The organism is Streptomyces sp. NPDC020917 (genome assembly GCF_044333795.1).
Classification (GTDB): Bacteria; Actinomycetota; Actinomycetes; order Streptomycetales; family Streptomycetaceae; genus Actinacidiphila.
On the sequence record NZ_JBIRRR010000009.1, the window covers coordinates 228,154 to 343,496 of the forward strand.

Genomic DNA, 115,343 nt, shown 5'->3' on the forward strand with positions numbered 1-115,343 from the left:
GCGTCGCTCGGCGAGGTGCTGACCGCGGCCCTGGGACTGTGGCGGCACGACCGGATCTTCGGCGCGGCCCGCGACACGCTGCTGGGCGGCGTGGTGGCCGGCGCGGTCGCGCGCGTGTTCTGGCTGGCGGAGGGGGCGCACGGCGGCTCCGGGGTGGACCGCGGGCAGCTGCGCGCGCTGGCGGCCGCACGGGACGCCCTGCTGCACGCCCCGGAACTGCTGCCCCTCACACGGCAGTCGGCCGTCGAGGCGGCCGGACGGATCGGCCGCGACCGCCGCGCGCCCGCCGCGCTGCGCGGGGCCGCGTTCGGCCTGCGCTGGGCCCTCGGCAGCCCCGGCGACCCCGCGGCGGCGGTGCAGGCCCTCACGTCGTCCGCCCCGGACACCCTCGGCGACTGGCTCGCCGGGCTGTTCGCCCTGGCCCGGGACGAGGTGGCCCGCGGCACAGCGAACGGCCGGGAGTCCCTGGTCGACGTGGTGGACGGGGTGGTCTCCGCGATGCCCGAGGACGCCTTCCTCATCGGCCTGCCCGCGCTCCGGCAGGCCTTCGCCTTCTTCCCGCCCCGCGAACGGGAGCGCATCGCGGAACGCCTGCTGGAGCGGCGCGGCGCCCGCGGCTCGGCGAGGTCCCTGCTGCGGACGACAGCCGACCCGCTGCTGCTGGCGCGCGCCAGAGCCCTGGAGGAGAACGTGGCCCGACTGCTCGACCGGCACGGACTGGGACCGGTGCGATGAACGCCGCCGCGTCCGACCGCGAACCCGATCCTGCCGTCGCGCCGGATCCGGCAACGGCAACGGCACCGGCCCACGCCTCTGCGGCGGCCCACGACCCCGGCACGGGCAATGGCACGGGCGATGGCGCGGGCGATGGCGCGGGCTCCGGCCCCGCGCCGGATCCGGGCCTGGAACGCTGGCGGTTGATCCTCGGCTCCGCCGCCGAGCGTGGCACCGGCGCGCTCCGGGGCCGGGCCGCCGAACGCGACGCCGCGCTGGACTGGCTCTACAGCCGCGACGAGGACCAGCGCCGGCGCGGCGTCCGCCGCGGTTCCGGCGGCGGCTCCTCATCGCGCGAGGGCGGCACCGGCCCCTCCCAGCTGACCACGGTCGACTGGCTCGACGGCATCCACCGGCTGTTCCCCAAGGAGACCGTGGAACGGCTGGAACGCGACGCCGTCGAGCGGTACGAGATCCACGAGATCGTCACCGACCCCGACGTCCTGGCCCGCGTCGAACCCAGCCAGACGCTGCTGCGCGCCGTCCTGCGCACCAAGCACCTGATGAATCCCGAGGTGCTGGTGCTGGCCCGGCGGATCGTCGAGACGGTCGTCCGGCAGTTGATGGAGCGCCTGCGGCCCGAGGTCCGCAAGGCGTTCACCGGCTCCCGGTCCCGCCGCCCCAGCCGCATCCCGCTGGCCCGCGACTTCGACTTCAGGAGCACCGTGCGCGCCAACCTCGTCCACTACCAGCCGCAGCAGCGCCGCATCCTCATCGAGCGGCCGCACTTCCACTCCCGCACCCGGCGCCACCTCGACCAGTGGCAACTGGTGCTGCTGGTCGACCAGTCGGGCTCGATGGCCGGCTCGGTGATCCACTCCGCCGTCACCGCCGCCTGCCTGTGGAACCTCCCCGGCCTCAGGACGCACCTGGTCGCCTTCGACACCGCGGTGGTGGACCTGACGCGCGACGTCACCGATCCGGTGGACCTGCTGATGAAGGTGCAGCTCGGCGGCGGCACCGACATCGCGCGTGCCGTCGACTACGGCGCCGGCCTCCTGGAGAACCCGCGGCGCGCCATCGTCGCGATCGTCTCCGACTTCTACGAGGGCGGCGACCCCTACCGGCTGGTCCGCACCGTGCGGGGGCTGGTCGAGCAGGGCAGCACCGTGCTGTGCCTGGCGGCGCTGGACGAGGAGGCCGAGCCCGTCTACGACCGCGCGCTGGGCGCGCGGCTCGCGCAGGCCGGCGCCCACGTCGGCGCGATGACGCCCGGGCGGCTCGCGGAGTTCGTCGCCGAGAAACTCGGCGGCACGGGGCAGAGCCGGTGATCCGGGCCGACCTGCGGGCGCTCACGCCCGACACGCTCGCCGCCCTCGCCAACCGCGGGCTCGTCAAGCGCGCCGAGAAGGACCTCGCGTCGGGCTCGGGCCCCGCGGTCACCACGGGCGACGACGGCACCGTCAGGGGCGCCTTCCCCGACGGCACCGCGACCGAACTGCCCCCGGGCACCGCGCTGGACGCGGCCGGCTGCACCTGCGGCGCGCGAGGCGTGTGCCGCCACCGCATCGGGCTGGTGCTGGCCTACCAGCGCGACGCGTGGAGCGGCGCGCACGGACGCGACGACCTTCCCGAGGTCGCGGACGGGCAGGGGGCCGGTCCGGAAGCGGCCGGTCCGCAAGCGCGCCGCGGCACCGCCGCTTTCGAGGGGCACGGTACGGAGAAGGCCGCCGGGAGGGACGGCCCGCGGCCGGTACCGGAGGCGAGCACCCCCGGGTCCGCCGCGGGCGGAACGCAGGCCGGCTCCGGCGAGTCGTACGAGGACTGGTCCCCGGGTGCATTCGACGACGACGCCCTGACCGCGGCCCTGGGCCGCCCTGCGCTGACCGCCGCGCGCCGGGCCCGCGACCGCGGCTACTCGGCCCGGCTGCACCGCCCGCGGCCGGGCGACCCCGTTCCCCGCGTCGAACTCCCCACCTGCACGGTGAGTTTCCCGGTCCCCCACGAGCTGGGCTACGCCCTCACCGACGCCTCCGGCCCGCTGCGCGGCGAAGTGGTGACCCTGGCGGTCTGGGCGTTCCGGGCGGCGGACGCGCGGCGGACGGGACGCCGAGGCGAGGGGCAGCCGACCGGGCAGGCGGCGGAGCCGGAAGCCGAGACGGTGACCGTGGGCGGCCGGGCCGCGGCCGTCGCCGGGGCCGACGAGGCGCTGCGCGACGCCCTCGGGCTGGCCGCGGACCTCCTTCTGGACGGCGTCCAGCAGGCGGGCCCGGTGTTCTCCGGCTCGCTCCGGCGCTGCCGGGAGGCGCTGAGCGCCACTGCCCGCCACTGGCCCGCGGGCGCGGTGGCCGACCTGGAGGACCAGCTCGACGCGTACGCCGCGCGCAGCACCCGCTACGACGCGGAGCGCTTCGCCCTGCTGATCGCCGAACTCCACGCCCGCCACCGGGCCGCCGGCCGCGACCCCGTCCAGGTCCTGGGCACCCAGGAGGCCCCGACGACCCCGCTGCGCCGGGTGCGCCTGGTGGCCCTCGGCTGCCGGATCCGCGGCGGCGCCGAGGACCGCACCGCCGAGACCTACTTCGCCCACCCGGGCAGCGGCATCGCACTGGTGCTGCGCAAGCGGTGGGAGCTGACGGACGGCCAGGAACCCACGGGGCACGACCTGTCCGGACGCCGGCTCCTCGGCTCGCCGCTGCACGCGCTCGCCACGGCGAACGTCGTGAGCGAGCACGCCTCCCGTGCCGCCGACCGCACGATCGCCCTGTCCCGGGGGCGCATCGCGGCGACCAGCGTCACCCCGGTCGGTGCCGCCTGGACCGAACTGCCGGGCTCGTTGCTGCTCCACGATGTCGCGGCCCACCTGGCGGCGGCCGGCGACCCGCCGCCCCGCCTGATCCGGCCCCGCGTGGAGGCGGAGTCCGTGCGGGTGGTCGCGGTGGCCGCCGTCGAGGCCGTCGGCTACGAGCCCGCGGGGCAGCGGTTGGAGGCGGTCGTCCGGGATCCGGCGGGCAGCGAGATCGTCGTGCGCGCCGAGCACGACCCGCTGTGCCCCGGCAGGCTGGACGCGCTGGCCGCCGCGCTCGGCGGCGGCGACGTCCGGTGCGTCAGCGGCATGCTGGGCCGCGACCGGGGGCGCCCGGTGCTGGATCCGCTGGCCGTGCTGACCGCCGACGGTGTCGTCGTGCCCGACCTCGCTCCGGGTTCGGGCGACGGCGCGCTGCCCGCGGCGCGGTCCGGCCCGTCCGACCCGATCACGGGCGCGCTGGAGGCGGCGCGTGCCGCGCTGGCCGACGCCGCTCACCAGGGCCTGCGCCGGCTCACCGCCACCTCCCATGACGGCCTGGCCGGCTGCGCGGCCGATCTGCAGCGCACCGGCCTGGGCACGGCCGCGCAGCGCCTGCGCGACCTGGAGTCGGCGCTCCGTCTCCGGCCCGCGGCCGAGGCCGTTCCGGCCTGGGTCGACGCGCATCTGCACCTGACGCTCGGCCTCGAACTCCACCAGCAGAGCGCCCCGTCCGGCCCCTGACACGTCCGCGCTGACGCGGAGTCCCGCACCGCGCTCGGGCTAGGAGGAGGTGGGAAGCGCGTCCTCGACGCCGGTGTCCGGTTCCCGGCAGCGGAGCCGGAACCCGGTGAAGTCGGCCGTGAACGAGGCCTCGACCAGGTCCTGCGCGTGGATGGCCGCCAGGGCGCCGGTGAACCGGGGTCCCGACCCGGCCTCGTCGGAGAGCCGGCTGAAGTCCAGTGCGGGGCCGATCGGTTGCCTCTCGCCGCCCTGGGCGAACCAGAACTGCGCGCGGCTCCCGTCGACGTCCGCGCCGAGAGTGACGGGCGAGCCGGCCGTCACCTCCACCAGGGCCTGCTGTGCGACCTCGTCCACGTGCCGGGTCAGCAGGCTGAGCACGAGGCGCCCCCGGCCGTTCCACTGCTGGCCGCGCTGCGGTTCGCCGGACGGCTCGGCCCAGGTGAGGTCGAGCGAGAAGTAGCCGGTGGTGCTGTACCAGAGCAGCAGTCCCGCGGCCTCGCCGAAGGTCCGCGGGGCCGCGTCGACGACCACCTCCACTTCGGCGCGGTGTTCGGTGATCCGCTGCGCCAGCAGGCTCTGGTCCCACAGCGATTCCGGTCCCTGGCGCCCGCGCAGCCGGATCCAGCCGGGACGCGCGTCCGCGTCCGCCCAGGACGGATCCACCGGTTCCCGCAGGGTGTTCCAGGGCCAGCCGAGCACGTCGTCCTGCCGCGGGGGGAGGTCGGGCTCCCCGGACGGGCGCGGCGGCCGCGGCACCTCGACGTCCACGAACGGGTGCCGTCCGCCGCGGCGCAGCCGGGGCCGGCCGTCCGCGTTCCACACCACCTCCTGGACGGCCGTCTCGCGGCCGAGGGGAGAGCGGGGTCCGGCCGGCGTCCGCAGCGGGCGCGACGCGAGGTGCCCGAGGAACCACGAGCCGTCCGGGGCCTGGACGAGTTCGCCGTGGCCCGCCCGTTGCAGGGGCAGTGACGGGTCGTCGCGCGAGGTCAGCAGCGGCTGCGTGTCGACCTCGTAGGGGCCGAGCAGGCTGCGGCTCCGCGCGGCGAGCACGGCGTGTTCGACGCCGGTGCCGCCTTCGGCCACCAGCAGGTGGAACCAGCCGTCGTGGTGGAGGAGTTTGGGCCCTTCGATCAGCCGGTCGTGCTGGAGCAGCAGGTGCGTCGCGCCGAGGGGGCGGAGCGTGGCGCGGTCCAGTTCGGTCAGGACGATGCCGGCGAAGCGCTGCCCGCCGGGGCGGTGGTCGTTCTGGAGGTTGACGAGCCACAGCCGGCCGTCGTGGTGGAACAGCGACGGGTCGAAGCCGTGACCGGGGACGCGGCGCGGCGCGCTCCAGGGCCCTGCCGGGTCCGTGGCCGTGCTCGTCCAGGTGTCCAGGTCGAAGTACCGGCCGCCGACGGAGCGGACGATCGCGTAGACGATCCAGAAGCGCTCCCCGTCGAAGCTCAGGGCGGGGGCGTAGATGCCGCCCGAGTCGGGAACGCCGGCCAGCGAGCCGTTCGGGACCGCCCCGCCGACGTGGCCCGCGTACTCCCACGTCGCCAGGTCGCGGGACCGGAAGAGGGGAAGGGTGGGGAACCACTCGAACGAACTGGTGGCCACGTAGTACGTCCCGCCCACCCGGATCAGGCTCGGATCGGACGCGAAGCCACGGATGACGGGGTTGCGTACGACGGTCATGCGCGCGCTTCCACGGCGGCGTCCTCTCACGGGTCCAGCCTGAAGAAAACCTTTCCATGGACAGAACCCGCGTCTGAGGCGCCACGGAGATCCGTGCATGGCCTCAGAAGTTAAAACGCTTTCAGCGGCGGGGTCAACCGCCCGGACGCAAGCCCCGCGCGCATGACCTGCCGTCAGGGAGTCGCCGTACCGGGCGGGACGGGCGCGAGGCCGAGGGGCCTCGCGCCCGCGTCATCAGGTGAGCTGGCTCTTGTAGAAGATGCTCGCGTCGAAGGTGGGGTCCGTCGTGGTCCCGGTCTTCCCGGAGAACCCGAAGGCGAGGCGGGGCTGGCCCCCTTGGACCCAGATCGCCGCGCCCTGCGGCTCGCGGCCGGGGATCGAGGCGCCGGCCGTGGTCTGGAAGACCTCGGTGTACGAGCCGCCGGTGGCGTTCATGTCGAGGGTGACGAGGTAGGAGGGCCCGTTCGGCCGGCCGTACAGCAGGTAGACGTACTGGCCGTAGAGGGTGATGCCCTGGAAGGCGTCGGAGTCGCTGAGGCCGAGATCGGAGTTGTTGGGCAGCGCCCGTTCGGCGAGGCGGTCGCCGTCGGCGAGCCGGCCGGCGGCCGCGTCGGCGAGGGAGAAGACCGCGATCCGCCACTGGCGGCTCTCGGTCGCCGAGGTGGCGTACCGGATCAGCAGCCGGTTGTTGACCGGGTCGATGGCCGGCCGGGGCAGCTTCACATAGCTGGAGATGGTGGGCGTGCGGTCGTACACGGTGATCGACGGGTTGTAGTACTCCAGGGCGAGACCGTCGGTGAAGCGGAACCGGGCCAGCTTGTGCCCCGCATCGTTGTAGTCGTTCCCGCCGATCTTGTTGTCGGCCTCGATCCACAGGTAGGGGTCTCCGCTGCCGGTGGGCTCCACCGCCATCGAGGACCCGTGGCCGAAGTTGTGCAGTGCCATCGTCCCGAGGACGTTGCCCGACAGATCGGTCTTGGAGATCCAGATGTCGCCGAGCGCCGACGCGTCGGACGAGGGGTTGTCTCCGGGCCGGTGCTGCGCGGCGTAGATGTGGCCGTTGACGTTGTCGTAGGCGAAGGACTGCATGGCCCAGGAGGGTTGGTGCAGGGTGGCACGCCACACCGGGTTCCCTCCGTCGCCGCCCAGCACGAAGCGGGACGACGTGGGGAGGGCCGCGAACGCCGGACCGGCCCCCGCCACCACCCCCGCGAGGCCCAGGGCCCCCGTCGCGGCCAGCCCCGCGCCGGCCCGCAGGATCTGCCTCCGGCTCGCCCCCGCGTTCGTTCCCTGCTCGATGGGCACAGTGATCACGACCCTTCCGGTCGACGCGTCGTCAGACGCCAGGACATGACAGGTGCATTCGGCAACGATCAGCACGCGACCGGCAGCGGCCGGGCGCGGCGGAAGGGCGGCAGGCACGGATGTCGCGGTGGCGAACACGCCGCAGGCGAGGAGCACGGCGGTCGCGGCCGGAGCCGCGACCGCCGTCGCCCCTCGTGTGATCCGTCCTCCGGCTCGCTCGGGACCGCACGACGGAAACCCCCGATGCCGTAGCGACCCCGGCAAGGGCATGACGGATCTTCACCATCCCCCCGGGACGCGCGATGCGCCCCCGTTCCCCATCGTTTCAGGAGACCCTCCCGCCTCCAAGGCGCAACCGATGAGACTCCTGCGCCCATCAATACACTCACGGTTATGACCGACGCCGAAGACCCCACCACCCCGGCGCGCAGCTCCGCTCGGTCCGAGCCCACGGTCCACCAGCTGCGGCTGCTGCTCGTCATCGCCGAGGAACTGCACTTCGGGCGGGCGGCGGCACGCCTGTTCATGTCCCAGCCGGCGCTCAGCAGGCAGCTGCGGGCGCTGGAACAGCGGCTCGGCTTCGAGCTGTTCGAGCGCACCAGCCGCACGGTGGACATCACCGAGGGCGGCCTGGCGCTGCTGCCCGAGGCACGGGCGGTGGTGCGGGCGATGGACGGGTTGCGGCAGGCGGCGGACGAACAGGCGCGGGGGCCGTCGGGGAGGCTGGTGGTGGGGGCGATCGCCGCCGAGGCATCCATGCCGCACGCCCGCGCCGTCCTCGACGAACTCGGCCGCCGGCACCCGCAGATCACCGTGGAGTTCCGCAACCTCAACTTCGTGGACCACATGACCCGCCTGATCAACGGCGAGGTGGACGTGGTCTTCCTGCGGCCTCCTGTACCGCCGGGCATCCAGGCACTTCACCTGGCCAGCGAGGCGCGCGTCGTCTGCCTGCCCGCGACCGATCCGCTCGCGAGCCGCACCTCGGTCGCGCTCGCCGACCTCGCCGACCGCCCGGTGGTGGACGTGCCACCCGAAGTACCGCGCATGTGGTGGGACTTCTGGGTCACCGATCCACGCCCCGACGGTTCACCGGTCACGTACGGCCCGGTCGCGACCGGACTGGAATCCCTCCTCCACATCGTGGCGGCCGGCGCCGCGGTGGCGTTCCTGCCGGCGGCGGCCCGCGCCTTCTTCCCCCGCCCCGGAGTCGCGTACGTCGACGTGCACGACGCGGCACCCTGCACTTCGGCTCTGGCCTGGTCGGCCGCCACCCGTACCCGCCCCGCCATCGCCGCCATCCGGCAGGCGGCCACGGCCTCTCTCACCGCCCCGACTCGCCGGGGCTGACCCCCTGACAGGTGTTCTTCGGTTGGCCGGCGTTGGCTACCGGCGGCCGTCCAGGAGGAGGCCGAGCAGCTACGCGCCGAGCTGTTCTTCCAGCGGGCGGTGCACGCATATCTGACCATGCTCCCCGCGCTGAACGTGATCGGGATGCGGGACGGTTCGCAGGACCAGTTCGGCGAGGGCTACCACGTCCTGCCCGTGTGGAAGGACCGGATGGACAGCCGCACCTGGGTGCCGACCCGATGTCGGCGCGATCGGCCCCGACCGGACCCGCGGGGGCCTCTACCTGCTGCTGCCACCGGGCTACGACGGCCACGTGCCGGACGGGTACTTCACCTTCAGCTCCCGCACCTTCAACGTCTTCCTGTTCTTCCGCACGGTCATGGGCCAGGGCGACGGCCGCCCGGACCCCTCGGTCGGCGCGGCGACCGCCGAGCGGACCCGGATCCACCCGTTGTGGGAGGAGGAGAAGAGCGTCCCCGCAATGGAGTTCCCGAACGCCAGCGGGGTGCGGGTGAACATGATGTACCCCACGGACTTCTCCTACTGGACCAAACTCAAGGAGTTCGTCGACTACGAGCCCGTGAGCGCCATCGAGCCCGAACTGCGGGGCGTGCTCGCCTCCATCGGGATCGTCAAGGGCGAGCCGTTCGCACCGAACGGGTGGCAACGACAGCAGCTCGACCGCGCCCTGGAGTTCGCACCGAAGTCGACCCTGGCTCTGGCCCAGCTCGGCCGCGAGGACCACCGAAACCTCTACTACGACGACCGCCGGTGGGAGGTCGCCTGGTGCGGCGGCACCGCGGAGTGGATGCAGGCCAGCTACCTGGACGTCAACGCCCGCTCCCGGTTCTTCCAGTACGCCTACTCCTCCGCCCCCGCGATGGTCGTCCACAGCACCGGCGCCGGCTCGAAGTACCCCTACACCGCCCGCGACGCGGACGGTGAGTTCCTGCAGGGCGCACACACCTACCGGATGCACCTGCCGGCCGACCCACCGGCCGACCTCTTCTGGGCGGTGACCGCCTACAACATCACCGACGGCACGATGCCCGAGACCGAGCAGCTTCTGCCGTCCACGAACAGCTACTACGACATCCCGAAGAACGACGACGGGTCGATCGACATCTGGTTCGCGCCCCGGAAGCCGGACGCCGTCGCCGACTCCGCCTTCATCCAGACCATCCCCGGCCGGGCCTTCGTCATCGCCCTGCGCCTGTACGGCACAGCAGCAGCCTTCTACGACCAGACCTGGAAGCCGGACGATCTCATCAAAACCGGCTGACACCGGGTCACCCCCGGGGACGTCCGACCCGGTTCCCCGCCGGAGCGCTCTCCGGTGACCGCCTCATGTACACCGGCGCCCATGGAGGCGGAGAACGAGGCTCTGCAGGCCTGTTCGGGGACTCCCGACGGGCGCGGCTACCAGAGACCGTCGAGGTCCCCGCCGTCCGCGAGGCGCCGTGCGACCGCGACACGGCTCAGGCCCGCCGGGTAGGGCAGGTGGGCCGCGAGTTCCCGGGCCTGTGCCAGGACCTCCTCCGCGCGGTCGGGCTCGCCGAGCCTGAACAGGGCCGCGCCGGCGACGATGCGAGCCTCCACCTCGGTCAGCCGCTCACCCGTCCGGCCGGCCCTGGCCGCCTCGGCGAGGGCCCGGTCGCCCGCGGACCCGGCCCGTCCCGACAGCAGTTCACCCCAGGCGACCAGGACCGGCGCGTCGTCCTCGGCCCCCTTGAGAGCGTCCAGCGCATCACCAGGACGACCGATGCGCAGGGCGAGTTCGGCACGCCCCGCGCGTACCTCCTGGCCGGCCTGCCGGTCCCGGGCCCCCGCGGCGGCGGACGCGGCCCGGTCGAGGAGGTCCGCAGCCTCCGCGGTGGCACCGGCGCGCAGCCGGATCCGGGCCAGCGTCGCCAGCGCGTACGGCAGGCACCAGGCGTCGTGCGGCTCCGCGGCCCGCACCGCCGCAACCGCGAGGGTCGCGGCGGCGCCGGACTCCTCCAGCAGCATGTGGAGTTCGGCGAGATTGGCGCGCTCGAACGCGGCGGCGGTGGGGTCCCCTGACCGCTCGGCGAGGGTGAGGGCGCGTTCCCCGGAGGCGACGGCCTCGTGCAGCCGCCCGGCGCGACGCGCGTTCTCCCGCAGTGTCGACATGACCGCGACGATCATGGTCGGGTCGCCCGACGCCTCGGCCGGGCCCAGCGCCAGGTCGGCGGCCTCGCGGGCTTCGCGGAACCGGCCGGCCAGGGCCAGGTTGCGGGCCTGCACGACGTGACTGCGGGCCTGGAACGCCATGCCGGCCGGGCCCGGGACCAGGCGGGCAGGCGCCAGCGCGCTCAGCGCCGAGGCGTACGCCTCCTCGTACCGTCCCAGGATCCCCCGGATCAGCGACAGGGCGAGGTGGTGGCGGGCGGCGGGGCCGGGCGAGGTTCCGGCACCGGCGGGGTGGGACCGCAGGACCTCCCGGGCTTCCCCCATGGCCCCGGCCTTGGCCAGGTTGTCCGCGAGGTGCGCGGCCGCGAGCACCGTGTCGTCGTGGTCGCCGCGGCGTACGAACTCCGCGAGGGCACGGCGCAGCACCCCGGTCGCCTCCGCGAACTGGCCCATGCGGCCGAGGACTTCGCTGTGCGCAAGGCGGGCGTGGGCGGCGTCCACGTCGAGCCGGGCGACGAGTTCGCGGTAGTAGCGGTCGGCGGTGTCGTTGGCGTAGAGGGCCGCGGCGCGCTCGGCCGCACGGCGCAGGTACTCGGCCGCACGCGGGTCGTCGGCGCGGGTGAAGTGCGAGGCCAGCTCGTCGACGGCGTCGGGCCGGCGGCGCAGCACGGTCCGGGCGAAGGCGGCGTGCAGCTGGCGGCGGCGCACCGCCGTCAGCCGGTCGTAGCAGGTGAGGCGGACGACGGGATGGCGGAAGGCGACCCCCGCCTCGGGCCGGCCGTCCACGACGATCTGGCGCTCCTCCACCAGCGAGACGGCGATGGCCCGTTCCAGCGCGTCGGCGGCGGCCGCTCCGGCGACCGGAGGGTGCAGCCCGTGCTCCGCCACGTCGAGGAGTTCGGACAGGGCGGTCTCGCCACCCGCCGCGGCCAGCGCCTCGACGACCCGCCGGGTGTCCTGGTCGAGCCGTCCGAGCCGCTCGGCCACGAGCTGGCGCACGCTGTCGGGTGCAACGGCGCCGGAACCCGGCTCCGGGTGGGTGAGCCCGCGTGCCAGCTCGATGGCGAACAACGGGTTGCCGAGGGAGAGTTCCCACACCCGGGCGAGCCGGTCCACTGTCCCCGCCGCGCCGTCCACCGCCTCGGGACCCGTTTCCTGGCCGACGTCCTGGCCGACGTCCGCCGCGGGTTCGCCGCCGGCGTTCCCCGCGAGGGCGTCCGTGGCGACCGCCAGGCACGCGTCCCGGTCCAGCCGACCGACCTCCGTCCGCGCCGCGAGTCCCTGGCGGAGCAGCGCGGCCAGCCCGGTCCGGCGCGGGTCGCCCTCGGGCAGCTCCTCCTCCCGGCAGGTCACCAGGAAACGCAGACTCGTCCCGGCATCCGCCGACCGGCGAGCGAGATGGCTCAGCAGCTGGAACGACCCGGCGTCGGCGGCGTGCAGATCGTCGAGGACCAGCAGCACCGGGTGGGCGGACGCCAGTTCGTCGAGCAGGGCGGCGGTACCGCCGAACAGCCGGTCGCGCTCCTCCTCGGGGCTGCGCTCGACGCCGTCCCCGGCGCGCCCCAACGCCGGTAGGAAAGCGGCCAGTTCGGGATGCTCGGCGCCGACGAGGGCGCGTTCGCCGGTGTCACGTCCGGCGAGCCACCCGTCGAGCGCCTCAGCGAACGCCCCGTAGGGGGTGTGGCCCTCCGCGTCGTGTCCGCCGCCCCAGAGCACGGCGTGCGCGGAGCCGGCGGCTCGTCGTGCGACCTCCCGCGCCAACCGTGTCTTGCCGACTCCCGCCTCGCCGGTGAGCAGCCGCACGGGGGGCCCTCCGGAGGCGAGCAGTGCGGCCAGCATGTCGTCACGGCCGCGCAGCGGCGTTGCGAGCCGGCCCCGGGCGACGGCCGGCAGCGCGGGGGCGGACGCAGGCCCGGCGGCCCTCGTCATCGGCCTGGCGGCGAGCGCTGCACGGTGCAGCCGCTCCGTCTCCGGTCCGGGCCGGACCCCGAGTTCGGCGTCCAGCGCCTCCCGGCACACGTGGTACTGGCGTACCGCGCGCCGCCGCAGCCCCTGCCGGATGTACGCGTCGATGAGCACGCGGTGGGCGAGTTCCTCGGCCGGGCTGTCCGCCAGCACCTGCTCGGCGACCGCGGCCGCCTCCTGCACGGCGCCCCGCCCCAGGTGGGCGGCGGCAAGACCGAGCAGCAGCTCCTCGCGCAGCCGGGCCAGGCCGTCCCTGCGGGTCTGCGCCCAGGTGGCGTACCGGTCCTCCGGCAGCAACTCGCCGCGGAACTCCGCGAGGGCGGCGGCCAGCACAGCCGGCTCGCCGGAGGCCAGCGCGTCGCGTGCCGCCGTCTCGGCGTGGTCGGTGTCGATCCACACGGTGGCGGGGTCGAGCCGCAGCATCACCCCGTCGGAGACCAGGTAGGAGGAGGCGGCGCGCGGAGGGAGTTCGGGTTCGAGGGCGCGGCGGGCCGCGTGCAGGGCGACCCGCAGGCTGCCGGCCGCGGCCTGCGGATCGGCGTCGGGCCAGCAGATGTCCATCGCCTGCTCGCGGTGGAGCTCGTGTCCGGGGACGACGGCGAGCAGCTTCACCAGGGCCCGGGCGCTGGGACGCGGCCACCGTTCGGGGAGCGCCGGCCCACTGTCGCGTACGACACGAAAACCGCTGAAAAGGTACAGCCGCAGCACGGGCGGACGGGGTGTGTCGCCATCCGTGGTGTGCCGCGCGTCCATGAGGGCGCCCACTGTAATCGAGGGCGAACGGGGCGCGCCGTGAGCGTCCGGACGGCCGCGGCACGGACGTCCGGACGCTCGGCGGCCGGCGGTGCACGCCGGCGCCCTGGCGGCCCCCTCCGCCGTCAGGGAATCCGCGTGTTCCGGCCGCCCGATGCCGGGGCCCGGGCCCCGGCATCGGCGTCGGCGTCGGGCGCGTCCCGAGGGACACGCAGGTGTTGCGGCTCAGGAGAGCTTGTACGTCGACACCTCGTGGATGCTCTGGTTCGAGATCAGGTAGCCACCCCCGATCAGTTCGGCCGTCTCGTTCACACCGCGGTCGTCGAAGTTGAGCATGACGATCTCGTCCACGCCGTCCCCGTCGAGGTCACCGGCGACGTAGTTGCGGGAGCCCCCTTCGGTCGCGGTCTTGCCGACGTAGTTCGAGTGCATCCCGTCGCTGACGAACGTGGCGGGATCCCACAGGTAGGCGCCGCCCTCGGATCCGGTGATGCCGACCTTCTGCCCGCCGGGCCCGGTGATCCAGCCCGCGGTGTGGGTCGGCGGGAGGAACAGCGTCCGCGTGTCCGCACCGCCGGGGCCGTAGGAGTAGGCCGACCCGGTTCCGGCCTGCATGAGCACCCCGTCGCCGTCGAAGTAGCCGCCGTGGGTCCACAGGCCACCCGACACCGCGCTGTGCAGCAGCTCCCCGGTGCGGCCGTCGCGGATCTCCACGACGTTGCTCGGGGACATCAGGACGCCGCTGGTGGTGTGGATGGGCGTCCAGGCGACCCAGGTGTAGGCCACGGCGTGCCCGTCGGCGTAGGGGGTGTTCGCCGAGGCGTAGACCGCGTGGTCCAGGAGCGCGCCGCGGATGCCGTCCTGGGCGTCCGCCGGAGCGGTCGGCGTCGCCTCCCAGCCCAGGGTGCCGGTGGCACCGTCCAGCTGGACGGCCCTGACGACGGGATTCGTGACAGCGATGGCACCGGCGCTGCCGTACTGCGTGTACACCTTGCCGTCGTTCACCGAGGGGTCGGCGAAGTACACGCTGCCGGCGCTCGCCGGCGCCGCGTACGTCCACAGCGCCTTGCCGTTGCCCTTGTAGACGCGCAGGGCGTCGGTGGGGACGAGGATCTCCTTCTTGCCGTCGCCGTCGACGTCGGCGAGCACGACCGAGCGGACGTACTGGCCGCCGCCGTCGATCGTGCGCAGGATCGCGCCGGTCCGCGAGTCGAGCACGACGACCGCGCTGTCCGCGGCGACGACGATCTCCGGGGTCTTGTCGCCGGTGACGTCCGCGACCTCGATGCGGTGCACCGCGCCGGGCAGGGTGGCGTGCCACAGCATCTTCGGCGTGCCACCGACCAGCGAGGTGCCCGAGTAGGCCCACACGCCGCTCGACTGGCCGCCCTCGACGAGATCGGGCTTCTTGTCGCCGTCCACGTCGACCAGCTGCGCGTACGCCATGTCGCCCTGCAGCGGCGTCAACCGCTGCTGGGTGCCGCCTGCGAGGTCGTACGTGCGGACGTTCTGGTCCGCGTCGACCGTCCGGATGTGCAGACCGTCACTGTCCTTGTAGACGTCGTCGAAGACGGGCGAGGCGGTGGCTCCCGCGGTCCGCCACGCCACCTTGCCCTTGGCGTTGAACACGGTCAGCGACCCGTACCGGCCGCTGGTGTTCACGGCCGTGCCGATGTCCGTGTCGTCCTGTCCCGCGGCGACCAGCTTGTTGCCGACGACGTCGAGCCGCCAGGTGCTGGGACCGTCATGCCCGTTGTCCGCGGCCCGTTTGGTCGTGTACTGCCAGAGCGCGGTCTGCGGGTCGTCGCCGTCCAGGACCCGGATCGTGCTCGCGTTCACGAACAGGTTGTCCGTGAGCGAGGACTCGCTGACCACGTACTCGTCGGCGGGGTCGCCGGACAGGTCGCCGACCGTGAAGGCGGTGGGCAGCACGTTGACGCGGTCGGCCAGCGTGGTGCGGCGGCCGTCGGCCAGGTCGTAGCCGGCGACCTCGTACCGCACGCCGTCAGTGATGTCGGACTGTTCCACGGCCACCAGTCGGCCCCGGCCGGTGTCCAGCCGCAGCTGGCGGCTGTACAGGGAGCTGTCGGTCTGCCACCGCACCGAGCCGTCGTTCGTGTCGAGGACGACGGTGCGGCCCCGGGAGGCGCTGGTGGCGGTCTTCGCCAGGTTCCAGGAGACGGCGGTCCGGCCGCCGCCGAGGTCCTGGGCGGACGCCCAGTTGGAGCCCGCGGTCGTGCCGGTGTCGTACGTCCAGGTGCTCGACTCGGTGAGCGCGCCGTCCGCGTACGAGAAGCGGGTCCCGGTCAGCCGCGTCGTTCCGGTCGCGGCGGCCGAGCCGTTCTGCGAGGGCGCGTCACCGACGAGCAGTGCGCCGTCGACGATCTTCACCAGCGACGCGAAGGCGTACACCTTGGAGTAGAGGGTCTTGCCGGTGGCGCCGTCCAGGACGGTCACGATCGTGCCCTTGGTCAACGTCGTGCCGGGAAGGACGACCCCGGCCGGCGGGACCATGCCGAGGCTCGCCGAGAAGGCGATGTCGGGGACGCCGTCACCGGTGAGGTCCCCGGTGTCGTACCCCTGGCCGGAGGACGGGGTGAAGGGGCTGACCGCGTTGTAGCCCATCATCAGGAGCGGCGGGTAGAACTCGGTGTCCCACGGGCGAAGGTGCTTGACCTTCCAGTCGGCCATCAGGGAGGCGACGTCGCGGCTCCACTGCGGCGTGCCGTCGGCGGCGCTGCGCGCGACGTGGCCGAGGCCGTGCAGGGTGAAGTAGTCCCCCTTCTTGTTGCCGACGGGGACGGTGGCGGCGAAGCCCCGCACGCCCTCGATCGTGGAGGTCCTGGTCGTGGTGATCGGCTGGACGGTGTCGGTCGAGGTGCCGCCGGAGGCGCCGGAGGTGGACGGGGCCGGCGTTCCGGTGGCGGTGTCACCGCTGGTGCCGGAGCCGGTGGCGGTGCCGCTACCGGCGCCGTCGGCAGCGGCGTCGCCGTGGAGCTCGGTCTGCAGGCGGTCCGCCAGCGCCTTGCCCTGGGCACTGGTCAGCTTCATGGCCGACGCGTCCGTGCCGGCCGCCAGCGCGTGCGGGGACGCGGTGAGGGCGAGGCCGGCGACGGCCAGCATCGAGGCGAGCCGCAGGGCGCCCCGCGGGGAATGGGCTCTCATGCGTGGTCTCCCTGCGCGAAGTGGACGGCCGAACCGGCGGTGATGACCGCCTGGTTGAACTCGTACTGGAGACCGTCGGTGCCGGCCTGGTTCTCGATACCCACGGTCGCGCTCGCGCCACGGTCGTCGACGCTCTTGTACTGGAGCGTCACGGAGCCGGTGGCCTCGTCGAAGACCGCCTCGAAGGTGGCGCGTGCGCCGGACTGCGCGGCGTAGGCGGCGTTGGTCCACACCACCGCGAACTGCCGGTTGCCCTTCGCTCCGGTGGTGGCCGTCTGGACGCTGGACTTCTTGTCCAGGACGAGGTCGTCCCACAGGACGGCGACGACACCGTTGGGGCGGGCGGCGGTCGGCAGCGGGGTGTTGGCGTAGTCCCCGATGCGCGGCTCCAGGAAGTTGATCAGGCCGTTCGTGGTGATCGAGGCGCTGGTGTAGGAGACGCCGTACAGGTTCACCGCGAAGGGGAGGCTGATCGTGGTGGCGTCCTCGTCACCGGAGAGCGCCACGCTCGTGGTGCCCTTGATCCACGAATACGCCGCCGGGGTGCAGGAGTTGCCCGATGCGTCGGTCAGCGCCGGCAGCTTGATCCGCTCGGTCTCGTCGCCGCTGACGGTGAGGGAGCCGCGGTACACGCCGTTGCACAGCACCGGGGCGGCCGGCGTCACGGACAGGGTGTAGCTGCCGTCGGCGACGGCGGGCAGCGTGAAGGCGCCGCTGGTGTCGGTGGTGACGGGCGCGACCGGTGACCCGTCGACGGACACGGTGGCCTTGGCCAGCGGACGGCCCTGCACGTCGAGGACGGTGCCGGTGACCTTGTGCGAGGTCACGGCGTCGAGCGCGAAGTCACGGGTGAGGGCCTCGTCCGTGGTGACGGTGATGCCGGTGACGGTCTGCGGCGCGTAGCCGTAGCCGCTCAGCGTGAAGGAGTACGTGCCGGCCGGCAGGGTCAGCCGGTAGGCGCCGGCCACGGTCTTGACGGTGCGGGTGTTGCCCGCGGCGTCGGCCGCCTGCACGGTGACGCCGGACAGGGCGGCGCCGGTGGCGGAGTCGGTGACCGTACCGGTCACCGTTGCAGCGGTGTGGGGCGCCTTCTCCACGGAGTCGTAGATGTCGAGCTTGCCCTCGCCCCAGACGTCGTTGGAGGCCGCGGTGCCGCCGCAGTGCGTGTCGTCGACATCGCGCGCGCCCTCGTTGAGCAGCTGGCGGGTGGCGTCGATGTTGCCGACCAGGGAGGGGGCGGCCGACCACAGCAGGGCGACAGCGCCGGCGACGTGCGGTGTCGCCATCGACGTCCCCGAGATGGTGTTGTACGTGTTGCCCGGCCACGTCGAGCGGACGTCGACGCCGGGTGCCGAGATGTTCGGCTTCTGCGAGCCGTCGACCAGGGACGGGCCGAAGCCGGAGAACGAGGCGATCTTGCCCGAGGAGTCGTAGGCACCCACGCCGTAGGCCGGGGCCTGCGAGCCCGGGGCGTGCGTGGTGGAGCAGGTGGTGCCGTCACCGTCGTTGCCCGCGGCGAACGCCTCGAAGATACCGGCCGCGTTCCACGCCTCCACGATGTCCTGGTAGAACGTCGTGTCGCCGCCGCCCCAGGAGTTGTTGACGATGTTCGGCGCGAGGTCGGGGCGCGGGTTCTGCCCGTTGTGGTCGGTCGGGGCGAGGATCCACTGGCCGGCCGCCAGCAGCGAGGCGTCCGAGCAGGAGCTCGACTCGCAGCCCTTGGCGGCGATCCAGGTCGCACCGGGAGCGACACCGACGCCGCCCCTGCCGACCATGGTGCCCATGGTGTGGGTGCCGTGGCCGTTGTTGTCGCACGGCGCGGCCGTCGGGCACTGGCCCGTCGCGTCGAACCAGTTGTAGTCGTGGGTGAAGGAACCGTCGCCGTTGTTGCCGCGGTAGTTCGCCACCAGGTCCGGGTGGTCGTACTGGACACCGGAGTCGACGTTGGCGACGACGATGCCCTCGCCCCGGTCGTCGTACTCGTTCCAGACCTTGTCGGCCTCGATGTCGGCGACGCCCCATTCGGGGGTGCCGTCGCCGGCCGCGGCCGCGGCCGTCTGGGTGGCCGCCTTGACCGCGGACTTCGTCGCGTCCTGCGTCTCGACGTTCCTGGTCTGGCTCTCCAGGTCGTCGAGCTTGTACGTCTGCTCCTTGACGATCCTGGCGACGTCCGAACGCTGGGCGAGTGCGTCGACGAGCGTCTGGCCGCCGGTGACGTAGACGGCGTTGGCGATCCAGAAGTCCCGGTGCCCGACCTTCTTCTTGTCGAGGAACGCGTTCAGCGAGCGCTGGCCGTCCTCGGCCGTGGTCCGCAACTGGTCATAGGCCGCTTTTGCCTTGGCGGCGTGCGACGTCCTGCCGCGGGCGGCGGACAGGTCGGCCTGGCCCTTGAGGACGACGAAGAACGACGCTTCACCGCCGCCCTTCACGGCGTCGAGCAGAGTGGAGTCGATCTTGGGTGACGGAGTGCTGTCGGCAGCCGCGGTGGGCAGCGGACCGGTCAGCAGAACGGCCGACGAGAGCGCGGCCGCCGCCCACACGGCGGATCTGCGCCGGAGATGGCGGGGAAGGTGCATCCGGGTGCTCCTCCTGAGACGGTGAGGGAGAGCACGGACGCTAGGAGAGGGCCGTTACTGGGCCATTACCGGCCCGCGGGAGGGACACGGCCGAACCGGCCCGGCCGTCGTGCAGGCAGGGGCGGCAACGGCAGAAGGCCGCACGGCGGTCGCCACCTGGGTCGATGCGGACGATGGGACGGGTCTTGAGGCGGCTCCGTAGGGCTCGCCGCCCGGAGTGCCCAGAAGATCAGCCGTTGCGCTCGATGCGGGGCGGGGTCCAGGTGGTGTCGAGGATGGCCTGCTGGGGCCAGTAGGCGCGAATGTAGAGGGAGAAGTCGTCGGGTGGGGCGGGGAGCCAGTTGCTCGCTGGTGCCTCGTCGGGCCTGACATTGCCGGCATACAAGGTGAGCGACCCGTCCGCGCCGTAGACCAGGTCGGGGTTCTTCGTGCCCAGCGAGTACCGGCCCAGGTCGTTCTCGAAGTAGAAATGGTGCTTGTTGTACAGGGTCAGCGAGAAGAACCCGTTCACGGGCGGTAGTTGACCCGCGGGGAACCGCACCTGGTAGGCGTGGCGGCCGTCGAGCTGGGCGCCGTCGATGTCGGTGTCGGTGAACAGGTACTTCGTCTCCTGCGGTGCGTTCTCGAACATGTTGGAGCGGGCGAGCGCGGTGCGGGTGAGGTAGTCGGTACCGAACGCGGAGTTGTTCCTCGGCGAGAACCAGTTGTTCCCGGCTGCGGGGCCGTTGAACTCCCAGCGCAGCAGCGGGGTGATGAGTTCCCTCTCTGCTTCGTGGGCGACGTCGACCAGCGTCTGCTTGACGTCCTGCCAGGTGTCCGCGGCGGCGAGCAGCGCGCGGAACTGCTGGTACAGCGCCTCCTCGCCCGGCAGCGGCGGCACGGTGTCCAAGACCTCGGGCAGCTGGTCGAAGAACTTCGCCGGATCGACCCAGTGGACCTCTCCCCCGGACGCGCCGGCGGGGGCGGGGAAGGTCGGCACGTTCGCCCAGTCGTCGGACTTCATCGTCCCGTCGAACTCGTCCAGCGGGTAGACCGTCACGTAGGGCAGCAGCTCCATGACCTTCGCCCGGTCCTCGGGCGTGTCCTGGATGAAGACGCGAGGGCAGAAGGCCGCCAGGGCCGTCGAGGAGCGGAACGAGCCGGTGATGCCGTCGGGCAGGTCGCCCGTCCAGTTCGGGCCGACCAGGGCGTAGAAGCCGGGCTCGGTACCGTACTGCTTGCCCAGCCGCGCGAACGAGTCGGTGCGGTGGTCCCAGGCTGCGGCCACCCAGAACCGGTCGCCGAAGTCGGGGATCTGGAACACGGCGGGCTGGTCGTCCAGACTGCCGAACCCGAAGCCGTACAGGACGTCCTGGTTGGTGCAGGCCACGAACCGCTGCCCGGCGGGGATGTAGTCGGTCAGCATGCACACCCGTCCCAGCGGGGCGATCGGCAGCACCCCACCCCGCAGCCCCGGCTCGGGGACCGACGTGAGGGCCGTGCGCCGGTTGATCATCGACACCATCGGCCAGCCCCACACGTAGGCGAACCGGCCCACCGCCCGCACGAACGCCTCCGGCATCCGAGTGTGCGCCACAGGCCCCGCGGTCTCCGACGACGCCATGGCCGCCCCTTCCCTCAACCTGCTCCGCCGACGCATCACACGCTAGGCAAGCGCAGGAACAGCGGCTATTCATGTTGGGCCGAGAGGAACGCACCCCACCGTGGAGCCAGCCCGCTGCCTGCGAGAAGGCGGCCATACCCCATCCACCTGCAGCCGGACTCCGAGGAGCGGACTCGGGCCGCCGTCGACAGTCAGCGGGGCTGCGCACTGCTCGCGGACCGCCAGGGGTCACCCGGGCGGTCCGCTCGCATCGCCGCAGGTCAGACGTCGATCTTCGATCGGTCCAGCGTGCCGGCGGAGTTGGTGATGAACTCCTTGCGGGGGGCGACCTCGTTGCCCATCAGGAGGTCGAAGGCCTGCTCGGCGGCCTCCAGGTCGCTGATGTTGATGCGGCGCAGGGTGCGGTGGCGGGGGTCCATCGTCGTCTCGGCCAGCTGGTTGGCGTCCATCTCGCCGAGGCCCTTGTACCGCTGGATGGAGTCCTTGTAGCGCACGTTGCGGCGCTGGAGGTCCAGCAGCGTCTGGTGCAGCTCGCTGTCGGAGTAGGTGTACACGTACTTGTCCTGGCCCTTCTTGGGCTGGATCAGCTCGATGCGGTGCAGCGGGGGCACCGCGGAGAAGACCCGGCCCTCCTCGACCATGGGGCGCATGTAGCGCTGGAAGAGGGTGAGCAGCAGGCAGCGGATGTGGGCGCCGTCGACATCGGCGTCGGCGAGGAAGATCACCTTGCCGTACCGCGCCTGGTCGATGTCGAAGGTCCGGCCGGACCCGGCTCCTATGACCTGGATGATCGCGCCGCACTCGGCGTTCTTCAGCATGTCGGAGACGGACGACTTCTGGACGTTGAGGATCTTGCCGCGGATCGGCAGCAGCGCCTGGAACTCGGAGTTGCGCGCGAGCTTGGCGGTGCCGAGGGCCGAGTCGCCCTCGACGATGAACAGTTCGCTGCGGTCCACGTCGTCGCTGCGGCAGTCGGCCAGCTTCGCGGGCAGCGAGGAGGTCTCCAGCGCGGTCTTGCGGCGCTGCGCCTCCTTGTGCTGGCGGGCGGCGATGCGGGTCCGGGCGGCGGCCACGGTCTTGTCCAGCACGGCGCGCGCCTGCGCCTTGGTGTCGCGCTTGGTGGAGGTCAGGAACTCCTTCAGCTCCTTGGCCACCACCGCGGCCACGATCCGGTTCGCCGCGGAGGTGCCGAGCACCTCCTTGGTCTGGCCCTCGAACTGCGGCTCGGCCAGCCGGACGGTGACGACAGCCGTCAGGCCCTCCATGGCGTCGTCCTTGACGATGTCGTCCTCGGCGACGCGCAACAGCTTGGTGGCGCGCAGTACTTCGTTCACCGTGCGGGTCACCGACCGCTCGAAGCCGGTGACATGGGTGCCGCCCTTGGGGGTGGCGATGATGTTGACGAAGGAGCGCGTCGTGGTGTCGTAGCCGGTGCCCCAGCGCAGCGCGATGTCCACGCCGAGTTCGCGGGTGACCTCGGTGGGCGTCATGTGCCCCAGGTCGTCGAGGACGGGCACGGTCTCCTTGAAGGTGCCGCTGCCGGTCAGCCGCAGCACGTCGCAGATCGGCTTGTCCGGCGCGAGGTACTCGCAGAACTCGCTGATGCCGCCGTCGAAGTGGAAGACCTCCTCGACGGGCTTCTCGGACTCGATGCCGCGCTCGTCGCGCACCACGATGGTCAGGCCGGGCACCAGGAAGGCCGTCTGCCGGGCGCGCTGGTGGAGGGTCTCCAGGGAGAGCTTGGCGTCCTTGAGGAAGATCTGCCGGTCCGCCCAGTAGCGAACGCGGGTGCCGGTGCGGGTGCGGGGGACCTTCTTGACCTTGGTGAGGCCGCCGCTGGGGTCGAACGGCGCCTCGGGCCCGGACTCGTTGAAGATGCCGGGGACGCCGCGCCGGAAGCTGACGGCGTGGGTGTGGCCGCCGCGGTCCACCTCGACGTCGAGGCGGGAGGAGAGGGCGTTGACCACGGACGCGCCGACGCCGTGCAGGCCGCCGGAGGCCGCGTAGGAGCCGCCGCCGAACTTGCCGCCGGCGTGCAGCTTGGTCATGACGACCTCGACGCCGGACAGGCCGGTCTTCGGCTCGACGTCGACCGGGATGCCGCGGCCGTGGTCGCGGACCTCGACCGAGCCGTCGTCGTGGAGGATCACCTCGATCCGGTCGCCGTGGCCGGCCAGGGCCTCGTCGACGGAGTTGTCGATGATCTCCCACACGCAGTGCATCAGACCGCGACTGTCGGTGGAGCCGATGTACATGCCGGGGCGCTTGCGGACGGCTTCGAGGCCTTCGAGGACCAGCAGGTGCCGCGCGGTGTAATTGGAGCCGTCGCGGTCTGCACCCGCCAGCAGCGCGGTGGACGGCACGGATGTTTCGGCGGTCACGCGGGCAGCTCCTCGTTCCAGATGGTGTGACATTCGTCAACCGCGGCAGTCGTCGGGGACGACCGCCGTGTTTCGGTGACGAGGGTACCGATGCCGGGCATGGGGGCTGTGCCGCGACCCGGCATCCGGACTGCCCATCCTAACTCTTATCGAGCAGGCGTTCGATAACTCGCACGAGTGATACACATGTCACGTTCCCAAAGAGGCATGAACCATTTAGGCTCCGGGCACGTCCTCTCCAACAACCCGACAGCCAGCCGGGACGAAAGGGACAACAGCTCAATAAGCGACATCTAACGCAACTGACTCCTATTCGCCGCCAATCGGTAACACCCAGTCACTCCGAAGTCGGTTCCAAGGAAAAGCCGTGAGCGGGAACGTTTTCGGCCTGGTTGGATGTTGACCCTGGTACGACCCCTCGTCGAGCTAGAGAAGAGGCGACGTGACTACTGTTCTGACCCCCGCGAACCCGCTGACGGCGGCCGACCGCTGTGACAGGTGCGGCGCTCAGGCTTACCTGCGTGTCGTCCTCATCAGCGGCGGAGAGCTGCTGTTCTGCGCCCATCACGGCCGCAAGTTCGGGCCTGAACTCAAGAAGATCGCAGCGGAAATACAGGATGAGACCGGCAGGCTCACCGACACCCCGGCAAGTGCGGGAGAAGAAGAGCGCTGACACATCGCACAGCGACGAGTTCGGACCCGCGGGCGGATGGACCCCTTCAGGGGGTGTCCGCCCGCAGGCGTCTCTCCGGACCGGTGCTGCGATGGCCCGGCGCTGTGATGGCACTGCCGTGGGGCCGCAACGGCCCTGCCGTAGGGCGGCCGGCCGTAGAGCTGCGATCGATGGATGCGTGACCTCAGGTCACGACTCGTGACCTCTCGTCACATGTGCTGCGCGACGAGCGCGGCCACCACGGAGATCCGCGTGTACACCCCCGGGTAGTCGGCAAGGGCACAGCCGTTGCCCCACGAGACCAGGCCGACCAGCCGGCCGGCCACCACCAGCGGTCCGCCGCTGTCCCCCTGACAGGCGTCCTTGCCCCCGCCCTGCGCGCCCGCGCACAGCATGGTGGTGTGGTCGAAGGTGCCGTCACCACCCCCCGGATACGCCTTCTCACAGGTCGTGTCCGCGAAGATCGAGACCGGCGCGCTACGCAGCGAGGTCGCGTAGTCACCGCGGCCGGTCGTGTCCCCCCAGCCGTACACCTGGGCCTGGGTGCCCGGCGCGTAGTCGGCGGTGTCCGACGGCTGGGCCATCGGGAGGGCCGCCCCGGCGGGCAGCGAGTGCCCCAGAGTGACCACCGCGACGTCCCCCGCGTTCGTCGCGGGGTCGAAGGCGGGATTGACCCAGACTCCGGCCAGCGGCATCTCCTCGCCGGTCGTGCTGGACAGGTCGGTGCGCCCGACGATGAGGCGGAGGTCCGGCAGCTGCCGCCAGTCGCTGACCCCGAGTGCCTCCGTGCTGAAGCAGTGGGCCGCGGTCACCACGGTGTGCGGTCCGACGGCCACGCCGCCGCAGAACTGCCCGGAGCGGCTTGCGCCGAACCGGGACCTGCTGCCGAGGGCGACCACCCACGGCTGCTGGTCGGTGGAGGTCGGGGAGCCGCCCACCACGACCCCGTTCGCCGAGGCGGGGGTGGCGGGGGCGGCCATGGGTATGGCAAGGGCGGGCAGCAGGGCCACCACGCCGGCGACGACGACTCGGCAGCGCAGCACGGCACGGACAACGGAACGCATAGGGCCTCCTGACTCTGTGGATCTCTCGGGATACCCAGAGTCATCGATACGTTCGGAGGCCGCATCCGCAGGCAGGCGAATGCCCGGCCGGTTCTCCACCCGGCCGGGCATCCGCGGTGACCGCTGTCGTGACGGTGCGTCCGGTCAGTCGAGGTAGTCGCGCAGGACCTGCGAGCGCGACGGGTGACGCAGCTTCGACATCGTCTTCGACTCGATCTGGCGGATCCGCTCGCGGGTCACGCCGTAGACCTTGCCGATCTCGTCCAGGGTCTTGGGCTGGCCGTCGGTGAGGCCGAACCGCATGGAGACGACGCCGGCCTCGCGCTCGGACAGGGTGTCCAGCACCGAGTGCAGCTGCTCCTGCAGAAGCGTGAAGCTCACCGCGTCGGCGGGCACGACCGCCTCGGAGTCCTCGATCAGGTCACCGAACTCGCTGTCGCCGTCCTCGCCCAGCGGGGTGTGCAGCGAGATGGGCTCGCGGCCGTACTTCTGGACCTCGATGACCTTCTCGGGGGTCATGTCGAGTTCCTTGGCCAGCTCCTCCGGGGTGGGCTCGCGGCCCAGGTCCTGGAGCATCTGGCGCTGGACGCGGGCCAGCTTGTTGATGACCTCGACCATGTGGACGGGGATGCGGATGGTGCGCGCCTGGTCGGCCATGGCACGCGTGATCGCCTGCCGGATCCACCAGGTGGCGTACGTGGAGAACTTGAAGCCCTTGGTGTAGTCGAACTTCTCGACCGCACGGATCAGACCCAGGTTCCCCTCCTGGATCAGGTCGAGGAAGAGCATGCCGCGGCCGGTGTAGCGCTTGGCCAGCGAGACCACGAGGCGGAGGTTGGCCTCCAGCAGGTGGTTCTTGGCCCAGCGGCCGTCCTCGGCGATGATCTCCAGCTCGCGCTTGAGCTTGGGAGCGAGCTTGTCGGCCGCCGCGAGCTTGTCCTCGGCGAACAGACCGGCCTCGATGCGTTTGGCCAGCTCGACCTCCTGCTCGGCGTTGAGCAGCGGGACCTTGCCGATCTGCTTGAGGTAGTCCTTGACCGGGTCGGCCGTGGCGCCGGCGACGGCGACCTGCTGGGCAGGCGCGTCGTCCTCGTCGTCGTCGGAGAGCACGAAGCTCTCGGACTCGGTCTTCTCCGTGTCGTCGTCTCCGCCCTTGCCGGGCGCGGCGTCCTCGAGCAGGTCCTCCGCCTCGACTGCCTCGTCCTCGCCGGGAGCGGCGGCGGTCTTCTTCGCCGCCACCTTCTTCGCGGGGGCCTTCTTGGCAGCCGTCTTCTTGGCGGCGGTCTTCTTCGCGGGTGCCTTCTTGGCTGGGGTTTCCGCCTCCACCGATGGCTCCACCGTGGTCTCGGCCTCGGCCACCACCTCGGGGGCGGGAGCCGTCGGCACTACGGTCTTCTTGGCAGGGGTCGCCTTGGTGGCGACCGTCTTGGTGGCAGTACGCTTCGCCGGGCTCTTGGCTGCGACGCTCTTGCGGGTGCGCTTGGGCGCCTCAGCGGCTGTCACCATCAGCGTCACACCCTCCTCGTCGAGGACCTGGTTGAGGCTGCGCAGAACGTTCTTCCACTGGGTTGCCGGAATCTGGTCCGCTTCGAACGCCCGACGCACGTCGTCGCCGGCGATCTGGCCCTGGGCCTTACCCTGCTCGATGAGCGCCATCAGAGACTCGGATTCGGCGATCTCGGACGGGAGCGTACGGGATGTGCTGGCCGACACGAACAACCTCTCGGAACGATGGGAACGACTCGGTGGAACCGTGCGGCGACTCAGCGTCGAACCGGACGCCGGGTATGCCTCGTGCGGCCGCCACCTCTTAAGTCATCGCACTGCTTCGCCAAGCGTTACGCCCAGCTTACGTGGCCCGAGTCACACCCCAAATCGCACCGTGATGCAGCAAAGCCGGGCATCTGCCACGCATGGGGCCGCCGCCGGTCCCGGCGGTGCGGGACCCGCGGCGGCCGTGACGCGATCAGTGCTCGCGCGGCGCGGGGACCACGTGGTCCGCGCCTCCGGAGGCGCCGGGGGCCGGGCGGGCGGACGGGACGGCGAGCAGATCGCGCATCGCCGCCTCGGCCGTGCCGCCGTCCCCCTCGGCGAGGGCGTCGACGATGCGGTGGTGCAGCCCGATCGCGGCGTCCCCGGAGCGCTCGCAGCCGGAGACCGAGCCTCCGGAGACGTGCAGCGCCGAGGAGACGATGCCGGACAGGTGCTCCAGCATCTTGTTGCCGGCGACCTGGAGCAGCAGGGTGTGGAACTCGGAGTCCGCGCGGGTGCAGGTGAGCGCGTCGCCCTGGGCGGCGGCGTGGGCCATGATCTCGGCCATGTCGGCCAGCCGCTGCTGGATGTCCTCGCGGCCGTGGCCCGCGGCCAGCCGTGCGGCCAGCGGCTCGATGGTCCAGCGCAGCTCCTGGAGCTCGCGACGCTGCTCCTCGCGCTGCGGCCCGAAGGCCCGCCACTCGATGATGTCGGGGTCGAGGAGGTTCCAGTCGCTGACCGGGCGGACCCGGGTGCCGACGTTGGGCCGGGCACTGACCAGTCCTTTGGCCTCCAGGACGCGCAGCGACTCGCGCACCACGGTGCGGGAGACCTCGAAGCGCTGGCCGATCTCCTCGGGCACCAGCGGCCGGTCGGCGCCGAGGTCGCCGGAGACGATCATCTGGCCGAGCTGCTGGACGAGTTGGCCGTGCAGTCCCCGGCCGCGGCTGCCGCCCGCGCGGCGGCCGACCCGGCTCATGTCCGGCTCCACGCCTTCCCAGGCCGGGCCCGGTCCGGGGCGTTCGGCGCCGGGGGCGTCGGCGTACGGATATCGGTCCAGCTCGCCCGGACCGGCGATGCCGGAATCAGCGGAGCGAGCCGCGGTCATCATGGAATGCGCAAGGGTACTCACGCATCCTTTGTCGGCCATGCCGGAGCGGGCCTTGAGGGCTTTGCTGAAAAGCACACGAAAGGGTGAGCGCTCATCACCTGATCATTGACGTCCTTTTCCGGAGGAATCATCCCTTCTTGCTGGTAAGCGGGGCAGCTGCGCTGTCGGGCAAGGGAGTTGAGCGGCGGGCACGGCGCCTGCCGAGCAACGCACTGGCCATGTACGCGCCCAGGAGCACGGTCAGCGACAACCCCAGCGCCAGGACGAGCGGTTGGCTGACGAACCGCAGCGCGACCTCGACGGTGCTTCCCTCGCCCTGCGGGACGCCGCTGACCACCGACCACAACGCACCCCCGGCCTCCAGGAGTTCCCGGGCCGTCCCCTCACCGAGCAGCGCCCGCACGGCCGGTACGGCCAGCAGCGGCACGGCGAGCACCGCCGCCACTCCCAGTGCGGTGGTGCGGAAGACCGCGCCCGCGAGGACGCCGGCCCAGGCGCAGCCGACCGCCAGGGCCGCCCAGCCGCCGAGCACGAGGGGCGAGCCGAGCACGTCCGGCACGTGGCCGTGGGCGAAGGAGGTGCGCAGCAGCACCAGGTCCAGTACGGCGGCGAGGGCGGCCAGCACAAGCGCGGCGGCCCCGCTGAACGCGAGCTTGGCCGCCAGCAGCCGAGGGCTGCGCGTCTCCGGCCCGTAGCCGGGGGCCAGCGCCGGGTACAGGTACTCCTGGCCGTAGGTGAGCGCGCCCAGGCCGCCCGCTCCGATGGCGGCCGCGGGCAGCGGGAGTTCCGTGGACCAGCCGGAGAGCTGCCGCAGCGGCGTCTGCGGCGGGCCGCCGTAGCGGGCCGTGAGCAGGGTGCCGGCGGCCGAGCAGGCGAGTGCGACCCCCGCGGCCAGCCAGGGCGTGCGCACCCCGAAGCCCCGCCGCATCTCGTAGCCGAAGGCCTTGGCCGGGCCTTCGCGGTGGCCGGCCCTGCGCGGTGGCCGGGGCGGCCGGGTGGCGAGCCGGCGGAGCAGGCCGGGCCTGGCGGGCGCCTCGTCCGGTTCGGCGACCGGTTCTTCGGCCAGGACCGCCGCGGCCTCGGGTCCCGCGGCTCCGTCGGCGGTCCTGTCGGCGAGCTGGTGCAGCAGGATGCCGTTGCGGTAGGCGGTCTCCCCGACGGCCGCCGAGGACGAGCCGAAGACCGCGATCCTGCTGCCGCTGCTCGCCACCACCTCCGCGCCTTCCCCCGACAGCAGTTCGCCCAGCCGCTGGGCGTAGGGAGAGCGGACGGCCACATAGGGACGCAGCCGGGTGCGGGCGAACTGCTCGGCCGGCTCGTCGGCCGCCAGCCGCCCGCGGTCGAGCGCGATCACGTGGTCGGCGGTGCGGGCCAGGGCGCGGCTGTCCCGGCTGGTCATCAGCACGGCACCGCCCCCGGACGCGTGGCGGCGAGCCAGTTCGTGCACCCAGGCGGCTTCCCGGGGCGGGAGTTCACGGACCGGGTCGTCGAGGACCAGGACGCGCGGGCGCGTCAGGAGCGCGACGGCGAATCCCAGCCGCCGGTCCATGCCCAGCGAGTAGGAGCCGATCCGCTCGTCGGCGACCGGGTCGAGGCCGACGACCTGCAGCACCTCGTCCGCGCGGGACAGCGGCACCCCGAAGGCGGGGCAGAGCATGCGCAGGTGGCCGCGGGCCGAACGCCTCGGGTGCGCCGGGACGTCGCCGATCAGCGCGCCGATCTCCCGCGCCGGGTGCGCCAGTTCCTGCAGGGGCCTGCCGTCGACCAGGGTCGCGCCCCGGCCGGCCTCGACACCCAGCAGCAGCCGCAGCGCCGTGGACTTGCCCGCCCCGGCAGCACCGAGCAGGCCCGTCACCTCGCCCCGTCTGACCTCGAACGACAGGTCGGCGACCGCCGGCCGCGCGCCGCGACGGGACATGCTGGTCAATCCGATGGCCTGGATCACTCCAGCACCATAACGCTCAAAACATCAGAAAACGGACAAGATTCGGCGAGCGTCAGACCTCTGGCCGCAGCATGGGCGGATTGAGCAGCGTCGCCCCTCCGGCCCTGAACAGCTGGGCCGGCCGACCGCCCTGACGGGTGGTCGTCCCTCCGGTGGGAACCAGGAAGCCGACCGTGCCGGTCACCTTCCGGTGGAAGTTGCGCGGATCCAGCGCCACCCCCCACACCGCCTCGTAGACCCGGCGCAGCTCACCCACCGTGAACTCGGGCGGGCAGAACGCGGTGGCCAGCGACGAGTACTCGATCTTCGAGCGGGCCCGCTCCACGCCGTCCGCGAGGATCCTGCCGTGGTCGAAGGCGAGCGGTGCCGCGTCCCCGACATGGTCCTGCCCGTTCTCGGCGAGCAGGGTGTCCACCGGGGCCCAGCGGGCGCTGCGCGCGTCGCCGCCCGCCCGGGGGGCCGGCAGGTCCGGGGCCAGGACCAGGTGGGCGACGCTGACCACCCGCATCCGCGGGTCGCGCTGGGGGTCGCCGTAGGTCGCCAGCTGCTCCAGGTGCGCGCCGCTCTGGGCCCGCAGCCCCGTCTCCTCCGCGAGCTCTCTCGCCGCCGCCTGCGAAAGATCCTCGTCGGCCCGCACGAATCCGCCGGGCAGTGCCCACCGCCCCTGGAAGGGCGGCTCGCCACGGCGCACGGACAACGCGCACAGCGCGTGGTGCCGGACCGTGAGAACGACCAGATCGACGGTGACGGCAAACGGCGGGAAGGCCGACGGGTCGTAGGGCGACATGCCGCGATCTTAGTCGTCTGCCTGACGATAATCAGCTGGATCAGCACCTGTTCGCGATCAGGTCGGACCGAATTCCCCCGCGGCGCCCGCCCCCGGCGTGTACCGCATCCGGGTGAGCACCCCGCCGAGCGGACGCCGAACCTCCCGTCTACCGTTCGTCCACGGGAGCTGCTGCTCCCGGTACCGCCCAGCACCGCCCCGCACCTCGGGAGAGACCACCCATGGCAGTCCACCGCCAGCCCGGCACCGTCATCACCGACCACACTTTCGCCGTCCCCCTGGACCACGCGGAGCCCGGCGGCGAGCAGATCGAGGTCTATGCGCGGGAGGTCGTCGCGGCGGGCAAGGAGCGCGACCGGCTGCCCTGGCTGCTGTATCTGCAGGGCGGCCCCGGCGGCAGGTCGCCGCGCCCGCTGGGCCGGGACAGCTGGCTGACCCGGGCGCTGGACGACTACCGCGTGCTCCTCCTGGACCAGCGCGGCACCGGCCGCTCCACGCCGGCCACCCGCCAGACCCTTCCCGCCCGCGGCGACGCGGCGGCCCAGGCCCGCTATCTGGCGCACTTCCGGGCCGACTCCATCGTGCGCGACTGCGAGGTCGTCCGGCGCAGCCTGCTCGGCGACGAGGGGCGATGGAGCCTGCTGGGCCAGAGCTTCGGCGGCTTCTGCTCCCTCACCTACCTGTCCTTCGCACCCGAAGGACTGCGCGAGGTGCTGATCACCGGCGGTCTGCCCGGGCTGCGCAGCAGCGCCGACGACGTCTACCGCGCGGCCTATCCGCGGATCGAGCGCAAGAACCTGGCCCACTACGCCCGTTACCCACAGGACGTGGCGGCCGTCCAGGAGATCGTGCGGCACCTGTCGGCCAGGGACGTGACCCTGCCCGGCGGCGGTCTGCTCACCCCGGAGGCGTTCCAGGCCGTCGGCCTGATGCTCGGCTCCGGCAGCGGATCGCACACCCTGCACTATCTGATCGAGGACGCCTTCACCATGACGCCGTCCGGGCCCCGGCTCTCCGACGCGTTCCTCTCCCAGGTGCAGGGCCACGTGTCCTTCGTGGGCAACCCCCTCTACGCGGTGATGCACGAGGCCATCTACGGCCAGCTGTCCGTCTCCTCCGCCGGCACCGGGTGGGCGGCCGAGCGGGTGCGCGCCGAGTTCCCGCAGTTCGACGCCGGCGCCGCGGTGGCCGACGGCAGGCCCGTGCTCTTCACCGGCGAGACGATCCACCCGTGGATGTTCGCCACGGATCCGGCGCTTCAGCCGCTGCGCGAGACCGCGGAGCTGCTGGCCCAGCACGAGGAGTGGCCCGACCTCTATGACGCGGCGCGCCTGGCCCGCAACGAGGTCCCGGCGGCGGCGGCCATTTACCACGACGACATGTACGTCGAGACCGCCGACTCCCTCGCCACCGCGCGGGCGGTCCGCGGGCTGCGGACCTGGGTCACCGACGAGTACGAGCACGACGGCCTCCGGGTGAGTGGCGGCCAGGTGCTCGACCGGCTGATCCGTCTGGTCCGCGGCGAGCTTTAGCCGCGGCGATGACCCTGCGGCGGCGCTCCCGCCGCAGGGAGCTGCGCAGCAGCTCCGGGTCCAGTCCGGCGTTCACGGCGTGGTGGAGCAACCGGGCGAAGGTGTAGGTGGGTTCGAGGTCCAGCGCCAGCCCGAGAGCGGCGCGGGCCTCGGCTTCGTCGCCGGACGACCAGGCGACCCATCCGACCAGGGTGAGCGGCGCCGCGGCGTGCTCGGCGTAGGTGCCCGCGCAGCGGCGGGCCAGCGCGCGCCACAGCCGCAGCGCCGCGTCGGCCTGGGCGGGCTCCATCCACTCAGCGGCGCGGTCGCGGGTGTCGCGGTCCTGGAGACCCAGGATGATCTGGGCCGCCTCGTCGTCCGCGAGCAGCCTGTCGTCGCGCCGGTCGGCACGTGCCGCGTCGGCGATCGCGGGTGCCTTGCGGAGCCGTTCCATCGCGGTGCGGGCGAGGGTCAGGGTGCGGTTCCTGATGTCGTCGCACGTGGCGCTGTCGATGAGCATGCGGGGGACGAGGTCCGCGGAGGCGGTGTCGAGGGCGATCTCGTGTTCGCGGTCGCGCGGTTCGACCGGCTTCAGCCGCGACTCCAGGTCGCGCAGCGAACTGGGCGAGGGCAGGCCCAGGTAGGCGACCGTGGCCGCCATGGTGGTGCTGCCGGGCTGGGGCAGCGCGGCGCCGTCGGGCGGCGAGGGCGCGGTCTCGGGCGTGAGGTAGGACCACCATCGCCCGGCCGACACGCACAGGGCCTCCACGACCGGCACCTCCAGCGCACCGCACGCCAGCCGCAGCCGCTGCACGAGCGGGCGCAGCTTCTCCATCACGTCCGTGGCGCTCTCGTCGTCGCCCGGGTCCTGGCAGACGAAGACGACGACGGCGTCCGGTGGCGCACCGCGCCGCGTGCTGTTCTTCACGAGGCAGTCGGCGAGCTGCCCGGCGGCCTCGGGCCATTCGCCGGGGTCGTGCGGCAGGCCGAGGCGGACCCGGCCGCCGAACCTGCCGTGCTCACCGTGCAGCGCGACGAGGACGATGCTGTCGTTGGGATGGAATCCCATCAGATACGGCAGAGCGTCGGCGAGTTCGCCAGGGCCGCGCAGCGTGATCTTGACTTCTTCGGACGCCCGCGGTGACTGTCCGTGTTGGGTTTGGTTGCTGTGTGTCATGACTCGACGATGACGCATGGCACACGCTCCGCACCAGGCTCCCCCCAATGCCTGTGGATAACGTCGACATCGAGTTATCCACAGACTGGCGGGCGAGGCTGACGGAGCGTCGGCGCGATCTGGTTGCATGGCGTGCATGAGCGAACACATCACGTCATCGATCAGAGCCGCCTGCCGGAGCGTCAGTGGAACGCGCCCGCGTTACCTACATGCCTGCCGGCCACTCGGGCTGGCCGACCAGGTGGTGTGCGACGCCGCCGTCGCGGTCGTCGTACGGGTGGACCTCATCCCCGAACGGGCCCGAGTGGCTGGGCGAGCCGGGCGGCACCGGCGAAAACGTCGCGCCGAGTCCGCGCAGGCCATCGAACCGGTGCGGTTCGCGGAAGCCGGGCCCGCCACGGAAGTTCGGTGCGCCGCGGAAGTGCCGCCTGCCTCGGCGGCCCGTCCCGCTGCGGAGCCTCGATCCCACCGCGGCGGAGTCTCAGCCCGCCGCGGCCAGGACCAGCGGGAGCACCTGGCCGCTGCCCGAGAGCCGCAGCAGGCGCGCAGCGACGGCGAGCGTCCACCCGGAGTCCGTGTAGTCGTCGACGAGGAGGACAGGCCCGGGCGACGCGGCCAGGGCGGCCGCCATCTCCTGGGGGACCGTGAACGCGCCGGACAGTGCCCTGAGCCGCTGCGCGGAGTTGCTGCGGCGGGCCGCGTATGCACCGTCCGGTCCGGCATGGGCCAGGGTGCCCAGGAAGGGAAGCCGGCCGATGGCGGCGATGCCCTGGGCGAGGGAGCCGACCAGCTGCGGACGGGAGGTCGACGGCACCGCCACGACGCCCACCGGCCGGGCGCTGCCGTCGGGCGAGCCGGCGGCCCAGCCGCCTGGGGAGCGCGCCCAGTCGGCGAGGACCGTGACCGCGGCCTGCAGGACGTCGTCGGGGACGGGGCCGTCCGGCGCGCTCTCGGCCAGCAGCGGGCGCAGCCGGTTGCCCCAGCCGATGTCCGAGAGGCGGCCGAGGGCGCGCCCGGCGGAGCACTGCTCCGAGGCGGGGATCCGCCCCTTGAGGTCGATGCCCAGGGCGGGCATGCCCGTCGGCCACATCCGCCGCGGGTCGACGTCCACCCCGGGGCGTTCCAGCTCCTTCACCGCGCCCGTCAGCGCGTCGGACGAGACGGACGCGTCGAGCCAGGCGCCCGCGCAGTTGTCGCATCGACCGCAGGGCACGGCGCCCTCGTCGTCCAGCTGGCGGCGCAGGAACTCCATCCGGCAGGCGCCGGTCCTGGCGTACTCGCGCATTGCCTCCTGCTCGTCCTTGCGCTGCCGCGCGACCCAGGCGTACCGGTCCGCGTCGTAGTCCCACGGCCGCCCGGTGCTCTCCCAGCCGCCCTTGACGCGCTTGACGGCGCCGTCCACGTCGAGGACCTTGAGCATCATCTCCAGCCGGGTGCGCCGCAGGTCCACCGCCGCCTCCAGGGCAGGCACGGACAGCGGGCGGCCCGCGTCGCCCAGGGCCGACAGCGTGCGCCTGACCTGCTCCTCGGGCGGAAACGCGGAGTCCGCGAAGTAGCGCCAGATCGCCTCGTCCTCGCGGCCCGGCAGCAGCACCACGTCGGCGTGGGCCACGCCGCGGCCGGCCCGGCCGACCTGCTGGTAATACGCGATCGGCGAGGACGGCGATCCGAGGTGGACGACGAAGCCCAGGTCGGGCTTGTCGAAGCCCATGCCCAGCGCCGAGGTTGCCACCAGCGCCTTGACCCGGTTCTGCTGCAGGTCCGTCTCGGCCTGCAGGCGGTCGGCGTTCTCGGTGCGGCCGGTATAGGAGGCCACCTCGAAGCCGCGCTGCCGCAGGAAGGCGGCCGCCTCCTCGGCGGCGGCCACCGTGAGGGCGTAGATGATGCCCGAGCCCGGCAGCTCCTCCAGGTGCTCGGCAAGCCAGGCCAGGCGGTGTGCGGCGTCCGGCAGTTGGACCACGCCCAGCCGCAGGCTCTCCCGGTCGAGCGGGCCGCGCAGCACCAGGGCCTCCCCCGCACCCGTCCCCAGCTGCTCGGCCACGTCCGCGGTGACCCGGGCGTTGGCGGTCGCGGTGGTGGCCAGCACCGGCACGCCGGGCGGCAGCTCGGCGAGCATCGCGCGAAGCCGCCGGTAGTCGGGGCGGAAGTCGTGCCCCCAGTCCGAGATGCAGTGCGCCTCGTCGACCACGAGCAGACCGGTGGTGGCGGCGACCTTGGGCAGCATCTGGTCGCGGAAGTCCACCGAGTTGAGCCGTTCCGGGCTGATCAGGAGGACGTCCGTCTCTCCCCGCTCGACCTCTTCGCGGATCTCCTCCCACTCCTCGGGGTTGGCCGAGTTGATGGTGCGGGCCCGGATGCCGGCCCGGGCGGCCGACTCGACCTGGTTCCGCATCAGCGCCAGCAGGGGCGAGACGATCACCGTCGGGCCGGCGCCGCGGCGGCGCAGCAGCGCGGTGGCGACGAAGTAGACGGCCGACTTGCCCCAGCCGGTGCGCTGCACCACCAGCGCCCTCCGCCGCTCCTGCACCAGAGCGGCCACCGCCTGCCACTGGTCCTCGCGCAGGCGCGCCGACCCGTCCGGGGCGCCGACGAGTTCGGCGAGTACGGCATCGGCTTCGGAGCGGAGTGCTGATTCGTCCATGGGTCCCATGCAACCCGATAGCACCGACAATCAGCCACTTCACCCGCCAGGAACCCCGAGTTCCCGCTGGTTCCGGCCGTTCGGGGGCGGGCGCCCGCCGAAGCGTGCACCCGGAAGGGATCTAACCGGCGGACGGTTCCATACCGGTCAGCGGGGCCAATTGACCGTTGCCGCACGGCAGTGCGAGGGGAAGAATTGCCTCGGATCCCCGATCGGCTCCTGGAGCCCCTTGCGACCGGCTGCGCCCGCACCCGGTCTACGGGTGTATCCGTGAAGGGAGGACCGTGACCATAGGATTCGTTGCGGCGACGTCCACTGCCACCTCCTCCCACGCCACGAGAAGCCTGGAGACCGCCGAGTGGGCGGACGTCGGCGTCCCGATGCTCGTCAACCCGCGTGACGTGATCAAGGACCTGCACGCCCGGCATCTCCCCGCCCCCTCCACCGCGGTGGTCTCGGTGTACGACCCGGACGGGCGGCTGCGCGCCAGCGCCTCGTTCCCGGGCCGGGTCGGTGTCGTCGACGGCTGGGAGCGGCGGAACGCCCTGCTGTCCCACCTGCGCCGGGTCATCCCGCACGATCTGCGGCTGCGGCACCCGGTGCGCACCGCGGTCCTCATGGTGTGCCGGGACGGCGGGGCCGCCTGGACGCCCGAGGACGGGGCCTGGATGTGGGGGCTGCGCGACGCGTGCACCCTGCACGGCCTGCGCTGCGGCTCCTACGTGACGCTCACCGCCGACGGCTGGAACGTCATCGGCGAGAACCGGACCGGACGGACGCCCAACTCGGCGTCCTGGACCCGGCACGCGGACGGTTCGCCCGCGCTGCCCGAGGAGACGCCGGCGCGCCTGCCCCGGGCGGCCGCCGCGCGGTAGCGGCGGCCACTCAGGCGTTCGCGCCCAGCAGGGTGTTGATCCGCGCGGGGTCTCCGCAGACGATCAGCAGCGCGCCGGCACGTGCAAGAGCGCCGGCCAGCGCCCGAGGCATCGTTTCGTCACTGCCGCCGTTGACGGCCACCACGACCACGGGACGGTCCTTGGCGCGGCTCGCGGTGATGTCGGCGTAGAAGACGTCGTCGGCGGCGTCGTGCTGGGCCCAGTAGGAGTCGTCGCCGAAGGACAGCTCGTGGGCCGCCCACGGGTGCTGCTCGCCGGTTGTGAGCACCAGGATCTCGCCGGGTGCACGGCCGGTGTCCAGCAGCAGGTCGACGGCCTCGTCCGCCGCGTCGACGGCGCCGTCGACCGGTGCGGGGATGAGCTGGATCTGGGTGCCGGAGCCGCCGTTGTCCCGCTGCGCGGGCACGGACGGGCCTGCGCCGGGATGCGGGTGCGTGCCGGCGGACGGCGCGGTGCCGCCGGCGGGCCGGCCGGGGCCGGGACGGCTGGGACCGACGCCCGCGCCGGCCGGGTCCCTGGGCGGACCGGGACGCGGTGCGGCAGGCCGGGGAGAGGCGGATCGCGGTGCCGGCGGACGCGGCGGGCCGGGGACAGGACGGGGGGTCGACGCACTCCGGCCGGTGGCCGGAGCAGTGCGGGGACCCGGGACGCTCTCGTGAATCTGAGGCTCCTCGGGGGTGAGAGGCATGAGTTGATGTCTATCAAACGTGCTGGCAAAGCGCAGCGGGGGGTGGGTCCTGGATCAGAAATCGAAACCGAGTTGTTCCCCTGCGTCCGCCGTTTCGCGCACCTTCTTCAGGTGCTGCCACCGGGGCATCGTGTCCAGGTAGGACCACGAGAGGCGGTGGTGGCCGGTCGGTCCGAACTCCTCAAGCGCCGCGCGATGAACGGGCGACGGATAACCGGCGTTGTCCTGGAATGCGAACGGGGCGTATTCCAGGCCGAGTTCGGCCATCGCGCCGTCCCGCTGCACCTTGGCGATCACCGAGGCGGCGGAGACCGCGACACAGGACTGGTCGCCCTTGATCACGGTGCGCACCTGCCAGGGCGCACCGAGGTAGTTGTGCTTGCCGTCGAGTATCACCGCGTCGGGCCGCTCCGGGAGCCCGGCCAGGGCGCGGCCGGCGGCCAGCCGCAGCGCGGCGGTCATCCCCAGCTCGTCGATCTCGTCGTTCGACGCGTGCCCGAGGGCGTACGAGGTCACCCATCCGGTGAGGACGGCGGCGAGTTCTGTGCGGCGCTTGGGGGTGAGGAGCTTGGAGTCGGTCAGGCCCTCGGGCGGGCGTCGCAGACCGGTGACGGCGGCGCACACCGTGACCGGGCCGGCCCAGGCCCCGCGTCCCACTTCGTCGACACCGGCGACGGTCTTCACGCCCATGGTGGCGCGCATCGAGCGTTCGACGCGGTGGGTGGGTGGTTCGTACGGCATGGCGGCTCCAGCCTACTCTGCGGCAATCCGCCCTCTCCAGAGGGTCGGAGGAGGCAGGGCAGAACCTCCTTCAGGCCAGCACGGCCCATTCGGGCAGGCTTTCGGTCCGATCGGTCCAGGTCGCCGGCGGCGCTCCGCCGGGGCGTGCGGCGAGGATGCCGCCGACGATGGCGCAGGTGGTGTCGATGTCGCCGCCGGCCCTGGCCGTGGTCCAGAAGGCCCGTTCGTAGTCGCCGAGATGGCGCGCGGCGGCCCACAGCGCGAACGGCACCGTGTCGTGGGCGCTGGTGCGCCGCCCGCAGCCCAGCACCGCGGCCACGGTCGCCACGTCGCCGTAGTCGAGCATGTCCCGGGCCCGCCGGATGCCGGCCGCCACCGCGCTGCGCGGCACCAGCTCCAGGACGGCCGCGAGCAGGTCGGCCGGGTCCTCGGGGCCGCCCTCGGGGTCGGCGGCGAGGGCTGCGGCCGCGGCGACCGCCATCGCGCCGACCACCGCCTCGCGGTGCTGGTGGGTGGGGTAGGCGGAGATCTCCGCCTGGTGGGTGGCCTGCTCCGGGTCGCCCGCGTAATAGGCGCCGAGCGGGGCGACCCGCATCGCGGCGCCGTTGCCCCATGACCCCTGGCCGTTGAACAGCGCCGCGGCCAGCTCGCGCCAGTCCGCGCCCTCCTGCCGGATCTGCCGCAGCATGCGGTTGACGGCGGGGCCGTAGCCGCGGTCGAAGTCGTGGTGCTCGGCGAAGGACATCGCCAGGGCGTCCTGGTCGATGCGGCCGTGCCGGGCGAGCACCGCCACCACCGAGCAGGCCATCTCCGTGTCGTCGGTCCACCCCCATGTCCCGGGGGGCAGTGCGCCGCTCTGCAGGGCGGGGTAGTTGGCGGGGACGAAGAACTGGGAGCCGAGGGCGTCGCCGACGGCCAGCCCCTGGAGGCTGGACGCGGCGCGGGCGAGTCGGGCGGCGTCGGTGGTGTGAGCGGTCATGGCGCGAAAACTCTGACATCGCGCATGATCCCGGTCAATCTCCCTGTGCCGAAACTCACCTGGCTGCTGCTACCGGCGAGGCGGCGGACCTCACGGGCGGGACCTCACGGGCGGGACCTCACGAGCGGGACCTCACGAGCCGGGCGTCAGGCAGCACCCTCACGAGCGGGATCTCACGGGCACGGCGAAGCCGGCAGCACCTCACAGGCAGCCGCCCCCCGGTGGCCCCGGGGTGGCCCAGCGCTCGAAGGGGCGGTCGATGGAGTACCGGCCGTCCGGCTGCAGGAGCAGCATCCGGGTCTCGCCGTTCGACGGGTTGGACAGCGTCTCGAACTCCTCGACGGTCCAGTGGAACCACCGCATGCAGAAAAGCCGCATGGTCAGCCCGTGGGTGACCAGCAGCACGTTGGGCGGGAAGTCGGGCTTGTCGAAGGCGCGGTGCAGGGTCTCCAGGAAGGCGCCGACCCGGTCGTAGACGTCGGCCCCGCTCTCCCCCATGGCGAAGCGGTAGAAGAAGTGGCCGTAGGCGTCCCGCGCCTTGCGCTGGCGGTGGATGTCCTCCAGGTCCTGCCAGTTGCCCCAGTCCTGCTCGCGCAGCCGGGGCTCCTCGCGGGCCTCGACGCGCCAGGCGTCGAGCCTGAGCGCGTGGAAGGTCTCCCAGGTACGGCGGTAGGGCGACACGAACGCGTGGACGCGCTCCTCGCCGAAGACCTTCCTCAGCTGCTCGCCGGCGTGGCGCGCCTGCCGCAGTCCCTCGGCGGTCAGCTCCAGGGCGTGGTCCGGCACCCGTGCGTAGATGCTGTCGTCCGCGTTGCCCTGGGACTCGCCATGCCGGATGAGCACGATGCGCTGCGGGCGTCCCATGACCGCCAGCCTATTGCCCCGCCGGCCCGGGAGCGCGACGAAGGCGCCGGTCCGGGGCGTGCCGGCCGGATGGGGGCGGCGCGCGGGACGTCCCCCGGCGGTGCGCCCGGGACGGTCAGACCGTCCAGGTGGGGACGACGTCCACCACGTCGCCGGCCACGGACAGCACGTCGGTGTCCAGCTCCGCCCGCTCGGACAGCCGGGAGACCGAGGACTCGCGGTACTTGCCGTGCTCGGTGGCCGAGTTCCACATGGACAGCACGAGGAAGTCGCCGGTGCCGCCGCCCTGGCCGAAGACGCCGCGCAGCATGCCGGGCGAACCGGCCATGGCGGGGTTCCAGACCCGCTGCTGCATCAGCGTGAAGTGGTCGACCCGGTCGGGCCGCACCCGGCACAGGGCGACGCGCAGCAGGTCGGCGTCGGTGAACTGCGGCTCGAAGCCCACCTTCACGTCGAGCCGGTGCTCGAAGAGCCGCACGCCGAGCATCTCGAAGGTGCCCTGCTGGGCGGAGGCCAGGCCGTCGTGCGGCCCGGCCATGAAGGCGTCGTACGACCGCTGCCCGTCCCAGAACGCGAAGAGGTGCGCCACGCCCGGCTGCGACCTGCTCCAGCCGCCGCCCTGTCCCCGGAATCCCGGGTGTTCCCGCAAAGCCGCCCAGCGGCGCTGGCCGCGCTCGAACCCCGGGCGGTCGAGGACCCCGCAGCGTATCCACTTCACCAACACCGCGCCATCGTAGTGGGGTTGGAGCGGTGCAACGATCCACGGCCGGCGGCACGGCCACGCCCGACGGGGAGGGGGTGCCGGCTGGTGCCGGCACCCCCTCCCGCTGGATCAGCGATCAGCGCTCAGCGGATCAGCTGCAGCCGCTCGTCGAGCCGCAGCCCTCGCACAGGTAGCAGCTGCCGGCGCGCCGCATCTTGGTGCCGCAGGAGAAGCACAGCGGGGCATCGGCGCTCAGGCCGAGCTGGATCTCCAGCAGCTCCGTGGAGTTGTGCGCCTGCTTGGGCGCCGGGACGGACGCCGCGGCGGCCTCCGCCTCGGCGGGCTTGGCCACCGACAGCGGCTTGCGGGACTCCACCTCGCGCGGCGCCGACTGGGCCAGGCCCTCGACGTCCACCTCGTCCTCGGCCGGCTCGTAGGAGCCGGTGTCCAGGTGCCGCTGCCGCTCCTCGGCGGAGTGGATGCCCAGCGCGGACCGGGTCTCGAAGGGCAGGAAGTCCAGCGCCAGGCGGCGGAAGATGTAGTCGACGATCGACTGGGCCATCCGCACGTCCGGGTCGTCGGTCAGACCGGCCGGCTCGAAGCGCATGTTGGTGAACTTCGAGACGTACGTCTCCAGCGGCACCCCGTACTGCATGCCGACCGAGACCGCGATGGAGAAGGCGTCCATCATGCCCGCGAGCGTCGAGCCCTGCTTGGACATCTTGAGGAAGACCTCGCCCAGGCCGTCGTCCGGGTAGGAGTTGGCGGTCATGTAGCCCTCGGCACCGCCGACGGTGAAGGACGTGGTGATCCCCGGGCGGCCCTTGGGCAGGCGCTTGCGGACCGGGCGGTACTCGACGACCCTCTCCACGGTGGAGGCGGCGGGGGCCTCGGCGACGGCCTCGGCCTTCGCCCCCTCCTTCTTCTTGGCGGAGAGCGGCTGGCCGACCTTGCAGTTGTCGCGGTAGATCGCCAGCGCCTTCAGGCCGAGCTTCCAGCCCTCGTAGTAGACCTCCTCGACCTCCTCGACGGTCGCCGACTCCGGCAGGTTGACCGTCTTGGAGATCGCGCCGGACAGGAACGGCTGCGCCGCGGCCATCATCCGCACGTGGCCCATCGCCGAGATCGCCCGCTCGCCCATGGCGCAGTCGAAGACCTCGTAGTGCTCCTGGCGCAGGCCGGGGGCGTCGACCACGTTGCCGTGCTCGGAGATGTGGGCGACGATCGCCTCGATCTGCTCGTCCTGGTAGCCGAGCCGCTTGAGGGCGGTCGGCACCGTGTTGTTGACGATCTGCATCGAGCCGCCGCCGACGAGCTTCTTGAACTTGACCAGGGCGAGGTCGGGCTCGACGCCGGTGGTGTCGCAGTCCATCATCAGGCCGATGGTGCCGGTGGGGGCGAGCACCGACGCCTGGGCGTTGCGGAACCCGTTCTTCTCACCGAGGCGCAGGACGTCCTGCCAGGCCTCGGTGGCCGCGGCCCAGACCGGGGTGTCCAGGTCGTCCATGCGCTTGGCCTCGCCGTTGGCGTCGGCGTGCTGCTTCATGACCCGCTTGTGGGCGTCGGCGTTGCGCGCGTAGCCGTCGTACGCGCCGACCACCGCGGCGAGTTCGGCCGACCGCCGGTAGGAGGTGCCGGTCATCAGCGAGGTGATGGCGCCGGCCAGGGCGCGGCCGCCGTCCGAGTCGTAGGCGTGGCCGGTGGCCATCAGCAGGGCGCCGAGGTTGGCGTAGCCGATGCCCAGCTGGCGGAAGGCCCGGGTGGTCTCGCCGATCTTCTCGGTCGGGAAGTCGGCGAAGCAGATGGAGATGTCCATCGCGGTGATGACCAGCTCGACGACCTTGGCGAAGCGCTCGGCGTCGAACGACTGGCGGCCCGCGTCGTCGTGGCGCAGGAACTTCATCAGGTTCAGCGAGGCGAGGTTGCAGCTGGAGTTGTCCAGGTGCATGTACTCGCTGCACGGGTTGGAGGCGGTGATCCGGCCGGTCTCCGGCGACGTGTGCCAGTGGTTGATGGTGTCGTCGTACTGGATGCCGGGGTCGGCGCAGGCCCATGCGGCCTCGGCCAGCTTGCGGAACAGCGCCCTGGCGTCGACCTCCTCGATGACCTCGCCGGTCATGCGGGCGCGCAGGCCGAAGTTGGTGCCGGACTCGTACGCCTTCATGAACTCGTCGTTGACCCGGACCGAGTTGTTGGCGTTCTGGTACTGGACGGAGGTGATGTCGTCCCCGCCGAGGTCCATGTCGAAGCCCGCGTCGCGCAGGGCGCGGATCTTCTCCTCCTCCTTGACCTTGGTCTCGATGAACGCCTCGACGTCGGGGTGGTCGACGTCCAGCACGACCATCTTGGCGGCGCGGCGGGTGGCGCCGCCCGACTTGATGGTGCCGGCGGACGCGTCGGCGCCGCGCATGAAGGAGACCGGGCCGGAGGCGTTGCCGCCGGAGGACAGCAGCTCCTTGGAGGAGCGGATCCGGGACAGGTTCAGGCCGGCGCCCGAGCCGCCCTTGAAGATCATGCCCTCTTCCTTGTACCAGTCGAGGATCGACTCCATGGAGTCGTCGACGGACAGGATGAAGCAGGCGGAGACCTGCTGGGGCTGGGCGGTGCCCACGTTGAACCAGACCGGCGAGTTGAAGCTGAACACCTGGTGCAGCAGGGCGTAGGTCAGCTCGTGCTCGAAGATCTCCGCGTCCGCCGGGGAGGCGAAGTAGCCGTGCTCCTCGCCCGCCCTGCGGTAGGTGAGCACGACGCGGTCGATGAGCTGCTTCAGGCTCTTCTCGCGCTTCGGGCTGCCGACCGCGCCGCGGAAGTACTTGCTGGTGACGATGTTGACCGCGTTCACCGACCAGAAGTCGGGGAACTCCACGCCGCGCTGTTCGAAGTTGACCGAACCGTCGCGCCAGTTGGTCATGACGACGTCACGGTGCTCCCAGACCACCTCGTCGTACGGATGCACGCCGGGGGTGGTGTGGATGCGCTCGATACGCAGGCCCTTGCTCGCCTTCGACCCCTTGCTACGGGAACCGCGTGCCGGGCCGCTCGTCGTCTCTGTCATTCCGCCTCCCTATACGGGCGAAAACGCCCTGATGTGCGCGGTTCTTCCCCCGCTGCACGGTGTTGTCTGCCGCCTCGGCACCCCTGCGGGGCGCTCCGGCAAAATCCGGGTCCTGCGCGCGCCGGTCAGTCGGCGGCGGCCGCGGGCGCGGGGACCCCGAGGTCCTCGTCGAGCCCGCCAGGAGTCTGGGGTGGACGCTGCTCGCGCAGCTCCTTGATGGCCTTCTCGAAGTCCTCGAGCGAATCGAACGCGCGGTACACGGAGGCAAAGCGCAGATACGCGACCATGTCGAGGTCCTGGAGCGGGCCGAGTATGGCCAGTCCCACGTCGTGGGTCGACAGCTCGGCGCTGCCGGTGGCCCTGACCGCCTCCTCCACGCGCTGCCCGAGCTGGGCGAGCGCGTCCTCGGTGACGGGGCGGCCCTGGCATGCCTTGCGCACGCCGGCGATCACCTTGTCCCGGCTGAAGGGTTCGGTCACACCGCTGCGCTTGATCACCATCAAGGACGCGGTCTCGACGGTCGTGAACCGCCGGCCGCAGTCGGGACACTGGCGCCGGCGGCGGATCGAGGATCCGTCGTCGGTGGTGCGGCTGTCCACGACGCGGCTGTCCGAGTGTCGGCAGAAGGGGCAGTGCATGTCTTCCTCCTCCCTTCCTCACCCGGAGGTGAGCGCACGACAACAACGCTCGCGCAGGCCCTCACAGGCCGCCGAAGCGAACTCAATCATAGCCACGCAACCACAACTTGTGGTTGGCCGGGGTCCATCCAACCACTAGATCTGGTGGCTGCGCGCCATCGTGACACATGCGCGTGTCGTGGGAGCGCGGCCGCGCCGCCGGGAGTTCACGGCCAGCCGCAGGCCACCGCACGCACGACCACGGAGGGGGTGCGGGGCGTGTCGCAGCGTAGACGACCGGGAATCCGTGTGCGGCGCCGGGCGGGAGTGGCACACTGGCGGCGGGGGGTCATCACACGGCGACCACCGGTGATCCACGAATGATCCACAGATGCGGATCAGCGGATCAGGGGCCGTGCGCACTGCGTGCGCAGCCGATTCTCGAATCGAACTTCCATTCGAACAATACACCCGGTACCTTGATCACGTCAGCGGATTTATGCAAATTCACTCGAACGTGTGTTTGGCGCAACCTTTCGAAACCCACTACCGTTGTACTAACTGCCCGTGCCGCGAGCGGGCCGACCGCAGTCCATGCGGTGGAGAACATCTCGAAAGGGGCCGCCGTGACCACCACCGCAGAGAGCGCGACCGCCACATTGAGCAGCCATGACCGCTCCGAGGAACGAATCGGCCCGTTGGACGTGATGAACGAAGAGAACGCCCCCAAGCCCGCACGCGCCCTTCCGGGACGGCCACCCGGCATTCGCGCGGACAGCTCCGGTCTGACCGAGCGGCAGCGGCGCGTGATCGACGTGATCAGGGACTCGGTGCAGCGCCGCGGATACCCGCCGTCCATGCGGGAGATCGGCCAGGCCGTCGGCCTGTCCAGCACCTCCTCGGTGGCGCACCAGCTGATGGCGCTGGAGCGCAAGGGCTTCCTGCGGCGTGACCCGCACCGCCCGCGCGCCTACGAGGTGCGTGCCTCGGACGCCGGCTCCGCGCAGCCCACCGACACCACCGGCAAGCCCTCGGCCTCCTACGTGCCGCTGGTCGGCCGGATCGCGGCCGGCGGCCCGATCCTCGCCGAGGAGTCGGTGGAGGACGTCTTCCCGCTGCCCCGCCAACTCGTGGGCGACGGCGAGCTGTTCGTCCTCAAGGTCGTCGGCGACTCGATGATCGAGGCGGCCATCTGCGACGGCGACTGGGTCACCGTGCGCCGCCAGCCCGTCGCGGAGAACGGCGACATCGTGGCGGCCATGCTGGACGGTGAGGCCACCGTGAAGCGCTTCAAGCGGGACAACGGCCATGTCTGGCTGATGCCGCACAACTCGGCCTACCAGCCCATCCCCGGTGACGAGGCCACCATCCTCGGCAAGGTGGTGGCCGTGCTGCGCCGGGTCTGAGCGGCCACCGGCCCGACCCGGCCACTCCATCCGGGCCCCGGAACCCCTGCGCCGGTTCCGGGGTCCTGCCATGCCCGCAGCCACCCGCCGGTGGTGCGCGGCCGCCCGGCTCCGCGGCCCGCGGGGCCGCGGAGCCCGCGCTCAGACCTTCGCCGCTGCGTCGATCGCCGCCAGGGACTTCCGCACCTGGTTGCGGTCGGTGGTGTACCAGAACTCCGGCATCGAGGCCCGCAGGAAGCTGCCGTAGCGGGCCTTGGACAGCCGCGGGTCCAGCACGGCGACCACGCCGCGGTCGCCGCTCGCCCGGATCAGCCGGCCCGCGCCCTGCGCCATCAGCAGCGCCGCGTGCGTGGCGGCGACGGCCATGAAGCCGTTCCCGCCGTGCTCCTCGACCGACTTCTGCCGGGCGCTCATCAGCGGGTCGTCCGGGCGCGGGAACGGGATCCGGTCCATGACCACCAGCTGGCAGTTCACGCCCGGCACGTCCACGCCCTGCCACAGCGACAGCGTCCCGAACAGGCACGTCTCCGGGTCCTGGGCGAAGGTGCGGATCAGTTCGCCGAGGGTCTCCTCGCCCTGCAGCAGCACGGGGTGCTCCAGCCGGCCGCGCATGGCCTCGGCGGCCGCCTGGGCGCCGCGCATGGACGAGAACAGCCCGAGCGTGCGCCCGCCGGCCGCCTGGATCAGTTCCGCGAGTTCGTCCAGCATGTCCTCGCGCCCGCTGTCGCGGCCCGGCTGGGACAGGTGCTTGGCGACGTAGAGGATGCCCTGCTTCGGGTAGTCGAACGGCGAGCCGACGTCGATGCCCTTCCACGGCGGGACGTCCTCGCCCTCGGTACCCTCCGGGGCGAGGCCGAGGGACGCCGCGACGCCGTTGAAGTCGCCGCCCAGCTTGAGCGTCGCCGACGTCAGGACCACGGAGCGCTCGGTGAACAGCTTCTCGCGCAGCAGCCCCGACACGCTCAGCGGCGCGACGCGCAGCGAGGCGCCGAACCGGTCGTGCCGCTCGCACCACACCACGTCGTACTCCGAGCCCTGGACGAGGCGCTCGCTGACCTCGTGGATGTGCTCGACCGACGCGAGGGCCTGCTTGCGGACCGCGTCCTCGTCCTGCACGGACTTGTCGCGGGTCTCGCCGAGCGCGGTGATCACCTGACGGCAGGCGTCGCGGAGCGCGGCGAGCACGTAGGCGAGGTCCTCGGGGATCTCCTCCAGGCGTCCGGGGAGGGCGAGTTCCATCAGGCGCTCGAAGCCCTCGGCGGCGCTCAGCAAGGCGTCCGCCGCCTTCTCGTTGACGAGCTTGGAGGCGCGCTTGACCGCGCGGTTGACGCCGATCGGCGACAGCTCGCCGGTGGCGACCCCGGTGACCCGCGAGACCAGTTCGTGGGCCTCGTCGACGATCAGCACCTCGTGGCTGGGCAGCACCGGTGCGCCCTCGATGGCGTCGATCGCCAGCAGGGCGTGGTTGGTGACGACGACCTCGGCGAGCTTGGCCCGCTCCCGGGCGGCCTCGGCGAAGCACTCCGCGCCGTACGCGCACTTGGTGGCGCCCAGGCACTCGCGGGACGTGACCGAAACCTGGCTCCAGGCGCGGTCGGAGACGCCGGGCGTCAGCCCGTCCCGGTCGCCGGTCTCCGTCTCGTCGGCCCAGTCACGCAGCCGCAGCAGGTCCTGGCCCAGCTTGCTGGTGGGCGCGGCGGCCTCGAACGGGTCGAAGAGGCCGTCCTCCTCGTCCTGCGGCACCCCTTCGTGGAGCCGGTGCAGGCACAGGTAGTTGGAGCGGCCCTTGAGCATCGCGTACTGCGGCTCGCGGCGCAGCAGCGGCTTGAGCGCGTCGACCGTGCGCGGCAGGTCGCGCTCCACGAGCTGGCGCTGCAGCGCCAGCGTCGCCGTGGCCACGACCACCCGCTCGCCGTGGGCGAGCGCGGGTACCAGGTAGCCGAGGGACTTGCCGGTGCCGGTGCCCGCCTGCACCAGCAGGTGCGACTGGCCGTCCACGGCGGTCGCCACCGCCTCGGCCATGGTCACCTGCCCCTCCCGCTCGACCCCGCCGACGGCGGTGACGGCGGCGTGCAGCAGGTCTTTGAGCGCTGAGGGTCCCTCCGCCGAAGGCGTGGGGCGGGATGAGTCGTCCATAGGGGGGCCAGCCTACGGCGCGCCACTGACAGTGACGTCCCGCGCCGGACAGATCGCGCCGATACCGGTGACGGTGCCGATCGTTCCCGGGACCGGCCGCGCCGGGCGGTGCTAGCTTCTGGTCATATGCAGTGCGAGAGCCGGTTGACGCTTGATGCCTCCGCCGCGGACTACGTCGTCGATGTGGCCAACGTCGTACGGGAGCCGGCACTCGGCGGTGACAGACCGGCGGACCTCGCGCGGTTCGAGGCGCTGCTGGACGCGCTGGCGGAGTTCGCCCGCGACCCCGCGGTCCAGGTCTACGCGATCACCGACCGGTCCCTGCTCACCGACGGGCGGCTGACCGCGCAGGAGCGCGAGCGCCTGGACGGCTGGTACCGCGACGGGCTGCTGGAGGTGCTCCCGCGCGCCGACGACCGGATCCTGGAGCTGGCCGACGCCCTGGAGCTGCGGGTGGTCAGCGGCGACAACTTCCTCGACTTCCACCGCGCCTACCCGTGGATACCCGGTGACCGCGAGCGGTTCCTGCGGCCGTTCCTCGGCGAGGACGGCGTGCTGGGGGTGCGGCCGCGGATCATGCCGGTGCCGCCGGAGTGGCAGGTGTCCCGCAAGGAGGAGGAGGGCCTGCTGCTGGAGGCCGGCGTGCTGCGGCGCTGGGCCCCGACCGGGCACGTGGCGGTGCTCAGCCGGGACTGGCGCTGCCCCGAGCCCGGGTGCCCGCTCTTCGGCGCGGCCGGCCGCCCGAGCACCGCGCTCCCCCGCCGCCGCAAGGACCAGGTGCTGTGCCCCACGCACGGCGCTCCCCTGGCCGACGCCGGGCCGCGGCCGCGCCGCGCCCAGGTCAAGGTCGTGATGGACGGGACGGTCAGGGGCCGCTTCATGGTGACCGCGGGGGAGCCGCTGGCCGTCGGACGCGCGCCGGCCGGCGGCGGGGTCGCCCTCGGCGTGTGGGTCGACGAGCATGCGGTGGAGTCGGTCAGCCGCACCCATGTGGTGCTCGCCTACGACGGCAGGGTGCTGACCGTCCTCGACGAGCGCAGCGCCAACGGGACCAGGATCCGGCACGCCCGCCCCACCGGTGACGAGCTGGTGCCGCTGTACCGCGGGACGACCTGGACGCTGCGCCGCGGCGACTCGGTGGTGCTGCACGACCGGCTGGAGCTGCTGCCCAGCGGACGGCAGTTCGTGTTCGAGGAGGACGCGAAGGACGGTACCGTCGGTCCCCAGCAGCAGAGTTCCGCGGCCGGCCCCACCATGCTGAGCGTGCCCCTCCCGCTGTCCGACGACGGGCTCGAGGGCGACCCGGCATGAGCGGGCGGTACGCGGACGAGGCCGGGCACGGGCCGGCCGGGGGCAACCCGGCCGGAGGCAGCTCGGCTCGGGGCTGCTCGGGCGGGATCGGGAACGGAATCGGGATCGGGCAGGGGACGGCGCGGCGTGGCTGAAGGGATAGGGGTCGGTACGGTCCTCAGCGGCCGGTACCGGCTGGAGGAGCCGCTCGGCGGCGGCGGTTTCGGGCAGGTGTACGCGGCCCTGGACCAGGGTCTCGGCCGCCGGGTCGCGGTGAAGGTGCTGACCCTTCGTGACGAGTGGGCGGACGGGGAACGCAGCGAGCGGCAGGGCAGGTTCCGGCGCGAGGCGGTGGCCGCGGCGGCGCTCAGCCACCCCAACGTGGCCACGGTCCACGACGCGGGCGAGCACGAGGGCCGGCCGTTCATCGTGATGGAGCTGCTGCGCGGCACGGACTTCGGCCATGTGCTGCTGGCGCGCGGCGGGCTGGCGGTCAGCGACGTCCTCACCTACGGCGCGCAGATCTGCTCGGGGCTGCAGCACGCCCACGAGCGCGGCCTGGTGCACCGGGACGTCAAGCCGGAGAACCTGATGCTGCTGCCCGACGGGGTGGTGAAGATCCTCGACTTCGGGCTGGTGGCCCAGCGCGACTCGACGCTGACCCGGTACACCGATCCGCACGCCGTGATGGGCTCCCCGGCCTACTTCTCGCCGGAGCAGGCGCAGGGGCACGAGGTCACCGGGCAGTCCGACCTGTACTCGGTGGGCTGCGTCCTGTACGCGCTACTGGCGGAGGGTCCGCCCTTCTCCTCCAGCACCTATCTGGGCTTCGCCTACCTGCATGTGCACGAGGCGCCGGAGCCGCTGGAGGAGCGCCGCCCCGACGTGCCGCCGGAACTGGCCCGCCTGGTCCACGAGATGCTCGCCAAGCATCCGGACGAGCGCCCGGCGAACGCGGGCGAGGTGGCGGCCCGGCTGCGCGCGATGGCACGTCCGGGACCGGTGGTGCACCGCAGCCCGACCATGCTGGACCAGGGCGCCCGGCACCTGGTGTGGACCCTCCTGGAGGAGGGCGAGGGGCTGCTCCAGAAAGGCCGCTTCGCGGACGCCGACCGCCGCTACTGGCAGGCGCTGCAGCAGATCTCGCGCCAGGGAGCGGAGCGGGAACCCGCCTCCTTTGCGGCGCAGTTCGGCCGGGCCCGCGCCCTGGAGGGATTGCACGGCGTGGCGGCGGTGGTGCGCCGCCTGGAGAAGCTGACCGGCGACACGGCCTCGGCCCTGGGCGCCGACCATCCGCTGGCACGCTGCGTCGCCGCCTATACGGCGGGAAGGCCCGAGCCGAAGCGCTGATCCGCAGCCGGATCGGGGGCCCCGGGCTCCAGGCCGTTCCCGGCTCCGGTTCCGGGTCAGCGCGGCCCGGGACCCGCCCCGGACGCCGCTAGATCATGATGTGGACGGTGACGTCGGCGGCCAGCCGCACCGTGTCACCGGGCCGCACCGCCGCCGGCTCCAGGGGTGCGAGCCGGTACCCGTGGACGAAGGTGCCGTTGGTGGAGCCCTCGTCGGTGATCCAGGCGGACCCGTCCTGCTCCACCCCGAACGTGGCGTGCAGGCGCGACAGGTTGTCGCGCGTGGCAAGGAACTTCACCGCGGGGCACAGCCGCGGGTCGCGGCCGAGCCGTATCCGGACGCCCGGCTCGACGACGACTGTCTCGTCGCCGGGGAACCGCAGGCGCAGGGCCTGGGTGGGCGTGTCCCTGCGGGTCTGCGCGGTCCGCGCGAGGGCGCCGGGGATGTGGTTGATCATCCGCGTGTGCTCGGGCTCCTGGCGGATCTGCGGGAGCGCGTCGGTGGCGTCCTGGTCCTCGACGGCGTCCCGCACGGGCCGCATCAGCGCGAACGGCACGAAGCAGCCCTGGCAGACCAGTTGCCCCGGGTGCGCACCGGCGGTACCGCACTCAGGGCACGGTCCGGCGTCCCTGACCTCGCGCATCCCGACCCAGCACCTCTCCTCATCCGGAACTGGGGAGATCGTATCGGTGCCCGGCCGGGTCAGGGGCCGTGCAGGGGATTGGGAACGGTGCCGTGGACCGCGGCGTGCGGGCGCTCGGCACGGTCGCGGTAGCCGTCGAGGTGGAGGCGGTTGCGGTTCAGGCAGAGGCGCTCGATCCGCGGGGTGAGCAGGTCGAACATCGCGAAGCGTTCCTTGAGTTCGGGAAAACGCTCCTGGTGGCGGAGGATCGTGTCCCTGACCAGCGCCCAGAAATCGTCCTCCGGAAGGTCGAGTTGGCGCTCGCACAGCGGCGCCAGATAGCGCAGCACCCCCACGAACAGACCCGAATGGATGAACTGGGTGAGGAATTCGGGGGGTTCGGTGAGGAGGACGTCGCGGACCTCGGCCGGCATGGTGCGCAGTTCCGGGAGTTGTTCCGCGCTGACGTTGATGTCGTCGACGAAGTCCTTGACCGCCAGGCGTACCGGGACGTCGTTCTCGTCGAACACCACGATGGCGTTCTCGCCGTGCGGGGAGAAGACCGTGCCGTAGCGGTAGAGGAAATGCAGCAGCGGGGGCAGCAGTGCCGCGAACAGATGCCGTAGCCACACCTGCGGCGTCAGGCCCGAGCGCTCGACGAGTTCGGCGGTGAAGGCGCGGCCGGCCGGGTCGGTGTGCAGCAGGGAGGCGAGGGTGCGGGCCCGCTCGCCGGGGTCCAGGTACGTGTCGAGCGGCTCGCGCCAGATGCAGCCCAGCAGTTCGCGGTACTGGTACGGGACGGCCGGCAGCGCGTCGTACTGCGGGTGGGCGACGGTGACGGAGGCGACCTCGCCGAGCAGGATCACCCGCGCCTCGTCCCGCAGGAACCGGTCGTGGTCGCGCAGGCCGTGCACCCAGGACGTGACGGCGGGCGCCGCCAGGGTGCGTTCGGTGGGCAGGCCGCGGTAGACGAGGGTGTTCAGCACCGACAGCGGCAGTTTGACCGTCCGCCGGGCGGGGCGGGTGGTGTTGAGGAAGGTGCGGATCGACTGCTGGGCGAGGCGCAGGTCGTTGTCGGTGGTCAGGTGGATGATGGTGGCGTCGGCGATCGCGGGGGCGAACAGCGGGGCGACGACCTGGTCCCACTGCCAGGGGTGGACGGGCAGGAACAGGTAGTCGTCCGGGTCGCGGTCCCGGTCGGCGACGGCATGGCGGAAGGTGTCGAGCGTGTCGGGGGCCAGCTCCTGCGCGTAGAGACCCACGGGGGTGGCGAGAGTGGACGTGCCGCGGTATTCGGCGAGGTCGCGGTGGACGGCGATCCAGGGCAGCCGGTGCTGCCTGCGGGCCTCGGGCGCCCAGCGGGCGGCGTCCGCGTCCGAGAAGCCGATACGCCCCTTGTTGGCCACCAGCCAGGGGTGGCCGGTCTGGTGCCCCTCCAGCTCCGCGTAGTCCAACTCGGCGAGTTCGGCGGCCGGCAGCGCGCTGGTGTCCAGCCGCACGTCGGCGCACAGGGTCGCCAGCAGCTCCCTGATCAGGTGCCCGGTGGTGTCCCCGTTCAGGCCGAGCACCGAGGCGTGCCCGTGGGCGAGGAAGTGGAGCGGGTCCCCGGTGGGGGTGATGCTGGCGGGGTCGACCTGCCAGCTGCCGTACGCCCCGCGGCGGGCGCGGAACCGGTAGACGACGTCGTCCGCCAGCACGATCCGGTACGCGCTCCGCCCGTCGGGCTCCTCGCCCTCGGGCACGGCGTGCCGGGGGTCCGGCTCGGGCACGATCACCTCCTCGTACGCGAACTCGGCGAGCATCTTGGCGAGCAGGCGTCGGGACGCGTGCCGCCAGGCGGCGGAGTCGTACGGGGACGGGGCGATCACGGTGGCTCCTGCGAGGGGGACGGACGGGCCGGTGTCGGAGGCGGGCGGGTGTCGTGCGGGGAGCGGGTGACGATCGGCGGGCCGCGCGCCGGTGGGCCGGCGGCGCGGCTCACAGACGGTGGCGCAGGGCGCGGTCGCGGATCATCAGCGCGGCGCGCTTGTCGGGGAGTTCGAGTTCCAGGCAGTAGCGGAAGCCGGCGGTCAGGAAGGCCGCCACGGAGGGGGTGTTGCGCAGGTCGGGTTCGGCCACGACCCGGGTGCAGCCCGGGCGGTTGTCGAGGACGAGGTCGGACACCGCGCGCAGCAGGGTGCCGCCGAGGCCGCGGGCGCGGTCGGCGACCCCGCCGATCAGCAGGTGCACGCCGGTGTCGTGCGGCCGGGCGGGGTAGTAGCGCGCGAGGGGATCGAGATCGGCGCGGTAGATCTCCCAGTAGCTCATCGGCACGCCGTCGAGGACTCCCAGGCACGGCACGCTGCGGCCGTCTGCCGCGCACTGGCCGGCCAGGTGCTTCGCGGTGACGTCCGGGTCCCCGGCCAGCTCCCAGAACTCGACCACCGCCGGGTCGTTCATCCAGCGGGCGACGAGGTCCACGTCCCGGTCGGGGTCCACGGGGACGAGCTGGAAGCTCCCCGCGGGCGTGTCGGCGGGCCGCCAGTCGTCGAGGTGGTCCAGGAGGTCGGAGCGGTCGGCCGGGTCGACGACGCGCAGGCCGCCGTGCGCGTCGTCGCCGGACCCGGCCGGTGCGGTGGCGAAGAGGGCGAGGACCTCGGCGGGCAGTTTCAGGTCGAGCGTGTCCTCGGTGCCGGAGTCTGCAGAGGGCAACGGATCTCCTTCCTGTCCTGGGCCGGTCCGTGCTCAGCGGGCCAGCGGGTTGGGCATGGTGACGTACACGGACTGCGTGTCCACCGGGCCCACCAGCTCGTCCAGGCCGTGCAACCGGGTCAGCAGGTTGGCCTTGCAGCGCAGGTGCGTGCTGGTCAGCAGCCGTTCGGGAAGGCTGCTGCCGTGCCCGGCCGCGGTGCGCAGGAAGCCGCGGAAGGCCGCGAGCAGCAGTTCCTCGTCCGCCAGCCCCTGGGCACCGAACGCGCCGATCAGGCCGAAGACGTTGTTGATGCCCACGTAGTAGGCGAACCGCTCGTCGGCGACCGCGTCCGCGACGAAGGTGTCGCTGGCGGCGCCGATCCCCGGCAGCCGGCGCTCCAGGTCGGCGCGGCGCGACTCGCGGAAGTAGTAGCCCTGGTTGTCGCGGTAGCGGCCGCCGCACGGCCAGCCCTCGGCGTCCAGCAGCACGAGGGTGTTCTGCTGGTGCGCCTCCAGCGCGATCCCGGCCCGGCCGTCCAGCCACAGCACCGGCCGGATCACGGCGTCCAGGTACCGCAGGAACCACTCGGCGGCCACGGCCGCGACCGGGCGCCCGGTGTACCGCGCGAGCCGGCCGACGGTGGCCGCGAGGCGGGAGCTCAGCGCCGGTGCGGGCACCGCGGGCCATGGGCGCGGCGCCGCCAGACCGGCCACGCAGTGCACCTGGTCCCCGGGACCGAACGGGCTGTGCCGGAGCACCACGTCGAGCCCCTGCACCGGTGCGCCGTCCGGCCCGTCCACGCCGAGCCAGGCGGGGTCGCGCACGATGTCGAAGCCGGGGTGGGCGGCCTGCCACTCGCCGGCGAGGCCGGTGCGCAGCAGCCGGTGCACCTCGGTGCCGCGCACCAGCTCCTTGCGGAGGTTCTCCCGGCGGGAGTTGGTGATCCGCAGGCCCAGCGACAGCTTGAGCATCGCGGGCGTGCCCGGGCGATGCACGGTCCGCACCGAGGACGTCGGGTACCAGGGCGCGCCGAGCGGCCCCAGGTCGTGCAGCATCCCGGCGTCGAACAGGGCCTGCACTCCGGGCCGGTGGCGGACCTCGCGGGCCTGCCACGGGTGCAGCGGCAGCGGGGCGGTGCCCTCGGGCAGCCGCAACTCCGGCCCGGCGAAGGCCGCGAGCAGGTCGGCGGCCGGCACGGTGCGGCCGCGTTCGGTCCACGCGGAGTCGGCCGCCAGCAGCCGGTGGTCGACGGCCACCCAGTGCAGCGGGAAGGAGCCGCGCAGTTCCGGCGAGTAGGCGGCGTTCTCGGCGTCCGAGAGTCCCTCGCGGCCCTTGGGCGTGGGGTGCATCGCATGCCCGAGGAGGAGTGCCTGCTCGGAGTCCAGGAAGGGGAGTTCGGGCGCCTCGGGCCCCGGCCGCCGGCGCCGGTCGGCGAGGAACGCGGCGGTCCGCCGCACCGAGTCCGCCACCCGCAGGACCAGGTCCGCGCCCTCGGCGGGGTCGGTACCGCTGCTCCGCCCCTCCCGGGCCAGGAGCGCGGCGAGTTCGACGGCGGTCAGCGGCCGGCCGGAAGGCCCCTGGGCGCCTGCCGCGCCGAAGTGGGCGGGGCCGAAGCGGTGCTGGCCGGTGGCCGACCAGTGGTGCACCACGGTGCGCAGCTCGGCGCCCGAGGCCGGCAGCGGGATCCGCAGGGCCCCGTTCTCCGGCTTGGGAAGGCCCGTCTCGCGTACCCAGCAGCGCAGCAGGTTCTCCGTCCCGGCGGCGTCGGCGAGGGCGTACGGGCCGGGGTCCCCGGCGGTCGCGGCCGCGGTGAGCGCCGTGACCGCGCGCGGTCCGTGGGATCCGCCGCCGGGTGCGGGCTGTTCGGGCCCGGCGTCGCCCGAGCGCTGCTCCGGCACGCTGAGCGCGGCGGCGGCGGGCTCGGGCTCGGGTGCGGGAACCGGCAGCTGGACCGGCGGGACGAGCACGGGTGCGGGGGCCGGTGCGGGCGCCGGTGCGGGTGTGGGCGCGGGTGTGGGCCCGGGCGCCGGTACGGGTCCTTGCGCTGCCGCAGGTCCGGCGGCCTGTTCCGGTCCGGCTGCGAGGAGTCGAGCGGGCTCGGGCCTGGCGGAGGGGGTCTCGGGGGAAGGATCCCCGTCCGAGGGCGCGTATGGGTCCGCGCAGGGAGCCTCGGCGGAAACGGGCCTTGCCACCTCCTCAGGAGGAGCCTCGACGGAGGCCGGCTCGACCTCGGCAGGGGGAAGGCCGTCGCCGGCCGGGCCGGGCGCGGCGGTCCCCTGCTGCGCCGCGGCCGTCGTGCCCGTGTCCTCGCCGGGCGCGGACTCCGGGCCTTCGGGCCGGAGCGCGGCGGGTTCCGGCGGGACGGGGGCGTCCGGGCGGGCGGGCGCTGCGGGTGTGCTCATGCGGGGGGCTCCACTGCTCGGTTCCGCGGAACGGCTGGTCTGGTCGGTCACCGGGGTCGGCCGGTTCATCCCGCACCTCCGTGCGACGGGCGGTGGCCGGCGGCGGCCGCCTCGATGGACGCGGCCAGCCGGTCGAGCACGGCCTCGGCCTGCTCGTCGGTGATGGTCAGCGGCGGCAGCAGCCGTACGACGCTGCCGTGCCGCCCGCCGAGTTCGATGATCAGGCCGCGCCGCAGCGCCTCCTGCTGGACGCTGGCGGCGAGTCGGGGGGCGGCCGGGAGGGCGCCGTAGTCGTCCGGCTCCGCCTCGGTGTCGACGAGTTCGACGCCGATCATCAGCCCGCGGCCGCGGACGTCCCCGATGCACGCGTGGTGCGCGGCCAGGCCCCGCAGCCGGGACAGGATGCGGGCCCCGATGGTCCCGGCCCGCACATGGAGCGCGTTCTCGCGGACGTACCGCAGCGTGGCGGTACCGGCTGCCATGGCGAGCTGGTTGCCGCGGAAGGTGCCGGCGTGGGCGCCGGGCCGCCACACGTCGAGGTCCTCGCGGTAGACGATCACGGCCAGCGGCAGGCTCCCCCCGATCGCCTTGGACAGCACCATGACGTCGGGCACGACCCCGCTGCGCTCCACGGCCCAGAAGGTGCCGGTGCGGCCCACCCCGGTCTGCACCTCGTCGGCGATGAGCGGGATGCCGCGGGCCGCGGTGATCTCGCGCATCCGCCGCATCCAGGAGTCGGGCGGCGGGATGACGCCGCCCTCGCCCTGCACGGGCTCCAGCAGCATCGCCGCGGGCGGCTGCACGCCTCCCTTGGGGTCGTCCAGGAGGTGCGCGGTCCAGCGGGCAGACAGTTCGGCGCCGCGCTCGCCCCCGGTGCCGAACGGGCAGCGGTAGTCGTACGGGTACGGCAGCCGCGTGACGAGGGCGTCCGCCTGCACGGCGCCGCGCACCGCGGTGTCGCCGGTGGCGGCGAGGGCGGCCGCGGTCATGCCGTGGTAGGCGCCGGAGAACGCCAGCAGCCCGCCGCGCCCGGTGGCGGTCCTGGTGAGTTTGATCGCCGCTTCCACGGCATCGGTGCCGGCCGGTCCACAGAACTGGATCCGCCCGTGCTCGGCGAGTTCGGGCGGCAGGGTCTCGAACAGGGCGGTGGTGAACGCGTCCTTGAGGGGTGTGGCCATGTCGAGCACGTGCAGCGGTGCGCCGGAGTCGAGGACGCGTCTGACGGCCTCCAGGACGACGGGGTGGTTGTGGCCGAGGGCGAGGGTGCCCGCGCCCGACAGGCAGTCGAGGTAGCGGGTGCCGTCGGCGCCCTCCACCGTCATCCCGCGGGCCCGCACCGGAACGACGGGCAGCGACCGCGCGTAGGTGCGGGCCGCGGACTCGCGCTGGTCCTGCCGGCGGAGGATCGCCTCCCCCGCGCCGAAGTCGTCGGCGGATGCCGTCAGTTGTCCCGGCGCGCTCGAAATGGCCGCCACGTGCTCACTCCTCGGATCTGCGAACCGACACCTCGTCCCCCGTCCGTACTAACGACGGGGTGACGAACCGATCACGGTCGGTTGCCGGAAGTTTCCGTCCGGAACCGCCGCCGGACGGCCGCCGTCCCTGACTCCGAAGGACAGCGGGCACCGCCCGAGCGCACACCCCAGGGGGACACGTCTCATGCCATCCATACGCAGGTCACTGGCCACCGCGGCCGCCGCGGTGCTCCTGGCCGGCACCGCCACCGCATGCGGCTCCTCGTCCGGCGGCGGCACCGACGCCCGGCCGACGGGTGGGACGGCGACCGTGCAGCGGACCACCCCCGCCGCGGCCGGGCTCCCCACGTCGATCCCGACGAGCCTGAAGGATCTGAAGAAGTGGGAGCAGGCGTACAAGGACGGCGGCTGGCGCGACTGGAACCGCTCGACGTGGCTGCGCAAGGCGAAGGACTTCGCCAACCCGGTGATCGCCGGGCTGTGGAGCGAGGACCGCATGCGGGGCGCGGACCAGAACGACAAGCAGGTCCCCGCTGACGTGCCGGCCGACCAGGGCATGACGGACCCCGAGCCCTCGCCGGTGCCGGCCCGCGCGGTGACCCCGCCGTACCACGTCAACGCCGCCGGTGTCGGGAAGCTGTTCTTCGACGGGCCGCAGGGCTCCATGGTGTGCTCGGCGACGGTGGTCGAGGACCCGGCGCACCCGGGGAAGTCGAACCTGGTGTGGACGGCCGGGCACTGCGTGCACGCGGGCAAGGAGGGCGGCTGGTACCGCAACATCGCGTTCGTGCCCGCCTACAACGACGGCGGCCGCACCGCCGCCGGGCTCAAGGGCGCCACCCGCAACGTCCTCGCGCCGCTGGGGGTGTTCTGGGCGGACTGGGCGAGCACGTCCGACCAGTGGATCGACGAGGGGTCGGAGAAGGGCGGCAGCGGGTCGCCGTACGACTTCGCGGTGCTGCACGTGGTGCCGGAGAAGGGCGCGGGCGGCAAGTCGCTGCAGGAGACGGTCGGTGCGGCCCTGCCGGTGTGGTTCGACGCCCCGTCCACCAAGTCGATCCCGGCGATGGGCGTGTGGGGCTACCCCGCCGCGCCGCCGTACGACGGGCAGCGCATCTACGCCTGCACGGGCCGGCCGGGCCGCCTGTCCCTGGACGCGCAGGAGCCCACCGAGTACCGCATCGGCTGCACGATGACCGGCGGTGCCTCGGGCGGCGGCTGGTTCGCCACCATGCCCAGCGGCAGGACGGGGCTGGTCAGCAACACCTCCATCGGGCCGGTGACGAACGCCTGGCTCGCGGGGCCGCGCCTGGGTGCGGAGGCCAAGAAGGTGTTCGACGAGGTGAGCACCAAGTTCCGCTGACGGACGTCCGGTCAGGACGGCGGCCGGGAAACCGGCCCGGGAACGGGTAAGGACCCGCCTCTTGGAGGCGGGTCCTTACCCGTTCGTCTGTCGGCCCGAGGGCGCGGCCGCGGTCAGCGCTCCGGCACCGATGCCGTCAGTGGCGTGTCGCGAGGGTGAACGGCGCCAGTTCGGCGGCCAGTTCCTCGTGCACCCGCACCTTCAGCAGCGTGCCGTCACCGGTGTGCTCCTCGGAGAGCACCTCACCGCCGGCGTGCACCCGGGACACCAGCCCGCCGTGGGTGTACGGCACGAGTGCCTCCACCTCGACGTCGGGCCGCGGGAGCTCCTCGTCGATCAGCTCCAGCAGGTCCTGGATGCCCCGGCCGGTGCGGGCCGAGACGGCGATGGCGTGCTTCTCGTTGCGCAGCAGCCGCTGCAGCACGAGCGGGTCGGCGGCATCGGCCTTGTTCACCACGACGATCTCCGGCACGTCGAGCGCGCCGACGTCGCGGAACACCTCGCGGACCGCCGCGAGCTGCTCCTCCGGTACCGGGTGCGCACCGTCCACCACGTGCAGGATGAGGTCGGCGTCGGCGACCTCCTCCATGGTGGAGCGGAACGCCTCGACCAGGTGGTGCGGCAGGTGCCGGACGAACCCGACGGTGTCGGCCAGCGTGTACAGCCGCCCGCCCGGCGTCTCGGCCCGGCGCACGGTCGGGTCCAGGGTGGCGAACAGGGCGTTCTCCACCAGCACTCCCGCCCCGGTCAGGCGGTTGAGCAGCGAGGACTTGCCCGCGTTGGTGTAGCCGGCGATCGCCACCGACGGCACCTTGTGGCGCTTGCGCTCCTGGCGCTTGAGGTCGCGGCTGGTCTTCATGTCCGCGATCTCCCGGCGCATCTTGGCCATCTTCTCGCGGATGCGCCGCCGGTCGGTCTCGATCTTGGTCTCACCGGGACCACGGGTGGCCATACCGCCGCCCGAGGAGCCGGAGCCACCGCCACCCATCTGCCGGGACAGCGACTGGCCCCAGCCGCGCAGCCTCGGCAGCATGTACTGCATCTGCGCCAGCGAGACCTGCGCCTTGCCCTCACGGGACTTGGCGTGCTGCGCGAAGATGTCGAGGATCAGCGCGGTGCGGTCCACCACCTTGACCTTGACGACGTCCTCGAGGTGGATCAGCTGGCCGGGGCTGAGTTCACCGTCGCAGACGACGGTGTCGGCACCGGTCTCCACCACGATGTCCCGCAGCTCCTGCGCCTTGCCCGAGCCGATGTACGTGGCCGGGTCCGGCTTGTCGCGGCGCTGGATGACGCCGTCGAGCACCACGGCGCCGGCGGTCTCGGCGAGGGCGGCCAGTTCGGCCAGGGAGTTCTCGGCGTCGTCCACGGTTCCGTGGGTCCAGACGCCGACGAGCACCACACGCTCCAGGCGGAGCTGCCGGTACTCGACCTCGGTGATGTCCTGCAGTTCGGTGGAGAGCCCGGCGACCCTGCGCAGGGAGGCACGTTCGGCCCGGTCCAGCTGGTCGCCGTCCCGCTCACCGTCGATCTCAAGACTCCAGGCGACCTCCTCTTCCATCAGGGCGTCGGCCCGAAGGCTCTCGGGGAGGCGCTGGCGGTCGTCCGAAGAGGATGAAGGGTTGGAGGTCATTGGATCCTTTGTTCGTTCGGTCAGAGTCGGGCGGCGCTCGCGCACCGTCACTGTCGATGGTCGCACGCCACGCGGACGCGGTCACCTGGTTTCCCGCCCGCATCGCGGGCGGCGCTGCACATCGCGGTGCTCCGCTCGCCCACAGTCACAACGGTCCGGCGGCCCGGCGCATTCCCGCGGCCGCCCCGGAGGAGGGCGAAACGGCAGCTCAGTCGCGGGCGGTGACGGCGAGCCGCGCCCGGTACACGTCGTAGACGCCCGGGACCGCGCGCATCGCCCGCATCAACGCGGACAGGGCCCCGGCGTCGGGCAGCTCGACGGTGTAGGTGTGGCGGACGCGATGCTCCTGCGGTGGCTCCACGGCCGCCGACACGATGCCGACGCCCTGACCCGCGATGACCTCCGTGAGGTCGGCCAGCAGCCGAGGCCGGCTCAGCGCCTCGGCGAGCACGGTGGCCCGGTAGCCGCCGGCGGGCTGGTCCTCGCGCCAGCGCACCGGCACCGGGGCCCGTCCGGCGGCGGTCATCCGCGACGTGGACGGGCATTCCGCCCGGTGGACGGCGACGGTGCCGCCGCGAATGACGAAGCCCGTCACCCGGTCCGGCGGCACCGGGGTACAGCAGCGGGCCAGGCGTACGGTCGCGCCGGGCAGGTCCGCAAGGGCCAGGGGGTCGGCCGCGGGCGCGGCACCGGCCGCGGGGACCGGCCGGACCGGCGGCGCCTGGTCGGGCTGGTCGTCGCCCTCGACCGCCGGGTGCTGGGTGAGCCAGCGGGTGATCGCGATCCGGGCGGCGGGCGTGGTGGCGTGCTCCAGCCAGTCGCGGCCGGGCCCCGAGGTGTCGCCGTCGTCCATCAGCAGTTGCAGGGTGTCGCCGTCGCGCAAAGCGGTGCCCAGCGGGGCGAGGCGGCCGTTGACGCGGGCGCCGACGCAGGCGTGCCCGGCCTCCCCGTGCATGGCGTAGGCGGCGTCGACGCATGTGGCGCCGGCCGGCAGCCGCAGCGTCCCGGCCGCCTCCTCGCCCTGGGCGGCGACCACGGTGATCTCCCGGTCCTGGGCGAGGTCGTCGCGCAGCGCCGTCCAGAAGGTGTCCGCGTCGGGCGCGGCCCGCTGCCAGTCCAGCAGCCGGGCGAGCCAGCCGGGCCGGGTGGGGTCGACGCCGGCCGCGGACTCGCCTGTCGAACCGTTTCCGCTGTCGCTGCGCTCGGCGCGTTCCGTGCGCTCGCCGTCCGCGGACGGCACCGCGTCGGTGGCGGCGTGCGGGTCGCCGAGGGCGATCACCCCGGCCTCGGCCACGCGGTGCATCCGGCGGGTGCGCACGAGCACCTCGGCGATCCGCCCGTCGCGGTCGGCGATCGCGGTGTGCAGCGACTGGTAGAGGTTGAACTTGGGGCCGGCGATGAAGTCCTTGAACTCGGCGATCACCGGGACGAAGCAGGTGTGCAGTTCGCCGAGCACCGCGTAGCAGTCGGCGTTCTCGCCGACGAGCACCAGCAGCCGCCCGTAGTCGCAGCCGCTGAGCTGCTTGCCGCCGCGTTTGAGCAGCAGCCGGTGGACCGAGACCGCGTGCCGCGGCCGGATGGCCACCTCCGCGGTGACGCCCGCTTCCCGCAGCACGCCCCTGACCTGGTCGGCGATACCGGCGAGCGGGTCGGCGCCGCCGGCGTTCTCCTCGATCATGACGCGGGTGCGGGCGTGCTCCTCGGGGTGGAGGATCGCGAAGACCAGGTCCTCCAGCTCGCTCTTGAGGGCCTGGACGCCGAGCCGTTCGGCGAGCGGGATCAGCACGTCGCGGGTGACCTTGGCGATCCTGGCCTGCTTGTCGGGCCGCATGACGCCCAGCGTGCGCATGTTGTGGAGCCGGTCGGCCAGTTTGATCGACATCACGCGCACGTCGTTGCCGGTCGCCACCAGCATCTTGCGGAAGGTCTCGGGCTCGGCGGCCGCCCCGTAGTCGACCTTCTCCAACTTGGTGACGCCGTCGACGAGATAGCAGATCTCGGCGCCGAACTCGCGCTCCACCTGATCGAGGGTCACCTCGGTGTCCTCGACGGTGTCGTGCAGCAGCGAGGCCGTCAACGTCGTGGTCTCCGCGCCGAGTTCGGCCAGGATGAGGGTGACGGCGAGCGGGTGCGTGATGTACGGCTCGCCGCTCTTGCGCGTCTGGCCCCGGTGCGAGGACTCGGCCAGCACGTAGGCCTTGCGCAGCTGCTCGATGGCGGAGGCGCCCGCTTCGGGGTGGCGGCCGCGGTGGACCTTGATCAGGTGCTCGATCGCGTCGGGCACCCTGCTGCCGCCGCCCGCGCCGAGGAGCGCCACACGGCTGAGCCGGCGGAGGTCGATCCGGCGCAGGCTGCGTCGCCGGTCCTCTGCGGTCCGCTCCGCGTCCACCGCGTTGTGTGCGCTCATGGGCCCTCCGGCAGCGTGGACCGGCTGCGGGAGCCCTCCACGACCCGTGGGGCCGCGCCGGTGCTTGATGCTACCGAGCCCACCACGTGCGGCAGCCGCGCTCTCGCCGAGAGTGATCCCCATCACCCGTTCGAGGGACAGCCGGACGGGGATCATGACCGCATACATCCGGATACGGTCGGGCGCACCCCGGCCACGGCCGTTCGGAGGGGCCGGCGGCAGCCCGCCGGGATGCGGCCCGAGCCGGCCGGATCAGCGGCCCGCGGCGAGCCAGCCGGGCTCGATGGCCCCTTCGGCGACGATCACGGCGGGGCCGGTCATCTCGATCACGCCGTCGGTGTCCTCGCTGATCACCAGGCGGCCGCCGGGCACGTCCACGGTGTAGGTCACCGGGCGGCCGGTGACCGCGGGGTCCAGACCGTCGCGGCGGGCGGCGGCGACCATGACCGCGCACGCCCCGGTGCCGCAGGAGCGGGTCTCGCCGGAGCCCCGCTCGTGGACGCGCAGGGCCACGTGGCGGGGGCCCCGGTCGACCACGAACTCCACGTTGGTGCCGTCGGGGTAGGCCGACCTGGGGCTCACCGCGGGCGCCTGCAGGAGGTCCCCGGCCTCGTCGAGCCCGTCCACGAAGGCCACCGCGTGCGGGTTGCCCATGCTGACGTGCACCGCGGGCCAGCTGCGATCGCCGACCGCCACCACGACCGGGTCGCCGGGCAGCACAGCGCGGCCCATCCGGACGGTGACGGCGCCCGCTTCGCCGTCGTCGCCGTCCTTGGCGACGTGGACGTGGCGCACGCCGGCGCGGGTGGCGACGGCGAGGTCGCCGGCCTGGGCCAGCCCGGCGTGCTGGAGGTAGCGGGCGAAGACGCGGACGCCGTTGCCGCACATCTCGGCGATGCTGCCGTCACTGTTGCGGTAGTCCATGAACCACTCGGCCTCCGCCGCGAGCGCGGCGGCTTCGGGGTCGGCTGCGGAGCGGACCACGCGCAGCACCCCGTCGCCCCCGATGCCGGCCCGGCGGTCGCAGAGCCGGGCCACGTCGGCGGCGGACAGGTCGAGCAGACCGTCCGGGTCGGGGACGATCACGAAGTCGTTCTCGGTGCCGTGGCCCTTGAGGAAGGGCAGCGGGGAGGACGAGTCAGGGGTGCCGTGGTGCGCTTCAGTCACGTCTCGATCGTACGCGGCACGGCTGATGGGCCGCGTACGGAGATCTGCGGCCTGTGGAAAACCCGGGGACGGCCGGGGCCGTTCCGAGCGCTGCCGGCCCTCCCGTGCGGGGCGGCCCCGCCGCGGGCCCGAAGGCGCTCAACGCAGGCGTGCCACGCGCCAGACGGCCAGCAGGGCGAGCAGCACGATCACCAGGGTGTATCCGGTGACGTACCGCCAGTCGGGGCGCGCACCCGAGCCGCGCGGCGGCAGTCCGGGCCACGTCTGGCCGGCGCGGCGGGCGGCCATCAGCCCCCAGCCGGCCGCGCACAGGCACAGCAGCAGGCCGAGCATGGCCACCACGGGTCCGGCGTCACCGGACTCGAAGGCCAGCGGGAAGGCGAACATCAGCGAGCCGCCGACAGCGAGCGCGGTGATCGGGGCGAGCTGCCAGATGCGCAGCCTCCGCGCGGGGCGCAGCTCCCGGAAGGACTGGCCGTCCTCCAGGTCCGGCAACGCCTCGGCGGAGTCGAGCGGTTCGAACTCGTCGAGCGGGTCCAGGGGCTCCAGGGGGTCGGCGGATCCGAGCCGATCGTGCGGCTCGTCCGCGTCCATGGCGTCGAGCGACTCCATGGGCGCGTGAGCGTCGGAGAACCCGTGGTGCTCCCGCGACTCGCGGGGCGCCTCGGACCTCCCGGGTCCGGTCGCCGTGTCGCGGCCCTGCGGGGTGTCGCGCGGGCCGGCTGCCATTGCCACGCGCCCTCCCAAGTCTCCGACACCGTAGCTAGATCCCGATGATGGCATGTGCGGAGGGCAGGTCCGGGACGACGGAGCCTCCCGATGCCATCACGTGATCAGGCTGTAACCCGATCCCTGCCAGTCCCAGGCGCACCAGAGTTGACGTGCCGCGCAACGCCTCAAGATCAGTGGTTGATGGTCGTTGTTCGGCGTCTCTGGCCACCCTTTGACGGCCCACAGACGGCCCGGAGGTTCAGTGGGGCAGGCAGTGAGGCAGTGAGTTCTCACTGCGCGTCTCACTGCCCCGACAGCAGCCGATGACCTGCGGAAAGTGAGGCAAGTGAGCCTGACGACCCCACCGCGAGGAACCGCCCAGGCGTGCCGGCGCGGTGGTCCCGGACGGCCGCGCCTGCCTCACTCACTGCGGCCCGCCCCCCCGCCCAGGGCTCGCTTGCGCAAGCGAGGCGGGTCGCTTGCGCAAGCGACCCCGCTAGCGAGGAAAACGCCCCTGGCCTGCACGCTAGCGACTAGCGCCCCCGCCCTGAAACGCTGAAAAACGGCCCGCAGAGGGGGTTCCACCGTTCCCCGCACGTCGCTGCCCCCCGCTGAAAGGCAAGGCGAGAAGGACCGCCCTACGGGCGGACGCCCTTCGGCCGCCACCCCGCCGTACCGGTGGCGCCCGGACCGCGACAGCGGGCCGCAGGGGGCATCCGTAGGGCGTTTCAGCGGGGGGGCAGCAGGGTTCCAAGCCTTGTCCGTTGCCCAGTGCGGGCAGTCCGGAGCGTCCGGCGCTTTTAGTGGGGGCGCCCCCACTAAAAGCCTCCCTGGATCCCCAAGGGGGCTACTTTTCAAAATATCGCGGCTCAAGCGGCTCATCGCGGATCAGTCCAGGTCAGAGCGTCGTAAACGATCAACTCCGTCCGGCTCACGTCCGGCTCACGTCCGGCTCATCGCGGCTCAAGCCCCCTGACGACCGCCGAGGAACAACAAGAGGAGCACCACTGCCCCGCCGTGCTCCTCTTGTTGTTCCGCTTGTTGTTCCGCGGCGAGCCAGCACGAGAAGAGGCCACTCTTGCGCGGGGCCCCGGGGGTGGCCTCTTCAAGACCCCTAGCGACCAATTCGCCGCCTGATCAACTACTGCCCCCCCCTGACGGCCCCTCAGAGCCCCGTTCAGGACCCCCTGCGACTGATGGACCGGGGGCGGGGGTTCAGGCTCTCAGGCGGCCATCTAGGGACTCTTGGGCTGGAATGCGCGTACTACCCCGGGTGTTGCAGCCTCCGAAGCGAGCGGCCAGCGCGCAACGCGACCGATCCCCGCCACCGAGTGTGCGTGCGAGCGAAGCGAGCTACTAAGGGACGCGCGACCGTAGGTCGCACCTCACAGTTACTCTGGTGTGCACCAGCTAGGGAATGGGGAGCTTGCTGGAATGACGGAGACCAAGACGGCTCGTGTTGAGCGCACGCTGCGGGAATGGATCGGTGGGGCCAAGCTGGCGCCCGGCGACAAGGTGCCGTCCGAGCGCGTGTTGTCAGAAGAACTAGGCATCGGGCGCACGGCCCTTCGCACGGTCCTGGGGCGCCTGGTCGCCGAGGGAGTCCTAGAGGTACGTGGCCGCAGCTCCTACCGCGTACCCGAGCATGGTCCGGAACGTCACGTCACGGGAGCGACTACCGCCGGCGGTCTGGAACCCTGGCAGATCTATGGGAGTCGCCCCCTCTACAACAACCGCTGGGTTCGTCTTGAGCTTGTGGACGTGGAGCCTCCCGGCGTGCCGCGGTTCGAACATCACGTAGTGCGTCTGCAACACGTCGCGATCACGGCAGTACTGGACGACAAGGACCGCGTCCTGATGCTCTGGCGCTACCGATTCGTCCCCGACCAGTGGGGCTGGGAGCTCCCAGGCGGGATCGTGGATGAAGGCGAGGATGGTCCCGCCTGCGCGGCCCGGGAAGTCGAGGAGGAGACGGGGTGGCGACCCGCCGACCTTGAGCACATCGCGACGTTCCAACCGATGGTGGGCATGGTCGACTCACCGCATTCCGTCTACGTAGCACGCCACGCCGAGAAGGTGGGCGAACCCACGGACGCCGAAGAGGCTGGGCGCGTGCAGTGGGTCCCGCTGACTGAGGTTCGCGAGCTTATGGCCCGTGGACAGCTCATGGGCGCCGGGACGATGGTCGCACTCCTGCACCTCTTGGCGGCACAACAAGAGGGGCTTACAGCTTCTGCGTGAGCTGCTCAATCCTGCGGCGGTGCCGTACCGACCCGGTACGGCTCGCCAGCAGGCGAGCCGTCCTCAAGTGCGTCTGCGCCTGGTCATACTCACCGCGGGCGAGGTGAGCCTGAGCCAGGTCACAACGCAGTCCCGACTCAGCGCGCACAAATGTCGCGTCGAGGGTGTCGAGTGCGGCGTACAAGCTGTTCACCGCGTCGTCGTCGCCAAGGCTGGCGAGCACGTTCCCGCGCCATCGAGCCAGATGTGTCCCGTTGAGGAAGATGCTCAGCATGTCTGGGTCTCGGGCTTCCGCTCCCGGCGGCAGCACGGCCGCCGCCATGTCGAGCGCGCGGCGGCAATCGTCGGTCAGACCCGCCTTCGCGCACACCTCGGCTTCGGCTGCATAGAGCCACGCTTCCAGACGTGGCGACATACGTCCGGCTCCCCGCCTGCGCGCGTCTCGGACGAGTTCAACTGCGAGATCTGGCCGCCCGGCGTCACAGAGGACGTACGCCTGCTCTGCCATGGCGTGAGCAAGGTACATGGGCTCTTCTGCCTCTTGGGCCGCCCGTTTCGCCAGCTCGTAGTTGCGCCACGCACGCTCGACAGCGCCAGCGTCCAGCGCCTGCCACGCCCCAAGAGTGGACGCTGCCGCCAGCGCCTGAGCCACGGGCCGGCGGGTCTGGGGGAGCACGGCGAACGTGAGGGCGTCTTCCATTCGGGCCAGGTGGCCAGTCATTTGGTCCACGAGCCCTGCGGCACCCATTTGCCGGTCCATGGTGCGTAAGAGCTCCGTCTGCTCCATGAACGTCTTCACCATGGTCAGACTGACGCTCCGCGCCGAATCGATGCGGCTGATCAAGTCGTCATAGCCACCGACGGCTTGGGGCCCGGCCGCTTCCTGTCGTCCCAGCAGTTCGTCATCGGTCAGACCGAGGAGCGGCCGGAGGATGGCCGCGTAGCGCTCTGAGAGCTTCCGCCTGCCGTTCTCCCACTCCGAGACGTAGACGTGCAGGCTCGCAGCGGAGGGCACCTCCAGCAGGTGCTGGCGGGCGTAGCGCTGGATCTCACGAACCAGGCGTTCCTGGGACCAGCCACGAGCCGACCTCGCAGCGCGCAAACGCTCACTCATGCGCCCTCCAGCGCAGATCTGTTGCCGCTGTGCACACCAGCATGCCCGACATTCGCCCTGGTCAACAGGGGTTAACACATCAGGAGTTAACCCCTGTTGGCTACCGAATCCCTCGCCTCAGCGGTTCCCTGGAAGTGCGCCGGGGACGACGGCAAACCAAAGTCCACCCGGGCGACACCTTGCATCTGGTGCGCACCAGATGCAATCCTTCTGGTGCGCACCAGATGGTGCGCAAAGACCAGGGAGCGGTGTGCCTACCGCCAAGCAGAACACCGCTCCCCTAACCCGTGAAGGGGTAGGTCCATCATGCCTGGAATCGTTGCTGAACGGGCTACTGAGCAGGTCACCGGGTCTGTTTCCCGTCAGGGGAACGGGCCTGGTGGTCGGCGCCTCGGGCGTAACGAGCTGGTGCCGATGACGCCCGCGCAGTCGGCGCGGCTCGGTGAGCTGTACGAGGAGTACGGGGACCGGCTGGTGCAGTACGCCTGCCGCAAGCTGCTCAACCTGGGGTTGACCCGCGGGTCTGCGGTCGAGCTGGCGGAGGACATCGCGCAGGAGGCGTGGGTCGAGGTCGCGCGCACCGGCAAGAAGGACCTGCTGAATCACCGTCGGAAGTTCACTGCGGACGAGACGCGGATGGTCCTGTTCGCCCGGGTCAAGTCGCGGATCACGGCGCACTTCAAGCTGTTTCGGTCCCGCGAGATGGCGATGGACTGGGAGGACCCTGCCAACCGTGGCGAGCTGGCCGGGCTGATGCCGGACACCAGCGCGCTGCCCGCTTTCGCTGGGTACCTGGCCCCGATGGTCGCGGAGCTGCCCGAGAGGCAGCGTGAGGCGCTGCTTCTGCACACGGACGGCCTGACCCGGGAGCAGATCGGGGACCGGATGGGGTGCAACCGGATGACGGCTGACCGTCTGATCACTCAGGCGCTCTTGCTGATCAAAATCAACAATCCGGAGTTGACGAACGAGCCGGTTCCCGTGCAGTCGCTGCCCGCGGGGCAGCGGGAGATGCTGTCTGGCCTCAGCGTGGCGCAGCAGGCCGTTCTTCTGCGCTTGGACGACCTCCCCCGGCGGGCCCTGCTGCTGGCCCTGTCGGAGGACCTGGACAACCAGTCCGTGGCCGCCCGGATGGGCGGGCAGGGCTTCAACGTAAAGGCGCTGCTTTCAGTGGGCGTCCCCGCTCTGCGGGCCCTGGCCACCGACGACATGGCGGTGGCAGCGTGAGCGCCCACCACCGCAAGCCCCTCAACGCCTCCCGCACTCGGGCGCGGAAGCGGACGCTGGCCGCACGGGACGGAGCGTGGTGCGCCTACTGCGGTCGGCTGTTCGCCGACCTGCGGCAAGCGACCATCGACCACGTGGTGCCGCTGTCCCTGTACCGGACGTGGCGCGTCGAACACACCGTGCTGGCCTGCCTGTCGTGCAACGACCGCAAGGCCGATCGCCTGCCCCTGCTCATCGCACTCCAGCTCACGACCGCCAACCCGTCCGTCGACGCGTCCGTCGACCGTGAACACGTCGAGTCGGGCGTTCACGGTGAACACGAGTCGGTGTTCACGGTCGGGGTGTGGCTGCTGCTGACGCGGCTGGCCGATGCCGTCGAGTCGGCCGACCGACCGCACGACCAGCCGCGGTCTGACCTGGACGAACACCGCGCACTCATCGCCTTGCCGCAACCGCGTGAACACCCGGCTGGCCGTGCGGTCACCGGCCCGGTGCTGCCGCTGGCCGTGCGCACGGATCGACCCGACTCGATCACCCGACCGAACGTGCTCAGGGAGGCAGCGTGAACACCCAACCGACTCCGGTGAATGCCCCGCCCGACCGCGTGAACGGCCACAGCATCGACCCCGCCAAGTTGCGTCCGACAGCTCCCGAACCCGACCGTGACGCCCGTGACGCTGCACGTCAAGACGGCCAGGAGTCGGCAGCGGAGGTGGTTCCGGCGCCCACCAACCCGATGGCGGTCGCCCGGCACCTGACCCCGCAATGGTCGCGGGACGACATCCTGACGCTAAGGCACTGGCGCGGTACGTGGATGGCGTGGGCAGGCTCGCACTGGGTGGAGCTGGACGACCAGCAGATCCGCACCAGCCTGTACCGGCACCTGGAACACGCCACCTACCTCCAGCCCGCGACCGGCAAGGTCAAGGGGCTACCCGAGGACATCGCGGGGTTCGAGGAGCGCCCGTGGGCGCCGACCGGCCGTAAGGTCTCCGACCTGATGCAGGCCATCGCAGCGGTGACGCACCTGCCGCCGCTCATCGATCCGCCCGCGTGGATCCTCCCGCCGGCAGACCCCCTGGCCGCCCCTGCAGCGCGGCCGGACGCTACCAGGATCGGCGGGCACGGGCCCATCGTCGCCTGCACCAACGGCCTGCTGCGGGTCGCCGACCGGGCCCTGACCGGCCTGACCCCGGGGTTCTTCAACCTGGTGTCGGTGCCGTTCGACTACGACCCGACCGCCACCGCCCCGACCTGGCAGACCTTCCTTGACCGGGCCTGGCCCGACGATCCGGAATCGATCGAGGCTCTTCAGGAGTGGTTCGGGTACGTGCTGTCCGGCCGCACCGACCGGCAAAAGATCCTGCTCATCGTCGGCCCGACCCGATCCGGCAAGGGCACCATCGCCCGGGTCCTGGCGTCCCTGGTCGGCCAGGGCAACATGGCGGGCCCGACCCTGGCCAGTCTCGGCAGCAACTTCGGGCTGTCGACGCTGGTGGGCAAGTCCCTGGCAGTGATCTCCGACGCCCGACTGTCTGGCAACGACAACAGCAAGGTTGTGGAACGCCTGCTGACCATCTCCGGTGAGGACACCATCGACGTGGACCGCAAGTACCGCGCCGTGTGGACCGGCAAGCTCCCCACCCGGCTGATGATCCTGTCCAACGAGCTGCCGCACTTCGGTGACTCCTCGGGCGTCATCGCCAACCGCTTCATCGTGCTGAACATGACCGTGTCCTGGCTCGGCAAGGAGGACACCGGCCTGACAGACAAGCTCAGCGCCGAGTTGCCCGGCATCCTCAATTGGGCCCTGGACGGCCTTGACCGGCTGCTGGCCAACGGGCGACTGACCGAACCCGCATCGTCCCGGGAAGCGGTCACCACCATGCAGGACACCGCCTCACCGGTCTCCGCGTTCGTCCGCGAGTGCTGCGAAACCGGGCCCGACCGCCAGGTCGTGGTGGACGAGCTGTGGCAGGCGTGGAAGGAGTGGGCGGAAGACTCCGGCCACCGGTCCGGCACCAAGCAGCTACTTGGCCGGAACCTGCTCTCAATCATCCCGCAGATGCAGCGCTCCAAGCCCCGCGGAGCGGACGGCAAGCAGGTACCCACCTACCTCGGGGTGTCGTTGAGCCGCGATGAGCCGGACGTGAGCCGGACTGAGCCGGACGACTCAAGATCACCCACAAGCCTCTCACCTGCACTGATCCGCGATGAGCCGGATGAGCCGCGATATTTCGAGAAACTCCCCCCACAACAGCAACTCATCGCCTGCGCCGTGTGCGGTCACCCTCTCGCGCCGCTGCGATCCGGCCAAACCACGCACCCAAGCTGCACCACCTGAGCCACCGCCGGGAGCTCCCGGACCAGGCAGCGACCCCGCCGCCCGGAGGTGCGGACCCCCGCCAGGGTCCGCACCCACCCCGCCCAGTGCACGCCAAGGAGCCGCCACCATGGCCACCGCACCCCAAGATCCCCGCGCCACCCTCCGCGCGGGCCTCCCCGACCGCTACCTCACCCCGGAGGACATCGCGTCCCTGTTCGGCGTCCCGATCGAGACCGTGTACGCCTGGCGCAAGCGCCGCACCGGACCGCCCGCGTTCCGCGTCGGCAAGCACCTGCGCTACGACCCCGCCGCAGTCCACACCTGGACCGCCCAGCAGATGGCCGCCGACACCGCCGCGTGACCCCCCGCCCCGGTCACCAACCGTGCTGGGGAGGCAGTTGGGGAGGCTCGGGAATCCTGGGGAGTTCTCCCCAAGCGCCTCCCCAAGCCGCCTCCCCGCGGCCCACCAGCGTCAACACCCCTTTGGGGAGGCTGGGGAGGCACCGCCCGACCCCCACCAGCCCCCACTCAAAAGCGCTCTTGGGGCCCCGCGCGGCTCCCCCTCCCCGACCATCGTGACTACGCAGCGTGAAGGGAGGCGGCAAGGGAGGCAGGGAGAACTCCCTGACCCCCTCCCTGAACCCGCCTCCCTGAGCCGACCAGCAGCAACACCCCGTCAGGGAGGCGGGGAGGTAGCCACCCACGACCAGCCACAACCCTCAAAAGCAGGCTCCTGAAGACTCGCCTCGCCTCCCTCCCTGCACGCTCCGCAACCGAAACAACCCGTTGCTACCGGTAGCAGCACTGGCCGCTACCGGTAGCAACCCCGCTAGCGACCAAAACCCCCACTGAGCAGCCCAGTAGCAGGTAGCACCCCTGACCCGCAGACGGCCAGGGCGCGACGAAACCCACCTCGGCACGCGCCCCGGCAGTCGCTACCAGGACGCACCCGCAAAGGAGCTGCCCACCATGGCAGGCCACATCCAAGACCGCTGGTACAAGACCGAGCCGGGCCCGGACGGCAAGCCCGTCAAGGTCAAGACCGACCGCTACGGCTCGGGCATGCGCTACCGGGCCCGGTACGTCGGCCCGGACGGAGCCGAGAAGTCCAAGAGCTTCCCCGATCGCCAACGGCGCCTGGCCGAACAGTGGCTGGCGCACATTGAGGCGGACATGTCGCGGGGCCAGTACATCGACCCCAAGACTTCCCGTACGACCTTCCAGCAGTACGCGCAACGGTGGCTCTCCGCCCAGACGACGGACGTGTCGTCACAGGACAGCGCGGAGCGGTATCTGCGGCTGCACGTCTTGCCGTATCTCGGCTCGCGCCCGCTCGGATCCTTCAAGCCCGAGCATGTCCGCGCGTGGTTGAGTGAGTTGGAGACGGAGGGTGTGCCGGGGTCGTACGCCGTGCACATCTTCGGCACTGTGCGTGCCGTGCTCTCTGCCGCTGTTGATGACGGCTATCTGCCACGGAATCCGTGCGCCGCGCGGTCTGTCCGGCCGCCGACCCGGGAGGCGAAGCGGGTGACGCCGTGGCTCCCTGAGCGCGTCTTCGCCGTGCGGGCGGCGCTGCCGGCGCGCCTGCGGGGCACCGTGGATGCTGCCAGCGGGTGCGGTCTTCGGCAGGGTGAGGTGTTGGGGCTGGCGGAGGACGCTCTGAGCTTCGAGTCCGGGACTCTGCACGTTGTCCGGCAGGTCAAGCTCATTCGGGGGCGCCCGGTCTTCGCTCCGCCGAAGTGCGACAAGGAACGCGACACCCCATTGCCTGAGGTCGTGGCCGATGTGCTGCGGGCCCACATGAAGGCGTACGCGCCCGTCAAGGTGACGTTGCCCTGGAAGTCTCTGACCGGGCCGCGGGTAACGCACAGTCTGATCTTCACCGGCACCCGGGGCGCGGTCATGCGCCGGTCGGACTTCAACGACCGCTATTGGAAACCGGCTCTCGTGGCCGCTGGCGTCCTTCCAGAGCCAGAAGAAGGCGAGGACCCAGCGGCAGCCCGAGAGCACGGCATGCACGCGCTGAGGCACTTCTACGCCTCGGTTCTGCTTGAGGCGGGCGAGAACGTCAAGGCGGTCAGCGAGTACCTCGGGCACGCCGACCCCGCGATGACGCTTCGGGTGTACGCGCACCTCATGCCGAGCAGCAGGGAGCGAACCCGGAAGGCCATCAACGAGGTGTTCCACCGGCCCGCTTCACCACGCTGACGGCCCACAGACGGCCCAGACGGGTTTCTACGGCCCCTGCCTGGCGAGGAACATGCAGGTCAGGGGCCTCCCCCCGTGTTGCAGCAATCACTTGATCAGGCTGTAACCGCTTCTTGGATCAACGTCAGCACCTGCTCGGTGAGTTCCGGGCCCCTGGCGGTGAGCCAGTGCACCCGCGGATCGCGGCGGAACCACGAATCCTGGCGGCGGGCGAACCGCTTGGTGGCGCGCACCGTCTCGGCGCGGGCCTGCTCCTCGGTGCACTCGCCGGCGAACGCCGCGAGCACCTGCTGGTACCCCAGGGCCCTCGAGGCGGTGCGCCCTTCGCGCAGGCCCTGCTCCTCCAGCGCGCGGACCTCGGCGACGAGGCCGGCCTCCCACATGCGGTCGACCCGCAGCGCGATGCGCTCGTCGAGCACCGGGCGCGGGACGCCGACGCCGATCTGGACGGTGTCGTAGACCGACTCGTGCCCGGGGAGGTTGGCGGTGAAGGGGCGTCCGGTGATCTCGATGACCTCCAGGGCCCGCACGATGCGGCGGCCGTTGCTGGGCAGGATCGCGTGCGCGGCCTGCGGGTCGACGGCGGCCAGGCGCGCGTGCAGGGCGCCGGGCCCGCGCATGTCGAGTTCCTCCTCGAGCCGGGCGCGCACGGCCGCGTCAGTACCGGGGAAGTCGAGGTGGTCGATCGCGGCGCGCACATAGAGGCCGGAGCCGCCCACCAGGACCGGCACCTTGCCGGCGGCGTGCATCCGGTCGACCTCGGCGCGTGCGAGCCGCTGGTAGTCGGCGACGTTCGCGGCCTCGGTGACGTCCCAGATGTCCAGCAGGTGGTGCGGGACGCCTCGGCGCTCCTGCTCGGTGAGCTTCGCGGTGCCGATGTCCATGCCGCGGTAGAGCTGCATCGAGTCGGCGTTGATCACCTCGCCGCCCAGCGCCAGGGCGAGGTCCACACCCAGGTCCGACTTCCCGGCCGCGGTGGGCCCCACGACGGCGATGACACGGTTCTTCACGCTGCCAGTCTCCCAAAGATCGGATGCCCGCCGGGCCCGAATGATCATCGTGGCGCGCGAGGGTCGGGCACGGCGACGGGAGCGGTCCTGGAGGCGTTCCGGACCGTGCCCGGGGACTGCGTCAGACGGCCCCGACCGGCGGGGACGGGTGTGCTGGCCGTGGCGACGCGAAAACAGCCGGTCGCGAGTATGGTCGGTAACGGAAAGGGCGAAAAGAGTGATTTACGGCGATTTGGCCCGTTCGGTGGCCCGGCCGACCAGGTGCGACGGCGCACCCGCTCCTTTCTGGCCGTCATCTCCAAGGGAAGGTGCCAGATGAGCTTCATGGACACGCTCAAGGACAAGCTCGGCATGTCGAAGGGCAAGGCCGGCGACATGATGCGCCAGCACGGCGACAAGGTCGACCAGGGCCTCGACAAGGCCGGACAGACAGCGGACTCCAAGACCGGTGGCAAGTACAGCAGCCAGGTCGACTCCGGCGTCGACAAGGCCAAGGACGCCGCGCACAACTACGGGGAGCAGCAGGGCGGCGGCCAGTCCTGACGCCTGCCCGCCCCCTGGGCACCACCTGAGCCGGACGGCCGCGGACCTCCACCATCCGCGGCCTGTCCATGTCCGCACCCGGTCCGCCCCGACCGACGGACCGCGCCTCGCCCGCGACGCCCGGCCCCGCCGGACGGCGTGTCAGGTCCAGGCGGCGACGAAGTACCCGACCCCGTAGGGCGCGATGTCGTGGAGCAGCTCCCCGGTGAGGTGGGCGTCCTCCGCGGCTCCTGCCAGCACCTGCCAAGGCGCGCGCCCGGCGACCTGGAGTGCCTGGGCCAGCTCCGGGTCGAGTGCGGCCAGAGCGCGGATGTCGGCGCCCGCCAGCGCGGCGGCGACACCTGCGTCGAAGGGCTCCGCGCGCTCGTCCAGATAGCCCGGCGCCTTGATGCTGCGACAGGCGCTCCCGTCGCCCATCACCAGCATGGCCACCCGTTCGGCGGAGCCGGCCACCGCGCGGCCCGCGGCCGCACACCGCTCGGGCTCGAGCTGCTCCCCCACGCCGAGCCCCTCCACCGGGGCCGCGCTCCACCCGCGCAGCAGCCACGCGGCCACGGCCAGGGAGGACGGCAGCGGGGGCACGTCCTCCTCCGCCGGCGCGTCCTCGGTGCGCGTGCCCAGGGTGACGTCCACGGCGACGCCGAACGGCCGGAACGATCCGGCGGCTCCCGGCGGGAAGACGCCGCGGCTGGGCCGCTGCGCCGGGCCGATCACGACCAGCCGTTCGGGGCGGGACGCGGCGAGCACCCCCACCGCGTCCTGGCACGCCGCGCGGAGCTCGTCCAGCTCGGGTGCGGCGCCTGCCGCGACCTCGGGGACGAGCAGGGGCGGGCAGGGGCAGACGGCGGCGGCGACCAGCATGAGCCGAACCCTACCCGCGCTGCCGGCACCCGCCCCAGCGCCCTTCCGGCAGCACAGAGCCAGGGGCGCGGGACGGACCGCGCGATCAGTCCAGGGAGCAGCCCGCCACGGGTTCCGGCGCCTGCGCCGGCGCCCCGATGGTGGGCAGGCCCAGCATCACGCCCGCGGGCTTGGGCGGGGCGGCGTTGCGCCGCTCCCAGGCGTCGCCCGCGCGCGTGCGGCGCACCGCCGACGCGGGCTTCTCGGCCAGCAGGTGGTGCGGCGCCGCGTAGGTGATCCCGACGGTCACCATGTCGCCGGGGCGGACCGGCTCCTCGGGGCGCTCGAAGTGCACCAGGCGGTTGTCGGGGGCCCGGCCGGACAGGCGCCGGGTCGCGTCGTCCTTGCGGCCCTCGCCCTCGGCCACGAGCACCTCGAGGGTGCGGCCGACCTGCTTCTTGTTCTCCTCCCAGGAGATCTCCTCCTGGAGCGCCACCAGCCGCTCGTACCGCTCCTGCACCACGGCCTTGGGGATCTGGTCGGCCATCTCGGCGGCGGGCGTCCCGGGGCGCTTGCTGTACTGGAACGTGAACGCCTGGGTGAACCGGGCCTCGCGCACCACGTGGAGCGTCTGCTGGAAGTCCTCCTCGGTCTCGCCGGGGAAGCCCACGATGACGTCCGTGGTGATGGCGGCGTCCGGCATGGCGGCCCGCACCTTCTCGATGATGCCCAGGTAGCGGTCCTGGCGGTACGAGCGGCGCATCGCCTTCAGGACCGGGTCGGAACCTGACTGCAGCGGCATGTGCAGCTGGTGCATCACGCTGGGCGTCTCCGCCATGGCGGCGATGACGTCGTCGGTGAAGTCCCGCGGGTGCGGCGAGGTGAAGCGGATCCGCTCCAGGCCCTCGACCGCGCCGGTGGCGCGCAGCAGCTTGCTGAACGCCTCACGGTCCCCGATGTCCGAGCCGTACGCGTTGACGTTCTGGCCGAGCAGGGTGACCTCGATGACGCCCTCGGCGACCAGCGCCTCGACCTCGGCGAGTACGTCGCCGGGCCTGCGGTCCTTCTCCTTGCCGCGCAGGGCCGGGACGATGCAGAACGTGCAGGTGTTGTTGCAGCCGACCGAGATCGCCACCCAGGCCGCGTAGGCGGACTCGCGGCGCGAGGGGAGCGTGGAGGGGAAGGTCTCCAGCGACTCGACGATCTCGACCTGCGCCTCCTGCGCGATCCGGGAGCGCTCCAGCAGGACCGGCAGCTGGCCGATGTTGTGCGTGCCGAACACCACGTCGACCCACGGCGCCCGCTTGACGATGGTGTCGCGGTCCTTCTGCGCCAGGCAGCCGCCGACCGCGATCTGCATCCCGGGGCGGGCGGCCTTCTTGGGCACGAGCTGGCCGAGGTTGCCGTACAGCCGGTTGTCGGCGTTCTCCCGCACCGCGCAGGTGTTGAACACCACGACGTCGGCGCCGTCGGACCCCTCGGGCGCGCGCACGTACCCCGCGTCCTCCAGGAGGCCGGAGAGGCGTTCGGAGTCGTGGACGTTCATCTGGCACCCATAGGTGCGGATCTCGTAGCTGCGAATGGGTGCGTCCTGCGCGGTCATGCCCTCCAGAGTAGGTGGTCGCGGGGACAGCCCAGGCACCCGTTCGGCGGTAGGGCGCCCGCGGCTTCGGCGCGCGGTGGGGCGCCGAAGCCGCGGGCGCTGTGCGGGGCCGGGGGGATTCAGCGCTCGGATTCTCCGCCGGCGGCGGGCTCCACCCCGTCCCGGGACAGCAGCGCCGCCGGCGCGGACGTCTCCACGGCCGGTTGTCCGCCGTGCCCGTCGTGTCCCCCGTGCCCGTCGGCACGGGTGCTGCCGCTACCGCTGCCGCGGCTCTCGTCCGCGACGAACTTCGAGACAGCGCGGGCACTGTCCAGGAGCTGCGCGGGGAAGACGATCGTGCTGTTCTTCTCCGCGGCGATCTCGGCGAGGATCTGCAGGTTGCGCAGCTGCAGGGCCACCGGGTGGTCCGCGATGACGTCCGCGGCCTCGGCCAGCCGGTCGGCGCTCAGCGCCTCGCCCTCGGCCGCGATGATCTTGGCCCGCTTCTCCCGCTCGGCCTCGGCCTGGCGTGCCATGGCCCGTTGCATGCTCACCGGCAGCTCGATGTCCTTCAGCTCGACCAAGGACACGTACACGCCCCACTGCTGCGTGGTGCGGTCGAGGATCTCCCGGATGGCCAGGTTGAGCGTCTGGGTGTCGGTCAGCACCTGGTCGAGCAGGGAGCGGCCGACGATGTTGCGGACGGTCGTCTGGGCGATCTGCCCGACCGCCGCGGACACGTTCTCGATCTCCACGATGGACTTCACCGCGTCCACCCGCCGGTAGTAGGCCACGGCGGCCACCCCGATGGAGACGTTGTCCTGCGTGATCACCTGCTGCGACGGGACCGGCATGGTGACGGTGCGCAGGCTCACCTTCCACATGCGGTCGCTCAACGGGATCATGAAGTGGAAGCCGGGCTTGCGGACTCCGTGCAGCTGCCCCAGCCGGAACACCACACCGCGTTCGTACTGCCGCACTATGGCGGCTCCCAGATTCGGCATGTCCGCCTCCTCCTGTCTGCCCCCCTTCCAGCATCGCTCCGCTCCGGCCTTCCGCGGACCCACCAGGCCTGGCAGGATCCCGCTCCATGGATCTCTCCGGCCTGGGCGGACGCACACACGGTCGGCTCCGCGCCCTGTGGCGCAGAGCCGGACGGCGCCGCGCCCTGCAGGCGGTCCTGGCGGGCGCCTCCGCCCTTGCCCTCCTGCTGTGGTGGCTCCTGCCGGCCGGCGGGCCCTCCTACCCGCACCGGCCCATCTCGCTGGCCACCGGCGTGGCCAACGGCGTCTACGAGACGTACGGGAAGCTGCTGAAGTCCGACCTGCGGACCGCCCTGCCGGGTGTCCAGGTGAACCTGCTCCAGACCGAGGGATCGGTCGACAACATCAAGCGCGTGGTGTCCGGCAAGGCGGACTTCACCATCGCCGCGGCCGACGCGGTGGCGAACTACCACGGGCCCGGCAAGGCCGATCTGCGTGCCTGCGCACGGCTCTACGACGACTACATGCAGCTGGTGGTGCCGCGCGACTCCACGGTGACGTCGGCGCGCGACCTGCGCGGCAAGACCGTGGGCATCGGGCAGGCCGACTCGGGCGTCAGCCTGATCGCCCGGCGGCTGCTGACCGCCGCCGGCCTGGACGTGACCAAGGACGTCAGGGCGGTTCCCGTGGGCATCGACCAGGCGCCGGCGATGCTGCTCAGCGGCAAGCTCGACGCGTTCTTCTGGTCGGGCGGGCTGCCGACCGCCACCATCGCGGCGATGGCCTCCCCGGTGCCGCGGATCAAGCTGGTGCAGCTCGGCGACCTTGCCGCGAAGCTGCACACCATGGGGAGCCAGATGCAGTACTACCGGCAGGCGGTGATGCCGGCCGACGCCTATCCCAAGGCCCAGGACGGTCAGGCGGTCGCCACCATCGCCGTGGCGAACCTGCTGGTCACGACCGATCACGCCGACACCGGGCTGGTGCAGCGGCTGACCAGGGCGGTGATCGACAGCAGGGACGCGATCGGCAAGGAGGTGCACGCCGCCCAGTTGGTGGACCTGCGCACCGCCGTGTTCACCGATCCGCTGCCCCTGCACATCGGGGCGGAGCGCTACTACCGCTCGGTCAAGCCGTAAGGGGCACCGCCCTGGGCGGGCGGTCCTTACTGTCCCCCCTGCGGTGCTCACTCACCGGCCGGTACGGACATCTCCCCTCGGCCGGCGTTTTTCCTGCCCTCGGCCTGCACGTTCCTCGGCCTGCGCGTTTCCACCCTCAGCCGGTCGGGACGGGTGCCGTGCGCGGCACCGTGAGGACGACCTCCAGGCCGTGCGGCTCGCGTTTGGCGTAGGCGATGGCGCCGCCGCCCTGGCTGAGCAGGGCGCGGGCGATCGACAGCCCCAGACCTGAGCCGTTCACGTTCTGGTGCCGGGCGCTGCGCCAGAACCGGTCGCCGATCCGTTCGAGTTCGTCCTCGGCCAGCCCCGGCCCGCTGTCGGCGACGCGGACCACCACCTGGTCGGGGCCGCCCTCGACGGTGATCGCCACCGTCTCCCCCGCGGGCGTGAACTTGATCGCGTTGTCGAGCACCGCGTCCAGCGCGCTGGACAGCGCGACCCGGTCCGCCCAGCCCTCGACCGTGCCGCCGTCGCCCGGCGCCCCGAACCGCAGGGCGACGCCGTCGCGCTCGGCAGAGGCCTCCCAGGCGTTGGTGCGGCCGCGGACCAGCTCGGCGATGTCCGTCACCGCCAGATGGACTCCCGAGCGCTCGGCGACGGCCAGGCCGAGCAGATCGTCCAGCACCTGGGCGAGGCGCTGCCCCTCCTCCTTCACCGATTCGGCCTCGGTGTGCCCCTCGGGCAGCTCCAGACCGAGCAGCTCGATGCGCAGCAGCAGCGCCGACAGGGGGTTCCGCAGCTGGTGCGAGGCGTCCGCGACGAACGCGCGCTGCTGCTCCAGCACCTCCTCGACGTTGTCGGCCATCTCGTTGAACGAGCGTGCCAGCCGGCGCAGTTCCGGGGGCCCGCCGGAGGCTCCCACCCGGGAGGCCATGCGCCCGGTGGCGATGTCGTGCGTCACCCGGTCCAGCTTGGCCACCGGCAGCAGCACCCAGGCGGTCAGCCGCACGGCGAACAGCACGGCGACCGCCATCGCCACCAGCTCCCCGGCGATCAGCAGCATCCAGCCGTGCAGGATCCTGGCCCGCAGCGCGCCGGTCGGGGACTCGGTGACGACGACCGCGACGACGTCCCCGTCGCGCACGATCGGCGAGGCGATGGCGAGTTCGCGCTGCTGCCAGGGCCACACCTGCTCGGGGTCGTGGGCGCGGCGGCCCAGCAGGGCCGAGTAGTAGGCGTCGTGGAGTTCGCCGCTGGTGGGCATCCGCCAGCCGGCGGGCGCGGCGGCCATGGCCGCGCGGTCGCGGTAGAACACGCCGGCGCTGATGCCGTACAGCTGCTGGTAGCGGTCGAGTTCGGTGCGCAGGGTGTGCAGCCGCTCGGCGTCGGCACTGTCGATCGGGGTGCCCTCGCCGCGCGCGGTGACGAACTGCGCGAGGGCGGCGAAGCGGGTCGTGTCGTCGATCCGGTCGACCACCACGCGCTGCTGCTGCGCGGCCGCCTGGCTGGCGGCCAGCGGGAAGCCCAGGGCCAGCAGGACCCCGGCCATCAGGCCGATCAGCAGCGGCAGCAGGCGGTTGCGCACAGCGGCTCCCGGGCGGGGCGGTCAGCCGACCGGGGCGACGAGCCGGTAGCCGACACCGCGGACCGTCTCGATCATCGCCGGGGTGCGAAGCTTGGACCGCAACGACGCCACATGCACCTCCAGGGTGCGGCCGGTGCCCTCCCACGCGGTGCGCCAGACCTCGCTGATGATCTGCTCGCGGCGGAAGACGACGCCGGGGCGCTGCGCGAGCAGGGCCAGCAGGTCGAACTCCTTGCGGGTCAGGGCCACCGGCGCGCCCTCGACGGTCACCTGCCGCGTCGGCAGGTCGATGGCCACGCCGCCGAGCCGCAGCGGCGTCCCCGCCACCCGGGCGCCGGCGGGCTCGGCCGCCGCCGTACCGGGCGCTGTGGACGCCCCTGCGCCCGGCGCGGAGACGGGCGGGCGCAGCGGGGGGCGGCGGCTGACCGCGTGGATGCGGGCGAGCAGCTCGCCGGTGTCGTAGGGCTTGACCACGTAGTCGTCGGCGCCGAGGTTCAGGCCGTGGATGCGCGAGCGGACGTCGGCCCGGGCGGTGACCATGATCACCGGGGTGTCCGTGCGGCGCCTGATCCGGCTGCACACCTCGAAGCCGTCCTGGTCGGGCAGCCCCAGGTCGAGGAGCACGCAGTCGAAGCCGGGGCCCTCCGCGGGCAGCATGGCCTGGATCGCCTCCTCGCCGCTGCGGGCGTGCCTGACCTCGAAGCCGTGCCTCCCGAGCACGGCGGAAAGGGCGGCGGCGACCCGGTCGTCGTCCTCCACGAGCAGCAGTCGCATGCGTCACCTCCTCCTCACCAGGCTCGGCGCCGGTCGGCTCCGGCACACCCGGACGCCCCCGCAGGTTCACGAAACCGTTCCCTGCCGACCGGGTCATGGTCTTCTCCGACCGAATCCACCCCGATCGCGGCAGGGTGCGTCAAGGGGGTACCGGCTCACGCGCCGGACCGTTACCGAGCCGGTACGCATCGCAGGCGCCGGGGGCGTCCGCCGGGTGCGCCGGTCGGCGGCCCACCGCGCACCGCGCCGACGTGCGACCGTCGCTTGACGTGGGCAGTCGCAGTGAGTTGCATACGCTTTGTGACCGCACTCCTTCCGGGGGCCGCTGCGTGGACCCGGTGATCGTCGCGGGGGCGGGCCCGGTGGGCCTGACCCTCGCTCTCGCGCTGGCCCGCCGTGACGTCCCCGTCATCGTCTTCGACGGGGCCGAGGCGCCGCACGAACCGGAAGGACTGCACCGCCCGCGCACCGCCGTCCTCGGCCCGGACACCGCCGCCCTGATCGACCGCCTCGGATATGAGGGGCTGCGCCGGGACGGCATGACCTGGGCGGCCTGGCGGACGTTGCGCCGCCGCGCCGAGGTGCTCAGGATCGACTTCGGCCCCGATCCGGCCGACGCGCCCGTCCACATCGCCCAGCACCTGCTCGAACACGGGCTGCGCCAGGCCCTGTTGTCCTGCGGTTCGGTGCGCATGGTGCCGGGGTGCCGGCTGGACGCCCTGGAGCAGGACAGGAACGGGGTGAGCGTCCACACCGCGGGCACCGAGGAGACCTGGTGGCGCGGCAGCTTCCTGGTCGGCTGCGACGGCCCGCGCTCCACCGTCCGCAAGCTGCTCGGGGTGCGCTTCCCGGGCCGCAGCGCGGTCGACCGGCAGGCGGTGGCGGTGCTGCGCACCGAACTCCCCGAGCCGGGCGTGGCGTTGCTCCACAGGGACCCGCCGGGGGCACCCGCCGGCCAGGAGATCACCGCCCGGCCGCTGCCGGACGGACTGTGGCGGCTGGACTGGCTGCTGCCGGCCCAGGTACGGCAGTTGACGTCGGACGCCCTGGTGGAACGCCTGCGCTCCACGCTCACCGCCTGGTGCGGCCGCGTGGTGCCCTACGACCTGATCGGCTCCGCCGACCACCCGGTGCACCAGCGGCTGGCCCGGCGCTGGCGGGTCGGCCGGGTCTTCCTCGCCGGCGACTCGGCGCATGTGATGGGCGCACTGGGGGCGCAGAGTGTCGAGGAGGGCCTCCGGGACGCGGAGAACCTCTCCTGGAAGCTGTCTCTCGCCTGGCATGACGGGGCCTCCCCCCTTCTTCTGGACAGTTACGAGGCGGAGCGCAGGGGCGCGGTCGGCGCCCGGCTGCGGGCCACCGACCAGGCCCTGCCGCTGGTCCGGGCCAGCGGCGCCTGGCAGACCGTGCGCCAGTCCCTGCTGTCGGGATCGGCACGCGGGCAGGCCGAGTTGCTGACCGACAGCCACCTCGGGCGCGGGGCGGTCGCCACCACCGCGGTGTACGGACGCTCGCCGCTGTCGCTGCCCGCACCACGCGGGGGCGGCAAGACGGGTGCGTCGCCGCTGGTGTCCGGCTGCGACACCCCACCGGGCGGCATCGTGGCGGACGTACCCGTGTACAGCCTGGAAGGCACGGCCGGGCGCCTGCGCGACCAGCTCGGGCGCGGACTCGTCGTCGTGCTCGTCGCTCCCGGTACGGGCGTGTGGGAGTCCCGGCACTGGCTGACGGCCGGCCTGATGCCTCGGCTGGCCTCCGCGGTGGCCGCGCTGCCGACCAGCGCCGAACTGGTGGTCGCCGAGACCTACCCGGGCGCGACCGCCCACAGCGTGCTGCTCGTCCGGCCCGACGGCCGCCTGGTGACCGTGATGACCGGCTGCCGGCCCGCGGAGCTGTACTCGTACGCCGATCTGGCCCGTGGCGGCCCTCCGTCGGCCGTCGGCGCCGAGGAGGACGCGACGCTCGGAGCCTCCGAGGCACCGGGCTCCGAGGAGGCCGACGACGAGGACGAACCCGGGGATCCTGACTCCGGCGAAGCCGGAGGAACCGGCGGGCGACGGGTCAGCGGGCGGGCGCGATAGCGAGCGGACGGGCCGCGCCCGGTATGAGCGGCGCCGGCATCGCGGCGTCGCGCGGTGCGATCACCGCGTGGCCTGCGGCGGTTTCCGGCGCGGCTACTCCCACAGCCATGGCCCGTCCTCCCCTGCTTCTTCGGCGACGCCCTCCTGAGCCAGGGCGTCGCGCACCACTTTGAGGGCCAGCCCCTCCGAGTACCCCTTGCGGGCGAGCATGCCCGCCAGGCGCCGGATGCGCTTGTCGCGGTCCAGCCCGCGTGTCCCGGCGAGCCGGCGACCGACCAGCTCGCGGGCCGTCGCCTCCTCCTGGTCGGCGTCGAGCAAGCCGACCGCCTCGGTCACCAACTCGGCGTCCACGCCCCGGTGGTGGAGCTCCCGGGCGAGGGCGCGCCGGGCCAGTCCGCGTCCTCGGTGACGGGACTCCACCCAGGCGTTGGCGAACGCCTGGTCGTCGATCAGGCCCACGTCCTCGAAGCGCTCCAGGACGTGCTGCGCGACGTCGTCGGGGATCTCCCGCTTCCGCATGGCGTCCGCGAGTTGCCTGCGGGTGCGCGGGGTTCCGGTGAGCAGGCGCAGGCACACGGCCCGCGCCTGCTCCTCCGGATCGAGCGGCGGCTCTTGCGAGGCCCTCGACTCGGAAGAGCCGCCGCGTCCTTGGGAACTGCGCGCCATGGCGTCAGGCCTTGGCGGCGGTGGCCTTGGTCGCCTTCTTCGGGGCGGGGACCTCAGCCTTGGCCGCGTCGACCGGGGCGGCGGCCGCGTCCGTCGCGGGCTGTGCCGCGGGCGCCTCGGTCTTCGGCACGCCCACGCCCAGCTTCTCCTTGATCCGCTTCTCGATCTCGTCCGCCAGGTCCGGGTTGTCCTTGAGGAAGTTGCGGACGTTCTCCTTGCCCTGACCGAGCTGGTCGCCCTCGTAGGTGTACCAGGCACCGGACTTGCGGACGAAGCCGTGCTCCACACCCATGTCGATCAGGCCGCCCTCGCGGCTGATGCCCTGGCCGTAGAGGATGTCGAACTCGGCCTGCTTGAAGGGCGGCGCGACCTTGTTCTTGACGACCTTGACGCGGGTGCGGTTGCCGACCGCGTCGGTGCCGTCCTTGAGCGTCTCGATCCGGCGGATGTCGATCCGGACGGAGGCGTAGAACTTCAGCGCGCGGCCACCGGTCGTGGTCTCGGGCGAGCCGAACATCACGCCGATCTTCTCGCGGAGCTGGTTGATGAAGATGGCGGTGGTCTTCGACTGGTTGAGCGCGCTGGTGATCTTGCGCAGGGCCTGGCTCATCAGCCGGGCCTGCAGACCCACGTGCGAGTCGCCCATCTCGCCCTCGATCTCGGCCCGCGGCACGAGGGCTGCCACGGAGTCGATCACGATGAGGTCGAGGGCTCCGGAGCGGACCAGCATGTCCACGATCTCCAGGGCCTGCTCACCGGTGTCCGGCTGGGACAGGATCAGGTTGTCCGTGTCCACGCCGAGGGCCTTGGCGTACTCGGGGTCGAGCGCGTGCTCGGCGTCCACGAAGGCCACCGTGCCGCCGGCCCGCTGGGCGTTGGCCACCGCGTGCAGGGTGAGGGTGGTCTTGCCGGAGGACTCCGGGCCGTACACCTCCACCACACGGCCACGGGGCAGACCGCCGACGCCGAGGGCGACGTCCAGGGCGGTCGACCCGGTGGGAATGACCTCGATGGGCTCATTCGGCCGGTCGCCGAGGCGCATGACCGCGCCCTTGCCGAACTGCCGTTCAATCTGTGCGAGCGCGGCGTCGAGCGCCTTCTCGCGGTCGTTTCCTGCCATGGGTTCCACCCGGGATGTCTGGTTCGATCGCTTCACGTCCAAGACGCTAGCGCCTGCCACTGACAATGCGCCCGGACGTCCCCCTCGACCTGTGGATAACTCCGGCGACCCGAGCCGCGAAGCCTGCGTCGGGCCCGGTCGCGCACTGCCGCCGCCGCGGGAGTTCCGCCCGGCCCTTCCATGAGAATGGCTGTTCGATTTTCGTGTCAAGCGACCCGCCGACGCCGCGCCGGCCGATCGGCCGCGAACTCGGTGGCGGCCCGGACCGGCACTGCGTAGGTTCCCCCGCATGGCTGACGAGTGCTTCGGACATCCACGGCTTGCCGCGATCTACGACCCGCTCGACCCCGACCGCGGCGATCTCGACGCGTACCTCCGGACGGCGGCGGACCTCGGGGCGCGCCGGGTCCTGGACATCGGCTGCGGGACCGGGGTCTTCGCCCTGCTGCTCGCCGACCGCGGGATCGAGGTCTTCGGCGTCGATCCCGCCGGCGCGTCCATCGACGTCGCGCGGGCCAAACCGGGCAGCGAGCGGGTCCGCTGGCTCCGCGGCGACGCGACGGACCTCCCGCCGCTGCAGGTCGACCTCGCGACGATGACGGCGAACGTCGCCCAGGGCATCGCCGACCCGCAGGCGTGGCGGGACACGCTGCGGGGCGCCCACGCGGCGCTGCGGCCTGGCGGGCACCTGGTCTTCGAGACCCGCGATCCTGCCAGGCGCGCCTGGCAGGAGTGGACCCGCGAGAAGTCCCACCGCGTGACGGAGATCCCCGGCACCGGCCCCGTCGAGACCTGGGTCGAGCTGGTCGAGGTGGGGCTGCCGCTCGTGACGTTCCGCTGGACGTACCGGTTCGCGGCGGACGGGCAGGTACTGACGTCGGACTCGACGCTGCGCTTCCGGGAGCGGGATGAGGTCGAGCGGGACCTGGCCGCGCACGGCTTCACGGTGGAGGACGTCCGCGACGCACCCGACCGCCCCGGCAAGGAGTTCGTCTTCGTGGCACGCCGGGCCTGACCGGCTCAGGCAGGGCCGGCTGCTTCCGGCCGGGCCCGCTCGTACATCGCGACCAGCACGCCGTGCACCGGCTCGCCGGCCGGATCCTCGTCGGCCTCGTCCACCAGCCGGGCCAGGGTCTCACCGAGCACGCGGGCCTTCTCCGGCGTCAGGCGCAGATGGCGGAAGGTCACCACGGTTTCGGAGGCGGACCGGTCCAGTTCCTGGGCGAACGCGCCGAACATGGCTGCCGTGCCGGCCCCCGCCGGCTCGGCGACCACCATCCTGCGGCCGGTGCGCTGGTAGTACTGCTCGGTCCCGCCGCGCACCTGCCGGGTCTCGGCGACGTACACCAGGCCGGCCTCCCGCAGGACCTTCAGGTGGTGCGCCACGTTGCCCTTGCCCACCTCGAGCTGGACGGCCAGCCCGCTGATGGTGGCCGGTTGCTGGCCGAGCGCGAACAGCAGCCGCTGGCGGAGCGGGTGGGCGAGGGCAGCGAACTGCTGCGGTGAGCCGACCTCCTGGACGTCCTGCGGTGGGTGCGGGTGCTGCGTCTCGTCGGGCATGGATTAAGTGTCTAACTCTCTTGACGCTTTCGCAAGGGTGGTGCTCTACTCCTCTGCCATGACGACTACGACGCAGCCCGAGTCCGCACTCACCACCGCCGTTGACGAGACGATCCGCCTCGTCAGCGAGCACTACGTCTTCCCCGACGTCGCCGAGCAGATCGCCGCGGTGCTGCGGCAGCGGCTCGCCGGCGGGGCCTACGCGGCGGACAGCGCCGAGGAAGTGGCCCGGCTGGTCACCGAGGACCTGCAGTCGGTCAACGGCGACCGGCATCTGCGGCTGCTCTTCCACGCCGACGAGGTCCCGGCGGGGAAGGGCGAGGCCACGCTCGCGGACCTGCGCCGGGACTTCGACAGCTCGCTCGGCGGTGCGCCCCGGGTGGAGCTGCTGGACGGCAAGGTCGCCGTCCTGGAGCTCGCGCCGGTGATCTTCCCCGTCGAGTGGGCCGCCGCGCCGCTGGGCGCTGCGCTCTCCCTGGCCGCACCGGCGCAGGCGCTGATCCTGGACCTGCGCCGCTGCAGGGGCGGCGTGCCGGAGACGGTGGCACTGGTCTGCAGCTACCTGCTCGACGAGCGCACCCACCTCAACACCCAGGTCTGGCAGGGCGGGGAGATCCAGGAGCAGTCCTGGAGCCAGACGCATGTGCCCGGCCCGCGGTTCGGAGGCACGAAGCCGCTGTACCTGCTGACCAGCGGCCGGACCTTCTCCGGCGGTGAGGAACTGGCCTACGACCTGCAGCAGTTGGGCCGGGCCGTGGTCGTCGGGGAGCGCACGGGCGGCGGCGCGCACCCGCGCGAGGGCTGGACGGTGCATCCGCACCTCGAGGCCACGGTCCCCGTGGGCCGCTCCGTGAACCCGGTGTCCGGCACGAACTGGGAGGGCACCGGGGTGCAGCCGGACGTCCCCGTCGCGGCGGAGGACGCCCTGACCCGCGCGCACGAACTGGCCCTGGAGCGTCTGGCCGAGATCGTCGGCTGACCGGTGACGCCGGAACGCATGTGCCCGCTCCCGTCCACAAGCCCCTTCGCTCACACGACCGGCACGGCGGGGAGGCGAGGCGTCCGTCAGCGGTGGGAGGGCGGAACGTCCATGGCGGCGCACACCGCGCGCCAGACGTCCTTGGCCTCCCAGCCGTCGTCCAGCGCCTGAAGCACGGTTCGGCCGCCCAATTGGGACATCACGTGGTCGCGTGCGAAGGAGTCGGCGTAGGTCTCGCCGAAGTGGGCGCGCATCCGCTCCCAGAAAATCGTCAACCGCATGGGTGCCAGTATCGCGCCACCTGCGGCGGTAACGACCGCGCCTCCCTGCAAGCGGTCATTACCGCCCCGCCGGCCCGGTGTGGACGTCATCCCTCACCGCAGCCGCGCGATCCCGTTCACGCCACCGCCCGCACCGCCGCGGTGACCAGGACCGCGGCGGCCACCACGACCAGGAAGGGCGCCCGCAGCAGCAGGGCCACCGCCGCCGCGGCCAGACCGGCGGCGCGGGCGTCGACGACGAGGTGCCGCGAGCCGGTCCCGAAGGTCTGCAGCGCGGTCAGTGCGGCCAGCAGCGCGATGGGCACCAGCGCCGCGAGCCGTTTGACGACCGGGCGCTCCAGGAGCCCCGCGGGCACGGACAGCCCGAGCAGCTTCACCCCGTAGCAGCCGAGGGCCGTGATCCCGATGGCGATCCATGCGTCAGATCCGCTGGTCATGGGCGGTTCCTTCCTCGTGGACGGACGCGGGCGCCTGTACGGCGCTGCCGCCGGGTGCGTCGTGCGCATCGGCCGGGGGTTGCTCGCCGCGGCGGCGGCCGGCGGCGAGGGCGAGCGGCGCGGCCAGCGCGGAGACCAGAACGGGCACGCCCGCGGGGAGCACCGGCAGGAACACGAGCGCGAGCAGCACGGCGAGCGCGGCCACCGCCCGCTCGGTGCGGCCCTTGACCATCGGGGCCAGCAGCGCGAGGAACACCGCGGGCCCTGCGGCGTCCAGGCCCCAGGCGTTGGGGTCGCCGAGCGCCGAGGCCCCCAGCGCCCCGGCGAACGTGGTCAGGTTCCACAGCACGTACAGGCTCGCCCCGGTGACCGTGAAGCCGAGCCGTGCGGCGTCCCTGCCGCGCTGGGCGAGGGCGACCGCGGAGGTCTCGTCGATCACCCACTGGGCGGCCAGCGGCCGCACCGCCCGGGGGAGCTTGAGCAGCTGGGAGAGCCTGAGGCCGTAGAAGGCGTTGCGGGTGCCGAGGAAGAAGGCCCCCGCGGCCGCGGTGAAGGGGCTGCCGCCGGCTCCGAGCGCGCTGACCAGGGCGAACTGGGAGGCGCCGGTGAAGACCAGCAGGGACAGCGCGCAGGTCTGGACGAGCGAGAGCCCGGCGCCCGCCGACGTCACGCCGAAGGCGAAGCCGGACAGGCCGACCGCGATGCCGACGCCGAGGGCGTCGCGGACGACGGCGGCACGGCCGGCGTCCGGCACGTCGGGCGCGGGAAGCGATGCGGGTATCGGTGGTGCGGTCACGCGGAAGACGCTAGGTCCGGGCCGCCCTTCCGGTCTTGTATGTTCTTGCGCTCGCGCTGGTAGGCGCCCGGCGGGACGCCGACGATGCGGCTGAAGTGCCGGTTGAGGTGCGGCTGGTCAGTGAAGCCCACGGCGGCCGCGGTGTCGGCCGGGCTGGCGCCGGCGTCCAGCAGGCGGCGCGCTGCCCTGACCCGCTCGCCGGTCAGCCAGGCGTGCGGCGGCAGCCCGTACGCCTTCTTGAAGGCGCGCAGGAGGGCGAAGGAGCTCGATCCGGTCTCGGCGGCGAGCTGCTCCAGGCTCGGCGGCCGGGTCAGCGATGCGGCGAGCAGGTCGCGGGCGCGGGCGGCGACCGCCGGGCCACCGGCCGGTGCGCGTTCGGGGAAGACGGACGCGGTGCCGTGGCGGGCCAGCAGCCGGGCCACGGCCAGGCGCAAGAAGGTGTCGGCGGCGAGCGGGTTGTCGTGCTCGGCTGCCCGGTGCACGTCGGCGATCATGTCCGCGGTGGCCGGGTCGTCGAGGACTGTGGCGGTGAAGGCCGGGGTGCCGCGCAGCGCGGAGGTCTCCGCCGCGACGGCGGCGACGACCTCCGGCGCGGGATACAGGACCCGGTAGCTCCAGCCGTCCGCGCTGCCCGCGTAGGCCGTGTGCGGCGTCTCCGGGTTGAGCAGGACGACTCCCCCGGCCCCCGCGTGCTGGGCTCCGCCCGGCAGCCCGACGGCCTCGATGCCGCCGGTGACCGCGGCGATGACGTAGCCGTCGTGCGCGTGCCGGGCGAACGTGTGGCGGATGTAGCGGGCGCTGAGCAGATCGACGCCGGGCAGCCCCGGGTGCTCCCAGTGTCGTGCCTGCTCGCGGGTGGCCATGGGACATTGTGGGGACACGATGGCGTGCTCGCGCCAGGAGTTATCCACAGGCTGGACAGCGAGCCCAGCGGGGTGTCGGTCCGGCGAGGCAGGATGGGAGCCATGTCCGAACAGTCCCGTCACCCCAGCCTCGAGGCGTTCTCCCCGGCCACCAGCGCGTGGTTCACCGGGGCGTTCCGCGAGCCCACCGCCGCCCAGGCAGGCGCATGGACGGCCATCGCGGAGGGCTCCGACGTGCTCGTCGTGGCGCCCACCGGTTCGGGCAAGACACTCGCCGCCTTCCTGGCCGCACTGGACAGGCTGGCCAGCGTCCCGCCGCCGGCCGAGGCCCGCAAGCGCTGCCGGGTGCTGTACGTGTCGCCGCTCAAGGCCCTCGCGGTCGACGTGGAGCGCAACCTGCGCAGCCCCCTCGCGGGCCTGCGGCAGGAGTCGGTGCGCCTGGGCCTGCCCGAGCCCGAGGTGCGGGTCGGCATCCGGTCCGGGGACACGCCGCCGGCCGAGCGGCGGGCCCTGGTCAGCCGTCCCCCGGACATCCTCATCACCACGCCCGAGTCGCTGTTCCTCATGCTGACCTCGGCCGCCCGGGAGGCCCTGAGCGGCGTGGAGACGGTGATCCTGGACGAGGTGCACGCGGTCGCAGGCACCAAGCGGGGGGCTCATCTGGCGCTGTCGCTGGAGCGGCTCGACGAACTGCTGGAACGGCCCGCGCGCAGGATCGGGCTGTCCGCGACGGTCCGCCCTGTGGACGAGATCGCGCGCTACCTGTCGCCGCAGCGACGGGTGACGATCGTGCAGCCGGCGTCGCAGAAGGAGTTCGACCTCTCGGTGGTCGTGCCCGTGGAGGACATGGGCGAGCTGGGCGGATCGCCGGTGATGGACGCCGCCGAGCACACCGGCCCCGCCGCCGGTCCCGCCGAGCGGCCGTCGATCTGGCCGCATGTGGAGGAGCGCATCGCCGATCTGGTGCAGGCCCACCGGTCGACCATCGTCTTCGCCAACTCCCGCCGGCTCGCCGAGCGGCTGTGCAACCGGCTGAACGAGATCGGCCAGGAGCGGGTGGACGGCGAGGCGCTGCCGGAGGCGCACACGCCCGCCCAGCTCATGGCCCAGTCGGGCGCGGCGCGGGGAGCGGCGCCGGTGCTGGCCAGGGCGCACCACGGCTCGGTGTCCAAGGAGCAGCGGGCCCTGGTCGAGGAGGACCTCAAGGCGGGCCGCCTGCCTGCGGTGGTGGCGACCTCGAGCCTGGAGCTGGGCATCGACATGGGCGCGGTGGACCTCGTCGTCCAGGTCGAGTCGCCGCCGTCGGTGGCCTCCGGCCTGCAGCGGGTGGGCCGCGCCGGGCACCAGGTGGGCGCGGTGTCGACCGGGGTGGTCTTCCCCAAGTACCGGGGTGACCTGGTGCAGTCGGCCGTGGTCACCGAGCGGATGCGGGAGGGCGGCATCGAGGCGCTGCGGGTGCCGGCCAACCCGCTGGACGTCCTGGCCCAGCAGATCGTCGCGATGACCGCGCTCGACACCTGGGACGTGGACGAGTTGCTCGCAGTGGTCCGGCGGGCCGCGCCCTTCGCCTCGCTGCCGCAGTCGGCCTACGTCGCGGTGCTGGACATGCTGGCCGGCCGGTACCCGTCGGACGCCTTCGCCGAGCTGCGGCCGCGCCTGGTGTGGGACCGGACGGCGAACACCCTGACGGGCCGGCCGGGCGCGCAGCGGCTGGCGGTGACCTCGGGCGGCACGATCCCGGACCGCGGGCTGTTCGGGGTGTTCCTGGCCGGCGCCGACCCGAAGAAGGGCGGCGGCCGGGTCGGCGAGCTCGACGAGGAGATGGTCTACGAATCGCGGGTGGGTGACGTGTTCACCCTGGGCACCACCTCCTGGCGGATCGAGGACATCACCCGCGACCGGGTGCTGGTCTCCCCCGCCCCCGGGGTGCCGGGCCGCCTGCCGTTCTGGAAGGGCGACCAGCTGGGCCGGCCGCTGGAACTCGGCAGGGCGGTGGGCGCGTGGCTGCGCGAGGTCGGCGCGCTGACCCCCGAGGCCGCGCGCGAGCGCCTGACCGCCGCCGGGCTCGACACCTGGGCCATCGACAACGTCCTGGCCTATCTGGCGGAGCAGCGGCAGGCCTGCGGCCATGTGCCGGACGACCGCACCATCGTTGTGGAGCGGTTCAGGGACGAGCTCGGCGACTGGCGGGTGATCATCCACTCGCCGTTCGGGGCGCAGGTCCACGCCCCCTGGGCGCTGGCGCTGGGCGCCAGGCTGCAGGAGCGCTACGGGCTGGACGCGCAGGCGATGCACGCCGATGACGGCATCGTGCTGCGGCTGCCGGACGCCGACCTGATGGGCCTGGACCTGCTGGACGCCGACCCGCTGGCCCACGGCGCCGAGTACGACCCCGAGCAGTCCCCCGTGGGGGCCGCGGACGTCGCCTTCGACAAGGGGGAGATCGAGCAGCTGGTGACCGACCAGGTCGGTGGGTCGGCGCTGTTCGCCTCCCGGTTCCGGGAGTGCGCGGCCCGGGCGCTGCTGCTGCCGCGCCGCAGTCCCGGAAAGCGCACGCCGCTGTGGCAGCAGCGGCAGCGCGCGTCGCAACTGCTGCAGGTGGCCTCGGAGTTCGGGTCGTTCCCGATCGTGCTGGAGGCGGTGCGCGAGTGCCTGCAGGACGTCTTCGACGTGCCGGGCCTGGTGGAGCTGATGGGCGACATCGAAGCGCGCAGGGTCCGGCTGGTGGAGGTCACCACCCACGAGGCGTCGCCGTTCGCCCGGTCCCTGCTCTTCGGTTACGTGGCGCAGTTCCTGTACGAGGGTGACTCGCCGCTGGCCGAGCGGCGCGCGGCCGCCCTGTCGCTGGACTCGCGGCTGCTCGCGGAGCTGCTGGGCCAGGCGGAGCTGCGCGAACTGCTGGACGCCGACGTGCTGGCCGAGCTGGAACGGGAGCTGCAGTGGCTCACCGAGGACCGCCACGTCAAGGACGCCGAGGGGGTAGCCGACCTGCTGCGCGTGCTGGGGCCGCTGACGTCGGCGGAGCTGGCCGAGCGCGGCGGCGAGGCCGCCTGGGCGGAGGAGCTGGAGAAGGCGCGGCGGGCGATCCGGGTGCGCATCGCGGGCGCGGAGCACTGGGCCGCGGTGGAGGACGCCGGCCGCTTGCGGGACGCGCTGGGAACGGCACTGCCGGTCGGGGTGCCGGTGGCGTTCACCGAGCCGGTCAAGGATCCGCTCGGCGACCTGCTGGCCAGGTACGCCCGCACGCACGGGCCGTTCACCAGCGGCGAGGCGGCGGACAGGTTCGGGCTGGGCGCGGCGGTGGCGGACGGCACCCTGCACCGGCTGACCGCGGCGGGCCGCCTCGTGCAGGGCGAGTTCCGGCCGGGGGCGGCGGGCCAGGAGTGGTGCGACGCGGCCGTGCTGCGCAGGTTGCGCCGCCGCAGCCTGGCGGCGCTGCGCCAGGAGCTGGAGCCCGTGCCGCCCGCGACCCTCGGGGTGTTCCTCCCGCAGTGGCAGCACGTGGGCACCCACAGCCTGCGCGGGATGGACGGCCTGGCCAGGGCGGTGGAGCAGTTGCAGGGCGCGGCGGTGCCCGCCTCCGCGCTGGAGAAGCTGGTGCTGCCCTCCCGGGTGACCGGCTACACCCCGGCGATGCTCGACGAGCTGACCTCGTCCGGCGAGGTGCTGTGGGCCGGCGCGGGGGCGCTGCCCGGCAAGGACGGCTGGGTCTCGCTCTACCTGGCCGACAGCGCGCCGCTGCTCATCCCCGCCCCGCAGCCGATGGAGCTCACCCCGCTCCATCAGGCGGTGCTGGCGGCGCTCGACGGCGGGTACGGGCTGTTCTTCCGCCAGATCGCCGACCAGGTGCGGGCCGCAGGACACGAGGTGACCGACCCGGAGCTGGCCGACGCCGTCTGGGACCTGGCCTGGTCCGGGCGCCTGACCAACGACACACTGGCGCCGCTGCGGGCGCTGCTCGGCTCCGGCCGGACGGCCGGGTCCACCGCGCACCGGGCGCCCAGGTCCGTGCCCCGCGGCCGCTACAGCTCGCTGGCGGCCCGCGCTCCGCGCGCGACGGCCTCCCGCAGCGGACCGCCGACGACCGCGGGACGCTGGTCGCTCGTGCCACCGGCGGAGTCCGACGCCACGCTGCGCGCCCACGCGCTGACGCACACCTTGCTGGACCGGCACGGCGTGGTGACCCGCGGGGCGGTCGCGGCCGAGGGCGTGGCCGGCGGCTTCTCGGCCGCCTACCGGGTGCTCGCGGCCTTCGAGGAGACCGGGCAGGCCCGGCGCGGCTACGTGGTGGAGGGCCTCGGCGCGGCCCAGTTCGCCATGGACGGGGCCGTGGACCGGCTGCGCGCGCTGAGCACCGCCAGGGAGCGCGAGGAGGAGCACCAGGGCCGGTCGCGCACGGTCGTCCTGGCCGCCGCCGACCCCGCGAACCCGTACGGCGCGGCGCTCCCCTGGCCCGAGCAGCCCGAGGGCGTGACGCACAAGCCGGGACGCAAGGCCGGGTCCCTGGTCGTCCTGAGCGACGGCGAGCTGGTCCTGTACGTGGAGCGGGGCGGCAAGACCCTGCTGGCGTGGCCCGGGGACGGCATACGCCTGCAGGCCGCGGCGGACGCCCTGGCGCTGGCGGTCCGGGAGGGCGCGCTCGGCCGGCTCACCGTGGAGCGCACCAACGGCGAGCCGGCGCTGACCTCGGCGCTCGGCCAGGCGCTGGAGGCGGCCGGTTTCCACGCCACGCCCCGGGGTCTGCGGCTGCGCGACGGGTAGGCCCGGCGGTCCCCGGGCAAGCCCCCGGGGACCGGCCGGAATCCGGGTCACGGGCCGGGCCGCCGCCGGGCGCGCCATCATGGACGGGTGCCCGAAGGAGACACGGTCTGGCTGACCGCCCACCGACTGCACGCCGCACTGGCCGGCCGGCCCCTGCTGCGGGCGGATCTGCGCGTGCCGCAACTGGCCACCACCGACCTGGCGGGGCGCCGGATGCTGGAGGTCGTGCCGAGGGGCAAGCACCTCATGGCGCGGGTGGAGGGCGGCCTGACCCTCCACTCGCACCTGCGGATGGACGGCGCCTGGCACCTGTACGCCCCAGGGGAGCGCTGGCGGGGCGGCCCGGCCCACCAGGTGCGGGCGGTGCTGGAGAACGAGGCGCGCACGGCCGTCGGATACCGGCTGCCGGTGCTGGAGCTGCTGCCCACCGCCGAGGAGGAGGGCGTGGTCGGGCATCTCGGCCCGGACCTGCTCGGTCCCGACTGGGAACCGGCCCGGGCGCTCGCCGCGCTGTCCGGCAACCCGGAGCGGCCGGTCGGGGAGGCGCTGCTGGACCAGCGCAATCTGGCGGGGATCGGCAACGTCTACGTCTCGGAGCTGTGCTTCCTGCGCGGGGTGACGCCGTGGACGCCGTTCGGTGAGGTCGCGGCCCCGGAGAAGCTGGTGGTGCTGGCGAAGCGGCTGCTGGAGGCGAACAAGTCCCGCCCGGGCCACATCACCACCGGGGACACCCGGCGGGGGCGGACGAACTGGGTGTACGGCAGGGAGCACCAGCCCTGTCTGCGCTGCGGGACGCCCGTGCGCCGCGCCGAGCACGGCGAGGACGGCCGGACGAGGGTGGCCTACTGGTGCCCGCGCTGTCAGCGCGGGCCCACGCCTTCCGCGGGCTGATCGGGCGCCTGGTCCTCCGGACCGTTCCCGTCATGGCCGGGGGCCGGCACCGGCCGGGAGCGCCGGAGACCGGGCAGGACGCGCCGCCCGGCCCGGCGTATGCGGGCATGCGCGGGCACGGCGTGCAGGGGTATGAGCCCGAGGCTCCAGCCGGCGAGCATCGCGCCCTCCCCCGGCCCGGGCCGCTCGCCGGGCCCGAGCGCCAGCCGCAGCGCCGCCCACCACCACGCCAGCCCGCAGCCCGCCGCGAGCACGTGCCTGGCCAGCCGCCCGGCCCGCACCGCCCTGCGTGCACGCATCGCCGCCTCCATGGGTCCCCGAGGTCGCACCATGCGGTGCAGCTCGCCGGCCGGCAGGTTGGTGTTCGGATCGGGCACTGCGGGGTGCGGGGCCGTCAGACGTTCTCGGCCTGGAACATCCAGTGGAACTTCTCCAGGTCCGCGGTGATGCCGATGAGGATGTCCTGGCTGACGGGGTCCGGCTGATCGGTCGCGGCGATACGTTCCCTCATACGGGTGATCACGGCGTCCAGCGCGGCCACCATGATCTCCACGACCTCGCCGTCCTTGACCCAGCCGTCGGTCACCGTGTCGATGCCGCTGGTCTTGGCGACCGTGCCGGCCCGCCCGTCCGGGGTGACCCCGATCGCCGAGGCGCGCTCGGCCACCGTGTCGGAGGCCGAGCGAGCCGTGTCGACGACCTCGTCGAGCTGGAGGTGGACGGACCGGAAGCGCGGACCGATGACGTTCCAGTGCACCTGCTTGGCCAGCAGGGAAAGGTCGATCAGATCCACCAGCGAGCCCTGCAGGGCGTCTCCGACGGTCTTCCGGGCGGATTCCGGCAGCGGGCTCTTCACGACGCTCATGTGCGTGTCTCCTAGCGGGTCGGCTGCCGGCCGGGCCGGACGGCCCCGCTGCACGGAGCGTCCGGCCGGCCTGTTTCGTCCTGCTGTGCCACGGTTCGATCTTCGCTGGCCTTCTTCGCCTACCCTGCCCCGGTCCGGAACACATGGCAAAAGCAGGCACAGGCCAGGGATTCACCGACGGAGACGGCCGGGCATGCGAACGCTGCAGCCCCGGACCAGGGGATACCCGGTCAGGGGCCGCAGCGTGAAAGCTGGTGGTCAGGCGGCGACGACGTCGACCGCTTCTGCCGACTTCTTGGGCGCCTTGATCGTGATGCGCTCGTCCGGCGTGGACGTCACGGAGGTGACGGAAGTGACCGCGCCCAGCAGCGGCCGCATCGGCGCGGCAGGGGTCTCGGCGGCGGCCGACTGCGCGAGCTCGGCGAGCGACAGATCGTCGCTGACCTCACGCATCACCTCGGACATCGGCACGTCCAGCGCGTCGCAGATCGCCGAGAGCAGCTCGGAGGATGCCTCCTTCTGCCCCCGCTCGACCTCCGAGAGGTACCCGAGGGAGACCCGGGCCGACGAGGAGACCTCACGCAGAGTGCGGCCCTGGCGCTGGCGCTGCCGACGCAGCACGTCACCAAGCAGGCGACGGAGCAGGATCATCGGTGGCTCCCTCCTCGGACCGCGAAACCGCATCCTTCTCGCCCCACCGTACCGCCTCGGGCACCGGCCGTGCGGGGAGCGAAGACGTGTTCACTCTGGGCTGCAAACATCACGTCCCCCCGTCTTCTTCCCTCTACGAGGCCCCCGGACTCCTACCAGGAGCGTTGTCCGGGCTCCGGCGCGGACCCCGGACGTGCCACCGTACTCCTTCTCAGCTCCGCCGTGAGCAGTTCCAGGACGGCCGCCACGGATGCGGTGCGAATGGCGGTGCGGTCCCCGCTCAGCAGCAGCGGGCGCACCTCGGTCCGCTCCGGGCCCGCGACGGCCACGAACACCGTGCCCACCGGCTGCCCGTCCTGCGGGTCGGGTCCGGCCACCCCGGTCGTGGCGGCGCCCCAGTCGGCGACGAGGCGGTCCCGCACGCCCTCGGCCATCTCCCGGGCGACGAGCGGGTCGACCGCCCCCCGAGCCGCGAGCAACCGGTCGTCGACCCCGAGCAGCAGGTGCTTGATCTCGGTGGCGTAGGCCGTCACCGACCCGCGGAAGCTCCGCGACGCGCCGGGGACGGCGGCGATCTCCGCGGCGACCAGGCCCCCGGTGAGCGACTCCGCGACGGCCAGGGTCGCGCTGGCGGCCTCCAGCAGCCGCAGGACCTCCACGGCCCTGGTCCCCGCCCCCTCGTCGACCGTCATGCCCCGTGCCCCTGTGCCCTTCCCTGCGACCCCTGCGCCTGCGCCTGCGCCTGTGCCCGGGCGGCCTGGGCGGCCAGACCGGCGCGCCGCAGCACGATCGCCTGCCGCACGTAGTCGAGGCCGGTGGCCACGGTCAGCACCACGGCGGCGCCCATCAGCCAGGCCCGGATGGTCGCCAGCGGGCCGGTCAGCACGAGGATGTACATACCGACGGCCACGCCCTGGGTGAGCGTCTTCAGCTTGCCGCCGCGGCTGGCCGGGATCACCCCGTGCCGGATCACCCAGAAGCGCATGAGCGTGATGCCGATCTCGCGCACCAGGATGACGATGGTGACCCACCACGGCAGGTCCCCCAGACCCGACAGGCCCACCAGCGCGGCGCCCATGATCGCCTTGTCCGCGATGGGGTCGGCGATCTTGCCGAAGTCGGTGACCAGGCCGTAGCGGCGCGCGAGTTCACCGTCGAACAGGTCGGTGATCATGGCGATGGCGAACGCGGCCCACGCGAAGGACCGCCAGGCCGGGTCGTGGCCGTCGCCATGGACCAGCAGCAGCACGAAGCCCGGGACGAGGACCAGCCGGGCCATCGTCAGGAGGTTCGCCACGTTCCACAGTCCGGGCCTGGACCCCTCGGGATCGCCGAGGTGGTCGGGGGCGGACGGTGGCGAGGCGGGGGCTTCCGTCATCTGGCCACCACCTCGGCGCCCTCGGGTGCGCCGTCGGCGCCGGCGGGCGCGCCCGGCACCGCGGTCAGCAGCGCCCCACCTGGCACACCGCCCCGCACCGTCGCAGCGGCACCGCGATCGGCCGCACCTGGCGCGTTCCGGCCGTCGTCCCGGCCGGCCGCGTCCGGGTCGGCCTCGTCCACGGCCAGCGGCTCGGCGATCAGGTCCACGCCCTCGGTGCCGGTGACCCGTGCGGTGACGAACATCCCCGGCGCGGGCTCCCACCAGCCGCCGGCGTCGGTCAGCACGACCTGGCCGTCGGTCTCCGGCGCCTGGTGGTCGGCGCGGCCGGTGACCTCGCCGGTCTCCTCGTCCACCGACTCCACCAGCACCCGCACGGTGCTGCCGACACGTTCCTCCGCCCGCTGCGCGGTCAACTCCTCGGCCAGCCGCGAGACCCGGGCCAGCCGGGCGGCGACCACGTCGTCGTCGAGCTTGTTCTCGTAGGTCGCGGCCTCGGTGCCCTCCTCGTCGGAGTAGCCGAACACGCCGATGGCGTCGAGCCGCGCCGACGTCAGGAACCGTTCCAGTTCGGCGAGATCGTCCTCGGTCTCACCGGGGAAGCCGACGATGAAGTTCGATCGCACGCCGGCTTCGGGGGCCTTGCCGCGGATCGTGTCGAGCAGGTCGAGGAAGCGGTCGGTGTCGCCGAAGCGGCGCATCGCGCGCAGCACCCCGGGCGCCGAGTGCTGGAAGGACAGGTCGAAGTAGGGCACGACGCCCGGCGTCGAGGTCAGCACGTCGATCAGGCCGGGCCGCATCTCGGCCGGCTGCAGGTAGCTGACCCGCACCCGCGCGATGCCGTCGACCGCGGCGAGGTCGGGCAGCAGCGTCTCCAGCAGCCGGATGTCGCCGAGGTCCTTGCCGTACGAGGTGTTGTTCTCGCTGACCAGCATGACCTCGCGGACGCCCTGCTCGGCGAGCCAGCGGGTCTCGCCCAGGACGTCGGAGGGCCGGCGGGAGATGAACGAGCCGCGGAAGGAGGGGATCGCGCAGAAGGTGCAGCGGCGGTCGCAGCCGGAGGCCAGCTTCACCGAGGCGACCGGCCCGGAGTCCAGCCGGCGGCGCAGCGGTGCGCGCGGCCCCGAGGCGGGGGCGAGGCCATCGGGCAGGTCCGCCGGGGCCTCCGCGAAGTCCTGCGCGCCGTCGCCGCCGCCCGCGGCGTCGCCGGGAGCGGCATCGGTCCCCTGTCCGTGGCCGGGCAGTGCGACGCCGCCCGCGCTCTGCCGCTCGGCCGGGCTGATCGGGAGCAGCTTGCGGCGGTCGCGCGGGGTGTGGGGCGCGTGCACGCCGCCGCTGAGGATGGTCTGCAGGCGGTCGGAGATGTCGGCGTAGTCGTCGAAGCCGAGGACGCCGTCGGCTTCCGGCAGCGCCTCGGCGAGGTCCTTGCCGTAGCGCTCGGCCATGCATCCGACGGCCACCACGGCCTGCGTGCGGCCGTGCGACTTGAGGTCGTTGGCCTCCAGCAGGGCGTCGACGGAGTCCTTCTTGGCGGCGTCGACGAATCCGCAGGTGTTCACCACGGCCACGTCGGCTTCGGAGGCGTCGTCGACGAGCTGCCAACCGTCCGCCGCCAGCCGGCCGGCGAGTTCCTCGGAGTCCACTTCATTGCGGGCGCAGCCGAGCGTGACAAGAGCGACGGTACGGGGTTCTGGCATGGTGCCCAGAGTACCGGGTGCCTGGTCACCGCCCCGGGCGCCGCGGGCCCGCACTGCCGCCGGCCAGGACGATTTCCGGCCGCACTCAGGCGGCGGTGCTGTTCCGGCGCGCGGGCGGCCCGCCATCGGCAGTGCGGCAGATCACCCCGGGCGCCGCGCGAGGGGCGGCCCGGGGTGCCCGGCGGGGGCGGTCGGCGTCAGCCCTGGGTGGGGTCCCCGGGGGTGTAGGTGAGCCGGACGACCTGGCCGTCGTTGCCGGCCGCGCCCAGGTCCTTGCCGTTGACGAACAGCTGGACGGCGCCCGCGTTGCCGATGATGAGCTTGATCTTCTTGTCGTCGGTCCAGGTCATCGACTGCCCCTTGTGCAGCGAGTCCTGGTAGAGCTGCTTGCCGTTGCTGTCCGTGGCCTGGATCCAGCTGATGCCGCCGGCGGCGGTCACCTTGACCGTCACCTTCCCGGGCGGCGCCGCGGCGATGGCGCTGTTGGTCGGCTGCGGCGGCGAGGGAACGCCGTTGCTCTGCGGGGTGTGCGTCGGGGTGGTCCGGGTGGCGCTCGGCGTGGTGCTGGCGCCCGCGGTCGACTTGCCGTTGTTCCCGCCGCTGAAGGCGGTGTAGCCGACGAAGCCCACCACGGCGACGATGGCGGCGACCATCGCGGCGGTCCAGTTGGGCCTGCGGGGTTCGGTCGACCGGATCTTGCCGCGGTCGGCCTGGTAGACCGGCGGCACCGTCACGGTCGCGGCGGGCGCGCCGTGCTCGGCGTCGTACCTCTCGATGAGGGGCTCGGGGTCGAGTCCGACGGCGCGCGCGAGCGATCGGATGTGCCCGCGCGCGTACACGTCGCCGCCGCACCGGGAGAAGTCGTCCTGCTCGATCGCCTGGACGATCGGGACGCGCACCCGGGTGGCGGTGCTGACCTCGTCGACGGACAGCCCTGATTCGACACGGGCCTGGGCGAGGGCGCGACCGACCGAAGGCCGGTCGTCGGAGGGCGAGTTGCCGATGGACACGAGGGCGCCTTTCGAGCGTGCAGCCACCTGCTGGAAGTTCAGTCTAGGGGCGGTACAAAACGCGGGAGCAAGCGGACGACCGTTTTTGTCCGCCACACGGGCTGAGGCTCCGCCACGGGGCAGAGACCGGTCGACCTCTGTAACAAGTTGACGTACGAGCCGGAGAAACGGTTGCCCCAGAACTTGCCCCGAGTCTCGGATCCGCACACCTTCTGACAGATCCTCGGACTATCGGACCGGGTGCCCGTTCCCACCGGCGCTCAGAACGGCCCTTCCCCGCCGCGGATGACCGCGAGGACGCCGTCCAGCTCGTCGGCTTTCACCAGCACGTCGCGGGCCTTGGACCCCTCGCTGGGGCCCACGATGCCGCGCGACTCCATCAGGTCCATCAACCGGCCTGCCTTGGCGAAGCCTACCCGCAGCTTGCGCTGCAGCATGGACGTCGAGCCGAACTGGGTGGAGACCACGAGTTCCGCGGCCTGGCACAGCAGGTCCAGGTCGTCGCCGATCTCCTCGTCGATCTCCTTCTTCGGTCCGCTGCCGACGGTGACGTCCGTGCGGTAGGTGGGCGTGAGCTGGGCCTTGCAGTGGTCGACGACCTTGGCGATCTCGTCCTCGGTGACGAACGCGCCCTGCAGGCGGATCGGCTTGTTCGCGCCCATCGGCAGGAACAGCCCGTCGCCCTTGCCGATCAGCTTCTCGGCGCCCGGCTGGTCGAGGATGACCCGGCTGTCGGCGAGCGAGGAGGTGGCGAAGGCGAGCCGGGAGGGGACGTTGGCCTTGATCAGGCCGGTGACGACGTCGACGCTGGGGCGCTGGGTGGCGAGCACCAGGTGGATGCCGGCGGCCCTGGCCAGCTGCGTGATGCGGACGATGGAGTCCTCCACGTCGCGCGGCGCGACCATCATCAGGTCCGCCAGCTCGTCCACGATCACCAGCAGGTAGGGGTAGGGCGACAGCTCGCGCTCGCTGCCCTCGGGGGTCCTGGCCTTCCCCGAGCGCACCGCGGCGTTGAAGTCGTCGATGTGCCGGAACCCGTACGCGGCCAGGTCGTCGTACCGCAGGTCCATCTCGCGCACCACCCACTGCAGGGCCTCCGCGGCCCGCTTGGGGTTGGTGATGATCGGCGTGATCAGGTGCGGGATGCCCTCGTAGGCGGTGAGTTCGACGCGCTTGGGGTCGACCAGCACCATCCGCACCTCGTCCGGGGTGGCCCGGGCCATGACCGAGGTGATCAGGCAGTTGATGCAGGACGACTTGCCGGAGCCGGTCGCGCCGGCCACCAGGACGTGCGGCATCTTCGCGAGGTTGGCCATCACGTAGCCGCCCTCGACGTCCTTGCCGAGCGCGACGGTCATCGGGTGGTCCTCGCCCGCGGCGTCGGCTGAGCGCAGCACGTCGCCGAGGTTGACCATCTCGCGGTCGCTGTTGGGGATCTCGATGCCGACCGCGGACTTGCCGGGGATCGGGCTGATGATCCGCACGTCGGGGCTGGCGACGGAGTAGGCGATGTTCTTGGCCAGCGCGGTGATCCGCTCGACCTTGACCGCGGCGCCCAGCTCGACCTCGTAGCGGGTGACCGTCGGGCCGCGGGTGAAGCCGGTGACGACCGCGTCGACCTTGAACTCCTTGAACACCTGGCTCAGCGAGGCGACCACCGCGTCGTTGGCGGCGCTGCGGCTGCGGCCCGGCCCGCCGCGCTCCAGCAGGTCCAGGGAGGGCAGCGCGTAGGTGATGTCGCCGGACAGCTGCAACTGCTCGGCGCGCGGCGGCAGCGGCTCGCCGGCGGATTCGGCCGCGGGCTTGGTGAGGTCGGGGACGGAGCCCTCCGGACCGCCGCCGGTGTCCTCGCCGCGGGCGGCGGGCACCTGCTTCCTGATCCGGCTGGTGAGGTCGGCGACCAGCGGGGAGGGCTGCACGCCGTGCAGCACCGCGCCGTCGAGGTCCGCGGCCGCGGCGGCGGCCACGTCCACCGCGTCCGGCCCCCCGTCCGGGTCGGCGGCCTCCGCGCGACGGCGGGGCCGGCGGCGCGGCTTGGGCTCCGCCTCGCTCTCCATGGTGCCGTCGCGGTCGACGTCGTAGGGGTCCGCGCCGGATCCGGCTGGGGACTTGGTGAAGCGCAGCGGCAGCCGGCGCACCGGGGACTCGTCCTCGGCCTCGCCCGGGTCGACGGCTTCGTCCTCGTCGAAGAAGTCCTCCAGCGGCACGGCGTCGGGCTCGGCCACGCCCGCGTACAGGCCGAGCCGGGTGCCGGCCGCGCGCAGCCGGTGCGGGATGGCGTGGACCGGGGTGGCGGTGACGACCAGCAGCCCGAAGGCGGTGAACAGCAGCAGCAGCGGGACGGACAGCGGTGCGCCGACGGTGTAGCGCAGCGGGGACGCGGCGGCCCAGCCGATCAGGCCGCCGGCGTCGCGCATCGCCTGGGCGCCGTCGGCCCGGCTCGGCGAGCCGCACGCCAGGTGGATCAGGCCGAGCGCGCCGATCACCAGGGCGGACAGGCCGATCACGATCCGCCCGTTGGCCTCGGGCTGTTCGGGGTGCCGCATCAGCCGGATCGCGACCGCGCCCAGCAGGAAAGGCACCAGCAGGTCGAGGCGGCCGAAGGCGCCGGTCACCACGGTCTGGACGAGGTCGCCTACCGGGCCCTGCAGGTTGGACCAGGTGCCGGCGGCCACCACCAGGGTCAGGCCGAGCAGGAGCAGCGCCAGGCCGTCCTTGCGGTGCGCCGGGTCGAGGTTCTTCGCGCCGCGCCCTATGCCGCGGAAGACCGCCCCGACGGTGTGGGCGAGTCCCAGCCACAGCGCACGCACCAGGCGGTAGAGGCCGCTGGTGGGCGAAGGGGCGGCCTTCGGTGCCGGCTTGGGTGCGGGTTTGGCCGCCGCCTTCTTCGCCGGCGCCTTCGGGGCAGCGCTTTTGGCCGCGGGCTTCTTCGCCGCGGCCTTCTTGGCCGCAGGCTTCGCCGGGGCTTTCTTGGCGGTGCCGGACGTACGGGAGGCCATGGTGGTGAGGTTACCGCCCTTGTGATCGGGGATCACGCCTGACCATGGATACGCCCGTTCGTGTCGGGCCGCACCGATCGGATGGTTGACGTTGCGTCAACCCAGGTCGACGGCCCGGTGTTGGCGCCGGCGCGCGGGGCGCGGTGCCGCGTCCCGCTCTACTCCGGCCCGTGCTGCTTGACGATGCCGTCGCCGCCCGCACCGGGCGGCTCCAGCGCGTCCAGCGCCCGCCGCAGGCCGGTGAGTTTGCGCTCCAGGTGCGCGGCGGTGGCCACCGCCGCGGCGTCCGCGGACTCGTTGAGCTGCTTGGTGAGCGCCTCGGCCTGCTCCTCGACGGCGGCCAGTCGCGCGGACAGCTCGGCGAGCAGCCCGACGGGCTCCTTGCTCCCGTTGGAGCCCGCGCCGGCCGGTGCGCCCTGCTCCAACTGGAGCCGCAGCAGCGCCGCCTGCTCCCGCAGCTGGCAGTTCTTCATGTACAGGTCGACGAAGACCGAGACCTTGGCGCGCAGCACCCACGGGTCGAACGGCTTGGAGATGTAGTCCACCGCGCCGGCCGCGTAGCCGCGGAAGGTGTGGTGCGGGCCGTGGTTGATGGCGGTGAGGAAGATGATCGGGATGTCCCGGGTCCGCTCCCGCCGCTTGATGTGCGCCGCGGTCTCGAACCCGTCCATGCCCGGCATCTGCACGTCGAGCAGGATCACCGCGAAGTCGTCGGTGAGCAGCGCCTTGAGCGCTTCCTCCCCGGACGATGCCCGTACCAGGGTCTGATCGAGCGCCGAGAGGATCGCCTCCAGCGCCAGCAGATTCTCCGGCCGGTCATCGACCAGGAGGATCTTGGCCTTCTGCACCATGGCCCGCCCTCCTCGCCCCGGCCCTACGCCGGTCGCCGCCCCCGGGGACAGCTCCGTCATGCCGCCCGTCCTTGTGCCGGTCATGGTAGCCGCACCCCGCCGTTCGCCACACCCAGTCACCGCCAGGTCACTCAACACGTACCGGAAACGCAGGCGGAGTCCAGAAGGTTCCCCGCATCCGGCACCCTCACACCTCACCAGACACACGAGTCGGCAAAAGTTCGTACCGCAAGCGTGCCCCCGGCGTCAAAACCGCCACGCCGGGGGCCGGGCGAAGGTGATCAGCGCGCGTGCATCCACTGTTCCATGAGAGTCAGCAGATGATCGGTGTCGACAGGCTTCGTCACATAATCCGACGCTCCTGATTCGATGGCCTTTTCACGATCTCCCTTCATCGCCTTCGCGGTGAGGGCGATGATCGGCAGTCCGGCGAACTGCGGCATCTTGCGAATCGCCGCAGTCGTGGCGTATCCGTCCATCTCCGGCATCATGATGTCCATCAGCACGACGGCGATGTCGTCGTACTGCTCCAGGACCTCGATGCCCTCCCGGCCGTTCTCGGCGTAGAGCACCGTCAGGCCGTGCTGCTCCAGGACGCTGGTGAGCGCGAAGACGTTGCGGATGTCGTCGTCGACGATGAGCACCTTCTCGCCGCTGAAACCGCCGGAGAAGCCCGTGTAGGCGTCGGAGTGGGCGTCCTCGATCCACGGCTCGGGTGCGGGCAGTTGGCCGTTGGACTGCGGGCGGCCGTTGCTCTGCGCGCCGTTGCCGTTCGCGCCGCCGTTCCCGTTCCCGTTGGCGTTGGCGTTGACGCCGGCCGGATGAGGCGCGGGCTGCGCCGAGCGCCGCCGCAGCCGGGCCAGGCTGCTGCCGGGGCTGCGGGTCCTGCCGCCCTGCTGCTCGCCCTCGCCCTGCCCGCCGGCGGGCGCCTGGCCGACCGCGGGCGGCACGTCGCCGAGCGACATCGGCAGGTAGAGGGTGAACGTCGAACCGCGGCCGGTCTGGCTGTCGGCGTGGATCTCGCCGCCCAGCAGCCGCGCGATCTCCCGGCTGATGGACAGGCCCAGGCCGGTGCCGCCGTACTTGCGGCTGGTGGTGCCGTCGGCCTGCTTGAACGCCTCGAAGATGACCCGCATCTTGCTGGCCGCGATGCCGATGCCGGTGTCGGTGACCGAGAACGCGATCAGCGGCTGGTCCGGCTCGCGCAGGCTGCCGGCCTCCAGCAGCTGCTCGCGGATGGACTGCGGCACCTCGGCGCCGGCCGGCCGGATCACCAGCTCCACCGACCCGCTGTCGGTGAACTTCACCGCGTTCGACAGCAGGTTGCGCAGCACCTGCAGCAGCCGCTGCTCGTCGGTGTGCAGGGTGACCGGCAGTTCGGGCGACACCCGCACCGAGAAGTCCAGGCCCTTCTCCGCGGTCAGCGGCCGGAAGGTGGCCTCGACGTAGTCCACGAGCTGGACCAGCGCGATCCTGGTCGGCGAGACGTCCATCTTGCCGGCCTCGACCTTCGACAGGTCCAGGATGTCGTTGATCAGCTGCAGCAGGTCCGAGCCCGCGCCGTGGATGGTCTCGGCGAACTCCACCTGCTTCGGCGACAGGTTGCGGTCGGCGTTGTCGGCGAGCAGCTTGGCCAGGATCAGCAGCGAGTTGAGCGGCGTGCGCAGCTCGTGCGACATGTTGGCCAGGAACTCCGACTTGTACCGCATGGAGACGGCGAGTTGCTCGGCGCGCTCCTCCAGGACCTGCCGCGCCTCCTCGATCTCGGTGTTCTTCACCTCGATGTCGCGGTTCTGCCGCGCCAGCAGCTCGGCCTTGTCCTCCAGTTCGGCGTTGGACAGCTCCAGCGCCCGCTGCCGGTTCTCCAACTCCGCCGAGCGCTCCTGGAGTTGCTCGGTCAGCTCCTGGGACTGCTTGAGCAGGCCCTCGGTCTTGGTGTTGACCGAGATGGTGTTGACGCTGATCGCGATGATGTCGGTGATCTGGTTGAGGAAGTCCTTCTGGATCTGCGTGAACGGCTGGAACGCGGCCAGTTCGATGACGCCCAGCACGCGGCCCTCGAAGAGCACCGGCAGCACGATCAGGTGGGACGGCGGTGCCTCGCCCAACCCGGAGGTGATCTTCAGATAGCCCGGCGGGACCTGCTCGACGAGGATCGAGCGCTTCTCCACCGCGGCCTGCCCGATCAGCCCCTCACCCGGCATGAACACGGTGGGCATCGTGCGGCGCGAGAAGCCGTAGCTGCCGATCAGCTTCAGCTCGTAGTCCTCGCCCGCCTCGGTGGTGTCCTCGGCGAGGAAGAACGCGCCGTGCTGGGCGGAGACCACCGGGGTCAGCTCGCTCATGATCAGCGCGGCGACGTCGCGCAGGTCGCGGCGGCCCTGCATCAGGCCGGAGATGCGCGCCAGGTTGCCCTTGAGCCAGTCCTGCTCCTTGTTGGCGAGGGTGGTCTCGCGCAGGCGCACGATCATGGTGTTGATGTAGTCCTGCAGCTCCAGGATCTCGCCCGCCGCGTCGACGTCGATCCGCAGGTTCAGGTCGCCGCGGGTCACCGCGGTGGCGACCTGGGCGATGTTGCGCACCTGGCTGGTCAGGTTGTTGGCCATCAGGTTCACCGACTCGGTGAGGTCCTTCCAGATGCCGGAGACACCCGGCACCCGGGCCTGGCCGCCGAGGCGGCCCTCGGTGCCCACCTCGCGGGCCACCCGGGTCACCTCGTCACCGAAGGCGGACAGCTGCCCGACCATGGTGTTGATGGTGGTCTTCAGCTCCAGGATCTCCCCGCGCGCGTCCACGTCGATCTTCTTCGACAGGTCACCGCGGGCCACGGCCGTCGTCACCTGGGCGATCTGCCGCACCTGGCCGGTGAGGTTGGACGCCATGCCGTTGACGGACTCCGTCAGGTCCTTCCAGGTGCCCGCCACGCCCGGCACCCGCGCCTGGCCGCCGAGGATGCCCTCGGTGCCCACCTCGCGGGCGACGCGGGTGACCTCGTCACCGAACGCCGACAGCGTGTCCACCATCGTGTTGATGGTGTTCTTCAGCTCCAGGATCTCGCCGCGCGCGTCGACGTCGATCTTCTTCGTCAGGTCGCCGTTGGCGACCGCGGTGGCGACGGAGGAGATGGACCGCACCTGGCTGGTCAGGTTGGACGCCATGCCGTTGACGGACTCCGTCAGGTCCTTCCAGATGCCGGAGACGTCCCGCACCCGCGCCTGACCGCCCAACTGCCCCTCGGTGCCCACCTCGCGGGCCACGCGGGTGACCTCGTCACCGAACGCCGACAGCGTGTCCACCATCGTGTTCACGGTCGTCACCAGCGCGAGGATCTCGCCCTTGGCGTCGACGGTGATCTTCCGGGACAGGTCGCCGTTGGCGACCGCGCCGGTGACGTCGGCGATGTTGCGGACCTGGCTGGTCAGGTTGTTCGCCATGAAGTTGACGGACTGGGTGAGGTCCTTCCAGGTGCCGCTGACGCCCTTGACCTCGGCCTGGCCGCCCAGGATGCCCTCGGTGCCCACCTCCCGGGCCACCCGGGTGACCTCCTCGGCGAACGACGACAGCTGGTCGACCATCGTGTTCAGGGTGTTCTTCAGCTCGAGGATCTCGCCCTTGGCGTCCACGTCGATCTTCTGCGACAGGTCACCGCGGGCGACCGCGGTGGCGACCTGGGCGATGTTGCGGACCTGGCCGGTGAGGTTGCCGGCCATGAAGTTCACGGAATCCGTCAGGTCCCGCCACACGCCGGCCACACCGGGCACCTGCGCCTGACCGCCGAGACGCCCGTCGGTGCCCACCTCGCGGGCCACCCGGGTCACCTGCTCGGCGAACGACGACAGCTGGTCGACCATCGTGTTGATAGTGTTCTTCAGTTCCAGGATCTCGCCGCGTGCGTCGACGTCGATCTTCTGCGACAGGTCGCCGCGGGCGACCGCCGTCGTCACCTGGGCGATCTGCCGCACCTGGGACGTCAGGTTCCCGGCCATGAAGTTGACGGAGTCCGTCAGGTCCTTCCAGGTGCCGCTGACGCCGTCCACCCGGGCCTGGCCGCCGAGGCGGCCCTCGGTGCCCACGTCGGTGGCCATCCGCGTCACCTGGGCGGAGAACGAACCCAGCTGGTCAACCATGCGGTTGACGGTGTTCTTCAGCTCCAGCATCTCGCCGGAGACGTCCACCGTGACCTTCTGCGTCAGGTCGCCGTTGGCCACCGCCGTCGTCACCTGCGCGATGTTGCGGACCTGCCCGGTGAGGTTGCGGAACGCGGTGTTGACCGAGTCCGTCAGGTCCTTCCACGTGCCCGCGGCCCCCGGCACCGCCGCCTGACCGCCCAACTGCCCCTCGACGCCGACCTCCCGGGCGACCCGGGTCACCTCGGCGCCGAACGCCGACAGCTGGTCGACCATCGTGTTGACGGTGTTCTTCAGCTCCAGCATCTCGCCGGAGACGTCCACCGTGACCTTCTGCGACAGGTCGCCGTTGGCCACCGCCGTCGTCACCTGCGCGATGTCCCGCACCTGCGCGGTGAGGTTGCGGAACGCGGTGTTGACCGAGTCCGTCAGGTCCTTCCACGTGCCCGCGGCGCCCGGCACCTGCGCCTGACCGCCCAACTGCCCCTCGGCGCCGACCTCTCCGGCCACCCGGGTCACCTCGTCGGCGAACGTCCGCAGCGTCTCGGTCATCGCGTTGATGGTCTCGGCGAGCTGCGCCACCTCGCCGCGCGCACCGATGGTGATCTTCTGCGTCAGGTCGCCGTTGGCGACCGCCGTCGTCACCTGGGCGATGTCCCGCACCTGTGCGGTGAGGTTCCCGGCCATCAGGTTGACCGAGTCCGTCAGGTCCTTCCACACGCCGGCGACGCCGGGCACCTGCGCCTGGCCGCCCAACTCGCCCTCGGTGCCCACCTCCCGGGCGACGCGGGTCACCTCGGAGGAGAACGAGGACAGCTGGTCCACCATCGTGTTGACGGTGTTCTTCAGCTCCAGCATCTCGCCGGCCACGTGCACCGTGACCTTGCGGGACAGGTCGCCCTTGGCGACCGCCGTCGTCACCAGCGCGATGTCGCGCACCTGGGCGGTCAGCCGGTACGCCATGGTGTTCACAGAGTCGGTCAGGTCCTTCCAGGAACCCGACACCCCCCGCACCTTCGCCTGGCCGCCGAGCTTGCCCTCGGTGCCGACCTCGCTGGCCACCCGGGTCACCTCGTCGGTGAACGCCGACAGCTGGTCGACGAGGCCGTTGACGGTGCGGCCCACCTTCAGGAACTCGCCGCGCAGCGGATGCGCCGACCCGTCGGCGTTCTGCGCCCGCAGGTCCATGCGCTGGTCCAGGTCGCCCTCGGCAACCGCCGACAGCACGCGGCCCACCTCGGACACCGGCCGCACCAGGTCGTCGACCAGCGCGTTCGACGCCTCGATGGCGGACGCCCAGGCGCCCTCGCAGGCCCCCGTCTCCAGCCGCTCGGTCAGCTTGCCGTCGCGACCGACGACCCGGCGTACCCGCGCCAGCTCCCCGGTGAGGTGCTGGTTACGGTCCGCCACCTCGTTGAAGACCGCGGCGATCTCCGCCATCGGTCCTTCGCCGGTCACCGTCAGCCGCTTGCGGAAGTTCCCGTCCCGCATGGCGGCGAGGGCCCCGACCAGCTTGGCGAACGACGCCGAGTCGACTTCTACGGTCCCGCTGCCACGGGATCGCCCGTTCTTCGTACGCGTGACCGCGGTCCGCGCCGATGCGCCAGACTCCACCGTGTCCCTCCTGGGGGGTCGACCGACCCGCAGATGTGCAATGTTGCCGACTGCAGAACATGCCCAGTGTTTCACTCCGACCCCACCCGGCCATAACAGTTCGGCAGCATCGCATATGACCGGGGGGCATCTTCGGGGTGGAAACACCCGCAACCGGCGCACGGACCGTCCGCACGGGTCAGTAACCTGGGCCCTGGTATCGGGTGCCCGCGCCAATCGAGCGGGCATGCACCTCATGAGGAGCCGCCCGTGGCAGTCAGGCAGCACGGCGGCAGGCCGGCGGACGCGTCGAGCGCGCCCGCCTTGTCACGAGCAACGAGGAGACCGGTGATCACGGCGCGCGCAGCGGCCACCTTCGAACCGGTGGGGCGGTCGGTCGCGGTCGCCCGCGCCTTCGTCCGCGACACCCTGCAGGGCTGGGGCTTCGCCGACGTCGTGGACGACGCCGTCGTCCTGACCAGCGAGCTCGTCACCAACGCGGTCGTCCACGCCGGCACCGCCGCCGACGTGCAGTGCCTGCGGTACGAGACCGCGGTGCGCGTCGAGGTCGCCGACCACTACCCCGAGCGCGAGATCCCGCTGCAGAGCCGCGGCCGGCAGTTCCGCGAGGGCGACCACGAGGGCGGGCGCGGCCTGCTGCTGTGCGCCGCGCTGGCCAGCCGCTGGGGTGTGGAGTACACGTCCTCCGGCAAGCATGTCTGGTTCCAGCTCGACCTGCCCGAACGGCCGGCGGGCACCCGCTCCGCGGGGCCGCTGCTGCCGCCGTCGGCCCTCCCGGTGGCCGACGAGCGGGTCAGGGTCGCCGTCGTGCAGGTCGACCGCGAGGGCGGCATCACGCGGTGGAACGACGACGCCGCCGACCTGTTCGGCCACGCGGCCGCGGACGTCGTCGGCAAGTCGCTCGCCGACCTCACGGCGTGGCCGCAGACCCCCGGCACCGGTATCGGGCTGGCCGAGGCCCTCCAGCTGTCCCGCTGGGAGGGCACCTACGGCCTGCGCGACGGCTCCGGCCGCGTGCTGCCCGTCTACGGCTCCCATCTGCGCGTCCGCGACACCTCCGGCGAGCCCTCCACGGTGTGCCTGCTGGTGCGCGCCGAGGAGCGCGCGGTGCTGCAGACCCCCACCCGCGGCGCGGTCCCGCTCGACAGCGCGCTGAGCCAGCGCGACAAGAGCTCCGACGCGTTCGAGGTCTTCATCGGCTCCCCGGCGCCCGACGACCTGGACGGCCTGCTGCAGCGCACGGTCGAACGCGCCCGCGACATGCTGGACGGCGACGCGGCCTACCTGCTGCTGGCCACCGACGACGAGACCGAGCTGGAGGTCCGTGCCTCCACCGGCCTCCCGTCGGCCCGCCAGCGGTTCGCCCGGGTGCCCGTCGAGGCCGGCACCGGACGCTACGGCAGCGCCCGCATGCCGGCGGTCCACGAGGACCTCACGGCGGTGCCCGGCGCGGTGCCGCTGCTGTCCGGCACCGGGATGCGCTCGGTGGTCACCGTCCCGCTGAAGGTCGAGGGCCGCCTCACCGGCTCGATCGGCGTGGCCGCCGAGGCGCCGGGCCGCTACTCGAACCAGGAGGCCCTGCGGCTGCAGTTCGCCGCGGACCGGATCGCGCTGGCCGTGGAGAGCGCCCGGCTCACCGAGCTGGAGCGGCTGCGCCGCGGCTCGCTGTCGTTCCTCGTCGAGGCCTCCGACCTGCTGGCCGGCACCCTGGAGCGCGACCAGACGCTCGCGCTGATGGCCCAGATGACGGTGCCGACACTCGCCAGCTGGTGCGCGGTCTACACGATCGCCGACCAGGCCGAGCCGGAGCTGGCCTTCGTGCTGCACGAGGACGAGGACCGGATCGACGGCATCAAGGCGCTGCTGTCCCAGGTCCGGCCGCCGGAGCCGGATCCGACGCCCGGCGCCCGCTTCTGGACCGCCCCGTCGGACGCGGCGCACTCCAGCGCCCTGCGCGCCTCGCTGCGCAGCCTCGGCCTCGGGTCGGCGTCCGGCGCGCGCCCGGCCAGCGGGCCGGGGATAGCGCTGGCGACGGCCGCCGCGGTCGGCGGGGAGACCGTCGTCCTGCCGCTGGTCGCCCGCAACCGCGTGATCGGCATGCTCACGCTCGGCAAGCCCACGGACGAGCGGTTCCGCCAGGAGATCCTCGAACTCGCCGAGGACCTCTCGCGCCGTGCCGCGCTGGCCCTGGACAACGCCCGCCTCTACAGCGAGCGCACGGCCATCAGCCAGGCGCTCCAACGCAGCCTGCTGCCGCCGGAGCTGCCACGCGTGCCCGGTGTCGAGGTCGAGGTGGTCTACCGGGCGGCCGGCGAGGGCAACGAGGTCGGCGGCGACTTCTACGACCTGTTCCCGATCCGGGACGGCTGCTGGGGCTTCGCGATCGGCGACGTCTGCGGCACAGGACCGGAGGCGGCCGCGGTCACAGGCCTGGCCCGGCACGCCCTGCGCCTGCTGGCCCGCGAGGGCTTCGGCGGCCCCGCGGTCCTGGAGCGCCTCAACGCCGCCATCCTCGACGAGGGCGCCCGCAGCCGCTTTCTCACCCTTCTCTACGGGGAGTTGTGGCCGCAGCACGACGGCAGCGCGGTGCTGCGCATGGTGTGTGCGGGCCACCCGCTGCCGCTGCGGCTGCGCCCGGACGGCTCGGTGGAGCCGGCCGCCGACCCGCAGCCGCTGCTGGGCGTCATGGAGGACCTGGAACTCGTCGAGCAGTCCGTGACGCTCGATCCGGGGGACGTCCTGCTGTGCGTCACCGACGGGGTCACCGAGCGCCGCGAGGGCACCCGGATGCTGGGCGACGACGGTCTGGCGGACGTTCTGGCGACGTGCACGGGACTGACGGCGGGAGCCGTCGCGGCCCGCATCCAGCGCGCGGTGGAACGGTTCGCGTCCGACGCGCCGTCGGACGACATGGCGATCCTCGCGATGCGCGTCCCGACGCTGCCGACGCCCTGAGTCCAGGACGCGAAAAGGCCCCCGCCGGTACGGCGGGGGCCTTTTCCATCGGAGCCCCAATACGGAATCGAACCGTAGACCTTCTCCTTACCATGGAGACGCTCTACCGACTGAGCTATTGGGGCGCTGTCGACGGGAAGATCTTAGCCCATGAACGGGTGTGCGGCGAAACCCTGTCCGAGCCCGATCGGAGGCAAGCCGGCT

Annotated in this window: 81 protein-coding genes and 1 tRNA gene (1 of these 82 running past the window's edge); 26 read left to right on the forward strand and 56 right to left on the reverse strand. The window is 72.5% G+C overall.

Annotation, left to right across the window (positions count from 1 at the left end; genetic code table 11):
* The 3 genes in view from ACH4TG_RS21385 to ACH4TG_RS21395 are tightly spaced (each overlapping or abutting the next) and all read left to right on the forward strand, a layout consistent with a single transcriptional unit that may run on beyond the window.
* On the forward strand, window positions 1–735 hold the 3' portion of the coding sequence (locus tag ACH4TG_RS21385) for a DUF5682 family protein (protein WP_398243974.1). 1,587 nt of this gene lie to the left of the window's left edge; the window shows 735 of its 2,322 coding nt (coding positions 1,588–2,322); the start codon falls outside the window, past its left edge; it ends in the stop codon at window positions 733–735.
* On the forward strand, window positions 732–2,045 hold the full coding sequence (locus tag ACH4TG_RS21390; RefSeq protein ID WP_398243975.1) for a VWA domain-containing protein: 1,314 nt from the start codon (window positions 732–734) through the stop codon (window positions 2,043–2,045). The genes ACH4TG_RS21385 and ACH4TG_RS21390 overlap by 4 nt, the downstream gene beginning before the upstream one ends.
* Window positions 2,042–4,243 (forward strand): hypothetical protein, encoded by a 2,202-nt coding sequence (locus tag ACH4TG_RS21395; protein ID WP_398243976.1) that lies wholly within the window; start codon window positions 2,042–2,044, stop codon window positions 4,241–4,243. The genes ACH4TG_RS21390 and ACH4TG_RS21395 overlap by 4 nt, the downstream gene beginning before the upstream one ends.
* Window positions 4,244–4,282: 39 nt before the next feature.
* Here ACH4TG_RS21395 and ACH4TG_RS21400 read toward each other — a convergent pair whose 3' ends face one another.
* Window positions 4,283–5,920, reverse strand: coding sequence for a family 43 glycosylhydrolase (locus tag ACH4TG_RS21400; protein ID WP_398243977.1), 1,638 nt, complete (start codon window positions 5,918–5,920; stop codon window positions 4,283–4,285).
* Window positions 5,921–6,154: 234 nt separating this feature from the next.
* Complete coding sequence (locus ACH4TG_RS21405) at window positions 6,155–7,234, reverse strand: hypothetical protein (RefSeq protein WP_398243978.1); 1,080 nt, start codon at window positions 7,232–7,234, stop codon at window positions 6,155–6,157.
* 384 nt (window positions 7,235–7,618) lie between these two features.
* Here ACH4TG_RS21405 and ACH4TG_RS21410 point away from each other — a divergent pair, with 384 nt between their 5' ends.
* Together ACH4TG_RS21410 and ACH4TG_RS21415 are read left to right on the forward strand one after the other, a co-directional pair.
* Complete coding sequence (locus tag ACH4TG_RS21410; RefSeq protein WP_398243979.1) at window positions 7,619–8,575, forward strand: LysR family transcriptional regulator; 957 nt, start codon at window positions 7,619–7,621, stop codon at window positions 8,573–8,575.
* A 250-nt stretch (window positions 8,576–8,825) separates the two neighbouring features.
* On the forward strand, window positions 8,826–9,857 hold the full coding sequence (locus ACH4TG_RS21415) for a DUF1214 domain-containing protein (protein ID WP_398244066.1): 1,032 nt from the start codon (window positions 8,826–8,828) through the stop codon (window positions 9,855–9,857).
* A gap of 137 nt (window positions 9,858–9,994) precedes the next feature.
* Here ACH4TG_RS21415 and ACH4TG_RS21420 read toward each other — a convergent pair whose 3' ends face one another.
* The 5 genes from ACH4TG_RS21420 to ACH4TG_RS21440 all read right to left on the reverse strand — a co-directional run bounded on the left by ACH4TG_RS21420 (window position 9,995) and on the right by ACH4TG_RS21440 (window position 23,169).
* Entirely contained in the window at window positions 9,995–13,444 is a 3,450-nt protein-coding gene (locus ACH4TG_RS21420) for an ATP-binding protein (protein ID WP_398243981.1), read from the reverse strand.
* Window positions 13,445–13,669: 225 nt separating this feature from the next.
* Window positions 13,670–16,609 (reverse strand): FG-GAP-like repeat-containing protein, encoded by a 2,940-nt coding sequence (locus tag ACH4TG_RS21425; protein WP_398243982.1) that lies wholly within the window; start codon window positions 16,607–16,609, stop codon window positions 13,670–13,672.
* Window positions 16,606–19,185 carry a S8 family serine peptidase gene (locus tag ACH4TG_RS21430; protein ID WP_398243983.1) on the reverse strand — a complete coding sequence of 860 codons (2,580 nt, stop codon included), beginning with the start codon at window positions 19,183–19,185 and terminating at the stop codon, window positions 16,606–16,608. The genes ACH4TG_RS21425 and ACH4TG_RS21430 overlap by 4 nt, the downstream gene beginning before the upstream one ends.
* Before the next feature lie 229 nt (window positions 19,186–19,414).
* Window positions 19,415–20,788, reverse strand: coding sequence for a DUF1254 domain-containing protein (locus ACH4TG_RS21435; RefSeq protein ID WP_398243984.1), 1,374 nt, complete (start codon window positions 20,786–20,788; stop codon window positions 19,415–19,417).
* A 260-nt stretch (window positions 20,789–21,048) separates the two neighbouring features.
* Window positions 21,049–23,169, reverse strand: a complete 2,121-nt coding sequence (locus ACH4TG_RS21440; protein WP_398243985.1) for a type IIA DNA topoisomerase subunit B — start codon at window positions 23,167–23,169, stop codon at window positions 21,049–21,051.
* 442 nt (window positions 23,170–23,611) lie between these two features.
* Here ACH4TG_RS21440 and ACH4TG_RS21445 point away from each other — a divergent pair, with 442 nt between their 5' ends.
* The gene (locus tag ACH4TG_RS21445) at window positions 23,612–23,842 is read left to right on the forward strand and encodes a hypothetical protein (RefSeq protein ID WP_398243986.1); all 231 of its coding nucleotides are present in this window, start codon (window positions 23,612–23,614) and stop codon (window positions 23,840–23,842) included.
* A 209-nt stretch (window positions 23,843–24,051) separates the two neighbouring features.
* Here the strand turns inward: ACH4TG_RS21445 and ACH4TG_RS21450 are convergent, their stop codons facing one another.
* The 5 genes from ACH4TG_RS21450 to ACH4TG_RS21470 all read right to left on the reverse strand — a co-directional run bounded on the left by ACH4TG_RS21450 (window position 24,052) and on the right by ACH4TG_RS21470 (window position 30,501).
* The gene (locus ACH4TG_RS21450; protein WP_398243987.1) at window positions 24,052–24,906 is read right to left on the reverse strand and encodes a S1 family peptidase; all 855 of its coding nucleotides are present in this window, start codon (window positions 24,904–24,906) and stop codon (window positions 24,052–24,054) included.
* A 144-nt stretch (window positions 24,907–25,050) separates the two neighbouring features.
* On the reverse strand, window positions 25,051–26,619 hold the full coding sequence (locus tag ACH4TG_RS21455; RefSeq protein WP_398243988.1) for an RNA polymerase sigma factor: 1,569 nt from the start codon (window positions 26,617–26,619) through the stop codon (window positions 25,051–25,053).
* A 253-nt stretch (window positions 26,620–26,872) separates the two neighbouring features.
* Entirely contained in the window at window positions 26,873–27,790 is a 918-nt protein-coding gene (locus ACH4TG_RS21460) for a FadR/GntR family transcriptional regulator (RefSeq protein ID WP_398243989.1), read from the reverse strand.
* A 106-nt stretch (window positions 27,791–27,896) separates the two neighbouring features.
* Window positions 27,897–29,714, reverse strand: a complete 1,818-nt coding sequence (locus tag ACH4TG_RS21465; RefSeq protein ID WP_398243990.1) for an ATP-binding cassette domain-containing protein — start codon at window positions 29,712–29,714, stop codon at window positions 27,897–27,899.
* Window positions 29,715–29,766: 52 nt separating this feature from the next.
* Window positions 29,767–30,501, reverse strand: coding sequence for an NUDIX domain-containing protein (locus ACH4TG_RS21470; protein ID WP_398243991.1), 735 nt, complete (start codon window positions 30,499–30,501; stop codon window positions 29,767–29,769).
* 221 nt (window positions 30,502–30,722) lie between these two features.
* Here ACH4TG_RS21470 and ACH4TG_RS21475 point away from each other — a divergent pair, with 221 nt between their 5' ends.
* Window positions 30,723–32,033, forward strand: coding sequence for an alpha/beta fold hydrolase (locus tag ACH4TG_RS21475; protein WP_398243992.1), 1,311 nt, complete (start codon window positions 30,723–30,725; stop codon window positions 32,031–32,033).
* Here the strand turns inward: ACH4TG_RS21475 and ACH4TG_RS21480 are convergent.
* Complete coding sequence (locus ACH4TG_RS21480; RefSeq protein WP_398243993.1) at window positions 31,945–33,189, reverse strand: DUF4192 domain-containing protein; 1,245 nt, start codon at window positions 33,187–33,189, stop codon at window positions 31,945–31,947. The genes ACH4TG_RS21475 and ACH4TG_RS21480 overlap by 89 nt on opposite strands.
* Before the next feature lie 481 nt (window positions 33,190–33,670).
* Complete coding sequence (locus ACH4TG_RS21485) at window positions 33,671–35,830, reverse strand: RecQ family ATP-dependent DNA helicase (protein WP_398243994.1); 2,160 nt, start codon at window positions 35,828–35,830, stop codon at window positions 33,671–33,673.
* Between the two features lie 284 nt (window positions 35,831–36,114).
* Between ACH4TG_RS21485 and ACH4TG_RS21490 the strand changes: the two genes are divergently transcribed.
* Window positions 36,115–36,705, forward strand: coding sequence for a hypothetical protein (locus ACH4TG_RS21490; protein WP_398243995.1), 591 nt, complete (start codon window positions 36,115–36,117; stop codon window positions 36,703–36,705).
* 10 nt (window positions 36,706–36,715) lie between these two features.
* Here the strand turns inward: ACH4TG_RS21490 and ACH4TG_RS21495 are convergent, their stop codons facing one another.
* The 7 genes from ACH4TG_RS21495 to nrdR form a co-directional block, all read right to left on the reverse strand.
* Window positions 36,716–37,414, reverse strand: coding sequence for a hypothetical protein (locus ACH4TG_RS21495; RefSeq protein ID WP_398243996.1), 699 nt, complete (start codon window positions 37,412–37,414; stop codon window positions 36,716–36,718).
* 54 nt (window positions 37,415–37,468) lie between these two features.
* Window positions 37,469–38,155, reverse strand: a complete 687-nt coding sequence (locus tag ACH4TG_RS21500) for a ribonuclease HII (RefSeq protein ID WP_398243997.1) — start codon at window positions 38,153–38,155, stop codon at window positions 37,469–37,471.
* Between the two features lie 70 nt (window positions 38,156–38,225).
* Window positions 38,226–39,134 (reverse strand): ADP-ribosylglycohydrolase family protein, encoded by a 909-nt coding sequence (locus tag ACH4TG_RS21505; protein WP_398243998.1) that lies wholly within the window; start codon window positions 39,132–39,134, stop codon window positions 38,226–38,228.
* A 201-nt stretch (window positions 39,135–39,335) separates the two neighbouring features.
* Window positions 39,336–39,998 (reverse strand): histidine phosphatase family protein, encoded by a 663-nt coding sequence (locus ACH4TG_RS21510; protein ID WP_398243999.1) that lies wholly within the window; start codon window positions 39,996–39,998, stop codon window positions 39,336–39,338.
* Between the two features lie 115 nt (window positions 39,999–40,113).
* On the reverse strand, window positions 40,114–40,722 hold the full coding sequence (locus tag ACH4TG_RS21515) for a YdbC family protein (protein ID WP_398244000.1): 609 nt from the start codon (window positions 40,720–40,722) through the stop codon (window positions 40,114–40,116).
* Between the two features lie 130 nt (window positions 40,723–40,852).
* The gene (locus ACH4TG_RS21520; protein ID WP_398244001.1) at window positions 40,853–43,756 is read right to left on the reverse strand and encodes a vitamin B12-dependent ribonucleotide reductase; all 2,904 of its coding nucleotides are present in this window, start codon (window positions 43,754–43,756) and stop codon (window positions 40,853–40,855) included.
* Between the two features lie 125 nt (window positions 43,757–43,881).
* Window positions 43,882–44,394 carry a transcriptional regulator NrdR gene (gene nrdR / locus ACH4TG_RS21525; protein ID WP_398244002.1) on the reverse strand — a complete coding sequence of 171 codons (513 nt, stop codon included), beginning with the start codon at window positions 44,392–44,394 and terminating at the stop codon, window positions 43,882–43,884.
* Window positions 44,395–44,999: 605 nt separating this feature from the next.
* Between nrdR and lexA the strand changes: the two genes are divergently transcribed.
* A complete protein-coding gene (lexA, locus tag ACH4TG_RS21530) occupies window positions 45,000–45,779 on the forward strand; it encodes a transcriptional repressor LexA (protein WP_398244003.1) in 780 nt (259 codons plus the stop codon).
* A gap of 141 nt (window positions 45,780–45,920) precedes the next feature.
* Here the strand turns inward: lexA and ACH4TG_RS21535 are convergent, their stop codons facing one another.
* Entirely contained in the window at window positions 45,921–47,915 is a 1,995-nt protein-coding gene (locus ACH4TG_RS21535; protein WP_398244004.1) for an ATP-dependent DNA helicase, read from the reverse strand.
* 126 nt (window positions 47,916–48,041) lie between these two features.
* Between ACH4TG_RS21535 and ACH4TG_RS21540 the strand changes: the two genes are divergently transcribed.
* Entirely contained in the window at window positions 48,042–49,226 is a 1,185-nt protein-coding gene (locus ACH4TG_RS21540) for an FHA domain-containing protein (RefSeq protein ID WP_398244005.1), read from the forward strand.
* Between the two features lie 126 nt (window positions 49,227–49,352).
* Entirely contained in the window at window positions 49,353–50,555 is a 1,203-nt protein-coding gene (locus ACH4TG_RS21545) for a serine/threonine-protein kinase (protein ID WP_398244006.1), read from the forward strand.
* Window positions 50,556–50,643: 88 nt separating this feature from the next.
* Here the strand turns inward: ACH4TG_RS21545 and ACH4TG_RS21550 are convergent, their stop codons facing one another.
* From ACH4TG_RS21550 to ACH4TG_RS21570, 5 genes are all read right to left on the reverse strand, one after another.
* Window positions 50,644–51,198: an FHA domain-containing protein gene (locus tag ACH4TG_RS21550; protein WP_398244007.1), complete on the reverse strand. Its 555-nt coding sequence runs from the start codon at window positions 51,196–51,198 to the stop codon at window positions 50,644–50,646.
* Between the two features lie 59 nt (window positions 51,199–51,257).
* On the reverse strand, window positions 51,258–53,045 hold the full coding sequence (locus tag ACH4TG_RS21555) for an IucA/IucC family protein (RefSeq protein WP_398244008.1): 1,788 nt from the start codon (window positions 53,043–53,045) through the stop codon (window positions 51,258–51,260).
* 109 nt (window positions 53,046–53,154) lie between these two features.
* Window positions 53,155–53,868 (reverse strand): GNAT family N-acetyltransferase, encoded by a 714-nt coding sequence (locus ACH4TG_RS21560; RefSeq protein ID WP_398244009.1) that lies wholly within the window; start codon window positions 53,866–53,868, stop codon window positions 53,155–53,157.
* Window positions 53,869–53,901: 33 nt separating this feature from the next.
* A complete protein-coding gene (locus ACH4TG_RS21565) occupies window positions 53,902–55,815 on the reverse strand; it encodes an IucA/IucC family protein (protein ID WP_398244010.1) in 1,914 nt (637 codons plus the stop codon).
* 500 nt (window positions 55,816–56,315) lie between these two features.
* Window positions 56,316–57,725 (reverse strand): diaminobutyrate--2-oxoglutarate transaminase family protein, encoded by a 1,410-nt coding sequence (locus ACH4TG_RS21570; RefSeq protein WP_398244011.1) that lies wholly within the window; start codon window positions 57,723–57,725, stop codon window positions 56,316–56,318.
* 184 nt (window positions 57,726–57,909) lie between these two features.
* On the opposite strand from ACH4TG_RS21570, the gene ACH4TG_RS21575 reads away from it, so the two are divergent.
* Window positions 57,910–59,088, forward strand: a complete 1,179-nt coding sequence (locus ACH4TG_RS21575) for a trypsin-like serine peptidase (RefSeq protein ID WP_398244012.1) — start codon at window positions 57,910–57,912, stop codon at window positions 59,086–59,088.
* A 136-nt stretch (window positions 59,089–59,224) separates the two neighbouring features.
* On the opposite strand, the gene hflX is transcribed toward ACH4TG_RS21575, so the two are convergent.
* From hflX to ACH4TG_RS21595, 4 genes are all read right to left on the reverse strand, one after another.
* Window positions 59,225–60,721, reverse strand: coding sequence for a GTPase HflX (gene hflX / locus ACH4TG_RS21580; RefSeq protein WP_398244013.1), 1,497 nt, complete (start codon window positions 60,719–60,721; stop codon window positions 59,225–59,227).
* 208 nt (window positions 60,722–60,929) lie between these two features.
* Complete coding sequence (locus ACH4TG_RS21585; RefSeq protein ID WP_398244014.1) at window positions 60,930–63,128, reverse strand: RelA/SpoT family protein; 2,199 nt, start codon at window positions 63,126–63,128, stop codon at window positions 60,930–60,932.
* 252 nt (window positions 63,129–63,380) lie between these two features.
* Entirely contained in the window at window positions 63,381–64,295 is a 915-nt protein-coding gene (dapF, locus tag ACH4TG_RS21590) for a diaminopimelate epimerase (RefSeq protein ID WP_398244015.1), read from the reverse strand.
* 138 nt (window positions 64,296–64,433) lie between these two features.
* Window positions 64,434–65,024 (reverse strand): hypothetical protein, encoded by a 591-nt coding sequence (locus ACH4TG_RS21595; RefSeq protein WP_398244067.1) that lies wholly within the window; start codon window positions 65,022–65,024, stop codon window positions 64,434–64,436.
* Window positions 65,025–66,440: 1,416 nt separating this feature from the next.
* On the opposite strand from ACH4TG_RS21595, the gene ACH4TG_RS21600 reads away from it, so the two are divergent.
* Entirely contained in the window at window positions 66,441–67,247 is an 807-nt protein-coding gene (locus ACH4TG_RS21600) for an NUDIX domain-containing protein (protein WP_398244016.1), read from the forward strand.
* On the opposite strand, the gene ACH4TG_RS21605 is transcribed toward ACH4TG_RS21600, so the two are convergent.
* Complete coding sequence (locus ACH4TG_RS21605; RefSeq protein ID WP_398244018.1) at window positions 67,231–68,361, reverse strand: XRE family transcriptional regulator; 1,131 nt, start codon at window positions 68,359–68,361, stop codon at window positions 67,231–67,233. The two genes, ACH4TG_RS21600 and ACH4TG_RS21605, sit on opposite strands and share 17 nt — an antisense overlap.
* 414 nt (window positions 68,362–68,775) lie before the next feature.
* Here ACH4TG_RS21605 and ACH4TG_RS21610 point away from each other — a divergent pair, with 414 nt between their 5' ends.
* From ACH4TG_RS21610 to ACH4TG_RS21630, 5 genes are all read left to right on the forward strand, one after another.
* Window positions 68,776–69,588 (forward strand): RNA polymerase sigma factor, encoded by an 813-nt coding sequence (locus tag ACH4TG_RS21610; RefSeq protein ID WP_398244019.1) that lies wholly within the window; start codon window positions 68,776–68,778, stop codon window positions 69,586–69,588.
* On the forward strand, window positions 69,585–70,154 hold the full coding sequence (locus ACH4TG_RS21615; RefSeq protein ID WP_398244020.1) for an HNH endonuclease: 570 nt from the start codon (window positions 69,585–69,587) through the stop codon (window positions 70,152–70,154). The genes ACH4TG_RS21610 and ACH4TG_RS21615 overlap by 4 nt, the downstream gene beginning before the upstream one ends.
* Entirely contained in the window at window positions 70,151–71,932 is a 1,782-nt protein-coding gene (locus tag ACH4TG_RS21620; protein ID WP_398244021.1) for a phage/plasmid primase, P4 family, read from the forward strand. Before ACH4TG_RS21615 ends, ACH4TG_RS21620 begins: the two co-directional genes overlap by 4 nt.
* 109 nt (window positions 71,933–72,041) lie before the next feature.
* Window positions 72,042–72,275 carry a helix-turn-helix transcriptional regulator gene (locus ACH4TG_RS21625; protein ID WP_398244022.1) on the forward strand — a complete coding sequence of 78 codons (234 nt, stop codon included), beginning with the start codon at window positions 72,042–72,044 and terminating at the stop codon, window positions 72,273–72,275.
* A 608-nt stretch (window positions 72,276–72,883) separates the two neighbouring features.
* A complete protein-coding gene (locus ACH4TG_RS21630) occupies window positions 72,884–74,122 on the forward strand; it encodes a tyrosine-type recombinase/integrase (RefSeq protein WP_398244023.1) in 1,239 nt (412 codons plus the stop codon).
* Between the two features lie 95 nt (window positions 74,123–74,217).
* On the opposite strand, the gene miaA is transcribed toward ACH4TG_RS21630, so the two are convergent.
* Window positions 74,218–75,132 (reverse strand): tRNA (adenosine(37)-N6)-dimethylallyltransferase MiaA, encoded by a 915-nt coding sequence (gene miaA, locus ACH4TG_RS21635; RefSeq protein WP_398244024.1) that lies wholly within the window; start codon window positions 75,130–75,132, stop codon window positions 74,218–74,220.
* Window positions 75,133–75,447: 315 nt separating this feature from the next.
* Between miaA and ACH4TG_RS21640 the strand changes: the two genes are divergently transcribed.
* Entirely contained in the window at window positions 75,448–75,675 is a 228-nt protein-coding gene (locus ACH4TG_RS21640; RefSeq protein ID WP_398244025.1) for an antitoxin, read from the forward strand.
* A gap of 141 nt (window positions 75,676–75,816) precedes the next feature.
* Here the strand turns inward: ACH4TG_RS21640 and ACH4TG_RS21645 are convergent, their stop codons facing one another.
* The 3 genes from ACH4TG_RS21645 to ACH4TG_RS21655 all read right to left on the reverse strand — a co-directional run bounded on the left by ACH4TG_RS21645 (window position 75,817) and on the right by ACH4TG_RS21655 (window position 79,101).
* Window positions 75,817–76,536, reverse strand: a complete 720-nt coding sequence (locus tag ACH4TG_RS21645) for a class III extradiol dioxygenase subunit B-like domain-containing protein (RefSeq protein WP_398244026.1) — start codon at window positions 76,534–76,536, stop codon at window positions 75,817–75,819.
* Window positions 76,537–76,621: 85 nt separating this feature from the next.
* Complete coding sequence (gene miaB / locus ACH4TG_RS21650) at window positions 76,622–78,118, reverse strand: tRNA (N6-isopentenyl adenosine(37)-C2)-methylthiotransferase MiaB (protein ID WP_398244027.1); 1,497 nt, start codon at window positions 78,116–78,118, stop codon at window positions 76,622–76,624.
* A gap of 119 nt (window positions 78,119–78,237) precedes the next feature.
* Entirely contained in the window at window positions 78,238–79,101 is an 864-nt protein-coding gene (locus ACH4TG_RS21655) for a slipin family protein (RefSeq protein WP_398244028.1), read from the reverse strand.
* An 86-nt stretch (window positions 79,102–79,187) separates the two neighbouring features.
* Between ACH4TG_RS21655 and ACH4TG_RS21660 the strand changes: the two genes are divergently transcribed.
* The gene (locus ACH4TG_RS21660) at window positions 79,188–80,219 is read left to right on the forward strand and encodes a TAXI family TRAP transporter solute-binding subunit (protein ID WP_398244029.1); all 1,032 of its coding nucleotides are present in this window, start codon (window positions 79,188–79,190) and stop codon (window positions 80,217–80,219) included.
* A gap of 136 nt (window positions 80,220–80,355) precedes the next feature.
* Here ACH4TG_RS21660 and ACH4TG_RS21665 read toward each other — a convergent pair whose 3' ends face one another.
* Window positions 80,356–81,783, reverse strand: a complete 1,428-nt coding sequence (locus ACH4TG_RS21665) for a sensor histidine kinase (RefSeq protein WP_398244030.1) — start codon at window positions 81,781–81,783, stop codon at window positions 80,356–80,358.
* A 21-nt stretch (window positions 81,784–81,804) separates the two neighbouring features.
* On the reverse strand, window positions 81,805–82,557 hold the full coding sequence (locus tag ACH4TG_RS21670) for a response regulator transcription factor (RefSeq protein ID WP_398244031.1): 753 nt from the start codon (window positions 82,555–82,557) through the stop codon (window positions 81,805–81,807).
* A gap of 329 nt (window positions 82,558–82,886) precedes the next feature.
* Between ACH4TG_RS21670 and ACH4TG_RS21675 the strand changes: the two genes are divergently transcribed.
* Window positions 82,887–84,638: an FAD-dependent monooxygenase gene (locus ACH4TG_RS21675; RefSeq protein WP_398244032.1), complete on the forward strand. Its 1,752-nt coding sequence runs from the start codon at window positions 82,887–82,889 to the stop codon at window positions 84,636–84,638.
* 93 nt (window positions 84,639–84,731) lie between these two features.
* On the opposite strand, the gene recX is transcribed toward ACH4TG_RS21675, so the two are convergent.
* The gene (recX, locus tag ACH4TG_RS21680) at window positions 84,732–85,304 is read right to left on the reverse strand and encodes a recombination regulator RecX (protein ID WP_398244033.1); all 573 of its coding nucleotides are present in this window, start codon (window positions 85,302–85,304) and stop codon (window positions 84,732–84,734) included.
* A 4-nt stretch (window positions 85,305–85,308) separates the two neighbouring features.
* Entirely contained in the window at window positions 85,309–86,424 is a 1,116-nt protein-coding gene (gene recA / locus ACH4TG_RS21685) for a recombinase RecA (protein WP_398244034.1), read from the reverse strand.
* A gap of 289 nt (window positions 86,425–86,713) precedes the next feature.
* Here recA and ACH4TG_RS21690 point away from each other — a divergent pair, with 289 nt between their 5' ends.
* Window positions 86,714–87,439: a class I SAM-dependent methyltransferase gene (locus ACH4TG_RS21690; RefSeq protein ID WP_398244035.1), complete on the forward strand. Its 726-nt coding sequence runs from the start codon at window positions 86,714–86,716 to the stop codon at window positions 87,437–87,439.
* Between the two features lie 5 nt (window positions 87,440–87,444).
* Here ACH4TG_RS21690 and ACH4TG_RS21695 read toward each other — a convergent pair whose 3' ends face one another.
* Window positions 87,445–87,984, reverse strand: a complete 540-nt coding sequence (locus ACH4TG_RS21695; RefSeq protein WP_398244036.1) for an ArsR/SmtB family transcription factor — start codon at window positions 87,982–87,984, stop codon at window positions 87,445–87,447.
* Window positions 87,985–88,042: 58 nt separating this feature from the next.
* Between ACH4TG_RS21695 and ACH4TG_RS21700 the strand changes: the two genes are divergently transcribed.
* The gene (locus tag ACH4TG_RS21700; protein WP_398244037.1) at window positions 88,043–88,963 is read left to right on the forward strand and encodes a S41 family peptidase; all 921 of its coding nucleotides are present in this window, start codon (window positions 88,043–88,045) and stop codon (window positions 88,961–88,963) included.
* An 86-nt stretch (window positions 88,964–89,049) separates the two neighbouring features.
* Here ACH4TG_RS21700 and ACH4TG_RS21705 read toward each other — a convergent pair whose 3' ends face one another.
* From ACH4TG_RS21705 to ACH4TG_RS21720, 4 genes are all read right to left on the reverse strand, one after another.
* Window positions 89,050–89,244, reverse strand: coding sequence for a DUF3046 domain-containing protein (locus tag ACH4TG_RS21705; RefSeq protein ID WP_398244038.1), 195 nt, complete (start codon window positions 89,242–89,244; stop codon window positions 89,050–89,052).
* 116 nt (window positions 89,245–89,360) lie between these two features.
* Window positions 89,361–89,681 carry an AzlD domain-containing protein gene (locus tag ACH4TG_RS21710; protein WP_398244039.1) on the reverse strand — a complete coding sequence of 107 codons (321 nt, stop codon included), beginning with the start codon at window positions 89,679–89,681 and terminating at the stop codon, window positions 89,361–89,363.
* A complete protein-coding gene (locus ACH4TG_RS21715) occupies window positions 89,665–90,477 on the reverse strand; it encodes an AzlC family ABC transporter permease (protein ID WP_398244040.1) in 813 nt (270 codons plus the stop codon). Before ACH4TG_RS21715 ends, ACH4TG_RS21710 begins: the two co-directional genes overlap by 17 nt.
* Window positions 90,474–91,340, reverse strand: coding sequence for an AraC family transcriptional regulator (locus ACH4TG_RS21720; protein ID WP_398244041.1), 867 nt, complete (start codon window positions 91,338–91,340; stop codon window positions 90,474–90,476). Before ACH4TG_RS21720 ends, ACH4TG_RS21715 begins: the two co-directional genes overlap by 4 nt.
* Before the next feature lie 102 nt (window positions 91,341–91,442).
* On the opposite strand from ACH4TG_RS21720, the gene ACH4TG_RS21725 reads away from it, so the two are divergent.
* Together ACH4TG_RS21725 and ACH4TG_RS21730 are read left to right on the forward strand one after the other, a co-directional pair.
* Window positions 91,443–96,101 carry an ATP-dependent helicase gene (locus ACH4TG_RS21725; RefSeq protein ID WP_398244042.1) on the forward strand — a complete coding sequence of 1,553 codons (4,659 nt, stop codon included), beginning with the start codon at window positions 91,443–91,445 and terminating at the stop codon, window positions 96,099–96,101.
* Window positions 96,102–96,188: 87 nt separating this feature from the next.
* Window positions 96,189–96,992, forward strand: coding sequence for a DNA-formamidopyrimidine glycosylase family protein (locus tag ACH4TG_RS21730; RefSeq protein ID WP_398244043.1), 804 nt, complete (start codon window positions 96,189–96,191; stop codon window positions 96,990–96,992).
* On the opposite strand, the gene ACH4TG_RS21735 is transcribed toward ACH4TG_RS21730, so the two are convergent.
* From ACH4TG_RS21735 to ACH4TG_RS21780, 10 genes are all read right to left on the reverse strand, one after another.
* Window positions 96,962–97,291 carry a hypothetical protein gene (locus tag ACH4TG_RS21735; RefSeq protein WP_398244044.1) on the reverse strand — a complete coding sequence of 110 codons (330 nt, stop codon included), beginning with the start codon at window positions 97,289–97,291 and terminating at the stop codon, window positions 96,962–96,964. The two genes, ACH4TG_RS21730 and ACH4TG_RS21735, sit on opposite strands and share 31 nt — an antisense overlap.
* 95 nt (window positions 97,292–97,386) lie before the next feature.
* Window positions 97,387–97,857, reverse strand: a complete 471-nt coding sequence (locus ACH4TG_RS21740; protein ID WP_398244045.1) for a Dps family protein — start codon at window positions 97,855–97,857, stop codon at window positions 97,387–97,389.
* A gap of 258 nt (window positions 97,858–98,115) precedes the next feature.
* Window positions 98,116–98,508 carry a helix-turn-helix domain-containing protein gene (locus tag ACH4TG_RS21745; RefSeq protein ID WP_398244046.1) on the reverse strand — a complete coding sequence of 131 codons (393 nt, stop codon included), beginning with the start codon at window positions 98,506–98,508 and terminating at the stop codon, window positions 98,116–98,118.
* Between the two features lie 152 nt (window positions 98,509–98,660).
* On the reverse strand, window positions 98,661–99,200 hold the full coding sequence (locus ACH4TG_RS21750) for a CinA family protein (RefSeq protein WP_398244047.1): 540 nt from the start codon (window positions 99,198–99,200) through the stop codon (window positions 98,661–98,663).
* Window positions 99,197–99,886 carry a CDP-diacylglycerol--glycerol-3-phosphate 3-phosphatidyltransferase gene (pgsA, locus tag ACH4TG_RS21755; protein WP_398244048.1) on the reverse strand — a complete coding sequence of 230 codons (690 nt, stop codon included), beginning with the start codon at window positions 99,884–99,886 and terminating at the stop codon, window positions 99,197–99,199. The genes ACH4TG_RS21750 and pgsA overlap by 4 nt, the downstream gene beginning before the upstream one ends.
* Window positions 99,883–101,583 (reverse strand): 30S ribosomal protein S12 methylthiotransferase RimO, encoded by a 1,701-nt coding sequence (gene rimO / locus ACH4TG_RS21760; protein ID WP_398244049.1) that lies wholly within the window; start codon window positions 101,581–101,583, stop codon window positions 99,883–99,885. The genes pgsA and rimO overlap by 4 nt, the downstream gene beginning before the upstream one ends.
* A gap of 197 nt (window positions 101,584–101,780) precedes the next feature.
* Entirely contained in the window at window positions 101,781–102,593 is an 813-nt protein-coding gene (locus tag ACH4TG_RS21765) for a helix-turn-helix domain-containing protein (protein ID WP_398244050.1), read from the reverse strand.
* A gap of 260 nt (window positions 102,594–102,853) precedes the next feature.
* Window positions 102,854–105,592, reverse strand: coding sequence for a DNA translocase FtsK (locus tag ACH4TG_RS21770; protein WP_398244051.1), 2,739 nt, complete (start codon window positions 105,590–105,592; stop codon window positions 102,854–102,856).
* A gap of 158 nt (window positions 105,593–105,750) precedes the next feature.
* Entirely contained in the window at window positions 105,751–106,443 is a 693-nt protein-coding gene (locus ACH4TG_RS21775; protein WP_398244052.1) for a two-component system response regulator, read from the reverse strand.
* 281 nt (window positions 106,444–106,724) lie between these two features.
* Entirely contained in the window at window positions 106,725–112,184 is a 5,460-nt protein-coding gene (locus ACH4TG_RS21780) for a HAMP domain-containing protein (protein ID WP_398244053.1), read from the reverse strand.
* Window positions 112,185–112,511: 327 nt separating this feature from the next.
* On the opposite strand from ACH4TG_RS21780, the gene ACH4TG_RS21785 reads away from it, so the two are divergent.
* Window positions 112,512–115,139 (forward strand): SpoIIE family protein phosphatase, encoded by a 2,628-nt coding sequence (locus ACH4TG_RS21785; protein WP_398244054.1) that lies wholly within the window; start codon window positions 112,512–112,514, stop codon window positions 115,137–115,139.
* A 52-nt stretch (window positions 115,140–115,191) separates the two neighbouring features.
* Here the strand turns inward: ACH4TG_RS21785 and ACH4TG_RS21790 are convergent.
* Window positions 115,192–115,264, reverse strand: a tRNA-Thr gene (locus tag ACH4TG_RS21790).
* Window positions 115,265–115,343 lie beyond the last annotated feature (79 nt).

What these genes read in the sequence shown, in the direction of transcription:
- ACH4TG_RS21480 (WP_398243993.1), bottom strand. Translation starts at nt 33,189, where the DNA reads ATGACACACAGCAACCAAACCCAACACGGACAGTCACCGCGGGCGTCC.
- ACH4TG_RS21435 (WP_398243984.1), bottom strand. Translation starts at nt 20,788, where the DNA reads ATGGCGTCGTCGGAGACCGCGGGGCCTGTGGCGCACACTCGGATGCCG.
- hflX (WP_398244013.1), bottom strand. Translation starts at nt 60,721, where the DNA reads ATGACCTCCAACCCTTCATCCTCTTCGGACGACCGCCAGCGCCTCCCC.
- ACH4TG_RS21645 (WP_398244026.1), bottom strand. Translation starts at nt 76,536, where the DNA reads ATGCTGGTCGCCGCCGCCGTCTGCCCCTGCCCGCCCCTGCTCGTCCCC.
- ACH4TG_RS21485 (WP_398243994.1), bottom strand. Translation starts at nt 35,830, where the DNA reads ATGGACGAATCAGCACTCCGCTCCGAAGCCGATGCCGTACTCGCCGAA.
- ACH4TG_RS21720 (WP_398244041.1), bottom strand. Translation starts at nt 91,340, where the DNA reads ATGGCCACCCGCGAGCAGGCACGACACTGGGAGCACCCGGGGCTGCCC.
- pgsA (WP_398244048.1), bottom strand. Translation starts at nt 99,886, where the DNA reads ATGACGGAAGCCCCCGCCTCGCCACCGTCCGCCCCCGACCACCTCGGC.
- ACH4TG_RS21695 (WP_398244036.1), bottom strand. Translation starts at nt 87,984, where the DNA reads ATGCCCGACGAGACGCAGCACCCGCACCCACCGCAGGACGTCCAGGAG.
- ACH4TG_RS21735 (WP_398244044.1), bottom strand. Translation starts at nt 97,291, where the DNA reads ATGCGTGCACGCAGGGCGGTGCGGGCCGGGCGGCTGGCCAGGCACGTG.
- ACH4TG_RS21625 (WP_398244022.1), top strand. Translation starts at nt 72,042, where the DNA reads ATGGCCACCGCACCCCAAGATCCCCGCGCCACCCTCCGCGCGGGCCTC.
- ACH4TG_RS21410 (WP_398243979.1), top strand. Translation starts at nt 7,619, where the DNA reads ATGACCGACGCCGAAGACCCCACCACCCCGGCGCGCAGCTCCGCTCGG.
- rimO (WP_398244049.1), bottom strand. Translation starts at nt 101,583, where the DNA reads ATGCCAGAACCCCGTACCGTCGCTCTTGTCACGCTCGGCTGCGCCCGC.
- ACH4TG_RS21400 (WP_398243977.1), bottom strand. Translation starts at nt 5,920, where the DNA reads ATGACCGTCGTACGCAACCCCGTCATCCGTGGCTTCGCGTCCGATCCG.
- ACH4TG_RS21740 (WP_398244045.1), bottom strand. Translation starts at nt 97,857, where the DNA reads ATGAGCGTCGTGAAGAGCCCGCTGCCGGAATCCGCCCGGAAGACCGTC.
- ACH4TG_RS21705 (WP_398244038.1), bottom strand. Translation starts at nt 89,244, where the DNA reads ATGCGGTTGACGATTTTCTGGGAGCGGATGCGCGCCCACTTCGGCGAG.
- ACH4TG_RS21390 (WP_398243975.1), top strand. Translation starts at nt 732, where the DNA reads ATGAACGCCGCCGCGTCCGACCGCGAACCCGATCCTGCCGTCGCGCCG.
- ACH4TG_RS21655 (WP_398244028.1), bottom strand. Translation starts at nt 79,101, where the DNA reads ATGCCGAATCTGGGAGCCGCCATAGTGCGGCAGTACGAACGCGGTGTG.
- ACH4TG_RS21660 (WP_398244029.1), top strand. Translation starts at nt 79,188, where the DNA reads ATGGATCTCTCCGGCCTGGGCGGACGCACACACGGTCGGCTCCGCGCC.
- ACH4TG_RS21670 (WP_398244031.1), bottom strand. Translation starts at nt 82,557, where the DNA reads ATGCGACTGCTGCTCGTGGAGGACGACGACCGGGTCGCCGCCGCCCTT.
- ACH4TG_RS21500 (WP_398243997.1), bottom strand. Translation starts at nt 38,155, where the DNA reads ATGCCGTACGAACCACCCACCCACCGCGTCGAACGCTCGATGCGCGCC.
- ACH4TG_RS21425 (WP_398243982.1), bottom strand. Translation starts at nt 16,609, where the DNA reads ATGAGAGCCCATTCCCCGCGGGGCGCCCTGCGGCTCGCCTCGATGCTG.
- ACH4TG_RS21710 (WP_398244039.1), bottom strand. Translation starts at nt 89,681, where the DNA reads ATGACCAGCGGATCTGACGCATGGATCGCCATCGGGATCACGGCCCTC.
- ACH4TG_RS21575 (WP_398244012.1), top strand. Translation starts at nt 57,910, where the DNA reads ATGCCATCCATACGCAGGTCACTGGCCACCGCGGCCGCCGCGGTGCTC.
- ACH4TG_RS21505 (WP_398243998.1), bottom strand. Translation starts at nt 39,134, where the DNA reads ATGACCGCTCACACCACCGACGCCGCCCGACTCGCCCGCGCCGCGTCC.
- ACH4TG_RS21495 (WP_398243996.1), bottom strand. Translation starts at nt 37,414, where the DNA reads ATGCCTCTCACCCCCGAGGAGCCTCAGATTCACGAGAGCGTCCCGGGT.
- nrdR (WP_398244002.1), bottom strand. Translation starts at nt 44,394, where the DNA reads ATGCACTGCCCCTTCTGCCGACACTCGGACAGCCGCGTCGTGGACAGC.
- ACH4TG_RS21775 (WP_398244052.1), bottom strand. Translation starts at nt 106,443, where the DNA reads ATGGTGCAGAAGGCCAAGATCCTCCTGGTCGATGACCGGCCGGAGAAT.
- ACH4TG_RS21725 (WP_398244042.1), top strand. Translation starts at nt 91,443, where the DNA reads ATGTCCGAACAGTCCCGTCACCCCAGCCTCGAGGCGTTCTCCCCGGCC.
- ACH4TG_RS21475 (WP_398243992.1), top strand. Translation starts at nt 30,723, where the DNA reads ATGGCAGTCCACCGCCAGCCCGGCACCGTCATCACCGACCACACTTTC.
- recX (WP_398244033.1), bottom strand. Translation starts at nt 85,304, where the DNA reads ATGGCGCGCAGTTCCCAAGGACGCGGCGGCTCTTCCGAGTCGAGGGCC.
- ACH4TG_RS21430 (WP_398243983.1), bottom strand. Translation starts at nt 19,185, where the DNA reads ATGCACCTTCCCCGCCATCTCCGGCGCAGATCCGCCGTGTGGGCGGCG.
- ACH4TG_RS21700 (WP_398244037.1), top strand. Translation starts at nt 88,043, where the DNA reads ATGACGACTACGACGCAGCCCGAGTCCGCACTCACCACCGCCGTTGAC.
- ACH4TG_RS21510 (WP_398243999.1), bottom strand. Translation starts at nt 39,998, where the DNA reads ATGGGACGCCCGCAGCGCATCGTGCTCATCCGGCATGGCGAGTCCCAG.
- ACH4TG_RS21450 (WP_398243987.1), bottom strand. Translation starts at nt 24,906, where the DNA reads ATGCGTTCCGTTGTCCGTGCCGTGCTGCGCTGCCGAGTCGTCGTCGCC.
- miaB (WP_398244027.1), bottom strand. Translation starts at nt 78,118, where the DNA reads ATGACCGCGCAGGACGCACCCATTCGCAGCTACGAGATCCGCACCTAT.
- ACH4TG_RS21745 (WP_398244046.1), bottom strand. Translation starts at nt 98,508, where the DNA reads ATGATCCTGCTCCGTCGCCTGCTTGGTGACGTGCTGCGTCGGCAGCGC.
- ACH4TG_RS21605 (WP_398244018.1), bottom strand. Translation starts at nt 68,361, where the DNA reads ATGAGTGAGCGTTTGCGCGCTGCGAGGTCGGCTCGTGGCTGGTCCCAG.
- ACH4TG_RS21610 (WP_398244019.1), top strand. Translation starts at nt 68,776, where the DNA reads ATGACGCCCGCGCAGTCGGCGCGGCTCGGTGAGCTGTACGAGGAGTAC.
- ACH4TG_RS21640 (WP_398244025.1), top strand. Translation starts at nt 75,448, where the DNA reads ATGAGCTTCATGGACACGCTCAAGGACAAGCTCGGCATGTCGAAGGGC.
- ACH4TG_RS21540 (WP_398244005.1), top strand. Translation starts at nt 48,042, where the DNA reads ATGCAGTGCGAGAGCCGGTTGACGCTTGATGCCTCCGCCGCGGACTAC.
- ACH4TG_RS21770 (WP_398244051.1), bottom strand. Translation starts at nt 105,592, where the DNA reads ATGGCCTCCCGTACGTCCGGCACCGCCAAGAAAGCCCCGGCGAAGCCT.
- ACH4TG_RS21595 (WP_398244067.1), bottom strand. Translation starts at nt 65,024, where the DNA reads ATGGCAGCCGGCCCGCGCGACACCCCGCAGGGCCGCGACACGGCGACC.
- ACH4TG_RS21750 (WP_398244047.1), bottom strand. Translation starts at nt 99,200, where the DNA reads ATGACGGTCGACGAGGGGGCGGGGACCAGGGCCGTGGAGGTCCTGCGG.
- ACH4TG_RS21520 (WP_398244001.1), bottom strand. Translation starts at nt 43,756, where the DNA reads ATGACAGAGACGACGAGCGGCCCGGCACGCGGTTCCCGTAGCAAGGGG.
- ACH4TG_RS21420 (WP_398243981.1), bottom strand. Translation starts at nt 13,444, where the DNA reads ATGGACGCGCGGCACACCACGGATGGCGACACACCCCGTCCGCCCGTG.
- recA (WP_398244034.1), bottom strand. Translation starts at nt 86,424, where the DNA reads ATGGCAGGAAACGACCGCGAGAAGGCGCTCGACGCCGCGCTCGCACAG.
- ACH4TG_RS21550 (WP_398244007.1), bottom strand. Translation starts at nt 51,198, where the DNA reads ATGCGCGAGGTCAGGGACGCCGGACCGTGCCCTGAGTGCGGTACCGCC.
- ACH4TG_RS21470 (WP_398243991.1), bottom strand. Translation starts at nt 30,501, where the DNA reads ATGTCGCCCTACGACCCGTCGGCCTTCCCGCCGTTTGCCGTCACCGTC.
- ACH4TG_RS21600 (WP_398244016.1), top strand. Translation starts at nt 66,441, where the DNA reads ATGACGGAGACCAAGACGGCTCGTGTTGAGCGCACGCTGCGGGAATGG.
- ACH4TG_RS21535 (WP_398244004.1), bottom strand. Translation starts at nt 47,915, where the DNA reads ATGGACGACTCATCCCGCCCCACGCCTTCGGCGGAGGGACCCTCAGCG.
- ACH4TG_RS21690 (WP_398244035.1), top strand. Translation starts at nt 86,714, where the DNA reads ATGGCTGACGAGTGCTTCGGACATCCACGGCTTGCCGCGATCTACGAC.
- ACH4TG_RS21630 (WP_398244023.1), top strand. Translation starts at nt 72,884, where the DNA reads ATGGCAGGCCACATCCAAGACCGCTGGTACAAGACCGAGCCGGGCCCG.
- ACH4TG_RS21585 (WP_398244014.1), bottom strand. Translation starts at nt 63,128, where the DNA reads ATGAGCGCACACAACGCGGTGGACGCGGAGCGGACCGCAGAGGACCGG.